Consider the following 115,343-nt stretch of genomic DNA (forward strand, 5'->3'; position numbering starts at 1 on the left):
CCCTAAGGAAGTACGCACCTTTTGGTTAGTACCATGACTGACTCTCGCTTGGACACCGGCAACCCCCAGGACTCATCCGCGCTTGACGAGCACACGCTGACCGCCAAGCTCAGGCGCGGCGACCTATTCACGGGCAAATGCAAGGCCAGGGAAGTGCTGTCTCACGTCACGAGTCTGTGGGGAATGCTATGCCTGATTGCGCTAATTGACGGCACGCTGCGTTACAGTGAGCTGCGTCGCAAAGTGAACGGCGTCAGCGAAAAGATGTTGTCGCAGACCCTTCAGCGGCTGGAAGGCGATGGTTTCGTGCGCCGGACCTCATATCCCATTGTCCCTCCGTGGGTCGAATATGATCTGACCCCTTTTGGTCAGGAAGCCGCCGCGCATGTTGCGGCACTTGGCGACTGGTTGGAGATGAATCTCCATAAAGTCCCTAAAGCCTAGCGGGGTCATGACGACTCATAGCTTCCATTGCCGGATTTATACAACGGCCACTGTGTAAAAACTAGTTTTTGATAGCTTCGGCCCCTCGGATTCGCGAGCGGAGTGTTAGCGCAAAGAAGAGAAGTACTGGGTAGGTGACTTACCTACGGCTTTCTTGAACATCGTAATGAAGGCATTAACGGAGTCATATCCAAGAATGCCCGCCACACGTTGCACGGATACCCCCTCTGCCAAATGGCTGAGTGCGATCATCAAATGCAGCTGCTGGCGCCACCGCCCGAAGCTGAGCCCGGTCTTGCTTTCAACTAGCCTGGCCAGCGTTCGTTCACTAGTCGCAAGCCGAGTGGCCCATTCGCGCAGGGTGGTGCGGTCGCCGGGAGTAGCAAAGAGCGTATCCGCGATGTGTTTGATCTTCGGATGGTCTGATATTGGCAAGTGCAGCTCTTTCACCGACGCATCGGAAAGCTGCTCGAGTAGCACTGCAACCAACCGCGCGGCCTTGCCCTCTGAAAGACAAGAGCGGTCCTGCTCAACAAGGTGCAGGATCAACTCCCGGACAAGCGGCGTAATAGCAAGTGTACAGCACCCATCAGGCATGACAGCTGCGCTGGGCTCGACGAACAGAAAGCAGGTACTGGCATTCGCGGTTACACGACAACTGTGTGGCGTGCCGCCGGGGATCCATACCGCGTGCTGGGGTGGCACCAGCCAGATTGCGTTCTGCACCTCACAGCTCACCGCCCCCCGCAAAGACAAGATCAGTTGGCCTTTACGATGATCATGTGTGCCGGTGCCGGAATGATTAGGTTCCGGCACAACCTTGAGTGCAATCGCCGCCTGGAAAAAAAGGTCTGAATCGAAATCTTCTGGTGAGGAAACGACATTTTTTGAGAATGGCATGATTTAGGTATCATATGGCTTGATATCTATATTCTATAACTCTCAAGCTCTCTACAGTTGCCTTTTTTTTAGAGGACAGCTAGAGAATATGTCAGATACAAAAAACAAGTGGCAGGCCACCATGCTCGTCGCGGGCATCCTGCTTATTGCCGTTAATCTGCGCGCTCCCTTCACGGGCATCGCGCCCATTCAGCCGCTAATCCAGAAAGATTTTGGCTTGAGTGCATCAGCACTGGGCCTGCTCACTTCACTGCCACTCCTTGCTTTTGCGGGGTTCTCCCCGCTCAGCGCTGCGGTCGCACGAAGGTCCGGTACTGAGCGCACCCTTTTCGGTGCTCTGTTGGTGATTTCAGTGGGCATCCTACTCCGCTCCGCAGGTAGCGCGTGGGCGTTATACGCTGGTTCGATACTGATAGGCACCGGAATCGCCCTTGGCAATGTGTTGCTTCCCAGCCTGATTAAACGCGACTTCTCATCGAAAATGGCGTCTATGATCGGCGCTTACTCCATCACGATGGGCGCAGCAGGTGCTGTTGCGTCAGCCGCTATCGTTCCTCTGACCCAATCATGGGGATGGTCGATAGCCCTGAGTTTGGTGGTGGCAGCCCCGCTGTTGGCGATGTTGGTGTGGCTACCGCAGTTGAAAGTTAAAGAACACCTGAGCCTGCCCAGCCCGAACCAAGCGGCATCTGTGGCGGTATGGCGTTCGACGCTTGCCTGGCAAGTCACCCTGTTCATGGGGCTCAACGCGATGCCTTTTTATGTCACAGTGAGCTGGCTTCCTACTATTCTGATGAACCATGGGATATCCCCCGAACAAGCAGGAACAATACACGGCACGCTTCAACTGACTACAGCGATTCCCGGCTTGATCCTGGCGGCCACGCTTCGCCGTCTCACAGACCAAAGACTGGCGGCCGCTACCGTCAGTCTGCTAACAGCCTTATCACTTATCGGACTTATTTATGCGCCAGGCCACGCTATGTGGTGGGCCGCATTCCTAGGCTTTGGTTCTGGCGCCAGCATGATGCTCGGCCTGACGTTCATCGGTTTGCGCACAAAGAACTCCGTTGACGCGGCTGCACTTTCAGGAATGGCGCAATGTGTAGGCTATTTGATGGCAGCAGCAGGCCCGATATTGCTGGGGCAACTGCACGACTCAACCGGTGGTTGGACGGCACCGCTGCTGACCACCGCCGCCATCTCTATCGCAGGTGCATTCACCGGCATTTTGGCAGGACGCAACGTCCAACTCGAACCCTCTTCTCGCTGCGCAGAATTTACTGGTTCTGAGTAAGGGGAGGCAGTGCTTGCCAGATCGGCTTGCGGCTGAGTTAACGTCCCGAAGCCCGCTGCCATCCGATCGACAGCATTGGTAGCTTAAGGCACGGTAATACATGCGCACATCCCAGGCTCTAGGATCAGGGCCTACATTAGTCACTGCTTGGGAGAATATGGCATGCGTCTGCTGGTGAGTTTCGCCACCCAGCCTGCGACTCAAGACCAACCTTGATCAATCAATCGAAGGCCCGAGCGTCGAAGAACTGAATGGTAGTGTTTAAGGCTTCTAGATTGGTTTTATGAGTGATCGTACTATCTTGCTCGCAGATGAAGCTGTGACCAACATCGGGATACACAGTAAGTTGGTGCGGAACGTTAGCTGCAGCTAACGCATGCGCTAATTGAATACTTTGTAAGTAAGGGACTTTTTCATCTTTTCTCCCTACCAAAATCAAGGTGGGCGCTGTTTCGTTGCTAACTTCTAACGCCGGACTGGCCCCTTTAGGAACATCCGAGGAGTCGGGTAAGTAACGCAGTAATTGCGACTCTGGAGCGAGCTCGTGCTGCGGAAGAGACAACCCGAGGAGTTGGGCTTGATAAGGGAGGGTTTGGAAGCAGAACACGCCGTACCATACCGCTACGGCTTGAATTGTGACAGCACGGCCTCCAGGTTCGGCCGCGGGAGAGTTACCATCGGTCCACGGGTTGCCCAAACTTGCAGCGATCTGCGCGCCAGCGGATACTCCCCAGACGTAGGTATTGGTAGTGTCAATTTGAAGATCTTCAGCGATTTCTGCCAGATAATTCAGGGCGGCTTTGGCATCCTCGAGCTGTCCAGGCCACCTCGCTTCCGCGCTCAGTCGGTAGTTGATCGACGCCACGGCATATCCGCGGGCGGCTATCTCTGCCAGCAGCCGCGGGAAATCGCTGAACACTCCTGACCGATGACTGTCGCCTCGTCGCCATCCGCCGCCATGTATATAAATCAGTAACGGGGAAGGAGAGGACCGACGCGGGCTGGGCGGTAGGTAAAGGTCCAGTGTCAGAGGACGATATCCCTCGATCCGTGCGTAGGGCATTGCTCCATTAAGGGTTACGCCATTGTCAAACTCAACAATCCAGGGCGGCATTGCGTCTTTGTACACCATCGAAGCGCTGGTCTTTGCGTCAATCCAACTGTCCATTCTATTGGGATGCTCTTTTGCTGATTCGCGAACGATCTGAAGAACCGAACTTGCCAAAAAATTGATTGATGGCACTAACGATTACCCTGTAACTGTTTGTTTTCACAGATCGGGACCAGTGAAGCCCATCAGATTATATGAGGCCTCGTCTCCAGTATCGACCTCAACGGGGTGCGCTGACGTCGGTTTGCCCGCTGGCAAGTAATGCACCCCGGATGAAGCCCTCGGCCAATCGTCGTTCGACGAAGTCTCTAACATAGGCTGCTCCAGCATCACGGCCTCGTGGCACTGCGACTGCTTGGCGGATAGCGGTGAAGGCTCCCTGCATCACCCGATAATTCTGATTCTTGGCTGCGATTTGTTCCAGCGGTTGTCTGACCCCGGCGGCAGCATCCAGGTCTTGGTCAATGAATAGGTCTACTGCACCTGCAGACGTTTCAGCTCGGTGTAGCTCTGCATGCTGCAACGTACGTGACAGGTACAGGTCGTAAGCAGCGCCGTTGCCTACCGCAAGCCGAAGTCCAGGTTGATCCAGGTCCTCGGTTTTGGAATAGGGCGACTCGGCCTTTACCAGATAGGTCCCTTCGATAAGTACGTAGGGTTCACTGAAGCTGATCTGGGCGGCGCGGACAGGCTCGATAGCCAGGAAGGCCAACGTCCACGCGTTTTCTTCAAGTGCAGCGAATACCTTCCCGGCCGCGTCGTATGTGCGCAATTCGAGAACTACGCCCAGCTCTTCGGCCAGCGATTTAGCAAGTGCAACAGAAACACCATGCGGTTCTCCGTCAGCGCCTGGCTGAGCCAGCACTGGGTTACCGAAGTTGATCGCCGCATGCAGAATGCCGTTGGGCGCCAGGTCCTTGAGGACCTGCTGGGCAATAGGGCTCATACCTTCTCCAGGGTTAGAATATTGGGAATGTGTAGGACACGATCAGGCGGTTTTCATCCGCGCCACGTGCAAAGCTCGATCGATAGCTCGCGTTACGCCACCGGACCGATACGTTCCTCAGGGCACCGGATTGCACCACGTACTGCAGTTCGGTGTTGCGCTCCCATTCATGGCCCTCACCGGTGATAGTCGCTGCGTCGGCCTGATCGCCTCGCAGGTAGCGGGTCATGAAGGTCAAGCCAGGAATGCCGAGAGCCGCGAAGTTGTAGTCGTAGCGCAGCTGCCAAGAACGTTCACCGGGCTCGGCGAAGTCGTTGAGCTGGACGAAGTTGACCAGGTAAGGATCGGTTCCATCGAGATAGGGCATGGAGGTGGAACCGTTCATCTTTTGCAGTCCCAGACCCAGCGCATGTCCGCCCAAGCTGTAGGTGAACATGCCGGAAATTGCTCTGCTATCGATACGTCCGCCCAAAGCGCGACCGTCATCGTCGCTTTCCATGTAGCGAAGATCAGCTTTGATCTTCCCGCGGCCCACTGGAATCGAATAGTTCGCCCCCACGAAGTGCTGGTGGTAGACGTGTTCCAGCTCTGCATATTGATAGATCAGCAGCAGGTCTTTTGTGAGCTGGTAATCCAAGCCGCCCAGCCAGAAGGCGTCACCTTCGGCATTGCCTGTGAAACGACGGTTTTTGTTGTTTAGTGTGATCGGTACGCGGTCTGTCGAGTCGCGATCGGTTTGGCGCTCGAAGCGGGCACCGATGAAGGACAGCGAATCGAATTCTTTGCTGGTGAGCAGGCCGCCCTCAAAGGTCTGGGGGAGGAGGCGGCCAGTGTTGGCCTGAACCGTGGGCAGCTTGGGGATCAGAGTGCCGTATTTAAGCTCTGTCTCGGACAGGCGCATCTTGCCAGTCAGGCCCAGGCGGCTGAACTCGTCGGCTGCGCGACCATCATCATGGGTCGGCAGCAGGCCGGTACCGGTTCGATCGGGACTTGAGTCCAGCTTCAGGCCGAGCATGCCCAGAGCATCGACCCCAAAACCGACTGGCCCTGGTGTGTATCCGGACTTCGCATCGAGAATGAAACCATGGGCCCATTCTTCGCGCTTTGACTGGCCGGCGCCGTCACGGAAATCGCGGTTGATGTAGAAGTTCGTCGTTTGCAAGGTGACCTTGCTGTCGTCTATAAAGCCATCCCCATAAGCCGTCGCTGCGGCCAGGCAAGGAGTTACGGCAAGAAGCTTGCAACCAGTTTTGTTTTTGTTATGCATTTGCTGCTCCATCAATTGGAACGTGGGGTGTAGGCGTGCCTCCCGGCACGCCAGGATCAGGAAAAAAAGAGGTTCAGGCGGTGCGGAAAATCATGCAGACCGGGCTGCCGGTCTGGATCTGATGCTCCAGCAAAGCCAGTTCGCCTTTCGGGCTAATGGAGAAAGTCTTGATGTTGTCGCTGTCTTCGTTAGCGACGAACAAGAAGCGACCGTTAGGGGACGCAGTCATGAACCGAGGCTTCTTGCCCTGGCTAGGTACGTTGCCGATCGGGTTGATCTTCCCGGTAGGCTGATCCACCGAATAAATGGTCACGCTGTCATGCCCGCGATTGGAGGAGAACAAATGTACTCCATCCGGTGCCATGACCAGCGCTGCTGCACGGCTGTCCCCTACAAAGTCCTGAGGGAGGGCTGGGGCCACCTGGAATGGAACCAGGGAGCCGTCATTCTGGTTGTAGCGGTAGCTGGTGATCGTGCTGTCCAGTTCGTTCACAACGTAAGCAAATGACCCGGTCGGAGAGAACACCACATGTCGAGGCCCGGCCCCCTCGCGTGTCTTGATTTCATGCGCCAGTTCAGGCTTCAGTGCGGTCCCGTTCTGCTTCAAATCAAACACAAAGACTTTATCCAGTCCTTTGTCCGGGACCACCAGGAAGCGGCCCGATGGATCGCGTGGGATCATGTGCGGGTGGGAGCTCGCCTGCTCGATCTTGTGCGGGCCAGGGTTGCCCGGAAGGTCGTATTTGCTGATGACGGGTTGCAGGTGGCCGGTCTTATCGAACGGCAGAATGACAATGCTGCCGGTGGCATAGTTGGCCACAGCGAGGAATTTGTTGCTCTTGTCCACGGTAAGGTGGACGGGGTTGTTCCCTTCGCAACTAACCGAGCTTACCTTGGTGAGCGTTCCGCTGGCTGGCTCAATTTGGAATGAGCTGACAGTGGACTGGTCGCCATGTACGCAGAACAGCAGGCTCTGGGTTTGGTCGAGGCACAGGAAGGATGGATTGGTCAGATCGCCGACGGTTTGAACCAATTCGGATCGACCTGTTTGCGTGTCATGTCGATAAACCGTGATGCCTGCACCGCGGGCGTTTCGCTCGCGAGTGGTTCTGGAGCCCACATAGAAAATTTGGGTTTTGTTCGAGTTGGCAGGCTGCATAGAGTTCTTCTCAGGTCCTGATTTGGCATCTGCCGCTCCCGCTCCGAGGCCCAGAATGGTTGCCGCAGCGACGATGGAAGTAGAAGAGAGCAGCGTGCGTCGAGTAATGGCGGGTAAAAGCGGTGATGGGCACATAGCAAAATCTCATCGTTGTTTTTGTTGTGATGAGTGCCGCCGACCTTCGAAGGTCGGCGGTAGCTGAGCCATCAGTACTTCGACGGTACGAGCACCCAGCCTTCCATCAGGCGGCGGGCGCTTCGGCTCATGACGGCCTTGTCTACAATCCAGTTGCCATCGACTTGGGTGGTCTGCGCGCCTACGGCAACGGTGCCGGCGGTGTGGCCCATATTGACTTGGCGTTCACCGATATCGCCGACGATACGGTTGACCAGCGTGCCTTCCAGAGCGGCCGCCACGGCAACGGCTACAGCGCCAGTGCCGGTGATTGCGTGGTGCAATTTGCCCATGGAAAGGATGCGGGCGATCACATCGATCTCGCCGGCTTCGACTGTCTTGCCACCGGCAGCGCCGTAGGTTTGCGGCGCAGCTACCAGGCAGAGCTTCGGCGTGTGAGGGCGAAGGCGTGTTGCTTCCTCAGCGGTAGCCGCCAGACCCATGGCTACGGTGCAGTGTGCGCGGATGGTTTCCAGCGACTGCAGCAGTTCGGCGTTGCCATTCACCTGGTCTTGGGTCTCGGTTCCGGTCAGGCCAACGCGCTGAGCGTCGACGAAGATCGTCGGGTTGCCTGCGTTGAGCAGCGTTGCCGGCAAGCTTGGGAAGCCAGGGATATCCAGTTCATCCACGACATTACCGGTTGGAAGAATGCTGCCGCCCGAACCGCCAGGCTGAAGGAATTCCACGACGATTTCGGCAGCAGGGAAGGCGACGCCATCCAGCACGAAATCACCTTCTTCAACGACCTCGCCATCCTTCATCGGGACATGGGCGATGATGCGCTTCTGAATATTGGCCTGCCAAATTCGGATGGTGGCGATGCCGTCACGAGGAGCATCGACTAGCCCTTGGCGAATGGCGAATGGGCCAACGGCTGCGCTCAGGTTGCCGCAGTTACCGGACCAGTCGACCACCGGGTTTTCGATTGCCGGGGCACCGAACAGGTAATCAACATCGCAATCGGTACGACCCGATTTACCGATGATGACGACCTTGCTGGAGCTGGAGGTGGCAGCACCCATGCCGTCGATCTGCTTGCCATAAGGATCCGGGCTGCCGATGACGCGAAGCATCAGTGCATCACGCTCGGGGCCTGCAGCCGGAACATCTTGCTCCAGGAAAAAGACGCCTTTACTGGTGCCACCGCGCATGAATACGGCAGGGATTCGAACTTGAGTCATTACACTGCTCCTTCCAGTTGCTTCGCTTGTGCAGCCTTGTCCATGCTCTCCACCAGCAGCTGCGGCAGCAGGCCGCCGCGGCGGAAGTAGCGCACGTCTTCATGCGTATCCAGGCGGCTGGTGACGGTTACGTTTTCAGTGGTGCCATCTGCACGCTCAATGACGAGTTGCAGCTTGTCGCCAGGCGCGAAGGTGTCGTTTATGCCTTCCACCGAGAACTTCTCGTGACCGGTCAGGCCCAGCGTCTTGCGAGTTACACCTTCTGGGAACTGCAGCGGGAGGATGCCCAGGCCAGCCAGGTTGGTGCGGTGGATGCGCTCGAAGCTCTCGGCCACGACAACGCGCACGCCCAGCAGGCGAGGGCCTTTGGCTGCCCAGTCACGCGACGAACCGCTGCCGTACTCCTTGCCTGCCACTACGATCAGAGGCTGCTTGCGATCGGCGTAGGCTTGGGCGGCTTCGAACACGGTGCTCACGCGGTTTTCCGGCAGCAGCAGCGTCCAAGGGCCTTCGCGGCCGTCACTCATCAGCTCGTTCTTCAGGCGGGGGCTTGCGAAGGTGGCGCGCTGCGCGGCTTCGTGGTTGCCGCGACGAGTGCCGTAGGAGTTGAAGTCATCAACACCAATGCCGTGGCCTTTGAGGTACGAACCGGCGTCGCTGTCCGGCAGGATGGCGCCCGACGGCGAGATGTGGTCGGTAGTAATGTTGTCCGACAGCATCACCAGAACGCGCATGTCTTTCAGGTCGCGTTGAGGGTCGGTAGCAGTCAGCTCATCGCTCCAGTACGGCGGCTTGCGGATGTAAGTGCTGCTCTGGTCCCAGGCGTACTGATCGGTGACGCCGGCGCGCAGGTCAGAGGCGATGACGCCCGCTTCGCGAGGTACCGAGCTGTAGGCCTTGTCGAACAGGTCGGCCGACAGTGCTTTCTTCTCGATCTCGTCCAGCTCTTGATCCGAAGGCCACAGCTCGCTGAGGTAAACCGGCTTGCCTTCGGCGTCGGTGCCGAGCGCATCCACTTGCGGGTCGATGCGGTAGGTGCCAGCGATCGCGTACGCCACGATCAGGGGAGGGGACATGATGAACACTTCACGAGCCAGCGGGTGTACGCGACCTTCGAAGTTGCGGTTACCGGAGGTCGCTGCAACGGTTTCCAGCTTGCGAGTGCGAATTTCGTCCTCGATCTCTTTGCTGAGCAGAGGGCCGGACATGCCGTTGCAGGTCGTGCAGCCGTAACCAACAACGTTGAAGCCCATGTTGTCGAGGTCCACGTTCAGACCTGCACGGTCCAGGTAGTCGGCGACCACCTTGGAGCCGGGTGCGAAGGAAGTCTTGACCCATGGAGCACGACGCAGACCGCGCTTGAGTGCATTGCGGGCGACCAGGGCCGCAGCGATCACGCCACGGGGGTTGGAGGTGTTGGTGCAGCTGGTGATGGCGGCAATCACGACCGAGCCGTTATCCAGGCCGGTAGGGACGTCTTTTGCTGCTTCGCCTTTACCCAGCAGGATGCGCTGGTGAGGTTGTTTCGGGCCGGCAATCGCACGACCAACGGTGCTCAGGTCGAGGGTGACGACACGGTCGTATTCGACCGATTCCAGGCTGTCATGCCACAGACCTTGATGTTTGGCATAAGCCTCGGTCAGCTCGGCAATCTCACCGCCGCGACCGCTGAGTCGCAGGTAGTGCAGGGTGCGATCGTCGATCGCGAACATTGCTGCGGTAGCGCCGAACTCAGGAGCCATGTTGGACAGGGTGCCACGGTCCGCCAAGGACAGGGCGGCAACGCCTGGTCCATGGAATTCCAACACGCTGCCGATTACGCCGGCTTTGCGCAGGCTTTCGGTCAGGGCAAGCGCGATGTCGGTAGCAACGTAGCCCGATGGCGGGACGCCTTCCAGTCGGACGCCGACGATTTCTGGAACCCGCATCATCAGGGCTTTGCCCAGCATTGCGGCTTCTGCCTCGATACCACCAACACCCCAGCCCAGCACGCCGATGCCATTGATCATGGTGGTGTGGCTGTCAGTGCCGACTAGCGTATCTGGGAAGGCCCACAGATCACCTTCGGATTCGCGCGTACCGATGACGGTGGTCAGGCGCTCCAGGTTGATCTGGTGAAGGATGCCGTTACCGGAAGGCACGATCGACAGGTTGTTGAAGGCCTTGTTGCACCAGCCCAGGAAGGCAAAGCGCTCGGCATTGCGCTCGCGCTCGATAGCTTCGTTATCGGCCAATGCGCTGGCATCACCCCAACGCTCTACGTTCAGCGAGTGGTCCACGACGAGGTGAGTAGGGGTGACCGGGTTTACCTGACGTGGATCACCGCCTGCTTTTGCTACTGCGTCACGCAGGCCGGCCAGGTCGACCAAGGCAGGGGTGCCGAGCAGGTCCTGAAGTACTACGCGAGCGGGGCGGAAGGGGATGTCGCTGTTTTTAGAGCGAGTGCAAATTACTTTCAGCGCCTCGTTCGGCTCTGCCTCGGTACGCAGGACGTTCTCAGCGAGGATCCGGAGGCTCATTGGCAGGCGGGCGAAGTCGCCGCCTATCGCTTTTACGGCTTCAGATACGTTGCAGACGCGGTAGTTGTGACCGTTTACGGCCAGGGTTTGGCCAATGTGCTTGCTCATGCCGGGGACCTCACAGGCGTGTTTTTTGTGAGGTGATATTGCGCTTTGTCTAAACTTGAGTCAATTTACTTCCAGCAGAAAAACTTCGGTCGAGCGCCGAATGGTCACCTTGAAGCCTGAAGACCGGCCATTGATCTGCCTGCCAGCCTTTCCCGCACAAAGACAAAAACGAGGAAATTCAAGATGAAATGCAATCAGACCTACCGTAAATCCGTCCGGCCTCAGTCCGCTCCTTCCGCTTCGTACCGCTAAAAGCCTGGCTTCGCGGCACTAATAAAATAAGGAGAGAGCCATGCTGCTGACCGTGCTCGGTTTTTCGATGGTCACCTGTTTCATGTACCTGATCATGACCAAGCGGCTGACTGCCCTGGTCGCCCTGATTGTGGTACCGATCGTGTTTGCCCTGATTGGCGGTTTCTATGCCGGCCTGGGCACGATGATGCTCGACGGCATCAAGACTCTGGCGCCGACTGGCGTCATGCTGACCTTCTCGATTCTTTACTTCGGCATCATGATCGACGCGGGACTGTTCGATTCATTGGTGCGCTGCATCCTGAAGATCGTGAAGGGTGACCCGCTGAAGGTCTTGGTCGGAACCACGATCTTGACCATGCTTGTATCCCTGGATGGCGACAGTTCCACTACTTACATGATCGTGGTCGCCGCATTCCTGCCGCTTTATCAGCGCCTGGGAATGAGCGTTCTGGGCCTGACCTGCGTGGTCAACATCGCAAACGGCATCATGAACATTTCCCCGTGGGGTGGTCCTACTGCCCGTGCTGCGGCTGCGCTGCATGTCGATGCAATGGACATCTTCCTGCCGATGGTGCCGTCGATGCTGCTGGGCTGCGCCTGCTTGCTCTTCATCGCAATTCTGCTGGGTCGACGTGAGCGTGCTCGCCTGGGCGTGGTTGCCGTGGATGATTTCCACAACGGCTCTATCGCGTTGGGTAATGGTTCGCATGAGGAGTGCGATCGCAATCGCCGTCCGCACATGTTCTGGCCCAACCTGTTACTCACTGCAACGATGATTGGCGTGTTGATGGCAGGTATCGTGCCGATTCAAGTGCTGTTCATGGTCTGCTTCGCCATCGCGGTGATGATCAACTACCCACATCTGGAGCAGCAGAAAGAGCGTATCTCCGCTCACGCGGGCAACGTTCTCGCGGTGACTTCGGTCATTTTCGCCGCAGGCATCTTCACCGGCATCCTTTCGGGTACCGGCATGGTCGATGCGATGGCGAAGGGGCTGTTGGCAGTCATTCCTGATGCGTTTGGCCCATACCTGGCGGTGTTCACTGCCTTGGTCAGCATTCCGTTCACCTTCTTCATGTCGAACGATGCCTTCTACTTCGGCATCTTGCCAGTGATCGCCCAGACCGCCGCTACGTACGGAATCTCGCATCTGGAGATCGCCCGGGCATCGGTGGTTGGTCAGCCTGTTCACTTGCTCAGCCCATTGGTGCCTTCGCTATATCTGCTGGTGGCGTTGGCAAAAGTCGACCTGGGTGACCACCAGCGCTTTGCGTTGAAATGGGCGCTCCTGGTGAGCATGGCCATGTTGGTAGGTGGCGTGATGTTCGGAGCATTCCCGGTCTATCACTCAGCTTCGTAAGTTGATGGCTGGCCGTCGGCTCTGCTGGCGGTTGGCTGTTGGCTGGGTTTCTGTTCTTCGGCAAGCCTGAAGACATGCGGTGGCTGTGCAGCCAAGAGAGCAAAACTATCTTGGATTCGCGTTCCGGTGGCGGCAAAAAGGGGGTACTGCAGCCTCTGCGCAAGGCTGCAACGTCTACACCCAGCATCCCCTCCTGACCTGGCTGCCGAGCTACCTTCAGCAAGAGCGGCATCTATTGCTGGAGAAATCGGTCTAGTGACTGCCATCCTGTATGCTGCTGCAGTCGTGCTATACATGGGGCTGGGCAACCTCATCGGCTGGTATCTGACTCGCGGTGGCGGGTTTAACTCAGGCAAGCGCCGTAACGTGATTGCGATCTCGATGCTGATTGATAACTGCATTTTTTCTTGTGCCGTTTGCTGAATCTACTGCATCGCTGGTTTTGATTACGTCGCTCACTTTGGCTGGCATCGCGTCGACTACTTCGCTGAACTTCTCTTTGCTCAAGGACCTGCTGCCAAGTACCGGTGACGTTGTCGGGCAGTTGCGTTCATTGTCGTTGGCGGAAACCTTTTCGGTGTGGCCGCTCCGAGCGCCACTGGGACGTTGTTCAAGCCACGAGTTCGTACAACTGGTCCTCATGATCGCAGGCATCCTCCTGGTGGCTGGTGCGTTTATTGCACTGCTATGACCCGTAAGCCAATGGTCTCGACATCTGTTAACGCCGAACTCCATTTGGAAATGAACCCGCAAAAGGCATAATGTGGGAGCTGTGGGGTTCGTCTGATGGGAGGAGCCCCACAATCCAACGCCCCAACTCGGAAAAGATATGAATTTGACGCCTCTTCAAGCCCGCGTGGCTCGCGATATCGTTGCCTATGTTCGCCAAGAGCAACTGGCTGCGGGGCATCATGTCTCGGAGCTAGGACTGGCTAAGGCTTTGAAGACGTCACGAACTCCTATCAAGATTGCTCTCAACTACCTTGCCGAGCGAGGATTGCTGAGTCAGGACCGCAATCGCGGTTTTTTCCTGGCCAAGCCCTATGATGATCTGGCTGAAATTGCCCAAGATTTGTCGGTCTCCATCGACGACCCGGTCTATCAGCAGATCGCGGTGATGCGACTGAACGGCCAGATTCCTGAGCAGTTTGCTGAAACGGACCTGATGCGTTTATTCAACATTTCACGCTATATGCTGCGAGGGGTTTTGAGCCGCATTCAACAAGAAGGCTGGATTGAGCAGCGTGCCGGCCAAGGCTGGCAATTCCTGCCGATGATCGACTCGGTCGAAGCCTACGAAGAAAGCTATTCCTTCCGAGCGATCATCGAGCCGGCGGGACTGCTTGCCCCAACGTTTATGATCGATACCGAAGCTTTGGCTCGCTGTAAAAAGCAGCAGCAATTCATTGCAGATGGCGGCTACCTGACCATGACTCCGCAGGAACTGTTCGAATCAAATGCTCAGTTTCACGAGACGCTTGCCAGCTTTTCCGGCAACAGATTTCACGTCCAGACGGTTCGTCGTCTCGACCAGCTTCGCCGTCTTGTGGAATACCGTCAGGCTAGCAAGCGCGCTCCTCGGCGAGGGCAGGCGGTTGAGCATCTCGCTATCCTTGCTTGTCTTGAAAAAGGTGATCGGCTTGCAGCAGCTGATCACATGCGTAAGCACCTGGAACAAGCTCGCCGGCATAAAGTTGCAGCTGAGTTATTCGAGGCAGGTGAGCTGCCAATCAAAGTTGCTTTTGAGTCGGATTGAGCTGGCAGTCTGGACCGCTTATTCTATTCAGTTGTCTTTCCGGTTTAAATTGCGCAGTGCTGGTTTTCATGTTCCAGCGTACGTTCATCCGGTCCATGTTGGTGATGTCTGGTAGAGGTGGTTATAGCGGAGTCGTTTGTTGGCGCCCGCTCAGCGATAATTTCTGGATGTTGCATCAGATAGGCCTCGAACGCACGAGCGATCTTGTAGCTATTGTAAGGGGCCCCTATCCATAAGCCAGCTAAAACAAACAATTGGAGGCCGGTATGCTAGCGATAGATTTACTAGGCCCTTGCTCATCAGCAGGTCCGAGTTGCTGGAGTAGTCAGTTCCGTTATTTCTGTGCGAATGGATCAGGTTCGCGGTCTAGCGGCATTCGTTTTGGGTAACCATCAATTGGCGGCTAACTGGCTCATCGAACCGGCCCTTGGCTTGGGGGGGGGGCGCCCCCTGCAGTCTTCTTATGGATAACGAAGGGTATCGCCAAGTCTGCGAGTGCCTTGTGAGAATGGATTATGGTGTTTATTGATGCGCTGAGGACGTGAATGTGAGTTCCGGCGTTTGGATAGTAGGGTCCCGCTGCGGTGGCGGAGTGCTATGTAGGTTTGAACGGATGGATGAGGTGCACGAGAAGTGGAAAAACATGCGATACAGACTCGATTGTTTTGATCGTGGAGCAACATGATTTTCGTCATCCAGCTTTGACTCGTGCGGCCTGACGGCCTTCGCTGAGCGGATTGGGTCGTCCCATTCGCAGCAGATCTGTGACAGACAGAATCTGATGAGTAACAGTTTAGGGTGGCTGAAGAATTTCCGCTTCCTTTGTCCGGTCTGACCAGAAATATGCACAACGAAGCACATCATAGATGCGCAGGTTCATAGTATTTACTAATAAAAATCTTATCTTCATTAATCATTACTATTAATGGCAGCAATGGTAGTAGCTCACTACCTCTCGTCGCAGGATCGACCATTCTCAATCGAAAGGTCGTCTTATGAACTGGTCAGACCGCTGCGCTTAACGATTTGTATTTCACTTCTGGGTGCAAATAAAGTCAATTCAGCTGCAAATTCAAGCTCACAACGCTATTTACTCGAGGAGTGTGACCTGACCGGTCTAACCTGTTACGCCTGCTCGTGTAGTTGAGGGGCGTGCGAAGCTAGACCGGGCTGTCGTCCTATCAGTCTGGGTATAGGAAGTTAACCGTCGGTTGAATGTGATGGCGGCTTACAATTGCGCATTGCTCGCAGGCGAAGCGGGTGCGGGCGAACGTCATCCAAACGCATTACCTTCGGCTCCATCAGTCGGAGTGAGAGCAGCTTCTGAAGTCTCACATCGGCCCCTTTTCTGAGTCGCGGCTTCATTCTGCATTGTCACTCATTCATCACTCCCGGTCGGGGCGAGGGCATGCACTTGGCTAGCATGAAGGGCAGTGCATCGCGGGACGATTGAGCGTGTCGAAAAGGCACGTGAATTCTGCAAGCAGAGTAGCCTGCGGTCAGTACAACATCATGAATGTGTCAAGATTTATGCACTCTAGAGAAAACAAACCATGGTAAGTTAAAGTCAACGATGATTTAGAATCAGCGTCAAACTAAAAGACATCGTTAACGAAATGCTTTAGGATGTCCGACTGTTTTCATTAAATTTGAGGATCTCATATGTCCCGCCTGGCAGAATTCCGTCAGCTTGAGCAAAAATTGGCCGCCCAGCTGGCCGAGCTGGAAGAAATGAAAAGCTCTTCTGAGCTGCAGAAAGAAATCGAATTTGAGACCAAGCTGCGCGATTTGCTGAGCAAATACGGTTACAGCCTTCGCGACATTATCAACATTCTGGATCCGCAGGCGAACCGTCGTTCAGTCGCTCCTTCAGCGGCAGAAAAGTCCCCGCGCCGCGCCCGTCAGGTGAAGCAGTACAAGAACCCGCACAATGGCGAGATCATCGAAACCAAGGGCGGCAATCACAAGCTGCTTAAGGAATGGAAAGCCGAGTACGGATCCGAGGAAGTGGAAAGCTGGCTGCTCGCTAGAATCATCTTCCGAACGCAGACAAACCGCCTTCAAGGGCGGTTTTTTTATACATCCCAACCGCTGGCATTGAATCAAATTTCTACGTTTTCAATGGCTACACCCGATTGGACCGGGACGTCATGAGATGTAAGTGTGCTGAGATGGCAATCTGTCTCGATCATGCCTATCCAGAAACTCCAGCCAGCAGCGGTCAACGCAATCCTACCTCTGTTGGCAATCAGAGCGCGCCAGAAATCACCCCTCAAGCTTCCGCACGAGTCCGCCGAATTGCAGGGCGGGCTCCACATAGCGCAGCGCCGACTTCATGTCACTCCAGCCTACGTATTCCATCAAGGTCTTGATGTCCCAGCCTGAACTCGCCGCCCATGTGGCAAAGCCCCGCCGGATGGAGTGAGCGGTAAACGTTTGAGAGGGTAGGCCGCAGCGCTCTAGGGTGCCCCGAAGAAGGGGGATGAGACTGTGGGCAGCGAGAGGTCGATCGCTGATGTTGCCCCAACGATCAATGCCCCGGAATACGCCGCCGCGGGTGAGGCCAGAAGCTTCCAGCCAATTGAGGTATGCCTCCACAGGACATAGCTTGGTCAATGAAGGGGTTTTGTACTCCCTCCCGATATTTTGTCGATCCCCCTTGCTAGTTCCCAAGTAAAACCTTATCCCAACGTAGCGCTCGGCATGTGTGTTCTCGATGGTGAGCCTGGCGAGTTCGTCTCCGCGAAACCCTCTCCAAAAGCCGATCGTCAGCAGGGCGATATCGCGAGTCGCTTTGAGTAGGCTAGACATGTTGCCGGCAGCTCTTGCCTGAACAACCTCCTCCTGGAGATGCGCCACTGCCTTTTCGAGATGCAGCAATGCTAGGGGTGCCGCTTGCTTTTGCTGCACAGGGTGTAGTGCCCGAATGCCTTTTAACAATTGCCTGACCTTGGGTGCTTTAGTGGGGTCAGGGAATCCGTTGCTTTGATGCCAGTTGGCTAGGGCAGCCAAGCGCTGCTTGAGGGTACTGAGCGCCAGTTGGTCAGCGTACTCAGCGATATACCGTACCACTGACTCAGTGGTAGTGGGCAGATAGCCGCCCCAGGTCACCTCGTAGTGGGCGAGGGCAGCCGCATAGCTCTTCGAGGTGTTCTCTCGAATGCTCGCCTCTAGGTACCTCTCTGCCTTGCTGACCACTTCAACCACGCAATTTTCCCCGCTTCGAGCCATCAGTTGCTCGCTTTTACCATTTGTACGGCATTTCTAACCATTTTACTGCCGCTCAACGGCATGACAAGCCATAAACCTCGATTATGTCTTGCCAAAAACTAAGGAAAACTTTGTATCTAATGGTGTTAAAGTGGCACGTAATTACATGAAACGTAAAACGGTACGAAATCGTAGGGATAGACATGGCTAGAGGCGGCATTAACCTGGTACTGGTGCGCAAGGCTCGCGAGGCTCTGCTGTCGAGAGGGCAGAACCCTAGTATCGACGCGATACGCATCGAACTTGGAAATACCGGCTCAAAGACAACGATTCAGCGTTTTTTGAAGGAGATTGAATCACACGATCCCCGACCCTCGGCTTCGCCTTCGCGCTTAAGTGATGAACTCACGGAGCTGGTGAGCAAGATGCTTGAACGCCTGGTTGAGGAGGGAAACGAAGCCTTGGCGCGTGAGCGAGCCGCTTTTGAGCTGGAACGCAAAGCGCTGAAAGCTGAGAGCAGTACACTTCAAAGCAAGCTTGAGCAGTCGCAATTGGAGATGGCCAAGCTGCAGTCAGCCCTGCAGGCCCAGGGCGAAGAACTCAACATCGTTCAATCCAGCCTTCAAACTGAGATCACTCGAAACGCCCGGATCAGCCAGAGCTGCAGCGACCTTGAGATTCGCGTGCAAGAGAAGGACGCCCAGATCGAATCTTTGGAGGAGAAGCATACGCACGCCAGAGAAGCACTCGAGCACTACCGAATAGCAGTAAAGGAACAGCGCGACCAGGATCTAAACCGTCACGAAACTCAGATCTACCAGATGCAGCAAGAGGTGACAGTCCTCCAGCAGACGCTCATGGTTAAGCAGGAAGAGGCCACTCGACTGATTCGCGATAATGAGCGATTGATCGCCGAAAGCCGCCAGCACGCCAAGGAGGCCAGCCTGCATCGTGACGCTATCGAGCATCTGAGAGGCGACCTGGGTATTGCCAATGCTGCAACTGCTCGCGCGGAAGGGGCCAAAGAGCTGCTGGCTCACCAGCTCGAAACCAAGACCAAAGAGGCGAGCGAGGCACGCTCCAAAAACTTGGAGGTACAGCAGAGAGAAAGGGATTTGGTACAGAAGCTCGCAATCGCAGAAGCTGAGATCAAGGAACTGCGGGCCTCGGACGATACGGATATTGCTCGAGAGTGAACTGGCCATGAAGGGTGAAGAGCTGACGGCCTCCCGCGAGAAGATCGCCACGTTGGTGTTGATGTGGACAAGTATCAAGAGCGAGCTTCGGCAGGCTGAGGCAGAGTTGAGCAAGGTGAGATATCAGCTTCAGGTAAGCGCTACGGCACACTGATAGGCCATTTTGTTCATTGCTGAAACCTTTCAATGGTTAGCGATCGTCTAGGCGCGACCAAAGGCTCATTACGACTGTAACTGGAAGCGCTATCATCTCGCCATTCGCTCAAGAGGGGCCCTCTGGCCGGCCAATTCCGGCACTCCCTTGGGCATAACGACAAGGAAGGTTGCGCATGGACGACATCGTTCAGCCCCTCACGCACCAAGACGAAACCCCTCCTAAAGAAGTGAAGATCCTGGCCACCTTGGTGGCGAAGCTGAACCTTGCCGACTTCCAGAACGCCATTCCCGTGATTCGCGAGCTTCGCATCTCGAACGAGACAGAAGACCGCTTCGTCAATGCGACCCTGACGTTGACCTCGGAACCTGAAGTGTTCAAGGCCAAGGTCTGGCGGATCGATGAGGTTGCGGCAGACAGCTTCCGAATCATTCCAGGGCTTGATTTGGTGTTGGACGGCCCGTTACTTAGCCGCTTGACCGAAGCAGAGCTATCGACTTTTTCTTTCGTGCTCGAGGCCGATGACAAAGAAGCAGAGGGCGGTAGGAAGGAGATTGCCCGTTTCGAGCAGGTCGTAGACCTGCTGCCCCGAAATCAGTGGGGTGGTTTGCGGCATATTCCGGACATGACGGCCGCCTTCGTCCAGCCGAATGATCCGGCTGTCGAGCGTCTGCTGAAGCAGACAGCTGACTTGCTTCGTCAAAGTGAACTGTCCTCGTCACTGGACGGATATGAGGGTGGCGCCAAACGAGCCTGGCAATTGGCGTCTGCAGTGTGGAGCGCCGTTGCACGGATGAAGCTCGACTATGCATTGCCGCCCGCAAGCTTTGAACAGTCTGGTCAAAAGGTGCGCAGCCCCAGCCAGATTGCCGATACCGGCTTGGCTACCTGTATGGATCTGACCCTGCTGTTCTGCGCCGCCTTGGAGCAAATCGGCCTCAACCCGGTAATCGTATTCACCCGTGGACACGCCTTCGCGGGCCTGTGGATGAAGCCTGAAGAGTTCACCACTGCCCTTGTCGATGATGTGACGGCGGTGCGCAAACGGGTGAAGCTGCGGGAGCTGGTTCTATTCGAAACTACGCTCAGTACGCAGAATCTCGTTCCAACTTTCTCCTACGCGGTGGAGAGAGGTGAAAAACAGATTGCCGAAGACGCGGATAGCGAGTTTGAAATGCTGCTCGACATTCGCCGGGCTCGACTGCAGCGGATCAAGCCGCTTGCGAGTGCTGAGGCTCAGATCGCGCGGATTGCTGATGAGATATCGGACGATGCTCCAGCCCTCCTGGTCGAAGACGGAGCGGGTATTCCAGACGAGAGACACGAGGTGGTCGTCGAAGATCTTTCGAAGCTCGACCCAGCCGATCGTCTTGGTCGTTGGCAGCGTAAGCTCCTGGATCTCTCTCTTCGAAACAACCTCCTGAACTTCAAGACGGGCAAGCGGGCGCTGAAGCTAGAGTCCCCAGACCCGGGTGCTCTTGAGGACGTACTGGCCAGTGGTCAGTCGCTGAAGCTGCTCACCCGTCCAGACCTCATGGATGGTGCTGATCCGCGGGAGCTTGCTCTTTACGAGCAACGTGAACATGAGGATGTTCGTCGCCGGCATGCGGAAGACGCCCTCAAGCGTAGAGAGGTGTTCGTTGCCCTGAAATCTAATGAGATGGATGTGCGACTCACTGAGCTTTACCGCGGGGCTCGTACAGCCTTGCAGGAAGGTGGCTCGAACACACTCTTCCTGGCTATCGGTTTCTTGAGCTGGACGCGTGAAGACAGGGAAGGGCAGAAGTACAAGGCGCCTCTGGTTCTGGTTCCCGTCACGCTGGAGCGCAAGAGCGCTCGATCCGGGTTCACCATGGTGCTCCACGATGATGAGCCACGCTTCAACCCGACGCTGATTGAGATGCTCCGGCAAGACTTCGAGTTGGGATTGGGCTCCCTGGAGCATGAGCTGCCGCGGGACGATTCAGGTCTGGACATCGCCGGCATCTGGAACAAAGTTGGTCACGCTATCAAGGACATTCCTGGCTGGGAGCTGAGCGAGGATGTCGTGCTGTCGATGTTCTCGTTTGCCAAGTACCTCATGTGGAAGGATCTGGCCGAGAACGCCGAGCACCTACGGCAGAGCCCAGTGGTTCAGCACCTCCTGGATACGCCGCGCGATTCGTTCGTTTCGGACACCCCGTTCCCAGATGCGCAGTCGCTGGATCGTGATTACGGCCCGACGGATGTTTTCTGTCCGCTGCCTTCTGACTCGTCTCAACTAGCAGCTGTGATGGCGGCAGCCAAGGGCAAAGACTTCGTGCTCATCGGCCCGCCCGGTACCGGCAAGAGCCAAACGATCTCCAACATGATCGCTCAGTCGATTGCCCAAGGGCGTCGAGTGCTGTTTGTCTCGGAGAAGATCGCGGCGCTGGATGTTGTGTACCGTCGACTACGTGAGATTGGCCTGGGCGAGTTCTGTCTTGAGCTTCACTCGAGCAAGGCTCGAAAGACCGACGTCCTTGCCCAGCTGCAATCTGCCTGGGAAGCCAAGGGGCAAGTGGATTCCGCGGCATGGGAGGTTGAAGCGCAGCGCCTTGCCACGCTACGCGATAGCTTGAATATTTACGTCGAGCGCCTGCACCGGCGCCATCGCAACGGTTACACCATCTACGATGCGATTGGCACGGTCACCTCGGGTGGCGATGAAGCTGTTGCGCCGGTTGGCTGGGCTTCACCTGACACGCACGACCAGAAAGCCATGCTTGAGCTTCGTGAATTGGGCGATCGCCTCGAAGTGAACGCGCATGCCGTGGGGTACAGCCAGCTTACTGGCAATGCGTTGGCCACGATTGGTCAGGCGGAATGGTCACCCCATTGGCAACAACAGCTCGTGCAGGCTGCTCGAGATGTGCTGCCTGCCGTGCTGGATGTGCAGCGTGCTGCTGATCGATTCGTAGAGCTAGCCGGGCTCCCAGCTACGGATTACACCCCGACTGCACTGGAGGGGCTGTCAGTCCTTTCCCAGGCACTCCCTGCGGCTGCAGGACAAGATTGGCGATTCGCATTGCGTCCTGATGCTCGTTCGATTTCCCAGCGGTTGAGCGATGGTTGTGCGTGGGTTGAACAGCATCGAGAGATCAACGCCAAGCTATCCGCTCTCTGGCCCTCGCGAGTTATCGCAGATGCAAAGCAGGGTATCGAGTTACTACAGCAACGTCGTACCACTTTTGGTGAGCTCAGCGCAGCCTGGCCAGAGAGTGTCACCGATGAGCTTGCTCAGGCGGTGGCACTGCTTGGCCAAATAGTAGAGCTCAAGCATCAGCTCAGTGCGACCTATGGCGATGTGATTGAGTCGCTCGACATTGATCTGTTGCTGCGTGAGTGGAAGGAAGCAGAGGAGGCGTTCTGGCCAAAATCCTGGTTCGGAAAGCGTCGTATCGCAGGTTTGTTGGCTCCGTCTCAAACCACTTCGGGTGAAGCCGATCACGGTAAAGATCTGGCTACTTGGGCAGAGATCCGCGCCGTGCGCCGCGCAATTGATGAGCTCGAACCCGGGCACGAGTGCGTTGCCGTTTGGCAAGGTTCAAAGTCTGACGCTGAGCAGATCTCGACGTCGATCAAGCTTCAAGAGGCCATTCGGCTCCAGCAAGCTGACTTGGCCTGGATCGATGAGGGGTTCCAGTTGGTCGAGCAGGGCCAGCTGGGAGACGCATTGAAGGAAGAGCTCCGGCGGCTTCGCACGCTGACTCGTCTTGATAGCGATATGGCCGCGCTGTCCGAACTTGGCTCGAGCACTCAACAGCTGTGGTGCGGTGAGGGCACTAACATTGATCACCTTACCGCAGCACTGCGTTTCCAGTCTGAGCGTCGAGATATCGAAGAGCGCGGTCGCCTCGTTGATGATCACTCCGAAGTAGCAGAGGGCCGTTGTGGATCGTTGCTGAAGGGTGACTTCGATCTGCTGAAACAGCGGGCAACGGTTGAGCGTGATTTGGCCGACTTGGCTGACCTGCGGGAGTTGGTGCCTGTCTGGAGCGAGCTGAAGACCAAGCTGGAGATAGCTCGTCAGGCCGTGGTGTTCCAGGGGAAAATAGCGACTGCTGTCGCGAAGCTCGCGCTGAACCCGGAGCAGATTGCTGCTTACAAGGCGCCTCTGCAAACACTGTTGGGCGATGGCAACGCGCTGCTGCAGTCGGAAGGTGCCATCTCACTTGCTGGCGCTGCCCTGCGTGAAAAGCTTGGGCTGCTGGAGGAGCGTTCATCGCACCTGACGTCGATAGGCCACTTCACCGAATCAGGTACTGATGAGACCGCTCACCTGTCATTGAGTGACCTCAAGAAAAGCTGCGAGACCGTAGTTTCTTCTGAGGCGCGACTCAAGGCTTGGTGTTCCTGGAGAAAGGTGCGCGATGAGGCCTTCGCCGTTGGCCTCTCGCCGATTGTTCAGGCCATGGAAAGCGGAGCGATCACCTCCGGGAAAGTCCGTCGCGCCCTTGAGGTGAATTACGCTCGCTGGTGGCTGAATACCACTGTCGACAACGAGGAGGTCATTCGGACGTTCGTCAGCGTCGAGCACGAACAACGCATTCGCGACTTCCGCGCGCTGGATGACAAGTTTACCGAGCTGACGAAGGACTGGCTCCGGGCGCGGCTGTGCGCTGACCTGCCAAGCCAGGACAGCGTGAGTCGCTCCTCTGAGTGGGGCCTGCTGCGGCATGAAATGGGCAAGAAGACTAAGCACATTCCATTACGGGAGCTCATGACTCGAGCACCCGAGGCGCTGACGAAGCTGACACCTTGCTTGCTGATGAGCCCGCTTTCGATCGCTCAGTACCTACCGCCGGCTTCGACCCCGTTTGACATCGTCATTTTCGACGAGGCCTCTCAGATCCCAGTCTGGGATGCGATTGGTGCGATGGCGCGAGGGAAGCAGGTTGTCATGGTGGGCGACCCGAAACAGCTCCCGCCGACCTCGTTCTTCGACCGTGCTGAGTCTACGGCTGATGATGAGGATGTCGAAGCAGATCTGGAGAGCATCCTGGATGAGTGCATCAGCGCAAACCTACCGATGCGAAACCTGAACTGGCACTACCGTAGCCGCCATGAGAGCTTGATCGCCTTCTCGAACCAGCGTTACTACGGCTCGAAGCTTGTGACCTTCCCATCGCCGTTCACAGCTGACAAGGCTGTGCGATTGTGCCCAGTGGCAGGTGTCTACGACAAGGGCGGCTCACGTACCAACCTGATCGAAGCAAGAGCCCTAGTTGCTGACCTCGTCACTCGCCTTCAGTCGCCGTCTTTCCGTGAGAGCCGTCGTACCGTGGGAGTCGTCACGTTCAACGGTGAGCAGCAGAAGCTCATCATGGACATGCTTGATGAGGCATGCCGGAAGGATCCGTCGCTCGATTCGTATTTCGCTGAGTCTGAGCTCGAGCCTGTGTTCGTGAAGAACCTGGAGAGTGTGCAGGGCGATGAGCGAGACATCATCTACTTCTCGACCACCTACGGGAAAGACGCTGCTGGCGCGATGTCTATGAACTTCGGCCCGATGAACCGTCCAGGTGGCGAACGCCGACTCAACGTTGCAATCACGCGTGCTCGCCAAGAATTGGTGCTGTTCTCGACCCTGCGCCCAGAGCACATTGACCTTGCTCGGACGCAAGCCGTCGGGGTGCGCGACCTGAAACACTTCCTCGAGTTCGCCGAGCGTGGGCCGCAGGCGTTGGCAGAGGCTAACTTTGGCAGCGTAGGTGGATTCGACAGCCCGTTCGAAGAGGCGGTCGCAGCTGCTTTGGCCAAGAAGGGCTGGCAGGTTCATACCCAGATTGGTGTCTCCTCCTTCCGAATAGACTTGGGTGTTGTACACCCTGATGCTCCAGGACGATTCCTCGCCGGCGTCGAATGCGACGGTGCTACCTATCACCGAAGTGCGACTGCGCGTGATCGCGACAAACTGCGGGAATTTGTATTGCGGGGACTTGGCTGGGAGATCGTGCGGATCTGGTCGACCGACTGGTGGGTTGATGCCGTAGGGACTGCAGAAAAGGTTCATCAAAAATTGACGGAGCTACTCGCTGAGTCGAGAGCCAAGCAAGCCGTCATTGATGCTGCGCATGAGGCGGAGCGCCTGAAAGTCGATGCTGCTATGGCTGAAGTCATTGAGGTGGTGGATCAGGTGGCTGTTGTAGCTTCGACTTCAGTTGCCGAAGCCAATGATCCGTCTGGCGCAATGCCAGAGTTGAAGTACGCGAGAGCTGCCGCGGCTCAAGCAGCAGAAGATACCGTGATTCCTTATGTGCCAGTGGAGCACCTGGTTTACAAGGAAGCAGACCCTGCCGAGGCTGTGGAAGCGGTTGATCCAGACCGATTCTTCGAACCGAGCTACACAGCTACCTTGGAGCAGATGATTGCCCATGTGGTAGCAGAAGAGGGGCCTGTGCTCGATATGGCGCTTGCACGGCGTATAGCGCGTGCTCATGGCTGGGTTAGAACGGGCTCGCGCATTCGTGATCGCGTCGATCAAATAGCGCGGGCACGATTCCGATCCCATGAAGAGGAGCAGGCAGGAACATTCTTCTGGCCGACTCATCTCGACTCGGATATGAACGTTGTCTTCCGTAGGCCGGGTGATGACGATGCCATTCGCCCACTCGCTGAAATCTGCTTGCCTGAACTACGTGCCTTGGTAGATGAAATGACCAAGCATGGTCACGTAGGAGAGGGGCTGGTTTACGCGGTGGCCAAGGAAGCCGGGGTCGGTAAGCTTGCCCACGCGGGCCGTCAGCGTATCGAAAAAGCGATAAAGCGGATTGCTGAGTGATACTCGAAAGGGGCGCATTACCAGCGCCCCTTTTCGAGTCAGGGTGTAGCACTGGTGCTTCGAATTGCGCTGCTTCTGTGCATACACCAAGGCTAATTTGTAGAGGCAGAACAAGTCAGCAGCGAGATCGTACGCTGATGACCTGCAAGCCGTCATTTGCCGCGCGGTTTACCAGCATCGCTCCGTTTATCGCGGACTTGACCGTCCTTGTTGCGAGACCGTGGTTGTTCACCACCGCCAGGCTTTGGAACGTTCACGTTGGGGTTGAGAGGGCGACGATCTGTCATACGGAATCTCCTTCATCCAGCAATGTGAGATACAAGAGGTTTGCAGTAAATCGTGAGCCGCGCAGAAAGTCATAAACACATCATGTAGTGTTTTTCTTTCTGCGTGACACAACATAATGCGCTTAGCTGGTGTTCGCAAGCGTTTTGGATCCCTTTGAGTGTCAAAATTTTACGCCCGTCCGACGTGCCGACGATTCGATGGCGTATGCTAATGTGCCATCACGCATTCGGTATGGAGCCTCGTGATGGGTTGGAAAGGGACTGTAAGATCGCTGCAGGCATCAGCCAGACGAGCTGAGCGCAACGCTCATCGTCGGCAACGTGAGCTCGAGAAGCGGCAAAAAGAGTTCGATAAGATGGAGGCTCTAGAGCAAGCAGCGTACGAGGTAGAGGTCTATGAAAATCACATCGATCTCCTGCTTTCCATGCACAAAGAATGCGCTGAGCCGGTGCAATGGAAGAAGATCCTCTCAACGCCAGAGCCAAGGCAACCCTTGAAGGCCGGATCGCTCGAGCAAGCCGCACATCATGCATCTGCTACTTATCGCCCTAACTTCTGGGCACGGCTTTTCAAGCTTGAGCGTCGGCAGCGCGAAGCGCTTTTGGTGAGAATCGGCGTTGCCGCTGCCGAAGACGAAAGACTGTTTCAGGCAGAGCTTGATGAATGGAAGACTGCACACGACGACTGGGCTGAGGAGCGTGATATTGCTCTGCGTATCCTCGATGGTGACCGCCAAGCGAAGCTTGATGCTATTGAGGCTTTCGAGTCTTTGGAGGAAATCTCACACCTAGGCTCATCTATCCAGATGATCGTCCATGAGGGCGGAGTTCTGGAAGCGAAGCTGGCCATCCACGGTTCACACGTTATCCCTTCCGAAATCAAGTCTCTACTCAAAAGCGGCAAGCTCTCAACCAAAGCGATGCCAGCTGGACGTTTCAATGAGCTCCATCAGGATTACGTCTGCAGCTGTGCTTTGCGTGTGGGAAGAGAGTTGTTGGCCATCCTCCCGGACGACCTAGTGATCGTGACGGCGATGGATAACGTGCTCAACAGTTCGACAGGGCATATGGAGGATCAACCGATTCTCAGCGTCGCATTCTCTCGGATCGCAGTCGATGGCCTGAACCTTGAGGCAATTGATCCGTCAGACGCGATGAAGAACTTTGTGCACAATATGAACTTTAAGAAGGGTACTGGCTTCTCTGCTGTATGTTCCCTGGACTCCGAAAGGTTTGCCGTAAAAGTATAAATACAGGTAACTCCTATCCAGCCATCGCATGGATTAGAAACCACTAATTCTCAGTATTGATTCAGAAGTATCGACAATTTGAATGGGTGCGATTTGTGACAATTTCAGACGACCAAAAAATACGAATTTCGGGAATGTGGGACACACTAAAGAGATATGATGGCTATATATCTACGGTTAATTTTCGCTGTGGACTCATAGCGTCGTTCTCAGCCGCGGTCTTCGGCGGAGTGCTACTAAAAGCCGATGCAATACTGAAGTCTGGAATGGAAAGCAATTATCTGCTTGCTGGCTTGCTGGTGTTGTTAGCGTTTCTTGCTCTCCTGAGCATATATTGGGTTATAAAGACGATTTGGCCCGATTTGTCAACCAATGCCGGTGGGGCGAATAAGCCATCATTGTTTTTCTTCGGTTCGGTGGCCAAGGAATTCAACGCATTGACATATGCCTCGGAAGCGGCAGGTCGATCCATAGAGGAATTTGAAAAAGATCTGGCGATTCAGGTTCACGAGGTCGCTCAAGTAACTTTAAAAAAATTCCAAGTGGTATCGAAGGCGGCCAATTGCGTCAAATGGTGCTTGTTGGTTATGGGGTTGATCGTTCTAGTTGTTGTCATGGACAGTTTAGGAGTTAAATTATGTCTTCGCTGAAAAGTGTCTACAAATCGTTCGATTCAGTTTTCGAACGGTCAATCCCTAAAAGCACGCCTGTGTTCGATTCTGCCTTTGAGTCGTATGGGGCTAGGTCACCACGAGTATTGAATGAGCGTCAGACAATCCTCGCCAAGTCTAATATTGCTGAGGCGGAGTACGGTATTCAAGAAGCGATTAGAGGTTTATTTGGTAAAAAGAGAACGAATGCGCATAGTATAGGTGGTCATCCTGACTTTGATCATCTGGCGGAGTCTGAATCTACGGAGCGGGGGTTTAATGTTTCGCTGTTCATGGATATCAAAGGCTCGACAAAGCTCGGCCTGATATACAGTCCTGAAGAAGTGTTCTTTATCAAAAATAGCATAATTCGGTGTGCTATAGAAACTATCAGGGCTTTCGATGGTCATGTGCACCGAATTATGGGTGACGCAGTTCTGGCATTCTTCCGCTCAGATGGTGAGTCGGCGCGCAACGCGGCCATTGATGCTCTGAATTGCGGGTGCTATTTAGTGGAGTTTATGCGGCAACATGTTGCGCCGAAGCTTCGAGAGAATGATGTAGATGATGTCGGTATTCGCGTTGGTATTGATTATGGTCAGCATGATGATGTGCTATGGGGCATGTATGGCTATCAAGGCTCGTCAGAGGTGACTGCAACATCATTTTTCGTTGACGTTGCGGCAAAGCTTCAGCAGAGCGCACCTCGAAACAGGGTCATGATAGGCGAATCGATTAGGACGCTACTCGACTTGCATGATGAACTGTTAGAGCCCAAATGGGTAAATAACAAAGAGTCAATTGAGCGATACATTCTTCCCAATTATACTGGTAATGACGGGCGACCAGTAAATTACCGGAAGCATGTTTTAGTGCAGAAAAAGTACTTTGATTTACTGCCGAAGCCAGAGTGGAGCGAATCTCCTATCCAAATATCTGCTTTGCTCAAGCCAAGGGCTGATGTTGTGTATGCAGATCCTGAGCACTATCATGCTTGCTCACGTGCCATTCCAAAAGGTGCGGGCATTGAGTTCAAAGCCAGGTTCGTGATTGCAGGGAATCCGGATAATGTGAGAGTGCGATTCCGAGTTAAAAACCACGGCGAAGAGGCTGGCGCGGATAACACCTATCACGAAGACATTGAGGCGAAATTCAATCGAGAGCGACAGGAGTATTGGGCGGGTTATTGGCGGGATGCTATGTATACAGGACTCCACTACATGTCGGTATCGGTGCTAGTGGACGATAGAACGATAATCCCAGAGCAAGATTTTGGCGTTTATATTGGGATGCCAATATAAGCTTTTTAACAAGAGAGCCTAGTTTATGCCGCAGGCAGGATTCGCTGGTCAAGCGCACGCGACGCTTGGGTGATTCGAGGATTGTTCAGGCATGACAGCCCCCAATATTAAGCTCGCAGTAACATCGCACCTGGATCCAGCCCAATGGTGCGTCGGGCTCGGGGCGGGACGCGGCTCAAGTATTTGGAATTTGGTAGAATAGGTGAAAGGCCACCGCCCGCTAGTTTAGTATATCTAGGGAAAGATTTACTCACCAAGCCATTGAGGGAAACTAATGTCTCATCTAGCCGAGACCAATGGGCGGTCTGAAGCGGGCGAGGGCGACCAGGCGCATGGGAGAGGTGCAGAGTTTGCTGGCACCCCGAAGGGGTACAAATGTACTCCTCCCCAGGTTCAGGGCTATTTGTCGATCATATACACCGCTAACGGCTTGGCTTTGAGTTAGCTACTCGATAACCAAAATGCTCGCGGGAGCAAACTACCAGAGAGAGGGGAACAGAAAATCTATCGAATGCCGCGAAAGCTTCAGGGATACCGACTGACGGCAGTCCAAAGTGATCAACCCCTCTAAACACATCAGGCTTAGTAGGCTGTGCGTGGTAGCCTCATCGAGACCCAGGCGCGCACGGATATCGGCGCGTTGCTGGTCACCCAGGCAGAGAAGCGTTTTGTAGATATCACGGCACTTAATCTGCAGTTCATGCAGGTGCTCGCCCTTACTGGCTGACAGTACGCGGCGGCTCCGCATCTCAAAATAGCCGTCGATCCGATCATTTAGCCTTTCCGGCTCCAGCAGCTTACTGAAGTACTGCAACTGTTCCAGTGCTGTCTCAGTGAAGAATCTAGTCCAGCGCAGCAAACCGCTATCCGAAAGTTCGCCACGGCCGTCTAATCCGCCTTGGCGCTGAGCATCCGCAGCGCGCAGCATCTCGTAATAGGCGGCGATATTGCGAGCGAACCCACGGCTCATGGACCACAAGCCAGACCCACTCAAGCCAGAAGCCTTGAGGTACTGATCTGTGAATAGGCGGCCCGTACGTCCATTGCCGTCCATGAATGGGTGGATCCACATCAGGCGGTGGTGCGAGGCAGCAGCGGCTAAGAGCCGCGATTGCCCATGGATCCAATCTAGACGGTACACGCGCGCAAAGTCGTTTAGGTGCAACTGCATCTGCTGCGAAGTAGGGGGGATGTGTTGGCCAACGCGGACCTCACATTTGCGAAATTCACCAGGGACCATGCGCGCGGAAATCGCTGGCTCGAATGATTGCATTTCCAGCATCCGTTCAGGCACGCCAACATAGAGTTCGCGATGTAAGCGTGCGATTGTGACCTTCGCACACACGGTGACTTTGTTGATTGGCTCATTGACGAGCCGGCGCTGGGCGTCAATGAGCCGTTTAACCTCTTGCAGGCCTTGGTCGCCTTCGATCTCATGAGGACTATCCTCGGCCCTCAGAATGTCGATCGGTGCGCTTGAGTTCCCCTCGATCTTGTTGCTGTAGTACGAATTTACAAGCTGTACCAGGTTCATCATAGGCACGCGTAATGGGACTGGAATCCCGGTGTGAAGAGCCTCGTCGAGCCTTAATGATCTGAATGATTTGTTCCAGCAGTTCCTCCGTGGCCTTGTCTTGGGTGATGTACGGAGTGAATGCCATTGCCACATTGTCCTTTGCACAGCTAGTTACCAAGGCTTAGAACGTTTCAAAGCTTTCTCTTTGCCGGGTAGTGGATGGTCATGTCAACGCCAGAGTAATCAGCTGTGGCAGTATTTTCTCAGCAGGGCCTATCAGCATGATCTCGTTCGGCCCATTCATGGATACATCTACGTTATTGACGTGTACGACCACTGCACCAGAAGCTATCGCGATATCTGGTAAGTCAGCAGCAGGCCTTACCACACCGGATGTCCCGATAGAAAGCATGACGTCACACTGTCGTGCTGCTCGGCTGGCGGTTTTCCATGCGCCTGGCGGAAGATCTTCACCAAACCACACCACAGCTGGACGCAAGCGGCCGTTGCATCGTCGGCAGCGGGGCGGTTCTATCAATGCGCCTTCCGCTGGAATGCTCGGAAATTCCAGCGATCCCGCGACGAAGCGATGACAGGTGAAACACTTGGGAAGCGTCAGGCTGCCATGGAGATGAAGCACGTCCTGATTGCCCGCCCGCTCGTGCAGGTCATCAACGTTCTGAGTGACCACAGTGACATTCCGACCGCTGCCAGATAACCGGTGGATCGCCTGATGTGCCGCATTGGGCAGAGCTTGCGTGACCTGCTGGCGCCGCCATAGGTACCAGCCCCAAACCAGCGCCGGATTTTCGCGAAATGCCTTCGCGGTTTCTAAGCGTTGAGGGTCTTGGCGCTCCCACAACCCGGTTAGTCGGTCGCGAAAAGTCGGAATGCCGCTGCCGGCAGAAACGCCAGCGCCGGTAAACACCATGATATGTTGCGCATCCCGCAATGCGTCTGCCGCTTTTGCTAAGGTGTCCATGAGCATTCATCATCGTAACGCGTGGTAGGGAAGGCTGCCAGGAGAGCGGCCGCGGGAGGCATCGGATCAGTGAACAGCCAATTCGATGGCCTTGCGCCGAAAAACCCAAGTGTGGAGGCTTCACCGTTCAACGACGGTGTGCGTTCCTGCATCAAAAGTGCGCGTACAACTGCGGTTCGTCAGCAGACTTAGGTGGAGGGGCCGTGCTGGTGATTCGCGCTTTCAGGTTTCGCGCCGAGTACAACGCGTGTGACCGTTTCCGCAGGCGTAAATCGAGATCCCCTAATTTGTAGGTGGCCACCGCAGTCTCGTAAATCACTGCGCTTTGCGAGGACTCAAGTCCACGGTGAATCACTATCTTACGAAGCTCTTCCAGGCTCCAGTGCGGACGTCCGGTGATGGAAGGAGGGCATAGCATTTGTACCTGCGCGATCTCGACGCCCGTTGCCTGAGACAGGAAGACGTTGAGTTCGTAGGCATCTTCAACCACAGCTGCTCGCTCGCTCTCACCGTTGAAAAGCGGCCGCAAGGTTACCCAAAAGCACATCCCTTCAATTTCACAATAGGAACCCGTACGGACAGTACGGGTGTGAGATTCGGACAAATAGATCAAAACGGGCTCCACTGAGCGCTGCATACCCCTAGGCGACCAGTCACCAGGGCTGGAAAGCTCAAATTATCCCACAATGAACACTATAGATTGTAGCCCTATCGTGTTCGATAGCGCTTCATCATTCCTTTTATGAGGAATGATGATGGAAATCCGTGAGTCCCTGGGTGAAGCACTGCGGCGCATGCGCATTCTTCACGGCCTGACGCAGGAAGATTTTGGAGTAGTCAGTAGTAGGACCTACGTCAGCACCCTCGAACGCGGACTCAAGGCGCCAACTATTCAAAAAATTGAAGAGTTGGCCGGCCGCATGGGGGTCCACCCACTCAGCCTCATCGTATCTGCATATCTCATCCAGAATCCGGATGTGGGCATCGACGGGCTCATCAAACAGGTGAAAAAAGAGGCGCTCAAGCCTTGACCGTAGATCCACAGCCTAAAATGAGCGCTATAGTGTTCACGCCGCCCTGAATCGACTACCATCGCTGCTCACTGAAACCCCCTTCGGGGAGCAGCGTAGCTATGCGTAGATGATTCCATGGCTAAGGTGGCCCCTTCTACATCCAAATGCCTATGGCCACCGCCGCTGCTCCCCATTTTTCAATTGGCCTGTACAGGACACCGTGTCGAGAATCGTGGAAGATTCCTGACTAGCACTGCCGAAGACTGCCGGCCAGAAGCCTGGATGGAGGAGGGCGTCGCTAAATAAAGCGGTTTTGTCTCTTGGTTATAGCGAGCGAGCCGCGGCGATGGGCCTAGCTACGAGCACCGCTAGCCATGCAAGACCCCATCTATCTCGTCCTGTGCGGCTTGAACAACCGCGTCGGGGTCGGAGGATATGATGTCCTTCGGCAGCTTACCGCCCAGATACGAATTGGATGATTCGAACCATAACGCCATGCCCCAGCCATTCAGCCTGGTGGCCAGCACAGCGATGACGCGCTGCATTCCCTGGGCCGCATTGGCCAAGGCGCAGGCATCGATGGCAAAACGTGAAAAGTACTCCACGCCCTCGTAGTTGATAGAGAAGATCACACCGTCTAAATACCGGCCAGGAGTGCCGGCGCTGAGTTGCTCAGCTAACGCCGGCAACAGCGCATTTAGCTCAGCCCAGGTCAACCAATCTCCGCTGGCCATGACTCTGGATTGTGCCTTTGACTGGAAAATCGCCTCTCGGCCGGCAATATTCCTCGCCTGTCGAATTTCGCGCATCTGCGAGACCCTCCTTAAGAATCAGGGGGTAGGGGATGTCAGCAACCCGTTCTGAGCTGCCCGCTGAGAGATAGACCACCACCAATTCGGATCCACCGGCTGACTGAGGGTCGACCAGTCAACGGCGGCCGGTGTCCTGGAAGTAGTCGTCCTGGGCAACCAGGCCCAAATTACCGTCCTCAGCCGTCGGTTCATCACTGAACAGCTGTTGAAGGCGACGCTCCTGCTTCACGTACGCCAGGGTCTGGAAAAAGTAGTGCTCGCAGAGGTGTACCTCGAATCGCTGGCCGTCGTGTTCGCTGCCATACCCCCAGCGGGCTTGTAGGGTTCCATACTGGTAACTGCCCGCAGCCAGGCGCGTAGAACTACCGCAGACGTCACACGTGACATCAGTGATGCACTCAATCTCGACCCGCCCGGTAATTTTCACTGTGAATTCCTAGAAAATGGCTTCGTGCCATGTTGGACGGCAGGCTGGCGATCGGCGACCAGGTGATTCGAGTTCAACCGCGGTCACGCATGCCAATGCGCTTAACCGAATGTGCGCGCTCCTGATCATGCGAGTGATAATAGGTGTTCTGGGTTGTACTGAGGTTGCTGTGACGCAAGTCTTCCTGCAGGTCCTTAGGATTGCGCAGCGGCGCGTCAAAGGTGGCGGAGGTGTGACGCAGCCAGTGCGCGGACGCACAGCGCAGACTTTCCATCTCGTGGTTCGCGCGGCCTTCGCTGCGCATCTTCTCTACGGCTTTATCAAACACGGTTTGGAGGAGGGCGCGGATCTGCCGATCAGACAAACCGGCGCGGCCGTTGAGCGTGGTGATCAGCGGCGTAGTTTCTCCTGAATGAGGTAGCTCGGGAAGTCCCAGGAATCGCCGATAACGTTTCAAATAGCGCTCTACGTAGATATCCCGCACGGCAATCTTCGCCGCCTTGTTGCCTTTACCCACCGCGAAGTACCACCAATTGCCTTCATCATCTAAGCGGAAATCACCCATGGTGGGTTTCCAGTTTTTGCGACCGGCGAGATCGGAAACCCGCAGGTACATGGCGAACAGCGTAGCAACAATAAATAATGTTCGCTCATGCCGCTCCGGTTCGGCGTTCGCCATTGCTTCAACGGTATCCAGGACAAAGTCCCACTGCAGCGGCGTAAGTGCCCGCGAAGAAGAAACTTCAAGTTCTTGCGTAGAAAAACGGCTGCCTTTCTTGAGGAGCCGAAACGGATTCGTTTGGGCGAAGCCATCTTCAATCAGAAATTCATAGAAGCGACTGCAGACGGTAAACACCTGGTTCAACGTGCCATTCGCAGCATGATACTCCTGGGTGCTCGGAGTTTCTGCAGCTATTACTTTGCGCGACTTGAGATTAAACGGATGCCATTTGGGGTTGGGGATGTAAGCCTCGCGAGCGTCGAGCGCGTGCGGGTTACTAACAAACCGGCTGCGGGTTACCGGACCCATCCAGTCATCTGGCGGGTTTCGACAGAAGTTCAGATAGTCTTGGGCATCCTGGCGTTTGAGTTGATTCAGCGGTTTGCCTTGGATCAGCAGCGCCCACAGTAGTAAGCGCTCGGTATGACTGCGGTACGAGTTGAACGTCTGGGCGTTGTCGGAAAAGGCGCGCAGGAACGCACGTACCGCGGCGTAGCCGCGGTCAGCCTCCAGTGCGGCGTCACACTCGCCCAGAAAGGCGCCGACGCAGGCCAGCGGTGAGCCGTGCAAACTGAAGTCTTGCTCGATGAAGTTATCGTGGGTTTCGAACAAGGGTTGGGGTGCGCGCGCCATGAAATACCAGCCAGAATTTTGAAGACAATAGACTTCCAGTTATGACAGTAATCGGAAGTCAGAAGCATTTTGGTCAGAATGATCTCAACCGATCGATGGTACCCGCCAGGCCTTAAACACGCAACGTACCCATGGACGCTTGGGGCAACGATAGTCAGCATTCAAGGATTCACATTGAGTTAAAAGGCTGAGATTGCTTTTGATGGCAAACGATTCATTTCCGGCTTACCACTAAGGCGGAAATCATGAAAATATGCCAGCGCAAGGGCATGAAAGCAGTCGATCAACTCTCTCGGTTTTCGCAAAAACTCACATATCAAAATTCATGGTCGAGTCAGCGGAGAATCGGTTATGAAGGGCATTAAGCGTCTCGTAAGCCAATCTACCACGTGTCTGGCCAAACCCATAGGTATCAATAGATCTCATAATGCTAGCCGTACGAATGCTATCCATGCGCGCCTCCGAAACTTGTTTAGTTAATATTTCATCACAGCCGTCTCTCGCCATCAGATCTGCCGCCACATACGAAACATCCCTCATAATATTACCAATTTGTCTGACGCTTAACCCCGGCCTTCCGTAAACTGTGGTGAAAAGCGCAACATCTGGCAGTCGACCTTGGATAAATGAGACGTCTCGCGCATTCAGATAGCGCTCTAAGTAGGGGGTGAATTCAGCAGGAGCGCTAATCTTAAAAGATCTAGCGGAATCAAAAATCAAATAGTTCCAAGACGAATCTTCATGGAAGCTAGAAAAAGTTGGTTGCCAAAACTTATTGCCTGACATGAATCTGACAGGAACAAGAAGATAAATTGTCATGGCCAAAATAAATAGGGAGCGTTCATGCGCAGAGTCATGCTCGCACATGGACCTTGCCGCCCTTAAAAGGTATTTTAGATGTCCCGTTCCCAGTCTCCCTACCAGCGATACACCCTTGCCCCCGATACTATTGACGAAAGAAGTTTCCACCTGTGAAGCGGGGTTGACCTCTAGAATTGCCTTAGCCGCTAAGTAATCGAAAACCTGGATACATATAGATTTAATCCCTGCGAGCGCTCTTGGACCGGACGCCTCGCTGGTTGATGCATTTGAAAAAGGGCGCCACCAATCATTCATTACCCGTTTACCATCATCGCCAGAAATAAATCGGCGAAAAGGACTAGTTGCTACCCAGTTATCGGGCGGTGAAGCACAAAATCTGAGGAACTCCTTAAAATCATGCGCCCGCAAACTCGAAAGCGGCTGTTGACGCTCGATCCAGGACCAGAGTAGTAGCCGCTCAGTCACTCCACGGTAGTATGCATAAGTAGAGCTAATTTCGGCCGATTGGTCATGCCGAATATAATTTGCAAGGAACAACCTGAGCGCATCAAATAGAGCTATTGGGTTATCTTCATGCTTGAACTTTTCAATATACCCACGAATCTGCGGATGCAGCTCAAAGTACTTATCCAAGGGAAGCGTGATTGTGTCTTGATCAGAATAAATTGGTCGGGGTTCAATCATCACGGTCGTTCACTTTGCAGGCCTGAACTCAAGTGTAGCTCAGACATCATTTGAGGACTACGGAGCGGTGTTCGCATCTATGAGGTGCAGGAGCATCTAGGATTTATCATCTAAGAATTACACAAAAAATCTCTAAGCCATTGAGTTTTCTAGATTAAAGGAGTTGGGCGCAGCCCGAATTATCATCAATGAGTAACATTGGTCTGGGGTCGATGCACTTGGAATTCGCGTATTTGGAGGGTAGTTCAAGGCTGCTCCGGTTAGGCCCGAACAGATAAGTCACTGATTTTCCAGGCGCATCTATGAACTACAAAATTCGCATCTATGAGTGCCGGTCACATTGATAATCGACAACCAAAAAGGAACGTTATCGAAATACGCTATTTAACATAATATGCATTATGCGCATATTCGTATTTAAGGCTTGTACCGTGGGGCAGTCAGATTTCAAGCCAGACTAGCCCCCTGAAATCGAAAACCCGTCCATTCGTTGACCGAGGTTAACGTCTGCGCAAATCCCCTTGATTAAAATGCGGGCTCCGCACCCTCACGGGGAAAATGGCATGACGATTATCGTAACTGGCGCCGCGGGCTTTATCGGTAGCAATCTTGTTCAGGCGCTCAACCATCGCAATGAAACCGAAATCATCGCCGTCGACGACCTGACCGATGGCGACAAATTTCGCAACCTGGCCTGCAGCGAAATTTCGGACTACCTGGACAAGGACGATTTTCTCGAGCGTTTCAGCCGTGGCCAGTTCGGCAAGGTGCGCGCCGTGCTGCACCAAGGCGCATGCTCGAGTACCGTCGAAGCTGACGGTCGTTTCATGATGGATAACAACTACCGGTTCAGTCGTGAACTGCTGGCCGCTGCCCAGCAACAGCAGATCGCGCTTTTATATGCATCGTCGGCAGCCGTCTACGGCGCCGGACAGGACTTTCGCGAACAGCGCGAATGTGAGCGCCCGCTGAATGTCTATGGCTATTCAAAGTTCCTGTTCGATCAACAGGTACGTCGGCAGCTGTCGGTTGCACGTAGCCAGATCGTCGGTTTGCGTTATTTCAACGTCTACGGGCCCCACGAACAGCACAAAGGCGCCATGGCGTCTGTGGCCCTGCACTGCTTCAACCAGTACCAGGCCAACGGCAAAGTCAGCCTGTTCGGCAGTTATGGCGATTATCCGAACGGTGGCCATCTGCGTGATTTCGTCTCTGTTGAAGACGTGGTTAAGGTCAACATGTTCTTCCTCGATCACCCGCAACTGAGTGGCATCTTCAACGTTGGCAGTGGCCGCGCACAGCCGTTCAATGATGTGGCCTTGGCTGTGATCAATCGGCTGCGCGAGCGGCAAGGCCAACCCATGTTGCCACTTGAAATGGCCTTGCTGGAAGGCATTCTGGAGTACGGCGAATTTCCTGAACATTTGCGTGGCAAGTACCAGTGTTACACCTGTGCCGACCTGAAGCGCTTGCGCGCTGTCGGTTATACGGCACCCACTTTGGCAGTTCAGCAAGGTGTGGCACGTTACTGCGACTGGTTGCAAGGTATCCAGGGGTCACCGCCTGCCCCAAGCAAACAGGTGGCTTAATATTGCGAGGAATTACGCAGTTCGGGTATTTTTCAGCTGGTGCACGGTTATTTATTGGTGGTTCATTAGCGATAACTACACTAAATAGTCATTTAGTGTAGTTATGCTTGGCGCCCGTGAAGTCATGCGTGGAAACTGCCAAGCCCCTGCTTTTCCATGTCATTGGGCAAAGTGCAAATTCCTTCCTAGTATTAATGCGTTGCAGCGTTTTAGTCGTGCGTCCCGACGTTTCTCGACAAGGAACCGAGAATGCCTATGCCTCGCTTTGCCTGTCATAGCCTGCCCTTGTTTGTGGCCTTGATCTGCCTTACCGCCCACGCCGAACAGTAGGTTCCGGCCGACGACTCATCACCGATCCGCGTGCTACTCGCAGCCGAGCTGGAAACCACCCTGTCGAGCCAGATGAACGGCACTTTGGGTGAACTGAAGACCCGCTTTGGCTAACGGGTCGCCAAAGGCGCCACCCTCGCCCGCTTCAACTGCAACCAAGCCCAGGCGCGGGGCAAGGTGGCGGTAGCCGAACTGGCCATGGCCCGGCAGAACCTGGAAGCCAAGAAGCAACTTCGCAAGCTCGATGCAGTAGGCGATATCGAGGTGGCAGCAGCCAACACCGAAGTCCAGAAGGCAGACGGCGCCCGCGCCATGGGCGAGGCGCAGATGAGTTATTGCCTGGTGCAGGCACCCTTCTCCGGCCATGTCGCCAAGGTCTACGTAAAGCCTTACCAGACCGTCAGCGCCGATACCCCTTTGTTCGACCTGGTCAGCGATGGCGCCCTAAAGGACGTTTGAACGTGCCTTCCAGTCAGCTCAAGACCCTCAGCCCGGGCCAGCCGCTGGAAGTGCAAGTGCACGAAACTGGCAAGACCTACCCCGCCAAGATCAGCGTGATCAATGCCAGGGTCGACGCGGTGGCGCAGACCGTAGAGCTGGAAGCACGCTTCGACCAGGCTTTCTTTGCCTGAGCTGATGGCGGGCATGAGCGGCACGGCGCGGTTTGCGCCATGACCGTGAACCAGCCTCTGCCCCACCCACAGCTGTTGTTGCAGCTGGACGCCCTGCGTGACAAAGCCATGGCCGCCGAGTCGTTGAATGCCCTGGCGTTCAGCATGGCCAACGATCTTTACCCATTGCTGCCCTTCCACCAGGCGCTGGTCTGGCGGCAAGGCAAGGGCGGGCTCGAGCTGCTATGCGTTTCTGGCCTGGCGCGTCCCAGCGAAGACTCGCCCTACCTGGTCTGGCTCAAGCGTGCCAGCCGCTGGCTGGCCAGCCACCTGAGCGATGAAAAGCCCGTCTGGCTGACCGAGGCCACGGCTGCGCCACCGCCCGACATCGCCGAGGGCTGGGCCGAGTGGTGGCCTGCCGGCCTTTGCTGCAGACCGCTGCACACCCCGGCCGACCAACGCTGGGGGCTGCTGGTGCTGCTGGAAGAGGCACCGCCGGCGGCGCTGTACCAGCACCTGGACGGCCTGACCCGCACCTGGGCCTATTGCTGGAGCGCGCTGACCCGTCGTCAGCGCCTTGGCCGCTGGCGCCCCAGCCGCCGCCAGGTGCTGCTGACCGTGCTGCTGCTCGCCGGGCTGTTACTGGTGCCAGTACGCCAGAGCGCACTGGCACCGGCGCAAATCGTCTCGCGCCAGGCGCAGATCGTCAGCTCGCCGATCGACGGGGTGATCAGCCAGGTGCACGTGCGCCCCAACCAGCCGGTGGAAGCAAAGCCCAGCCTTGGCGAGCAGTGGCTGCATGCCCGTGATGATCAAAGCGTGGCCTATATTCCCAAATCCTAGGCCAGCCCCTGATTCCTTGAAACGCGGCAAGTAACAACGACTATTCGGTCAACTACAAGCACAGTTTTACATTCACCCGAATGAGTGTTTTTGAGTTTCAATTTTATTGCCCGCCAAACACTAAGTCAGAAAGCTGAACCTTAGCTGTCTATGTTGGCAATGTAATGAGAAGGCTACCTATTTTTTATACTTATTTCACAAAAACCGGCATAACCTTGGCCGAATAAGCCACTGTCAATCACTACGGCACGGAAGACTGAGCCCCCGCAGACAAAACTGACTTAGCGCAACCCCCCTACTTTCTGCCTATGTACTTGATGCAAAAGTTTTCTTTGCGTCTACGCTGGCAATGGACCCCATTAAATCAATGGGTTCTGTCAATTTGCTGTATTACCGAGGTGCTCATGAGTGAGGCGTTTCTCCCTTTCTCGCGTCCTAGTATGGGCGACGAGGAAATTGCGGCTGTCGAAAAGGTCCTGCGTTCGGGCTGGATCACCACCGGCCCACAAAACCAGGCACTTGAAGAGCAGTTCGCACAGTACGTTGGTTGCCGCCATGCGGTAGCCCTGTCATCGGCCACTGGCGGTATGCACATCGCTTTGCTGGCACTGGGTATCGGCCCTGGGGATGAAGTCATCACTCCGTCGCAGACCTGGGTTTCCACGGCCAATATGATTTCACTGCTCGGTGCCACGCCGGTATTCGTCGATGTCGACCGCGATACCCTGATGACCGATGCGGCGCGCATAGAGGCGGCGATCACCCCACGGACCAAGGCCATCATCCCGGTTCACTACGCGGGCGCAGCTTTCGACCTCGACCCCCTGTACGCCCTCGCCGACAAGCATGGCATCGCTGTCATCGAAGATGCCGCCCACGCTGCCGGCACCCGTTACAAGGGCCGCCATGTCGGTGCCCAAGGCACGGCAATCTTCTCGTTCCATGCCATCAAGAACATGACCTGCGCCGAAGGCGCCATGTTCGTCAGCGATGACGAAGCCCTGGCCAGCCGCGTGCGCATGCTCAAGTTCCATGGCCTGGGTGTCGATGCCTACGACCGCCTGACCCATGGCCGCAAGCCCCAGGCCCAGGTCATCGAACCCGGCTTCAAGTACAACCTTGCCGACATCAACGCCGCAATAGCCCTGGTGCAGCTCAAGCGCCTGGATGCCATCAACGCCCGCCGTACCGAACTGGCCGGCCTCTACCAGCAGCGTCTAGCAGGCCTGCCAGTGCAGCCCCTGGCCGTTCCGGGCTACGACCAGCAGCACGCCTGGCACCTGTTCATCCTGCGCATCGACAGCGAACGCTGCGGCCTTGACCGCGAAGCCTTCATGAAAGGCCTGCAGGAGCGCGGCATCGGCACCGGCATCCACTTCATCGCCACCCACCTGCACACCTGGTACCGCCAGCGCGATCCGCAGCTCTCGCTGCCAAACACCGAATGGAACTCGGCGCGGCTGTGCTCCATTCCATTGTTCCCTGACATGACCGACCACGACCTCGACCGGGTCGTCACTGCCATTGAACAGCTTGTGGGAAATCGCTCGTGAGACCTTACCCGATACATTGTGTGTCCATCGTCATCCCGGTCTACAACGAGGAGGAAAGCCTGCCCGAGCTGCTGCGCCGCACAGGCGCCGCCTGCCAGCAGTTGCGTCACCCCTATGAAATCGTGCTGGTCGACGACGGCAGCCGCGACGACTCCGCGCACATTCTCGAAGAGGCCGCCAAAGCCGAGAACAGCCCGTTCGTGGCGGTGATCCTCAACCGCAACTACGGCCAGCACGCAGCGATCATGGCTGGTTTCGAGCAGTGCAAGGGCGACGTGGTGATCACCCTCGACGCCGACCTGCAAAATCCGCCGGAAGAAATCCCGCGCCTGGTCGCCGAAGCCGAACGCGGTTTCGACGTGGTCGGCACGGTGCGCAGCAACCGCCAGGACTCAGCCCTGCGCCGCTGGCCATCGAAGGTGATCAACTACGCGGTGAAGCGCTCCACAGGCGTTGCCATGAGCGACTACGGCTGCATGCTGCGCGCCTACCGGCGCACGGTGATCGACGCCATGCTCGCTTGCCGCGAGCGCAGCACCTTCATCCCGATCCTGGCCAACAGCTTCGCCCGCCACACCACCGAAATTTTGGTGACCCACGCCGAACGTGAACACGGGGATTCGAAGTACAGCCCGATGCGCCTGATCAGCCTGATGTTCGACCTGATCACCTGCATGACCACCACGCCGTTGCGCCTGCTGAGCATCGTCGGTTTCAGCATGGCCGCGCTCGGCGTGCTGTTTGCCATGGTGCTGATCGTGCTGCGCCTGGCGTTCGGCCCGGGCTGGGCCGGTGACGGCCTGTTCGTCCTTTTCGCCGTGCTGTTCGTGTTCACCGGTGGCCAGTTCATCGGCATGGGGCTGCTAGGCGAGTACCTGGGGCGTATGTACAGCGACGTGCGCGCCCGCCCGCGATTCTTCATCGAAAAAGTGCTGCGCAGCGGCCCGCCGCCTGTTCCGGCACAAAACGTCACCGTTGACGGTTTCAACTCCTCCACTTCGGGTCAGGTTCACTCATGAGTGCAAAAACAGTTGTCTTCGCGTACCACGATATCGGCTGCGCCGGCATTGAAGCCCTGCTCGACAGCGGTTATGACATCGCAGCGGTGTTCACTCATGCCGACGATCCCAAGGAAAACACCTTCTACGCCTCGGTCGCACAGCTGTGCGCACGCAAAGGCATCCCGGTGCACGCGCCGGAGGACGTCAACCACCCGCTGTGGGTCGAGCGCATCAGCCAGCTGGCCCCGGACTACCTGTTCTCCTTCTACTACCGCAACCTGCTCAGCGAACAGTTGCTGGCCACCAGCCGCAAGGGCGCCTTCAACCTGCATGGCTCGCTGCTGCCGCGCTACCGCGGCCGTGCGCCGGCCAACTGGGTGCTGGTCAACGGCGAGCGTGAGACCGGCGTCACCCTGCACCGCATGGTCAAGCGCGCCGACGCCGGCGCCATCGTCGCCCAGCTGCGGGTGGCCATCGAACGCAGCGACACCGCACTGAGCCTGCATGGCAAACTGCGCGCCGCAGCCGCCGACCTGCTGCGCGACACCTTGCCAAACTTGCGCCAGGGCAAGGTCAGCGAAACCCCGCAGGATGAGTCCAAGGCCACGGTGTTCGGCCGTCGCACCGCAGCCGATGGCCGGCTGAACTGGCAACAGCCTGCCGAAACCCTGTTCAACCTGGTGCGTGCGGTGACCCAGCCCTACCCAGGTGCGTTCTGCCCGGTCGGCGAGCACAAACTGATCGTCTGGAGCGCCAACGTGGTCAAGGGCAACGATGGCCTGGCCCCTGGCCGGGTAATCAGCACCGACCCGCTGCGCATTGCTTGTGGCGAAGACTCGCTGGTGATCAGTGCCGGTCAGCGCAATGGCAACGGCCTGTACCTGGGCGGCTCGCAGCTGGCCGCTGAACTGGGCCTAGTCGAAGGCTCGCTGCTGCGCGGCGCCGATTCGCGCAGCGCCAAGCGCCGCACCCGGGTATTGATCCTTGGCGTCAACGGTTTCATCGGCAACCACCTGTCCGAGCGCCTGCTCAGCGACGAACGTTACGAAGTCTTCGGCCTGGACATCGGCTCCGACGCCATCGAACGCCTGCGCAACCACCCGCGTTTCCACTTCGTCGAAGGCGATATCAGCATCCACTCCGAGTGGATCGAGTATCACGTCAAGAAGTGTGACGTGGTGCTGCCACTGGTGGCCATCGCCACGCCGATCGAATACACCCGCAACCCGCTGCGCGTGTTCGAGCTGGACTTCGAAGAAAACCTGCGCCTGGTGCGCTACTGCGTCAAATACAACAAGCGCGTGATCTTCCCGTCGACCTCCGAGGTCTACGGCATGTGCCAGGACCAGAACTTCGATGAAGACACCTCCAACCTGGTAGTGGGGCCGATCAACAAGCAGCGCTGGATCTACTCGGTCTCCAAGCAGCTGCTCGACCGGGTCATCTGGGCCTATGGCCAGAAAGGCCTGAACTTCACCCTGTTCCGCCCCTTCAACTGGATGGGGCCACGCCTGGACCGCCTGGACTCCGCGCGTATCGGCAGTTCCCGCGCCATCACCCAGCTGATCCTGAACCTGGTGGAAGGCACGCCGATCCGCCTGTTCGACGGCGGCGCGCAAAAACGCTGCTTCACCGACATCGCCGACGGCGTCGAGGCCCTGGCACGGATCATCGACAACGACAACGATGCCTGCAACGGCCAGATCATCAACATCGGCAACCCGGACAACGAAGCCAGCATCCGCCAGCTTGGCGAAGAGCTGCTGCGCCAGTTCGAAGCCCACCCGCTGCGTAGCCACTTCCCACCGTTTGCCGGGTTCCGCGATGTCGAGAGCAAGGCGTTCTACGGCGGCGGCTACCAGGACGTGTCCCACCGCAAGCCAAGCATCGCCAACGCCAAGCGCCTGCTGAACTGGGAGCCGACCGTGGAGATGCGCGAGACCATCGGCAACACCCTGGACTTCTTCCTGCGTGAAGCCATGCGCGAGATCGAGGCCCGCCCGGCAGAAGAAGCACGCTGATGCAGGCAGGGTTGCGCATCGATGTCGACACCTACCGCGGCACCCGTGAAGGTGTGCCGCGCCTGCTGGAGCTGCTGGACGAGGCACAGGTCAAGGCGACGTTCTTCTTCAGTGTCGGGCCGGACAACATGGGGCGACACCTGTGGCGCCTGATCCGCCCGCAGTTCCTGTGGAAGATGCTGCGCTCCAATGCCGCCGGGCTGTACGGCTGGGACATTCTCCTGGCCGGCACGGCCTGGCCCGGCAAGCCGATTGGCCGTGACCTCGGGCACCTGATGCGTCAGGCCCGGGACGCCGGCCACGAGGTTGGCCTGCACGCCTGGGACCACCACGGCTGGCAGGCCAATGCCGGGCACTGGAGCATGGCGCAGCTGACCGAGCAGATCCGTCAGGGCGTCGACACCCTCAGTGACATCCTCGGCGCGCCAGTGGACTGTTCGGCCGTCGCCGGTTGGCGCGCGGATGAGCGGGTCATCGAGGCCAAGCAGGCTTTCGGCTTCCGCTACAACAGCGATTGCCGAGGGAGCAGCCTGTTCCGCCCCCGCCTGGCCGACGGTTCGGCAGGGGCGCCGCAGGTTCCGGTGGACATGCCGACCTTCGACGAGGTCGTCGGCCCGCAGGTGGCTGCCACGCACTTCAACGAATTCATCCTGGGGCGCTTCCGCCCCCAGGCACTCAACGTCTACACCATCCATGCAGAGGTAGAAGGGATTCTGATGGCCCAGGACTTTCGCCATTTGCTGGCCGATGCACGCCAGCGCGAGATTGCGTTCAAACCGTTGGGCGAGTTGCTCCCCGCCTCGCTCGACACCTTGCCCGTTGCCAGTGTGCAGCGCGGCACCCTGCAAGGCCGTGAAGGCTGGCTGGGAGTGCAAGGCTCATGAGCAGACGCTGGACGTTACCGCTGCTGTTCGGCCTGTTCGTGCTGGCCTTCCTGCTGCCACTGGGCGGCCATGGCTTGTGGATCCCCGACGAAACCCGCTACGCCCAGGCCAGTCAGGAGATGCTGCTGACCGGTAACTGGGTCTCGCCCCACTTGATGGGGCTGCGCTACTTCGAAAAACCTGCCGCAGGCTACTGGATGATCGCCCTCAGCCAGGGGCTGTTCGGCCAGAACCTGTTCGGCGTGCGTTTTGCCTCGGCACTGAGTGTCGGGCTGAGCCTGACACTGTGCTACCTGGTGGCACGCCGCCTGTGGAACGACCCGCGCAAGAGCCTGGTCTGCACCCTGGTCTACATGAGCTTCTGCGTCATGGTGGGCCAGGCAGCCTATGCCAACCTCGACCCGCAGTTCACCCTGTGGGTCAACCTCAGCCTGGTGGCCCTGTGGTTCGCCGTGGACAGCCGCAGCAACGGCCAGCGCCTGGCGGCCTGGGCGGTGCTGGGGCTGGCTTGCGCCATGGGCTTCATGACCAAGGGCTTTCTCGCCTGGCTGTTGCCGGTGCTGATCGCGCTGCCGTGGATGCTCTGGCAGAAGCGCTGGGGCGAACTGCTGGTTTACGGGCCAGTGGCCGTGGTGGTGGCGATCGTTGTCAGCCTGCCCTGGGTGCTGGCGGTGCATGTCCAGGAGCCCGATTACTGGCGGTTCTTCTTCTGGCATGAGCACATCCGCCGGTTTGCCGGTGACGATGCCCAGCACAGTGCCCCCTGGTACTACTACCTGCCGTTGCTGGTGGCCTACAGCCTGCCCTGGGTCGGCGCGCTGCCGCCGGCCCTGAAACAGGCCTGGCAGAGCCGCACCCAGCCCAAGATCGTCTTCTTGCTGCTGTGGCTGCTGATGCCGTTGCTGTTCTTCAGCCTGAGCAAGGGCAAGTTGCCGACCTACGTCTTCCCGTGCCTGCTGCCCATGGCCCTGCTGATTGGCCATGCACTGGATGACCGGCTGCGCCTGCAAAAAGGTCGCGCACTGGGCATCAATGGCTGGCTCAACGTGGTGCTGGGCGTGGTCGCCCTGATCGCACTGGCTTGGCTGCAGTTGAAAAAGCCCGTGTACGACCACGAACTGACCGGCATGCTGATGATGTGCGTTGCCCTGGCGGGATGGACTGTCGCCAACCTGGCCCAGGCCCTGTCGCCGCTGCGCTGCTGGGCGGCTCCGGTATTCGGCAGCCTGTTGTTGATGGCCCTGCTGCCGGCGGCACTGCCCAAGTCGGTGGAAGGCAACAAGATGCCTGACCAGTTCATCCTGCAGCACCTCGATGAACTGACTGGCGCCACGCACCTGCTGAGCAATGACCTTGGTGCTGCCTCGGCCCTGGCCTGGCGCCTGCAACAGCCGAATGTGGCGTTCTACAACACCGTCGGCGAACTGAAGTACGGCCTGGCGACCCCTGAAGGCCAGGGGCGCCGGCTGAACGACAAGAACGTCCGCCCGTGGGTCGACGATGCTCGCCGCAGTGGCACGGTCGCCGTGGTGATGCGGGTCAAGGGTAAAGATGAACAGCGTGAGCTCGCCCTGCTGCCCGACGATGGCACGCGCTACCAGCAAGGCAAGATGGTGATCCTCATCCTGCCCAAGGTCGCGCCATGAGCTGGCTACTGCTGCTGGCAGCCTGCCTGCTGACTTGCCTGGGCCAGGTAGCGCAGAAGTTCGCCGTGGAAAGCTGGCGTGGGCAGGCGGGGCCGTGGACGGACAAGTTGCGTTCGCCCTGGCTGTGGCTGGCCCTGCTCGCCCTCGGCAGCGGTTTGCTGGTCTGGTTGCTGGTACTGCAGCGCATGGAGGTAGGTATCGCCTACCCGATGCTCAGCCTGAACTTCGTGGTCATCACCCTGATCGCCCGCTTCGGCTTCCATGAAGCGGTCGATCGCCGTCACTGGCTGGGCGTGGCCATGGTCATCGCCGGGGTGGCCTTGCTGGGGCAGCAATCATGAACCAGCGCCTTGGCATCGCTTTCGCCCTGGGGAGTGTGCTGCTGGTCAGCGCTGCCCAGCTGGCCATGCGCTGGAGCATGACCCGCCTACCACAGCCTGGCCAGTGGTTGTCGACACTGACCAGCCAGGGCCTCGATACCCTCGCCGTGGCCGTGGTGCTGGCGGCAATCGCCGCTTACGGCCTGTCGATGCTCTGCTGGCTGCTGGCCCTGCGCGACCTGCCGTTGGGCCGGGCCTACTCGCTGCTGAGCCTGAGCTACGCCCTGGTCTACCTGCTGGCGGCCAGCCTGCCGCTGTTCGACGAATCATTCAGCTTTGGCAAATCACTGGGCGTGGCACTGGTCATGCTCGGGGTCATCACGATCAATACGCGTCCGGCCCGTTCGCCCGCATCAAGGAGTGCTCCATGAAAATTACAGTGTTTGGTAGCGGGTACGTCGGCCTGGTGCAAGCCGCAGTACTGGCCGAGGTTGGCCATGATGTGGTGTGCATGGATGTCGACGAGAAGAAAGTAGAGCTGTTGCGCCAAGGCCATGTCAGCATCTTCGAACCGGGCCTTTCCAGCCTGGTGCGCGAAGGCATGGATGGCGGGCGGCTGCAGTTCACCACCGATGAGAAGCTCGCCGTCGAACATGGCCGCGTCGCCTTCATTGCCGTCGGCACGCCCTCCTGCGCGGACGGCTCGGCGGACCTCAAGTATGTGCTGTCGGTCGGCGATGCCGTTGCCCGCCACCGCCAGGAACCGCTGATCCTGGTCGAGAAGTCCACGGTCCCGGTCGGCACCGGCGACACCCTGCGTGCGCACATCAACACGGCGCTCAGTGGCCGTGAGCTGCGTATCGATATCGTCTCCAACCCGGAGTTCCTCAAGGAAGGTTCAGCCGTCGCCGACTGCCGCCGGCCGGACCGTATCGTCATCGGCTGCGAGGGGGAAGACGTGCGCGATGTGATGCGCGACCTCTACTCCCCGTTCAACCGCAACCATGACCGCATCATGTTCATGGACCTGCGCAGCGCCGAGCTGACCAAGTACGCCGCCAACTGCATGCTCGCCACCAAGATCAGCTTCATCAACCAGATCGCCGAGCTGGCCGAACACCTGGGGGCTGACATCGAGTCGGTGCGCCAGGGCATCGGCGCGGACACCCGCATTGGCTACCACTTCATCTACCCAGGCTGCGGCTATGGCGGCTCGTGCTTCCCCAAGGACATGCGCGCGCTGATCCACAGTGCCGAGCAGGTGCACTGCTCCAGCGACCTGCTGCAGGCGGTCGAGGCCATCAACGAGCGCCAGAAGCACAAGCTGTTCGAGCGCATCCATGCGTTCTACAACGGCGACCTTGCAGGCAAGACCTTCGCCTTGTGGGGCCTGGCGTTCAAGCCCAACACCGATGACATGCGCGACGCCCCCAGCCGCGTGCTGCTCGAGTCGCTGTGGGCTGCCGGTGCCAGCGTGCGTGCCTTCGACCCCGAAGCCATGCAGGAAACCCAACACCTGTACCCGAACGAAGAGAAACTGATGCTGATGGGGACGCCGGAGTCGGTGTTGTCCGGTGCCGACGCGCTGATCATCTGCACCGAATGGCAGCAGTTCAAGGCGCCGGATTTCGAGCTGATCCAGCAGCGCCTGAAGGCACCGGTGATCTTCGACGGGCGCAACCTTTACGATGCCGAGCGTCTGTCGCGCAAAGGGTTCAAGTACTTCCCGATCGGCCGTGGCGATTCTTGCCAATTGCCGGTTGCCCCGCAACTGCCCCGCCAGGGTTCGAAAGCGGCGTGATGATTCTGCCACTCACCGTTCGCCGGCAGTCCCTGCTTGCAGGGCTACTGGCGCTGCTGCTGTTCTGCGCCGGGGTGTATGGGCAGGCGCCCATCGGCTTCGACTCGCGCTTCGTGCTGTTCGCTCAGGAGATGCTGCGCCATGGGCCAACGGTGTTCCCGACCACCTATGGGCAACCTTATGCCGACTACACCTCGCTCTCGACGCTGTTCATCTGGCTGTTGTCACTGCCGTTCGGCGCTGTCAACAGCCTGACCGCATGGCTACCCAGCGCCATCGCCGGGGCGCTCATTGTGACCCTGATGTACCGGCTGCTGGCCCCGTTCTCGCTGCGCTGGGCGTGGAGCAGCATCGCCTTGCTGCTGCTGACGATCACGTTCGTCAGCGAAGTGCGGGCCGTGTCGCAGGACCTCATGCTGGCGGCGGTCGCCTTCAGCGTGTTCTACCTGGGTTATGCCCACGACAATCGTGGCGCCGGGCGCCGCTGGCCGCTGGTGTTTGGCTTGTTGCTGCTGGGTTTCGGCATTCGCGGGCCGATCGGCCTGGTGGTGCCGACCGGCATCCTGTGCAGCTACTACTTGCTCACAGGCCAATGGCGGCGGTTGTTGTTGTTCGGGGGGCTGGCCAGCCTGCTGCTTGTCGCCAGTGTCGGCCTGTTGCTGTGGATGGCAAAAGCCAGCGGCGGCCAGGCGTTTCTGGATGACGTGATCCGCATGCAGTTCATGGGGCGCATGGACGGCAGCGAGGGCGCCAGCAGCGCGCTGTACTATTTCACCAGTTCGCTGGGCAACTACGCGCTGGCCTATCCACTGGCAATCCTGGCACTGCTCGGTGCAGGGCTGGGCCGTGCACAGCTGCGTGGGCCGGCGCTGTACCTGGTCGGTTACTGCGCGGCCGCGGCACTGCTGGTGATGCTCGGGTTGTCGATCCCGCTGGCCAAGAAGGCCCGCTATCTGCTGCCGATGCTGCCGATGGTTGCGATCATCGCCGCGTACCCGTTCCAGGTCACACAGGGGCGGCTGTTCGCCTGGCTTCGCGGTTTGACCCAGGGGCTTTGGCTGTTGACGCCGGGGCTGATGATGATTGCCGTGCTGGTCGCCCAGGGGCGCTTCCCCGAGCAGATCGGCGCCACCACGGTGCTGCTGGTTGTGCTGGCGGCCCTGCAGTTGTGGGCGCTGTCGCGGCTCTTGCAGTCACGCTGGCGTGCCGAGGTCACCGCTGGCTGCGCGGTCATGGCGTTGTGGTTGGTCTATGTATCGGTGTTCGAACCCGTGGAGCGCCGCCTGTATGACACCCGCAGCTTCACCCAGGCCGTGCTCGAACAGGTCACGCAGCAACCTGCCCCTCTGGTGCTGCACCACCTGGGCCGCGATGCCAAGGCCATCAAGTTCATGGTCAACCTCGACCACGACATGCAGCCCCTGTTCAGCGAAACCCCTGCGCAACTGCAAGCGTTGCAGGGGCCTGCCTGGTTGATGATGGATCGCCACGACTTCCAGGCCTTGCAACAGGCACGCTTGCAAACGCTGCAGCCGCAACTCAGCGGGCGCTTCGACAACAACGACTATGTGCTGGTGTACCTCGGGCACTGAACCTCAGCCAATGTCCATCTACACCTTGCCAGCGCGCAAGCGCTCGTGATACCGGCCGCCCAATGCACCGCCCCAGGGCAAGACCAGGCCGATCACCAGCAGCACGATCAACAGCGTGAGCCCTTCGAACGGGCTGAAAAATTCCAGCACGGCGCAGCTCAGCGTCAACACCAGACCCACGACGGTCAAGACGTCCGGTTTAAGCACCGGACAGTCGCTGGTCGCCACTGACGCGTGCATAAACCCTACCAGCCACAGGTAAAGCCAGCTGACCACAGATGTAATGAACAACATCAGAAACAACAAATGATGGCCAAACATCGAAATGTGCATGGTCCCTAACCCTGTGCAAGCAAGTCTGTCGCGTTACCGCTGGTTTAAGCCATTCAACATGAAAGTTCCGTCAAAAAAACCTGACCTCAAGCCTGCGCTGTTTAAAATGTCGTTTTCCCACTCGACGTCAAGGAACACTGCTATTGAAAGGCTTGCAGAACTTTCATGCCGAAGCCGTTTTGCTTGAAGCCAGGCAACTGGGCCGCGTAGATCTGCCGAGCCAGGCCACCTTGCTGGCACCGACCGACTTCTCCCTGCATACTGGCGAGCGCGTAGCCCTGATTGGCGCATCAGGTTCGGGCAAGAGCGTCCTGCTGCGCACCCTGGCCCTGCTGGATGCCCCCAGCTCAGGTGAAGTGCTGTGGCTGGGCGAACCGCTGACCCCACCCCTGATACCGAACTTTCGCGCCCGCGCCTGCTACCTGACTCAACGCGCCGCGCTGGTGGAGGGCAGTGTCATGGACAACCTGCGGCTAGCCTTCACGCTCAAGCACAACCGCCACCGCCGCTTCGATGCAGCCCTGGCGGTGCGCCTGCTGGAACTGGCCGGCAAGCCACCCGGCTTTGCCGACAAGGCCGCTTTCGACCTGTCCGGGGGCGAGGCGCAGCTGGTTGCCCTGGTCCGGGCGCTACTGTTGTCACCCCAGGTGCTGTTGCTCGACGAGCCGACTTCGGCGCTCGACCCGCAATCGGTGGCTGCAGCAGAGGCGCTGGTCATGAACTGGCTCGAAGAATCGCCCGATAGTCGCGCCTTCTTGTGGATCACTCACGACCACGCTCAAGCCCAGCGCATCAGTACGCGCACATTGACCATGCACCAAGGCACCTTGCTGAAATGAACTATCACAACCTTGCCTACACCGACGTGGCGATTGCCGCTGCGCTGATTCTGGTCAACGGCCTGCTGTCACTGCTGCTGAAGCTGCAACTGGAGCGCCAGTTGCTCTGGGCGTCACTGCGTACCATCACTCAGCTGTTGGCCATTGGCTACATCCTCGGCTGGGTGTTCCAGCATGCCCAGTGGTACATCGTGCTGCCGCTGATGCTCAGCATGACCCTGATCGCCGGCTATTCGGCGGCCGGCAGGGGCCAGCATCGGCATCGGGGCCTGGTGGCCGACAGCGTGCTGTCGGTCGGGCTGAGTTCGTGGCTGGTCACCGCCATCGGCCTGTTCGTGGTGCTGCGTGTGCGCCCCTGGTACGAGCCGCAATACGCCATTCCCATCCTTGGCATGATCCTTGGCAATACCCTCACCGCCGTTGCCCTGGGCATCGACCGCATGACTCGTGAGCTAAGCGCCCAGCGCCCGGTCGTGGACATGGTCCTGTCGCTCGGCGGCACGCGCTGGGAGGCGGCCCGCGCCGCAGCGAGCCAGGCGTTGAAAGCCGGCATGATGCCAACGCTGAACCAGATGTCGGTGGTGGGTATCGTCAGCCTGCCGGGCATGATGACCGGGCAGATATTGGCCGGGCAGGCGCCTGGGGACGCCGTGCGTTACCAGATCGTGATCATGTTCCTGATTGCCGCAGCGTCGGCACTGGGCACGGTGTGTGCCGTGCTGCTGACCTTCAACCGGCTGTTTTCACCGGCTCATCAGTTCATGGCGCACAAGCTGGGCAGGCGCGGCTGAACGCGCTCAGGCCAGGCCGCCAAAGCGCTTGTAGAAGCTTTCATTGACATCGGGCAAGGGCCCGTCGGCGGTTTCAAGGGCGCTGTTTAGCCAGGTTTCCGCCTTGGCCCAGACCAGGCGATACAGGTTGCGGCACAGCTGGCGGGCTGCGCGGCCTTCCCAGTCACCGGGCAGCAGTTCGTCCGGCAGCTGCGGGTCGCGCAGCAGCAAGCGGCGGTACTCATGGATCAACAAGGTTCGCGCCAGGAAGCAATCCTGGGCATCGAGCTCGTCCTGTTCTTTCAAGCTCTGCCACAGCGGCCGGAACAGCTGGATGAACTCGCTGTACTGCTGGCCAAGCTCATCGATGCGCCAGCTCTCCCGCACCTGTGCACGCATCGCCTTGGATGCCAGCACTTCCTGGGTATGGGTTTCGAAGACGATGCTGTCGTCACTGGCTTCCAGCTCGCGCAAAGTGGCGGCCAGATCGCCGCGATCAGCCCTCGGGCAGCCCAAGAGGTTCGGCGCCATGGCACCAAAGCCTTGCCATTCCAGCTCTTCGCGCACGGCCTTGCGCTTGCCGGCTTCCAGCTGGGACAGCAACACCAGCGTCCAGGCGCCATCCCAGGCGGGCTGGCTCGGGCTATAGACACGCTTGAAGGCCTTTTCGAAACGCCGCCGCCCGGTGCCGGTCAGGCTGTAGTAGCTACGGCGCCCCACCTTCTCGGCAGTCAGCCAGTCTTCCTTGGTCAGGCGGAAGATCGAGGTGCGGATCAGCCGCTCGTTGATGCCGATCGGCTCCAGCAGGTTGATCAGACTGCCCAACCAGACCGTGCCGCCATGGGGTTCGATGGCATCACCGTAGAGGGTGATGATCAGCGAACTGGCGCGGATCGGGGTCTGCTCCTGGAAGCGGGTGATCAGGTTGTTCAGCGGAACGAGGTTGCTCATGGACGAACTGCGCGCATTGAAAGCACCGACTATACCTGTGCGACGGGTCGCCTGACCATGGCGCGACGCCGGCAGGTTCATGCGCCCGCCTCGCCCTTGGGCCTGAAGCCGCCGTCACCCATGCGCGGGCGCTGTGCTTCGGCTGCGCTCAGCGGTGGGCATTCCACCATGGTCGCCATGCAGCGTTGGCTCAGGCGCTGGTACTCGGCAGTGCCGCGCTGCTTCCAGCTCAGCTCCTGCTCGGTCAACGGGCGCTTGACCTGCGCCGGCGCGCCCATCACCAGGCTCTGTTCGGGGCACTCGAAGCCCGCTTTGACAAAGGCCGTGGCGCCGACGATGCAGCGTGGGGCTATGTGCGCGCCGTCCATGACCACGGCATTCATGCCGACCAGCGCATCCTCACCCACGCGGCAGCCATGCAGCACCGCGCCATGGCCGACATGGCCGTTGCGCTCGATCACCGTATCGCCACCCGGGAAGCCATGCATGACGCAGGTGTCCTGCAGGTTCGCCCCTTCTTCCAGCACGATGCGCCCAAAATCGCCGCGCAGCGATGCCAGCGGGCCTACATAACAGCGCGGGCCGACAATGACATCACCGATGAGTACCGCGCTCGGGTGCACGTACGCAGTAGGGTCGACCACAGGGGTGAGGCCGTCGAGCCGATAGCAAGGCATGTCTATTCTCCGCAATCATTCGTCAATTGTGCTTTTTCGTGTATCGCAATTGCGTGCGCGATCGACCACGACCAACCCAGCTAAATTTGGGCTATCCAGCGAAATACCGGTAACAAACAAAATATAACGAGATACATAAAAACACAATTGCTATTGCAATGTTGTATCGCATGATGCTTATACTGATCGCACCTGGGCAGGTTCCCCGCTGCCCCTGCAGACAATTCCAATAAATGCCGGCCACCTGAAGTGCCGTGCGAGCAGCCTGAGGACCCCGACATGCCTCGTTTCATCGATGTGCAGGCCCCTGAACACGGCGTTCGCCTGCTCACCCTGCAACGCCCGGAAGCGCTCAACGCCCTGTGTACCAAATTACTGGCAGAGCTTGCGGCAGCGCTCACCGATGCGGATGCCGACCCACTCACCCGCGCCGTGGTCATTACCGGCAGCCGCAGGGCCTTTGCCGCCGGTGCCGATATCCGCGAAATGGCCGAGCGTGACCTGGTCGGCATCCTCAGTGACCCTCGCGTCGCCCACTGGCAACGCATCGCAGCTTTCGCCAAGCCCTTGATCGCTGCCGTCAACGGCTACGCCCTGGGTGGCGGCTGCGAGCTGGTGATGTGTGCCGACATCGTGATCGCCGGCGATGACGCCCGCTTCGGCCAGCCAGAGATCAACCTCGGGATCATGCCGGGCGCCGGTGGTACCCAGCGGTTGCTGCGCGCCGTTGGCAAGCCTCTGGCCATGCAGATGGTGCTGACCGGCGAGGCAATCACGGCCCGCCACGCCCTGCAGGCCGGCCTGATCAGCGAAATCACCCAGCCTGAACTGGCCGTCGAGCGTGCGCTGCAGGTCGCCCGCAGTATCGCCGCCAAGGCACCGCTGGCGGTGCGCCTGGCCAAGGAGGCCCTGCTCAAGGCTGGCGACAGCGACCTTGCCAGCGGCCTGCGCTTCGAGCGCCATGCATTCACTGTGCTGGCCGGCACTGCAGACCGTGACGAAGGCATTCGCGCCTTCCAGGAAAAACGCCCGGCGCAGTTCAAAGGTTGCTGAGCCGCCCACTTCCCATCGACTGATCGAGCGAGTCCGTCATGACTTTCGAGCACATTGTGTTCTCCATCGAGGACGGCGTGGCCTTCCTCGCGCTGAACCGCCCCGAGCAGCTAAACAGCTTCAACACGCAGATGCACCTGGAAGTGCGCGAGGCCCTCAAGCTGGTACGCCAGAGCAGCACGGCGCGGGTCCTGCTGCTGACCGGCGAAGGCCGCGGCTTCTGCGCCGGCCAGGACCTGTCCGACCGCAACGTCGCGCCGGGCGTGGCAATGCCCGACCTGGGCGAGTCCATCGACATGTTCTACAACCCGCTGGTGCGCACCCTGCGCGACTTGCCGCTGCCAGTCATCTGCGCCGTCAATGGTGTGGCCGCCGGTGCCGGCGCCAATATCCCGCTGGCCTGCGACCTGGTGCTGGCCGCCCGCTCGGCAAGTTTCATCCAGGCATTCTGCAAGATCGGCCTGGTGCCGGACTCCGGCGGTACCTGGCTGCTGCCACGCCTGGTCGGCATGGCGCGAGCCAAAGCGCTGGCCATGCTCGGCGAACGCCTGAGCGCAGAACAGGCCGAGCGCTGGGGCCTGATCCACCGTGTGGTCGACGATGCCGAACTGCGCGACGAGGCCCTTGCCCTCGCCCGCCACCTGGCCAGCCAGCCGACTTACGGCCTGGCGCTGATCAAGCGCAGCCTAAACGCCAGCTTCGACAACGGCTTTGACCAGCAGCTGGAGCTTGAACGCGACCTGCAACGGCTGGCCGGGCGCAGCGAAGACTACCGTGAAGGCGTCAGCGCCTTCATGAACAAGCGCACACCGGCATTCAAAGGGCGTTGACCATGAGCGCACTCAGCAATAACGCTCTGGTGGCGGTCATCGGCGCTGGCGCCATGGGGGCTGGTATTGCCCAGGTCGCCGCCCATGCCGGTCACCCGGTAAAACTCTATGACAACCGCCCTGGCGCCGCCGCCCAGGCCGTAGACGCCATCGACCGCCAGCTCGCGCGCTTGGTAGAAAAGGGCAAGCTGCTGCCAGAAGCACGTGAAGCCATTACCGCGCGCCTGCAGCCAGTCGAATCGATCGAAACCCTCGCCGATGCGAAGTTGGTGATCGAGGCCATCGTCGAGAACCTGTCGATCAAGCAGCAGTTGCTACGGCAGCTGGAAGACCTGTGCGGGCAGGACTGCATCCTCGCCAGCAACACCTCGTCACTGTCGATCACCAGCCTCGCGGCAGGGCTGCAACGGCCACAACGGGTGGTCGGCATGCACTTCTTCAACCCGGCGCCGCTGATGGCGCTGGTTGAAATCGTTTCCGGCCTGGCGACCGAGCCCGGCATCGCCAGCACGCTCTATGACACCGCCAAAGCCTGGGGCAAGAAGCCTGTGCACACGCGCTCTACCCCCGGTTTCATCGTCAACCGCGTGGCCCGGCCGTTCTATGCCGAAAGCCTGCGGTTGCTGCAGGAAGGCGCCGCCGATTGCGCAACACTGGATGCGCTGCTGCGCGATGCTGGCGGCTTTCGCATGGGTGCATTCGAACTGACCGACCTGATCGGCCATGACGTCAACTACGCCGTTACCTGCTCGGTCTTCGAAGCGTTCTACGGTGACTTCCGCTTCCAGCCTTCACTGGTGCAAAAAGAGCTGGTGGATGCCGGGCGCATGGGGCGCAAGAGTGGCCAAGGCTTCTATAGCTATGCCGATGGCGCAGAACGCCCGCCGGCGGCCGAGCTGCACAGCCCGGCAAGCGCCCAATGCTGCGTGGCCGAAGGCCACCTGGGCGCCTTGCAGCCGTTGCTGGCGCGCTTGCGCGACAGCGGCCTGGCCATCACCGAGCGCGCGGGCAACGGCCTGCTGCGCACTGGTGACGCCACCCTGGCCCTGTCCGACGGCCGCCTGGCCAGCCAACGCGCCCGTGAGGATGGCCTGCGCAATCTGGTGCTGGTCGACCTCGCGCTGGATTACCAAGCCGCCACACGTATCGCCATCAGCTGGTCTGCCGACACCACTGCCCAGGCACGCGACCAGGCAGTGGCGCTGCTGCAGCGCGCCGGCCTGAAAGTGACCGCTATCGCCGACCTGCCCGGCCTGGTGGTGCTGCGCACCGTGGCCATGCTCGCCAACGAAGCGGCCGATGCGGTGTTGCAGGGCGTCGGCAGCGCGGCCGACATCGACCTGGCCATGTGCGCCGGGGTCAATTACCCGCGTGGCCCGCTGGCCTGGGCCGAGCAGCTGGGGGTGGATTACACCCTGCGCGTGCTGGAAAACCTGCAGGCCAGTTACGGCGAAAGCCGCTACCGGCCTTCCCTGCTGCTGCGGCGCAGCGCCGAACAAGGAGCGAACCTGCATGACTGACCTGCAACGTAATGCAGAGGAGCTGGCCCAGGCCTGTGCCGACGCAATGTACTCCCGCGACCAGGCCACCCAAGGCCTGGGCATCACCTTGCTCGACGTCGGCCCGGGCCGGGCACGCCTGAGCATGCCAGTGCGCGCCGACATGCTCCAGGGCCACGGCACCTGCCATGGCGGCTTCCTGTTCGCCCTGGCCGACTCGGCCTTCGCCTTTGCCTGCAACAGCCATGACAAGGCCACGGTCGCCCAAGGCTGCAGCATCGACTATGTCGCCCCGGCGCTGGCTGGCGACCTGCTCAGTGCAGATGCCACCGAGCTCAGCCGCACAGGCCGCACCGGCCTGTACGACGTGCGTATCCAGAACCAGCGCGGCGAGCTGATTGCCCTGTTCCGCGGTAAAGCCTACCAAGTGCGCGGCACGGTGCTCGCGCAGGAGACCCAAGATGACTGAAGCCAAGCCCCTCGATGCCCTGATCATCGATGCCGTGCGTACACCGATCGGCCGTTACGGCGGCGCCCTGAGCCGCGTGCGTGCCGACGACCTGGCCGCCGTGCCGATCAAGGCCCTGGTCGAACGCCACCCGGAACTGGACTGGCAGGCCATCGACGACGTGATCCTCGGCTGCGCCAACCAGGCCGGTGAAGACAACCGTAACGTCGCGCGCATGGCTGGCCTGCTCGCCGGGCTGCCGATCAGTGTGCCCGGCACCACGATCAACCGCCTGTGCGGTTCGGGCCTGGACGCCATCGGCAATGCCGCCCGTGCCCTGCGTTGCGGCGAAGCCGGGCTGATGCTGGCCGGGGGCGTCGAGTCGATGTCGCGTGCACCGTTCGTCATGGGTAAGTCCGAGCAAGCGTTTGGCCGCAGCGCCGAGCTGTTCGACACCACCATCGGCTGGCGTTTCGTCAACAAACTCATGGAGGACGCCTACGGTATCGACTCGATGCCGGAAACGGCAGAGAACGTCGCTGAACAGTACGGCATCTCCCGCGCCGACCAGGATGCCTTTGCCTTGCGCAGCCAGCACAAGGCAGCGGCGGCCCAGGCCAATGGCCGCTTGGCGCGGGAGATCGTGCCGGTGGAAATCGCCCAGCGCAAAGGCCCGGCCCTGCGTGTCGAGCAGGACGAACACCCGCGTGCCGGAACCACCCTGGACCAGTTGGCCAGGCTCGGCACGCCGTTCCGCCAGGGCGGCAGCGTCACCGCCGGCAATGCCTCCGGCGTCAACGACGGCGCCTGTGCCCTGTTGCTGGCCAGCAGCGATGCTGCCCGCCGCCATGGCCTCAAGGCCCGTGGCCGGATCGTCGGCATGGCGGTTGCCGGGGTCGAGCCACGCATCATGGGCATCGGCCCGGTGCCAGCAACCCGCAAGGTGCTGGAACTGACCGGCCTGGCACTGGCCGACATGGACGTCATCGAACTCAACGAAGCCTTCGCCGCGCAGGGGCTTGCGGTTCTGCGCGAGTTGGGCCTGGCCGACGACGACCCGCGGGTCAACCCCAACGGCGGTGCCATCGCCCTGGGCCACCCGCTGGGTATGAGCGGCGCACGGCTGGTTACCACTGCCCTGCACGAGCTGGAGCAAACCCATGGCCGCTACGCCCTGTGCACCCTGTGCATCGGCGTTGGCCAAGGCATTGCGATGGTCATAGAACGCCTCTGAGCGGTTCAGACCATCGGCTTGTTACCGAACGCGACGCCGCCCGTTATGCTGCGTCCATGACACTCACGGTAAGCTGCTTGGCCAACGCCTGCGGCCGACGTACAAGAACAATTCGAGTGAAGCCATGAACATGTACCATGATGCCGATCGTGCCCTGCTGGACCCGATGGAAACCGCCAGTATCGACGCCCTGCGCCAGCACCAGCTGGAGCGGCTGCGCTGGAGCCTTAAGCACGCCTATGCCAACGTGCCGCTGTACCGCAAGCGTTTCGACGAGTGCGGCGCCCACCCTGACGACCTGAAATCCCTCGACGACCTGGCCAAGTTCCCCTTCACCGGCAAGAACGACCTGCGCGACAACTACCCCTATGGCATGTTTGCCGTGCCCCAGGAAGAGGTGGTGCGCCTGCATGCGTCAAGCGGCACCACCGGCAAGCCGACAGTGGTCGGTTATACCCAGAATGACATCGACACCTGGGCCAACGTGGTTGCCCGCTCTATCCGCGCTGCCGGCGGGCGCAAGGGCGACAAGGTGCATGTGTCCTACGGCTATGGCCTGTTCACCGGCGGCCTGGGCGCCCACTACGGTGCCGAACGCCTGGGCTGCACGGTCATCCCCATGTCCGGCGGCCAGACCGAGAAGCAGGTGCAGCTGATCCGCGACTTCCAGCCCGACATCATCATGGTCACGCCTTCGTACATGCTCAACCTCGCCGACGAGATCGAACGCCAGGGCATCGACCCGCATGACCTGAAGCTGCGCCTGGGCATCTTCGGTGCCGAGCCCTGGACCGACGAGCTGCGCCGCTCCATCGAGCAACGCCTGGGGATCGATGCCCTGGACATCTATGGCCTGTCCGAGATCATGGGCCCGGGCGTTGCCATGGAGTGCCTCGAGACCAAGGATGGCCCGACCATCTGGGAGGACCACTTCTACCCTGAAATCATCGACCCGGTGACCGGCCTGGTGCTGCCAGACGGGCAGCTCGGCGAGCTGGTGTTCACCTCGCTGAGCAAGGAGGCACTGCCGATGGTGCGCTACCGCACCCGCGACCTCACCCGCCTGCTGCCGGGCACGGCGCGGCCGATGCGGCGCATCGGCAAGATCACCGGGCGCAGTGACGACATGCTGATCATCCGTGGGGTAAACGTGTTCCCGACGCAGATCGAGGAGCAGGTATTGAAAATAAAACAGCTTTCAGAGCTTTATGAGATTTATCTGTATCGCAATGGCAACCTGGACAGTGTCGAGGTGCATGTGGAATTGCGTGCGGAGTGCCAGCACCTCGATGAAACGCAGCGCAAGCTGGTTGTCGGGGAGCTGAGCAAGCAGATCAAGACCTACATCGGCATCAGCACCCAGGTGCACCTACAGCCTTGCGGCACGCTGAAGCGTTCCGAAGGCAAGGCTTGCCATGTGTTCGACAAACGGTTGGCCAGCTGAGTCATCGGCTGCCTTTGTGCCCCGGCATGGTCCGGGGCTTTTTTTTGCCTGCGAGATTGCCGGGGGCGCTTTGCGCCCCTTTCGCGACGCAAGGCCGCTCCTACAAGCGACCGCATTCCCCCCTGTAGGAGCGGCCTTGCGTCGCGAAAGGGCTGCACAGCAGCCCCATGGCCAGCAAAGCGATACACAAATCTTATTTGATACACATAAAACTGTTTGACGTTATGTTTTGTATCGCTTACAAATGACTCATGCCTTAGCAGGAGTCGGAACATGTACGCACAGCTAGTGGAAACCGGAGTCAAGCGTGTCAAGGCGCTGGAAGAGATGTCGCCCGAAGAGCGCAACTTCCAGGAGAAGATCGACGCCGAAATCAAGATCGAAGCCAAGAACTGGATGCCCGAGGCCTACCGCCAGACCCTCATCCGGCAGATCTCCCAGCACGCCCATTCGGAAATCGTCGGCATGCTGCCCGAAGGCAACTGGGTCACCCGCGCCCCCAGCCTCAAGCGCAAGCTGCAGCTGATGGCCAAGATCCAGGACGAAGCCGGCCACGGCCTGTACCTGTACAGCGCCATGGAAACCCTCGGCGCCGACCGCGACGAAGAAATCGCCAAGCTGCACAGCGGCAAGGCCAAGTATTCGAGCATCTTCAACTACCCGACCCTGAGCTGGGCCGACATGGGTGCAGTGGGCTGGCTGGTCGATGGCGCCGCCATCGTCAACCAGGTGGTGCTGCAGCGCACCTCGTATGGCCCCTACTCCCGCGCCATGATCCGTATCTGCAAGGAAGAGAGCTTCCACCAGCGCCAAGGCTACGAGCTGCTGCTGACCATGATGCGCGACGGCACTCAGGCGCAGAAGGACATGGTCCAGGACGCCATCAACCGCCTCTGGTGGCCGGCGCTGATGATGTTCGGCCCAAGCGACGAGCATTCCCCCAACAGCGCCCAGTCGATGGCCTGGAAGATCAAGCGCCAGACCAACGACGAGCTGCGCCAGCGCTTCATCGACCAGACCGTGCCCCAGCTCGAGCTGCTCGGCTGCACCGCCCCCGACCCGCACCTGAAGTGGAATGCCGAGCGCGGCCACTACGACTTCGGCGAGATCCAGTGGGACGAGTTCTACGAAGTGATCAAGGGCAACGGCCCGTGCAACCAGGAACGCGTCGCCACCCGGCGCAAGGCCATCGAGGATGGCGCCTGGGTGCGCGAAGCAGCCGTGGCCTATGCACGCAAGCAACAGAACAAGAACGCCGCCTGAGCGGCGATTGATGCGGAGATCGAAAATGTCTGTCTGGACCCTCTACGAAGTGTTCGTGCGCAGCAAGCACGGCCTTAACCACAAGCATGTCGGCAGCGTGCATGCCGCCGACGCCGCCATGGCCATCGAGAACGCCCGCGAGCTGTACACCCGGCGCAGCGAAGGTGTGAGCCTGTGGGTGGTGCCATCGGCACTGATCACCGCCTCCTCGCCTGACGAGAAAGACCCGCTGTTCGCCCCTTCGGACGACAAGGTCTACCGCCATGCCAGCTTCTACGAACTGCCCGACGAAGTCGGGCACATGTGAGGTTGGCCATGCACAAGCACGATCTGATCCCGTATTTGCTGCTGCTCGGCGACAGCGCCCTGATCCAGGGCCAGCGCCTGTGCGAGTGGTGCGGCCACGCGCCGGCCATTGAAGAAGAGCTGGCGTTGATGAACGTCGGCCTGGACCTGGTCGGCCAGGCACGCAACTGGCTGGAATACGCCGCCGAGTTGCTCGACGACGGCCGCGACGCCGATGCCCTGGCGTTTCGCCGCGACGAGCGCGCGTTCCGCAACCTGCTGCTGGTCGAGCAGCCCAATGGCGACTTCGCCGTGACCATGGCCAAGCAGTTTCTCTACGACGCCTGGCACTACGCCGTGCTGCAGGGCCTGGTCGAATCGCGTGATGAGCGCATCGCAGGGATTGCCGCCAAGGCCCTGAAAGAAGTGACCTATCACCTGCGCCGTTCCGGCGAGTGGGTACAGCGCCTGGGTGGCGGCACCGAAGAAAGCCGCCGGCGCATGCTCGACGCGATCCCGACCCTGTGGCGCTTCACCGTCGAGCTCAGCGCCGGCAGCGACAACGAAGTGCAACTGGCCCAGGCGGGGATCGCCGCCGACCCGGCCACGGTGGGTGCAGCCTGGCTGAAGCAGGTAAGCGCGATCTTCGACTCGGTCGAACTGCCGCTGCCCAAGGCCGCCAGCCACTTTTACCTGAGCGGCCGCCAAGGCTTGCACACCGAGCACCTGGGCCTGCTGCTGGCCGAGATGCAGTTCCTGCCAAGGGCCTACCCCGATGCAACCTGGTGAGCTGATTGCCGGCGACCGCGGCGCCCGCGCACAGCAAAGCCACGACCTGGCGCGGGCCTGGGAGGTACTCGGCCAGGTCATGGACCCGGAAGTGCCCGTGGTCAGCGTGGTCGACTTAGGGATAGTGCGCGACCTGGGCTGGCGTGCCGGCCACCTGCACCTTGTAGTCACGCCGACCTACTCCGGCTGCCCGGCCACCGAGGTGATCGAGGGTGACATTCGCCGGGCGCTGGAACTGGCCGGGTTCGCCGCACCGGACCTGGAGCGCAGGCTGACCCCGGCCTGGAGCACCGACTGGATCAGCGAACGGGGCCGCGACCGCCTGCGCGCCTATGGCATCGCCCCGCCGCAAGGCAGCGCCAGCAAGCGCAGCCTGCTCGGCGAAGCCCCGCAAGTATGCTGCCCGCAATGCGGCAGCCAGCAAACCGAATTGCTCAGCCAGTTCGGCTCCACGGCCTGCAAGGCGTTGTATCGCTGCCGCGAATGCCTGGAGCCGTTCGACTATTTCAAATGCATTTGAGCCGTGGAGACCACCATGAGCCAGTTTCACAGCCTGACCATCAAGCAAGTGCGCAACGAAACCCGTGACGCTGTTTCAATCGCCTTCGAGGTGCCGGCAGACCTTCAAGAAGCCTTCCGCTTCACCCAGGGCCAGTACCTGGTGATGCGCACCCAACTGGACGACGAAGAAGTCCGCCGCTCCTACTCCATCTGCAGTGCCGTGCAGGATGGCGAGCTGCGGGTGGCCGTCAAGCGGGTGCCCGGCGGGCGCTTCTCGGCCTTTGCCAACGAAGTGCTCAAGGCCGGCCAGCAGCTGGACGTGATGCCGCCATCGGGCAGCTTTTTCGTGCCGCTGGACCCGGCGCGCCAGGGCAACTACCTGGGTGTGGCCGCCGGCAGCGGCATCACGCCGATCCTGTCGATCATCGCCACCACCCTGGCCAGCGAACCCCACAGCCGTTTCACCCTGCTGTACGGCAACCGCTCCAGTTCCGGGGCGCTGTTTCGCGACACGCTCGAAGACCTGAAGAACCGTTACCTGGACCGCCTCAACCTGATTTTCGTGTTCAGCCGCGAGCAGCAGGATGTCGACCTGTACAACGGCCGCATCGATGCCGACAAGTGCGGCCAGTTGTTCTCGCGCTGGATGGACGTGGCCAGCCTCGATGCCGCGTTCATTTGCGGCCCCCAGGCGATGACCGAGACCGTGCGCGACAGCCTGCAGGCCAACGGCATGGCCAAGGAGCGCATCCACTTCGAACTGTTCGCTGTCGCCGGCAACGAAGCCCGTCGCGAAGCCCGCGAGGCCGCACGGCAGGTGGATTCGGCGCTCAGCCACATCACCGTGATCAGCGACGGCCGCGCGCTGAGCTTCGACCTGCCGCGCAACACCCAGAACGTGCTGGATGCCGGTAACGCCATCGGCGCCGAACTGCCCTACTCGTGCAAGGCCGGCGTGTGTTCGACCTGCAAATGCCGGGTGGTCGAGGGCGAGGTGGAGATGGACAGCAACCATGCCCTGGAGGACTACGAAGTGGCGGCCGGGTATGTGCTGTCGTGCCAGACCTACCCGGTGAGCGACAAGGTGGTGCTCGACTTCGACCAGCTCTGAAAAAAATTGCATGGGACCGAAAACGCGGTCGCTGTAGGAGCGGCCTTGGGTCGCGAAAGGGCCGCAGCGCGGCCCCGGGATCTCGGCCCTGATCACAGGTTGCCGGGGCTGCTACGCAGCCCTTTCGCGACACAAGGCCGCGCCTACAAAAGCCTTGCTTTGCACTACCCCCAAGCAACACCCGCGTGACCTCAAGAAAACAATTACAAGACAAAAGAGATCGCTTGCCATGACTCCGGAACACATCGAAAGCATCAGCAACCACCCCGATTTCCAGCACCTGGTGCGGCGCAAACGGCGCCTCAACGGCAGCCTGACCCTGGCAATGCTGGTGATCTACTACGGCTTCGTCCTGCTGGTGGCATTCTCGCCAAACACCCTCGGCCAGTCCCTGAGCGGCGGCGTGACCACCGTCGGCATGCTGGTTGGCGTGCTGATGGTGCTGCTGTCCTTCGCCCTCACCGGCATCTACGTGCACCGCGCCAACAACGTGCTCGACCCGCTCAACGACAAGGTCAAGCAGGAGTGCGCGCAATGAACTGGACTGCCATCTCGATGTTCATGGTGTTCGTCTGCTTTACCTTGCTCGTAACCCGCTGGGCAGCCCTGCGCACCCGCTCGGCCAGTGACTTCTATACCGCCGGCGGCGGCCTGACCGGCATGCAGAACGGCCTGGCGATCGCCGGGGACATGATCAGTGCCGCGTCGTTCCTCGGCATCTCGGCAATGATGTTCATGAATGGCTACGACGGCCTGCTGTATGCCCTGGGCGTGCTGGCCGGCTGGCCGATCATCCTGTTCCTGATTGCCGAGCGCCTGCGCAACCTAGGCAAGTACACCTTCGCCGACGTGGTCTCTTACCGCCTGGCGCAGACCCCGGTGCGCCTGAGTTCGGCCTTCGGCACCCTGGTCGTGGCGCTGATGTACCTGGTGGCGCAGATGGTCGGTGCTGGCAAACTGATCGAGCTGCTGTTCGGCATCAGCTACCTGTATGCGGTGATGCTGGTCGGTGTGCTGATGGTCGCCTACGTTACCTTCGGCGGCATGCTGGCCACCACCTGGGTGCAGATCATCAAGGCGGTGATGCTGCTGTCCGGCACCAGCTTCATGGCCTTCATGGTGCTCAAGCATTTTGGTTTCAGCACTGAAGCGATGTTCGCCAGCGCCGTGGCGGTGCATGCCAAGGGCCAGGCGATCATGGCCCCGGGCGGCCTGCTGTCGAACCCGGTGGATGCGATTTCGCTGGGCCTGGGCATGATGTTCGGCACCGCCGGCCTGCCGCATATCCTGATGCGCTTCTTCACCGTCAGCGACGCCAAGGAAGCACGTAAGAGCGTGTTCTACGCCACCGGCTTCATCGGCTACTTCTACCTGCTGCTGATCGTCATCGGCTTCGGCGCCATCGTCATGGTCGGTACCGAGCCTGCTTACCGCGACGCGGCGGGTGCGATCATCGGTGGCGGCAACATGGTCGCCGTGCACCTGGCCCAGGCCGTGGGCGGCAACCTGTTCCTCGGCTTCATCTCTGCCGTGGCCTTCGCCACCATTCTTGCGGTGGTGGCTGGCCTTGCATTGTCCGGTGCCTCTGCAGTGTCCCACGACCTGTATGCCTGCGTGGTACGCAAGGGCCAGGCCACCGAGCAGGAAGAAATGCGCGTGTCGCGCATCGCTACCCTGGTGATCGGCCTGCTTGCCGTGGTGCTGGGCCTGGTATTCGAGTCGCAGAACATCGCCTTCCTGTCCGGCCTGGTGCTGGCCGTGGCGGCCTCGGTCAACTTCCCGGTGCTGCTGCTTTCGATGTTCTGGAAGGGCCTGACTACCCGCGGCGCGGTGTGCGGCAGCATGGCCGGGCTGGTGTCGGCAGTGTTGCTGGTGGTGCTCGGCCCTGCCGTGTGGGTCAACGTGCTGCACAACCCGACTGCGCTGTTCCCCTACAGCAACCCGGCGTTGTTCTCGATGAGCCTGGCATTCCTCTGCGCCTGGGGTTTTTCGGTCAGCGACAGCTCGGAGCGTGCCAAGCAGGAACGCGGCCGTTACCTGGCGCAGTTCATCCGCTCCATGACTGGTATCGGCGCCGCTGGCGCCAGCAAGCACTGATCTTTGACTATGTCGGGTATAACAACAATGAACCGCATGCACCTGAAATCGGCCGCCTGGTTGGCCACCCTCGCCCTGCCATTACCGGCCCTGGCGGACTTCATCGACGACAGCCATGCACGCCTTGAGCTGCGCAACCACTACATCAACCGCGATTTCCGCCAGAGCAACGCCCCCCAGGCCAAGGCCGAGGAATGGGCCCAGGGCTTCACCGCGAAAGTGGAGTCGGGCTTTACCGGGGGCATGGTCGGCTTTGGCCTGGATGCCATGGGCCAACTGGGCGTCAAGCTCGATTCCAGCCGTGACCGGCGCAACACCGGCCTGCTGCCGTTCGGCCCGGTCAGCCATGAACCGGTCGATGACTACAGCGAACTGGGCCTGACCGGCAAGGTGCGTGTGTCCAAGAGCACCCTGCGCCTGGGCACCCTGCAGCCGATCCTGCCGGTGGTGGTGTACAACGACACCCGCCTGCTGGCCTCGACCTTCCAGGGCGGCCAGCTGACCAGCCAGGACATCGACGGCCTGACCTTCAATGCCGGGCGCCTGAGCAAGGTCAACCTGCGCGATTCGTCTGGCCGCGATGACATGGGCTACGGCGCCGCCACCAGCGACCACCTGGACTTCGGCGGTGGCAGCTACGCACTCACCCCGCAGACCAGCGTCAGCTACTACTACGCCAAGCTGCAAGACATCTACCGCCAGCAGTTCGTCGGCCTGGTCGACACCCGCCCGCTGGGCGAAGGCCTGAGCCTGCGCAGCGACCTGCGCTACTTCGACAGCCGCAACGACGGCGCCGAGCGTGCTGGCAACATCGACAACCGCAACTTCAACGCCATGTTCACCCTCGGGGTGCGGGCCCACAAGTTCACCGCCACCTGGCAGCAGATGTCCGGCGACAGCGCCTTCCCGTTCGTCAATGGCGGCGACCCGTTCACCGTCAACCTGGTGACCTACAACACCTTCACCCGCGCCGGCCTGGACTCCCGGCAGTTGCGCTACGACTACGACTTCGTCGCCATGGGCATCCCCGGCCTGAGTTTCATGACCCGCTACACCGATGGCCGCCACGCCGAAACCGCCACCGTCAGCAATGGCCGTGAGCGCGAACGCGACACCGACCTCACCTACGTCATCCAGAGCGGCCCGTTCAAGGACCTCAGCCTGCGCTGGCGCAATGTCACCTTCCGTTCCGGCAATGGCCTGACCCATGCCGTGGACGAAAACCGCCTGATCATCGGCTACACCCTGGCGCTGTGGTAACAGCGCCCCTCCCCATCTTAGAACAGCATGGAGAACAGCATGTCTGACGCCCCAACCCTGCAGAGCTTCATCGCTGGCCGCTGGATCGGCCAACACGGCGCCCAGGCCCTGCGCAGCGCCCTGGACGGTCACGTCCTGGCCTACAGCCACGAAGAACGCCCGGATTTCGCCGAGGCCGTGGACTTTGCCCGCGGGCATGGCCTGGCCCAGCTGATGGCCATGGACTTCCAGCAACGCGCCCAGCGCCTCAAGGCCCTGGCCCTGTACCTGGCCGAGCGCAAGGAACAGCTCTACGCGCTGTCGCACCACAGCGGCGCCACCCGTGCCGACAGCTGGATCGACATCGAGGGCGGCAATGCCACGCTGTTCAGCTACGCCGGCATCGGCAGCCGTGAGCTGCCCTCGGGCAACCTGGTGCACGAAGGCCCCGCGATCCAGCTGGGCAAGCAGGGCCACTTTGCCGGCAGCCATGTCCTGGTACCGCGTGCCGGTGTCGCCGTGCACATCAATGCGTTCAACTTCCCGATCTGGGGCATGCTCGAGAAGTTCGCGCCGACCTTCCTGGCCGGCATGCCGTGCATCGTCAAGCCCGCCACCTCGACCAGCTACCTGACCGAAGCCGTGGTGCGCCTGATGAACGATTCCGGCTTGCTGCCCGCAGGCAGCCTGCAGCTGGTGATCGGCAGCACCGGCGACCTGCTCGACCGCCTGCAGGGCCAGGACGTGGTGACCTTCACCGGCTCTGCCGACACTGCCGCGAAACTGCGCGTCACGCCCAACCTGATTCGCAACTCGGTACCCTTCACCGCCGAGGCCGACTCGCTCAACTGCGCCATCCTCGGCCCGGATGTGAGCCCGGACAGCGAAGAGTTCGCGCTGTACATCCACGAAGTGGCGCGGGAAATGACCACCAAGGCGGGGCAAAAATGCACCGCCATCCGCCGCGCAATCGTCCCGGCCAAGCACATCGATGCGGTGGCCACTCGCCTGCGCGAGCGCCTGAGCAAGGTGGTGGTCGGTGATCCGTCGGTAGAAGGCGTGCGCATGGGGGCCCTGGCCTCGCATGAGCAACAGCGTGACGTTGGCGAGCGCGTGCGCAGCCTGTTGCAGAGCTGCGACCAGCTGTTCGGCGCCAGCGATGGCTTTGCCCCGCGCGGTGAAGGCGTGGCCGAAGGCGCGTTCTTCGCCCCGACCCTGCTGCTGGCACGCGACCCGCATGCCGAGGGCGGTGCCCATGACATCGAGGCGTTCGGCCCGGTCAGCACGCTGATGGCCTATGACGACCTGGATGAAGCCCTGGCCCTGGCCGCGCGCGGCAAAGGCAGCCTGGTGGCGACCCTGGTTACCGCCGACCGTGCCGTGGCTGCCAAGGCCATCCCGGTGGCCGCCGCCTGGCACGGGCGCCTGCTGGTGCTCGACAGTGAAGCCGCCAAGGAATCCACCGGTCACGGCTCGCCGCTGCCGCAGCTCAAGCACGGCGGCCCAGGCCGCGCCGGGGGTGGCGAGGAGCTGGGTGGCCTGCGTGCGGTCAAGCATTACCTGCAGCGTGCTGCGGTGCAAGGCTCGCCTAGCATGCTGACAGCCGTCACCGGCGAATACGTGCGCGGTGCCGAAGTGATCGAGACCGAGGTGCACCCGTTCCGCCGTTACTTCGACGACCTGCGCATTGGTGAATCGCTGCTGACGCACCGTCGCACCGTGACCGAAGCCGACCTGGTCAACTTCGGCTGCTTGTCGGGTGACCACTTCTACATGCACTTCGACGAAATCGCGGCCAAGGAGTCGCAGTTCGGCAAGCGCATCGCCCATGGCTACTTCGTACTCTCCGCCGCCGCCGGGCTGTTCGTCTCGCCAGGCGCCGGGCCGGTGCTGGCCAACTACGGGCTGGATACCCTGCGCTTCATCAACCCGGTAGGGATCGGCGACACGATCCAGGCGCGGCTGACCTGCAAGCGCAAGATCGACCAGGGCAAGACCAGCCCGCTGGGGCAGCCGCAAGGCGTGGTGGCCTGGGATGTGGAAGTGACCAACCAGCTGGGTGAGCTGGTGGCCAGCTATGACATTCTGACCCTGGTCCTCAAAAAGCACTGACCTGGCCAGACGCCGTTGCTGTAGGAGCGGCCGTGCGTCGCGACAGGGCCGCGTAGCGGCCCCCAAGGATTGATGCCGAAACGCTGAAATAGCTGGGGCCGCTATGCGGCCCTTTCGCGACACAAGGCCGCGCCCACAAGGCAGTCCTAGAGGCACATGGCCACCTCGTACATCCGCCCTAGTGCCCTGCCCGTTCCTCGGCGCTATAGTCCGGCCATCCGCCACACCCCACGCCAAGGAAGCCACCTGCCATGAAATCCGCCAAGCTGCTGCTGAGCGCCGCCGTCCTGTTCACCGTCGCCGGTTGCCAGACCATCAACCCTTCCGACCAGACCCTCAAGGAACGCGCCGAGTTCGCCCTCAATACCCCGGTCAGCAAGGTCGCCAACGTACGTAGTGACAGCACCATCACCTACTACACCGCCACCACCGCCAAGGGCGAATACAACTGCCAGATCCCCAGCGGCGCCATCGTCGCGGTCGGTGGCATGGGCCTGTACCAGCCGACACCGTCCTGCCTGAAGGAAGGCCAGGCGATCATCCTGCAGTGATACCGCCTCTGCCCCCGGCGTCACGCGCTGGCGCCGCCGGCACCTCACGCAAGGCCCGCAGGGCCGCGCGCAATTCGGCCGGGCGCACCGGCTTGGACAAGAGGGCGATATTGCGCCCATGCACGATCGCCTGAACCTTCTCAAGGTCATGCCCAGTCATGATCAACGCCGGCACCTCCCAGCCCCGCTGCGCCCGCAGGCTGTCGATGCAATCGACACCGGTGGCCTCCTGGCCCAGGTCGTAGTCAGCGACGATCACGTCACACTCGCAGGTCAACCCCAGTGGCGAAGCCTGTGCTTGCACTTCGCAACCCCAGCGCTGCAACAGCGCCGAGGTGGCGCGTAGAACGTTATGGTCATCTTCCACCAGGCACACTTTCAGGCCGCCGAGCAGCGCGCCTTGCACCACCTGCTGTTCGCTGCTGCGAGCCAGCGGTTGCGCCGCCAGGCGCGGCAAGCCTTGCAGGCTCACCGCCGTGCCATGCCCCAGGTGCGAACGCAGCCGCACCTGCAACCCCATCAAATGCCCCAGGCGCTTGACGATCGAAAGGCCCAAGCCAACCCCTTCGACATCCTTGTCACGCACCTGGCGCACCCGGTAGAACTCTTCAAAGACCAAGCCCTGATGCGCCTCGTCGATCCCCCGCCCCTGGTCATAGACCACGATGGCCAGCGCGGCTCCGTGACGCCGCACGCCGATCAGCAACGGCCGCTGGGCGGCATACTTGAAGCTGTTGGAGAGCACGTTCTGCACCATCGTCGCAAGCATGCCGCGGTCGGCGCGGGTCCAGTGAACGCAGGGCCGCAGGCGCATCTCGACGCCAGCCCAGCGTGCGGCCTCGGCGTTCTGGCGCAGCAGCTCGGCGAGAAACTCCTGCAAGGCAAAGGCCTCGTACTTCGGTTGCACCCTGCCATTGTCCAGGGTGTACAGGTCAAGGATCGAGCGGAACAGCTGCGACACATTGAGCAGCGAGCGGTCGATGCTGTCCACCAGGCGCCGCTCTTGTTCGGCCAGCGGCGCTTCACGCAGGCAGGCGGTGAACAGGCCAATGGAGTGGATCGGTTGGCGCAGGTCGTGGCTGGCCTGGGCCAGAAAGCGCGACTTCTCCTGGGTGGCGGCCATCGCCAGCTCCGAGGCCTTGCGGGTGCGCTCCAGCAGCATATGGGCGTACAGCGGGATGACCGTACTGGTAGTAAGCAGCATCAACACCATGAACGGGTTGGCCTGCCAGTAAGGGTTGAGCTGGTACACCGCCACCAGTGCGGTCAACGCCAGTCCGGTAGCGATGGCCAGGTAGCGGGTGCCGAAGCGCATGCCATTGCCAAGGTTGACCCAGACCATCACCGCATACAGCGGCAGCGCCGCTTCGCCGCCGAGCACCAGGCCGAAGCAGGTGCCGGTATAGTCGTGCACGATGCCCAGTACCCGCCGCCACGGGTAATGCCCCGGCCAACGGGCTATGGCCTGGCGCAGGCCGATCGACAGCACGATGAAGCTGATGATGTAGTAGATCACCGGCAGGTAGCTGTCGATCGATTCACCCGGCAGAAAACCCAGCACGGTGATGTAGACCAGCGCACAACTGGCGACGATGACGCGCAAGTTGGCCTGGTCGAGTTCGTTGTTCTTGTTGTAGTCCATGCTCGACGTCCTTGTGCACGGGGTCGCATAAACGCCCTCTTGGCGCAGCGCTCGCCGTTGTTGCCTGCTAAGTTAGCATGATCGGGAAAACCGCTGTTCACAGGGAGTGCCAGGACGTGACGTGCCGCATTATCGTGGCGGACGACCATCCGCTGTTCAGGGAAGCGATGGTCCGTACCGTGCAGCGGGTATTGCCACAGGCGCAGCTCGAAGAAGCCGGCGACCTGCAGCAAGTGCTGACGCTGGCCCACCAGGGCGAGGCACCGGACACGCTGATTCTCGATCTGCGCTTTCCGGGGCTCGATTGCCTGGAGCGGCTGGGCGAAGTGCGTCAGCGACTGCGCCGCACCACCCTGATCATCGTGTCAATGGTCGACGACCCAGCGCTGATCGAACAGGTCATGGCCAGTGGCGTAGATGGCTTCATCGGCAAGAGCGTCGCCCCCGACGAGCTCGGTGCGGCAATCCTGGCCATCCGTGACGGCGAAGTGCTGGTCAGGTACAGCCCTTCAGGGATGTTACCGAGCCTGGGCAGTGCGAGCGAACTGGAACAGCTCACCCATCGCCAGTACGAGGTGCTGCGCCTGATCGCTCAGGGCAAGACCAACAAGGAAATCGCCCGTGCACTGGACATCTCGCCGTTCACCGTGCGCATCCACGTATCGTCGTTGCTCAAGTCCCTCAATGTCACCTCTCGCACGGCGGCAGCGGTGAAGTACAGCGGCACCTGATACCGTCGGTCGGTGCTGAGGGGGTCGCGACTGATCATGCCGGGGCGCCCGGCACTCTCACTTCCATGAGGGGTGGTCATTGGCATTGCGGTCATTGGCACTGCCCCTCACGCCTGTACCTGGACCACCTTCGGGTGGGCCTTTTTTCAATGAGCGAGGGCGCCATCATGGACCTGACACTGCACATGGGCGGCGGCAACTCCCAGGACGACTGGCCGGAACTGGACCCGGACAATGACAATGACCGGGCAGATGACCCGGACACCGATCCAGACCTAACAGATGACGAACAGAACCGGCCCGGGGTGCCTGCCAGCGACCCCGAGTCCGGTGCATGACGGATCAGCTGGTCACGCTGGAATCACTGACCGCCTGGCTGGGCCTGCTTCCGGATAACCGCCAGCTTACTGCGGTTATCCCGTAGCGCTCAGCCATCGGCCGGCTGACTTTCCTGATCTTCTCTCGCCCGAATTTCGGGATGATACCGATCCCGGCGTCACAACTTGCCCAGTGCCAAGCTTCGGCATTATCGATCTTCTCGAGCCGGATAATGAAGCTGTGGGGCTGGCCGTGCAGCAGGTAATCGATAATGTACAGCTGGGGACTAGGCATCACGCGGCCCTCCTCTTCTCCATGGATGACTCTCTCATTGAGTGAAAGCGCCTGTGAAAGATTCAAAAAAAATGTCGAACAATTCAAAGGGAGGGATCAGCTGCCGCTCCGGGGGCCATGATGACCTTGCGACAGCGCTCCTGATGTTCGTCGAACAGTTCGTAACCGCGCACCGCATCCTCCAGTGCAAGACGGTGGGTGACGATCGCCTCCGGATTGAGCCGGCCTGCTTCGATATGCTCCAGCAATTCCGGCAAGTAGCGGTGTACATGGGTCTGGCCCATGCGGAAGGTCAGGCCCTTGTCGAAGGCGTCGCCAAACAAAAAGCCGTGAACGAAGCCGGCATACACGCCGGGCACGCTCACCACGCCTCCTCGGCGCACGGCGGCGATGCACTGGCGCAGGGCCTTGCCGCAGCTGCCCTCTAGCTTGAGTGCGGTCAGCACGCTTTCCGTGGTGCTGCCCTTGGCTTCGAAACCCACGGCATCGATCACTGCGTCCACCCCGCGCATGCCGGGCGTCAGCCGGATGATGCTGTCGGCCGGGTCGTCGTCATGGGCGAAGTCGATCGGGATCACGCCGTAGGCCTGATGGGCGAAGTCCAGCCGGTAGCCATGTTCGTCGACCATGAATATCTGTTCGACACCCAACATGCGCGCGCAGGCCGCCGACAGCAGCCCGACCGGCCCGGCACCGTAGATGGCCAGTGAAGAGCCTTGACCGACTTCGGCGTTGAGTACCGCCTGCCAGGCAGTGGGCAGGATGTCCGACAGGAACAGCAGCTTGTCGTCGGCCAGGCTACCCGGCACCTTGAACGGCCCGACATTACCCTTGGGCACCCGCACAAAGTCGGCCTGCCCGCCGGCGATGCCGCCATACAGGTGGCTGTAGCCGAACAGGGCAGCCCCCGACGGGATGAGCTTCTTGTTGAGAAGCGCACCTGGCCCGGTGTTGGTGGTTTCGCAGGCCGCGAACAGTTGGTGCTGGCAGAAGAAGCAGCCACCGCAGGCGATCACGAACGGGATCACCACCCGGTCACCCGGGCGCACCGCCGTGACCGCGCTGCCGACGTCTTCGACGATGCCCATGAATTCGTGCCCGAGGATGTCGCCAGCCTCGACCATCGGGATCTTGCCGCGGTACAGGTGCAGGTCCGAGCCACAGATGGCCGTGGCGGTAACCCGCAACAGGATATCGTCGTCATCCTGCAGGTCCGGGTCTGGCACGGTGTCGACGCGAACATCGCCCGCGCCGTGGTAGGTCAATGCGCGCATGCTTCAGTCTCCTTGACGAGCAGGTGGGCGGCCCGCCAGCAGCGCCAGCGGGCCTGAGCGACCTCAGCTACTGCTGATGCTGGCGGCCTCCGCCGTGGCTGTTCTGCCCGCCCTTGCGGCCAGCTTCCGAGGCCCGCTGCCGGTCGTTGGCGAAGTTGCCGCCTGAGGCCTGGCCACCTTTGTGGCCGGCACGGGAGGCCCGTTCGCGGTCATTGGCAAAGTTGCCCGGGTTGGTTTCCTTGGTGCCGCCACGTTGTCCGGTCCGTTGTTGATCATCAGCCATGTCGTTTCTCCTTGCGATGCGGAGGGGTTGGGCGCATGAAACGGTGCCATGCCTTAGTTCCGAACAGGCGATGGGAGGGTCTGCTCAATCGGATTGCGTGCGGCTGACCGGTGGCGCGAAAGGCCATCGATACAAATGCTTGCGCCATGGGTTTTGCCACTGGCAATTTTTCAGCAGGGCCATGGTCTTAACTGCAAGCGCCCCCACGCTGCAATGCCTCGCAGCAAAGCCGACGAGCGGCCTATAATGCTCGCTCAGCTGCCCGGCGATGCTTCGAAGGGCCACCCTTCTAGTCTGCACAAGGCTTCTCCATGACTGAGCAACCTGCATCGCCGCACAACCCCGCGCTGAGCCCCAGCCACCTGGACTTTCCTGTGGTCGGCATCGGTGCCTCTGCTGGCGGGCTGGAAGCCATCCGCACGTTCTTCCAGCAGATGCCCGGCGATTGCGGCATGGCCTTCGTAGTGGTGCTGCACCTGTCGCCCGACCATCAGAGCGTGGCCGACCGGATCATTCAGGAAGCAACGCCGATGCCGGTGCGCCAGGTCACCGAGCCGGTACCGATCGAGCGCAACCATGTCTACGTGATTTCCCCAGCCAACCGCCTCTCCACCAACGACGGCTACCTGCGCGTTACCCCGGCCAACCGCCGACGCGGCGACCACGTGGCCATCGACCTGTTCTTCCGTGACCTGGCCGACGTGCACAAGGACCACGCCTTCTGCGTGGTGTTGTCGGGCACCGGTGCCGACGGCGCGGTAGGCCTGTCGCGGATCAAGGAACAGGGCGGCATGGCCCTGGCGCAGACCCCGGACGACGCCCAGTACGACAGCATGCCCCGCGCCGCCATCGAGACCGGCATGGTCGACCTGGTGCTCCCGGCTGCCGAGATGCCACAGAAACTGATGGAACTGTGGCGTACTGCGCGCCAGGTGAAACTGCCGCACATCGAAGACGATACCCTGCCCCCGCCGCTGGGTACCCGCGTTGGCGATGCCCAGGCCGCGGAGCCTTTGCTCGAAGAAATCCTGCTGCAGCTGCGCAATGCTACCGGCCACGACTTCCAGCATTACAAGCGTGCCACCGTGCTGCGGCGGATCGAGCGCCGCCTGCACGTGACCGGGCAGACCGACCTTGCCGGCTACCTGCGCTACCTGGAGCAGCACACCGGCGAAGCCAGCGCCTTGCTGGGCGACATGCTGATCGGGGTGACCAACTTCTTCCGTGACCGAGAGGCGTTCGAGTCGCTGGAGCGCCATGTGCTGCCGCAACTGGTCAGTGAAGGTGAAGACAATCGCGAAATCCGCGTCTGGTCGGCCGGCTGTTCCACCGGTGAAGAGTCCTACAGCCTGGCCATGCTGGTGTGTGAGCAGCTGGCGGTGGAGCAACGCACAAGCAAGGTCCAGGTGTTCGCCACCGACCTTGACGAGCGCGCCATCGGCATCGCCCGCACGGGTTCCTACCCCGAAGCGATCGTCACCGACGTGCCGCCTACCCGGCTGCGCCAGTTCTTCGTCAAGGAAGACCAGCACTACAGGGTGCGCAAGGAGGTCCGGGAGAAGGTGCTGTTCGCCCGCCACAACCTGCTGTCCGACCCGCCGTTCTCGCAGATCGACCTGATCGTCTGCCGCAACCTGCTGATCTACCTGGACCGCGAAATCCAGCACGACATCCTGCAGATGTTCCACTATGCCCTGCGCGGCGGCGGCTACCTGTTCCTGGGGACGTCCGAATCGGTCGATGTCGCCGGTGAGCTGTTCGTCCCGGTGGACAAGCGCAACCGTATCTTCCGCGCCCGGGACGTCAGCCCGGCCGGCCGCAGCTCCGGCCGGCAGTTGCCCGGTGCAAGCAGGGCCACTCTCGCCCAAGCGCTGCAGGCCAAGGCCAAGCCTGGGCGCAAGCCGTCCTATGCCGAAATGCACCATAGGGCCCTGGCCCGGCGCACGCCGCCCAGCCTGATCATCGACGGCGACGGCAATATCCTGTACATGAGCGACGGTGTCGGGCATTACCTGCAACTGCCCGCTGGCGAGCCGAGCCGCAACCTGCTCAACCTGGTAATGCCGAGCTTGCGCCTGGCCTTGCGCAGCACGTTGTTCCAGGCCCGCCAGGGTACCGAGGCCGTCACCTCGCGGCCGGTCGACCTGGGCGACGGCGAACATCGTCAGCAGGTGGAGATCACCGTGCAACCCTTCAAGGATGAGCTCAGCACCGGCGAGTGCTTGCTGGTGGTGTTCGAGGTGCGAGCGCCCGACCCGGCGCTGCCGCTGCCCGGGGTCATCCGCCAGACCGACAGCATGGTCCTGCACAACCTGGAGCGCGAACTGCAGCGTACCCGCCTGCAATTGCAGGAAACCATCGAGCAATCGGAGATTTCCAGCGAAGAGCTGACCGCCTCCAACGAAGAAATGCAGGCGATCAACGAAGAACTGCGCTCGGCCAGTGAAGAGTTGGAAACCAGCAAGGAAGAACTGCAGTCGATCAACGAGGAGCTGCTCACCGTCAACTACGAGCTCAAGAACAAGGTCGAGGAGACCGACAAGGTCAACGACTACCTGAGCAACCTGATTGCCTCGACCGACATCGCCACGGTGTTCGTCGACCGTAACCTGCACATCCGCTGGTTCACCCCGCGTGCCACCGACCTGTTCAACATGCTGCCGGTGGATACCGGCCGCTCGCTGCTGGACATCACCCACCGCCTCGATTACCCGGCGCTGGCCGACGACGCCCGCGCCGTGGCCAAGGGTGAAACCATCATCGAACGTGAGATCGGAGCCCAGGACAACCACTGGTACCTGGCGCGCTTGCTGCCCTACCGCGCCAGCGAGCAGAAGATCGACGGCACCGTGCTGACCTTCATCGACATCAGCAAGAACCACGCCGCCGAAGAGCGCGTGCGCCTCGGTGAAGAGCGCCTGAGCAAGCAACTGGCCGAATCGCAGAGCTCCAGCCACATGAAGGACGAGTTCTTCGCGGTGATGTCCCACGAACTCAAGCACCCGCTCAACCTGATCCAGCTCAATGCCGAAATCCTCCGCCGGCTCCCCACGGTCAAGAGCATCGGCGCTGCCAGCAAGGCCGTTGGCACCATCTGCGAAGCCGTGTCCAGCCAGGTCCGGATTATCGACGACCTGCTCGATGTGGCGCGTATTCGCACCGGCAAGCTCAAGCTCAAGACCCAGCCGGTAGACCTCGGCGCCATTGCCCGGGGCATCCATGCGGTGCTGCTGAGCGAGCAGCACCCTTGCCCGGTGCGCCTGGAACTACCCGCCGACGACCTGCCACTGATGATCGAGGGTGACGTGACGCGCCTGGAGCAGATCGTGTGGAACCTGCTGAACAATGCGCTGAAGTTCAGCCCGCCAGGCGGTGACATTCGCCTGGTGCTGAGCCAGGACGAAACCCAGGCACGGCTGCAGGTGATCGACCAGGGCGTGGGCCTGAGCCAGGACAACCTGGAACATATCTTCGACCTGTTCAGCCAGGCGCCGCAGTCGGCCAGCCACGGCCGTGAAGGCCTCGGCATCGGCCTGTCACTGGTGCGCCAGCTTGCACAAGCCCATGGCGGCAGTGTCGAGGCCAGCTCGGCAGGGCCTGGCAAGGGCTGCACCTTCACCGTACGGCTACCGCTGTGCGACACAGGTCCGCAACTGCGCACCCAGGCCCCTGAGCCTTTGAGCGAGGGACGGTTGCAAGGCACAACGGTATTGCTGGTCGACGACTCGGCCGAAGTCCTGGACGTCATGCAACAGCTGCTGGAGATGGAGAGCGCCGAAGTCGCGGCCTACAACGACCCGCTGAAAGCCCTGGAAGCAGCAGCCAGCGGTCGCTATGACGTGATCATTTCAGACATCGGCATGCCGGTCATGGACGGCCACGCGCTGATCAAGGCCCTGCGCGGCCTTGCCCACCTGCGCCACACGCCGGCCATTGCCCTCACCGGCTACGGTGCCAGTGCCGACCAGCACAAGTCGCGTCAGTCCGGCTTCGATCGCCATCTGAACAAACCGGTAGGCTACGACGAACTGGTCGAGGCCATCGAGGCACTCAGTGGCTCAGTGCCCTGCTGAGCCGCTTGCAGGATTATCACCCGCTTCCAGCCGTGCGCTGTACTTGTACGAGCCGCGCTTGCCGGCGATGGGCCGCGAAGCGGCCCCGGCAATTTATGCAACAGCTTTGAAATCGTGGGGCCGCTTTGCGGCCCATCGCCGGCAAGCGCGGCTCCCACAAGGGTTCGGCGCTCAGGCATGCACGCTCCACTGGGTGACTTCGGCTTCGATCGGCATTTCGTCAATGGCGTGGATCATCCCACTGTCCAACGCTTCCTTGGGCCCCAGGATTCGCGGATACGCCATCAGGTAACGCGGCACGTCCAGCACTTCGCTGCTGCCCGCGGTACGTTCGGCGACGATCTGTGCATAAAGGCGCAAGTCGTAATCCAGGCTCATGGCGTATTCGGCCATGCGCGCATGGTCCACCGAACCGTGCAGGGTCCAGTGGAACGGGTGGAACAGGAACTTGCTGCAGCTGCACGCCGTGCGGTGCTCGCCTGCCAGGAACAGGATATTGCCCATCGACTCGACAGTGCCAAGGTTATGGGTGTGCACGCTGATCGGCAGGCTGCGCAGGAAGTTGTACAGGGTAAAGCCGTAGCTGCACTCGCCGCCCATGGTGGCGATGTTCAGCTGCAGCATGTCGGCGCCCTGCTGCATGGCGCGCGAGCAGGTGTTGATCAGGTTGCCACAGGTGGATGAGTTGATCGGCCCGGTGAAGTGGATGATATGTCTGGCCATGCTTGCCTCCGGTCTTGGCAGGTCACTCCTTCGATTGTTCGTCGCTGCGCGCGGCCATCTGCTGGTACTGCTTGCGCAAGGCATGCAGCTCGGCCGGGGCCATATCCTCCAGGTTGAGCAGCGCCTTGTGCGCTTTCTGGGTGGTGCGCAGCAATTCGTCGATCTTGATATGCAGCTCGTCGTTGTCGCGGTTCTGGGTGTTCTGGATCAGGAAAACCATCAGGAAGGTGAGGATGGTGGTCGAGGTGTTGATCATCAGTTGCCAGGTGTCGTTGAAGTCGAACAGCGGCCCGGTAATGCCCCAGGCCAGGATCAACAGGAAAGCGACGCCGAAGGCCAGCGGTCGTCCGGCCCAGTTGGCCAGCCACTGACAAAAACGATCGAATTTCATGCCGACGATCTCCTGTGCTGCATATCCGCTATGCGGTGGAATCGCTGGCGCCGACAAAGTTCAACTGCCGGTTGCAGTATGGCATTCGATGAACTGCGCTGAACCCTCACAGCCTTGCTCAGGTCGCAACTTGAGTGACATTCAAGGGATCAGGTTATGAGGACTGCAGCGTGAGCGATATCCGCATCGGCATTTCCGGATGGCGCTATGGCCCGTGGCGCAAGGACTTCTACCCCAAGGGCCTGCGTCAGGACAGCGAACTGGCGTTTGCCTCGCGGGCGGTGAACAGCATCGAGATCAATGGCTCGTTCTACAGCCTGCAAACGCCCGAACGCTACCAGAGCTGGCGTGACGAGGCGCCGGACGACTTCATCTTCGCGGTCAAAGGCCCGCGCTACATCACCCATGTGCGCCGGCTCAAGGACATCGAAGAGCCCATCGCCAATTTCTTTGCCTCCGGGCCCTTGCTGCTGGGCGACAAGCTGGGGCCCTTCCTGTGGCAGTTCCCACCGAACCTGAAGTTCGACGAAGCGCGTTTCAGCCGCTTCTTCCAGTTGCTGCCCAAGGACCGCAAGGCGGCGCGTGCCTCTGCCAAAGGCTGCGCTGAAAGCCTCAAGGATAACGGTGGCACCGCGATCAAGGGCAATGTTCGGCTGCGCCATGCCGTGGAAATCCGCCACGAGAGCTTCCTCTGCGAAACCTTCGTCAAACTGCTGCGCAAACACCGCGTGGCCCTGGTGGTGGCGGACAGCGCAGGCAAGTGGCCCTATGTCGAGGATGTTACCGCCGACTTCGTCTACATGCGCCTGCACGGTGACGTCGAACGCTACAGCAGCGGCTACACGGCGCGGGCCCTGCGCCGCTGGAAGCAGCGGATTCAAGCCTGGGCCGAGGGCAGCCAGGCCGACGATGCGCGACTGATCGTGGCCGGGGCACCGCCACGGCGAGCCTCGCGTGATATCTATTGCTACTTCGACAACGATCAGAAAGTCCACGCCCCCTACGATGCTCGCCGTCTGCTGGAAACACTCAAGCTCGATTACCACCTGCTCACCGAACCGGGCGTGACACCGGAGGTGCAGCTGTGAACAAGACCCTGCCTACACCGCCTTGCATCATCGACAAGGTCACGGCGGTGCGCCGCCTCAACGTGTTGACGATCAACGTGCACAAGGGTTTTACCCTGTTCAACCGGCGCTTCATTCTTCCAGAGCTGCGTGAAGCGGTGCGCAGCACCCATGCCGACCTGGTGTTCCTCCAGGAGGTGCACGGCAGCCACCAGCAGCACGCCGTGCGCCACCCCGCGTGGCCAGAAACGCCGCAGTACGAATTTCTTGCCGACAGCATGTGGCCGCAGTATGCCTATGGCCGCAATGCGGTGTACCCCCACGGCGATCACGGCAACGCCCTGCTGTCGAAATTCCCGATTGCGCAGCATGAAAACCTCGACGTATCGATACACGGCAACGAGCAGCGCGGCCTGCTGCATTGCCGTTTGGAGGTACCAGGGCATGAGCAGGTTCACGCGATCTGTGTGCACCTGGGGCTGCGTGAAGCCCACCGGCAAAGCCAGGTAAAGCTGCTGCTCGAGCTGCTCGACAGCCTTCCGGCAGAGGCACCGGTGATCATCGCCGGCGACTTCAATGACTGGCGGTTGAAAGCTGATGCTGTGCTATCCCGGCGCCTGGTCGAGGCCTTCGGCAAGCATTTCGGCAGCCCTGCACGCAGCTTTCCGGCCCGCTTGCCGCTGCTGCGGCTGGACCGTATCTACCTGCGCAATGCCATGCCGGCCAAGGCTCAGGTGCTGTCGATGTATCCTTGGTCGCACCTGTCCGACCATGCCCCACTGACTGCGGAGATCGTCCTGTGAACAGACCTTGGGTAGACGGTAACCGTGTCGAACTGTTGATCAATGGCGAGCAGTATTACCCGCGGGTATTCGCGGCAATGGCCCAGGCGAAGGAAGAGATCCTGCTGGAAACCTTCATCATTTTCGACGACAAGGTCGGCCAGCAGTTACGCAGTGTGCTGATCGATGCCGCCAGGCGCGGTGTACGGGTGGAGGTCGCAGTTGACGGCTACGGCACCGCCGACCTGCCCGATGGCTTCGTCTCGGGGCTGACCGATGCCGGGGTCAACTTCCATGCCTTCGACCCGCAACCCAGGCTGGCCGGCATGCGCATCAACCTGTTCCGGCGCCTGCACCGCAAGATCGTGGTGGTCGATGGTGAGCGGGCGTTTATCGGTGGCATCAACTACAGCGCGGACCACCTGGGTGATTTCGGCCCCATGGCCAAGCAGGACTATGCCGTGGAGGTGACCGGGCCGGTCGTGGCGCAGGTACATGCTGCCAGCCGCCGGCTGATGGCCCCGGTGCTGGAACCGCCCAGCGAGACACGGCCCGTGACCGCAGCCACGGGCAGCAGCACCGCGGTGCTGGTAGAACGTGACAACCGGCTGCGCCGTACCGATATCGAAGCCCACTACCTGCTGGGCCTGCGCTCGGCCCGCAAGCGCGTGGTGGTGGCCAACGCCTATTTTTTCCCGGGTTACCGCCTGTTGCGTGAATTGCGCAACGCGGCGCGCCGCGGCGTCGAAGTTACCCTGATCCTCCAGGGCCAGCCAGACATGCGCTGGGTGCGCGCCCTGTCGCGCCTGCTCTACAACTACCTGCTGCGCGATGGCGTGCGGATCCACGAGTATTGCCAGCGGCCGCTGCACGGCAAGGTGGCGCTGGTCGATGACGAGTGGGCCACGGTCGGCTCCAGCAACCTCGACCCCCTGAGCCTGTCTTTCAACTTGGAAGCGAACCTGTTCATTCGTGACCCGGCATTCAACCAGCACCTGTACGAGCACCTGCAGTCGCTGGCAGCCGAGCAATGCAAACCGGTGACGCTGGAACGGATGATCCGTGGCTATTGGTGGCGTGCACCGCTGATCTTCGTGTGCTTCCACGTCATCCGGCACTTCCCGCGGATCGCCGGCTGGTTTCCCGCACACCGCCAGCGCCTGCGTTCGCTGCAGCCGCAGGTCGAGGCCCAGGGCGACCTGCATGAGGGCAATACCTGATGGCGCAGAAACCTTGGCAGGTCTGGGGCAAGCGGCTGTTCACCGTGGCGTTTCTGATCCTCATACCGGTGTTGCTGTACGTTCTGGCACGCAACCTGGACTGGAACGAGGTGCGCCAGTCGCTGCTGGCTTACAAACCAGGCACGCTGGCCATGGGCCTGGCCCTGGCGCTGTGCAGCTACCTGATCTTCGCCAGTTACGACTTGCTGGCCCGGGCTTATACCGGCCACCACCTGCCCGCCCGGCAAGTGCTGCCGGTGGCATTCGTGTGTTATGCCTTCAACCTCAACTTCACCACGTGGGTGGGGGGCGTTGCCTTGCGTTATCGCCTGTACGGCCGCCTTGGCCTGGATACACCGACCATCACCCGTATCCTCACCCTGGGCCTGCTGACCAACTGGATGGGCTACATGCTGCTGGCCGGCAGCGTGTTTGCCCTCGGCCTGGTCGAATTACCGGCCAACTGGGCGGTCGGTGCCACCGGGCTGAGGCTGATCGGCGTGTTGTTGCTGACGATCGCAATCGGCTATCTGCTGGCTTGTGGCCTGGCGAAAAAACGCACCTGGCGCTGGCGCGAGCACGAGGTCACCCTGCCCTCGCTGCGCCTGGCCCTGTGCCAGGTGGCGTTAGGCGCAAGCAACTGGGCGATGATGGCCTTGCTGATTTTCTGGCTGTTGCCTGGTGAAGCGTTCTACCCGACGATTCTCGGCATCCTGCTGATCAGTTGTGTAGCAGGGGTGGTCGCCCATATTCCCGCAGGGCTCGGTGTGCTCGAAACGGTGTTCCTCGCCCTGCTTCATGGGCAGCTTGGCCAAGGCACGCTGGTAGCGGCGTTGCTGGGCTACCGGACGTTGTATTACCTGGTACCGCTGGTCTTGGCCGTACTGACTTACCTGTTGCTGGAGAAGCGCGCCAAGGCCATGCGCCAGCGCGACAAACCGGTATGAGCAAATGCCCTAGCCGATTCGCCCCTCACGCGCCCCACTCATGTACTGCTCCAGTCGCCCTCTCAACCAGCGCTCGGCCGGGTCGCTGTCGGTGGTGCTCAGCCAGACCATGGCCAGCTCAAGCGGCACGGTATCGAACGGCAAGGGTTCGGCCTGCAGGTTGCCCCAGCTGGCCATGGCCGCGGCGGCGTAGTCCGGGCAGCAAGCCAGCAGATCGCTGCCGGCCAGGATGGCCGGCAATGAACTGAACTGGGGCACCGACAACACCACGCTGCGCGTACGCCCGATTTCCTTCAGCCAGTCATCCACTACGCCCTGGGTATTGGCCGTTGGCGAGACTTGGACGTGGGGGCGCAGGCAGAACTCCTCCAGGGTCAGCGGCTGCGCGGACTTGTCAGCCCTGAGCACCCGCGCCTGCATGGTACGTAATACTTTACGCTTGGCATTGGCCGGCAGGCCGCGGGTCTGGCTGATGCCCACCGTGACATCCCCCGTGGCCAGCAGGTCGGGGATGCGCCAGTAGTCGACATGCTGCACGACCACCACCACATGCGGCGCCTCGGTACGCAGTGCCCGCAGCAACGGCGGCAAAAGCCCTGATTCGACATCATCGGACAAGCCGATCCTGAAGGTCATCTTGCTGGTCGGCGGGTCGAAGTCGTGGGTCAGGCTCAGGGCGGCCGACATCGCGTCCAGCGCCGGGGTGAGGTGCTTGATCACCTCGGCCGCCCGGGCAGACGGCTCCATGCGGTTACCGACGCGGATCAGCAGCGGGTCATTGAACATCGTGCGCAGCCTGGCAAGCGCTGCACTGACCGTGGGCTGGGCGAGAAACAGCTTTTCCGCGGCGCGGGTGAGGTTGCGCTCTTGCATCAAGGCCTCGAACACCACCATGAGGTTGATGTCGGCCTTGCGCAGTTCATTTCGGTTCATGCCCGCTCCTGATAGTCATCCAACCCCCTCAGGATAGGCGCCAGGTCAATGTACCGCCCAGCCCCGGCTCATCGCCCGGTACTTGGCGGTGGCATGGCGAAGAAAGCAAGGAAACCACGACAGCGATGTTCACCCTGCTCGATCGCCTCGATGGCCCGACGCTGGGTGCGTGCTGAGTGTGATCATCTGCCTGCTACTGGCGGTGCACTGCGTGACCGCACCCGATGCCGGTACCCAGGTGCTGTGCATGCTCAACTCGCTGGGCAGCATCGACCCGCCCGACGGGATACGGGTACTGTGGTGCGTGCGGGAAGGCGCGATCGCGGCCAGCCTGGTGATTGCCGGTGGTTTGCTGGCAATTCAGATGGCCAGCATCGTGGTCGGCTTGCCGATTGCCCGCTACATGCTGCTGACCGGGTACAGCCGGGTACGCAGCTTGCGCAGCAATGAGCCAGTGTTCAGCACTGCTGTTACGGCAACCCCCCTGGCCAGCGAACTGACCACCTGACGCGCTTTTTAGGAGCGGACTTGCCGGGGCGCTCCTACAAAGCTGAAGGTATTTTTCACATTCATCTCACTTGCTGTTAACAAGCACTCTGGCAACTTTGCGGCGCGCATCATTTCATTAATGAAAACCAGAACTTTCATTAACTTTTGTTTCACATGAAACCCGCATTTCGTTAATTGCAACCCCCCTCCCAACGCCCTGACAATCGCCTCGCTCCGAGCTGAAAGGCAGTCACTGCGCGCCCTTGGCACGAGCTCAAACCTCGATATCAGCCAATAAACTTTTCAGAGGAAGTTTATGAACGCGCCTGCCCCACTTATTAACTTCGATCTCCACGAACATATGCTGCTGACCGGTGCCACCGGCTTTCTTGGTGGTTCGGTAACGGCTCAATTGATTGCCAATGGCCGCAGCGCCAACTTGTGTTTCCTGGTTCGCGCCGACAGCCGCGAGCAAGGCCTGAAGCGCCTGCGCGATAACCTGCGCCAACACGGCGTTGCCGAGCGTGACTGCCTGGCCCTGCGCGCCGAGCAGATCATTTGCGGCGACTTCCTCGATACCGGCTGGCTGGCCGAAGCCACGCCGCGACTGATGCAGATTGACCGGGTGATCAACTGCGCGGCAGTGGCCTCGTTCTCGAAGAACCCGAACATCTGGCCGGTCAATGTCGAGGGTACCTACGCCTTCGCCGAGGTAATGAGCCGCTCGACGCGTCTGAAGCGTTTCCTGCACGTGGGCACGGCGATGAGCTGCGGCCCGCGGCGCGAGTCGCCGATCAGCGAATCGTGGGAATTCCCGGCTGCCGAACAGCAGCTGGTCGACTACACCGCGTCCAAGGCCGAGATCGAACGGCGCATGAGCGAGCAACTGCCGCACCTGCCGCTGGTGGTGGCGCGCCCGTCCATCGTGGTCGGCCACCGCACCCTCGGTTGCCAGGCCTCGGCCAGCATCTTCTGGGTCTTCCGCATGGGCTTCGCGCTGGAAAGTTTCACCTGCGAGCTGGACGAGCAGATCGACGTGATCCCGGTCGACTACTGCGCCGAAGCGCTGATCGGCCTCACGCTCAAGCCGCATCTGGGGCACAACCTTTACCACATTTCCGCCGGCCACCAGGCGGCCTGCACCTTCGGTGAGATCGACCAGGCGTTTGCCCATGCCAACGAAGCGCAGCCGGTTGGCGAGCGCTACCGTAAGGTCGATGTCGACGACCTGAAAAGCCTGGCGCAGGACTTCGAAGCACGCATCGGCCCAGCCAACCCACGCCTGGTACTGCGCGCCCTGCGCCTTTACAGCGGCTTTGCCGACCTCAACTATCTGTTCGACAACAGCCGCCTGCTCGAGGAAGGCATCGCCGTGCCACCGCGGTTCACGGACTACCTGGACGTGTGCGTGAAGTCGTCCAGCGGGGTGAGTATCGCTACTCAGATGCAGTGGGATTTCAAGTAAGCCATTACTGCAAAGTTTGACACGCCCCCCTGTGGGAGCGGGTTTACCCGCGAAGAAGGCGACTCGGTGCATGGCACCGGCTTCGCCGGTGTTCGCGGGTAAACCCGCTCCTACAGAAAAGCGTTGACCACGCTGGATCACCTGCCATTGACCAGATTCGGCGGGCGCTGGCCCGCCAACGCGCTTAGCAGATTGTCCACCGCACACCGCGCCATGGCCTCCCGCGTCTCATGGGTCGCAGAGCCGATGTGCGGCGTTGCCACCACATTGTCGAGCTGCAACAACGGCGAATCGGCAGCCAGTGGCTCCTGCACGAACACATCCAGCCCTGCCCCGCGAATCCGCTTTTGCTGCAGCGCCTCGAACAACGCAGCCTCATCCACCACCCGCCCACGGGCAATGTTCACCAGGATCGCCTCGGGTTTCATCAGCGCCAGCTCGCGCGCGCCGATCAGGCCCTCGGTGCTGGCACTGAGCGGCACCGTCAGGCACAGGTAATCCGCCTCGGCCAGCAGCGTATCCAAGCTGCAGTAACGTGCCGCGTAACGCGCGTCCACTTCGGGCCTGGCCCGCGAACTGTGGTACAGCACGCGCATGCCGAAGCCGGCAGCGCCGCGTCGCGCCAATGCTTCACCAATGCGCCCCATGCCGACGATACCCAGGGTCTTGCCATGCACATCGGTACCGAAGTGCGCCGGCCCAAGGCTCGCCTGCCACTTCCCCTCGCGTACCCAGCCGGCCAGTTCGACCACCCGCCGCGCGGTGGCCAGGATCAGCGCAAAGCCGGTATCGGCGGTGGTCTCGGTGAGCACGTCAGGGGTGTTGGTCAGCTGCACCCCGCGCCGTGTCAGGTCGGCGATGTCGTAATTGTCGACCCCTACCGACACACTGGAAATCACTTCCAGCTGCGGCGCCAGGTCAAGCAGCTCGCTGTCCAGGCGCAAACTGGCGCCCAACAGGCCATGCGCCCCCGGCAAGGCATCGCGCAGGCGCGCCAGGCCGTCGGCGGCACTGGTGTCCACCCAGGTCACGTCCACCTGTTCCTGCAGCTTTGCCAGCAAAGCGTCGGACAGGCGTTTGTACAAGACGATGCGTTTCTTCATGGCTGTTTCCTATTGGCTCATGGCCAGCCGTGGGCCGCCGCGCTTGGCCCGGCCGGAGGTGTGTGAAGTGTTCAATACGGCGGTGAGCGCGACGGCGGTCAGCAGCGCACCCGACATGAACAGGTAAGAGGCGCCAGGGCCGCCAGTGGCGCCATTGAGGTAGCCCACCAGCCACGAGCCACCGAACGAACCCAGCGCGCCCATGCTGTTGATCAGCGCCATGGCTCCGCCGGCGACGTTGCTCGGCAGGATCTCCGGCACGATGGCAAAAAACGGCCCATAGGGCGCATACATGCACGCACCTGCAACCACCAGCAGCGCGTAGGACAGCCAGAAATGCTCTGTACCCAGTGCGTAAGACCCATAGAACGCCACGGCAGCGATCAACAACGGTGGCCAGACGAAACGCTTGCGCTTCTGCAGCCGGTCCGACGCCCAGGACACACCGATCATGCCCAGCACCGCCGCCATGTACGGCACCGAGGCCAGCCAGCCGGCCGCGACGATATCGACATTGGCCGCCTGCTTGAGAATCGACGGCAGCCACAGCACAAAACCATACACCCCGATACTCCAGCAGAAGTACTGCAGCGACAGCACGATCACCTGGGGTGAACGAAACGCCTCGCGGTAGTTCTTCACGGGTTTGATGCCCTGCTGCTCGGCGTCCAGTGCCTGCTGCAGGCTGGCCTTCTCCAGTTCGCTCAACCACTTCACCTGGGCGGGCCGGTCATCCACCAGGCGCCACCAGATGAAGGCCCAGAGCACCGCCGGCAGGCCCTCGATGATGAACATCCAGCGCCAGTCGAAGTGCTTGATCAGGTAGCCCGACACCACCGACATCCACAGGATGGTCACCGGGTTGCCGAGCATCAGGAAGGTGTTGGCACGTGAGCGCTCGGCGCGGGTGAACCAGTGGCACAGGTACACCAGCATGGCCGGCATCACCGCAGCTTCCACCACGCCGAGCAGGAAGCGGATGCCGATCAGCAGGTAGACGTTGCTGATCATCCCGGTCAGGGTCGCCAGGCCGCCCCAGAGGATCAGGCTGACGAAGATCAGTTTCTTCACGCTGCGTTTTTGCGCGTAGATCGCGCCGGGTACCTGGAAGAAGAAATAGCCAAGGAAGAACAGCGCCCCCAGCAGCGAGGACAGCATAGGCGTGATCTTCAGGTCGTCGGCCATGCCCGAGGCCGCCGCAAAGCCATAGTTGGCGCGGTCCAGGTAGGCCAGGCTGTAAGTGATGAAGACGATCGGAATGATGTACCACCAACGGCGTGGTGCGAGGCGAGTCGGTTGCATGAAACGTTCTCCTGAGCTTGTTGTTTTTGTCGCAACAGGGCCGGCAAGCCGGCGTTCAGCGGTTCAGGCACTTCTGCGCAGTTCGTGCGCTTGCAGCTCATGGCGGTGTGGCAGGCCTTCCATGTCGCCACGTGATTGCACGGCGAGGCTGCCGCACCAGTTGCCGCGCGCCACCGCGTCGGCCAATGGGCGGCCATCGAGCAGCGCACTGACCACACCGACGGCGAAGGCATCGCCGGCGCCCACGGTGTCCACTACATTGGCCACCGCTACCGGCGCGACCTGCCCGCAGTCATGGCGGGTGCGGTAGTAAGCCCCCACATCACCGAGCTTGATCACTACCTTCTCCACGCCCTGGTCGAGGTAGAACGCAGCGATGTCGGCGGGCGTGTGCTGGCCGGTGAGCAAACGGCCCTCTTCCAAGCCAGGCAGCACCCAATGGGCTTTCACGGCCAGGGCGTTGATTTCGCGGATCATGGTCTCGCGGTCGGGCCACAGCGACGGGCGCAGGTTGGGGTCGAAGGAAATACTGTGCCCGGCCGCACGCATGCCGTCGATCAGCGCATGGGACAGAGCCCGGCAGCTGGCCGACAGTGCTGGCGGAATGCCCGTGGCATGCAGGTGGCGGGCCTGCAGCAACGCCGGGTCGAGCAGCGCGGTGGACAGGCGGCTGGCGGCGGAATCGGCGCGGAAATACTCCACGGCCGGGTCGCTGCCGTCGTCGCAGCGACTCTTCAACTGGAAGCCGGTCGGCCGGCTGCCATCGACCTCGACGCGGCTGCAGTCCAAGCCTTCCTGGCGCAGGCTGGCGAGCACGAAACGCCCCAGCGAATCATCGCCCACCCGGCTCAGCCAACGCACGGCAAAGCCCAGCCGGGCCAAGCCGATGGCAACGTTGCTGTCGGCACCGGCAATGCGCTTGGTGAAGGCGCCGACGCTGGCAAGGTCGCCCGCCTGTTCGGCGACGAACATGGCCATGGTTTCACCAAAGCACAGCACGTCATGTTCAGGCATGGCTCACCTCCTCGCCCAGGCCCAAGCCCAGCCTGGCCAGGTTGTGCACCTGGGCGCGGGTCAGCGCCAGCAGGTCATCGCTGACCAGCGGGTATTCGACCGCACGCACCAGGCCCGGGCTGAATTCATCGAACAGCGCCTCCCAGGCCAGCAGGTCGGCAGCCTTCGGCGACACCGCGTGCAGGCGGCCATCTGCGCTTTGCTGCACGGCCTTGCAGTGCACGTAGCGCACCCAGCGGCCAAGCTGGCGAGCGGCCTGCAACGCGGACTCACCCTGCCACTGCCAGTTGCCGATATCGAAGGTCATGCCCAGCGGCAGGGACCAGCCCTGCGCATGCTGGAAGAAACGCAGCAGCGGTTCGATGCGCCCGCCTTGTGGGGTCTGATCATTCTCCACCAGCAACACAGGGTCACCCTCGTGCAGCAGCGCCTGCAAGGCCCCTACATCGCATTGCTCATGGTAATACCCAAGTGAAACCTTCAGCGCCACGGCGCCCAATGCCCTGGCCAGAGCCAGCTTTGCGGGCAGGCGTGGGTGCGGCTGGCCTTGTGCCGTCCACAGTTCGAGCGGCGAGGAATACAGACATTCCAGCCCCGACGCGGCGATCGCTGCCCAGAGCGCGGCAGTGTCCGGCGCTTCGTCGAACAACTCTTCGCGCAGTTCGATCCGGCTGGCGCCGGCAGCCGCCAGCAGTTCGACAAAACTCAACTGGCCACGCTGCCGCACAAGGCTGGCGCCGTAGCTGGAGAGGCTGATGGAAACGGGGTTCGCGTGCATTGTTGTTGTCCTTATGAAACCGGTTTCATTTTTGATTGCAGCAATGCGGGCAGCGCTGCAGCCCGCTCGTCATGGGTGAGCTTGGGTAGAACCTCGGGTGATCAATGTTGCTTTGAAATCGATGCGTCGAGGCAGGTCGTTGCTGCCGCGCAGGCGTTCGAGCAGGCACTCGAAAGCCGCCACGCCAATGCGCTCGGTGGGCTGGGCCAGTGCGGTGATACCGCTGCTGACCAAGGGGTACCAGTCCAGTTCGTCAAGGGCGATCAAGCCCACGTCGCTGAACAGTTTGCAGCCCGAATCGTGCAATACACGGGTAACCGCCAGGGTGGCCACGCCGTTGAAGGTGAAGATCGCCTGCGGGCCGTGGCCCTTGCTGGCAAGGAAGGCACCCAGCTTGGCCTGCAAACCGGCGTCGACTTCCAGCAACTGCTGGCGCATGCCGTTGCGGTTGCTGATCGATGCGGTAAAGGCCTGCACCCGCTCCAGCCGCGAACTGGTGCCATCCAGCGGCTCGGTGACCGCAAGGATGTCGCGGTAGCCCCGCGCCTGCAGGTGGTCCAGGGCCTGCTCGATGGCATCGGCGTTGTCCAGGCCCACCAGGTCGACCTTGAGCTCTGGCAGTTGCCGGTCGACCAGCACCATGGGGATGTCGCGCTGCAGGTTGAGCAGTTCGCCGGGGTGGCGGCCGAGGGTGTTCACGATCAGCCCTTCGACGTTGTAGGACTGCAGGGCCGTCAGGTGGTGGCGCTCCTGTTCGTCGTCACGGTTGGTGTTGCATACCACCAGGCTGTAGCCGTGCTGGCGGCAGGCGGTTTCCACGCCATGCATCACGGCCACTGAATAGGGGTTGAGAATGTCGGCCACGAGCATGCCGATCAAGCGCGTCTGGCCACGCTTGAGGCCGCGGGCCATCTGGTTGGGCCGGTAGCCCAGGCGCTCGATGACCTCTTCCAGGCGTTTGGCGGTGGCTTCAGCCAGCAGCTGGCGATCGCCGCCGATGTAACGCGAGACCGTGGCCTTTGACACACCGGCAACACGCGCCACTTCGCTGATGGTCACCCGCTCGCGGGCATAGGGGGGTGAATCGGTCATTGCGAGTCCCTTGTGATTATTGTCGGGTAACGGCGAATGAAACCGGTTTCAATACAGCAGAAGTCTCTGCGCTCGTCAACTGTAGGAGCGGCCTTGTGTCGCGATAGGGTTGCGAAGCAGCCCCAGGATATCGGCGATAAAGCAAGTATGGTCGGGGCCGCTTCGCGGCCCTTTCGCGACACAAGGCCGCTCCTACAGGAACCGGGGTTGCAGTTACCGGTGTGTTTTCACGTCACTGGCGCTGACCGCACTGCCCTGGTTACCCCAGCTGGTGCGAATGAAATTGACCACATCCGCCACTTCCTGATCGCTCAAGCGCCAGCCGAACGCCGGCATGGTGAAGTTCGACGGTGCCGCATGGGTCGCCGGCACCGTGCCGCCCGCCAGCACCACATGGATCAGCGAGGTGGCATCCGCCGTCTGCACCACCGGGTTGCCCGCCAGCGCCGGGAACACCCGGGTGTAGCCATGGCCATCGGTGCGGTGGCAGGCCGCGCAGTTGTCGATGTACACCGACGCCCCCGGCTTGCTGTCGTCGCCCTGCCACAAGGCATCGGCTACCTGCTTGTCGTAGGCATGCGGCTTGTCGTTCGGATCGCTCGGCGGCAGGGTCTTCAGGTAACGGGCGATGGCGGTCAGGTCGGCGTCGCTCATGTGCTGCAGGCTGTGTTCCACCACATCGCTCATGCCGCCGAACACCGCACTGCGGTCACTGCGCCCGGTCTTGAGGAACTGCACCAGCTGTGCCTCGCTCCAGCTGCCCAGGCCGTCCTTGTAGTCGCCACGCAGGTTCTTGGCGATCCAGCCTTCCAGCGGCGCACTGCCAGCCAGGAACTGCTCGCCATCTGCCGGGCTCAGAGCCTTTTCCTGCATGGTCAGGGCGCGCGGGGTGTGGCAGGCGCCACAGTGCCCCAGGCCTTCGACCAGGTAGGCGCCGCGGCTGACCACCGGGTCTGCACCGGCTGGCGCCTGCCAGGCTTGCACCTCTGGGGCGAACAGCCCGCGCCAGATCGACAGCGGCCAGCGCATGCTCAACGGCCAGGGGATATCGCTGGGCTTGTTGGGCTGCGCGACCGGCTCGACACCTTGCATGAAGTACGCATACAGCGCCTGCATGTCGTCGTCGCTGACCCGTGCATAGGACGGGTACGGCATGGCCGGGTACAAGGTGCTGCCGTCCCTGGCAATGCCTTTGCGCACGGCCTGGTCGAAGTCGGCGAAGCTGTACTGGCCGATGCCGCTGGCGTGCGGGGTGATGTTGGTGGAGTACACCGTGCCGATCGGGGTCTGCATCGGCAGCCCACCGGCAAAGGGCTTGCCGCCCTTGGCGGTATGGCAGGCCACGCAGTCACCCGCACGGGCCAGGTACTCGCCTTTCTTTACCAGGGCGTCGTCTGCCTGGGCGGCTGCGGTGGCGCCCAGCAGCAGGGTTGCGATCAACAGGTTCTTCATGTTCATCGCTCCTCAAGCCTGAACCAGCGGGCCGGGGTTTTTCAGGTACTGCTCGCGGATCGCCCGGGCTGACCAGTAGGTCAGCGCGGCGACCAGGCCAGTGGGGTTGTAGCCCAGGCCCTGGGGGAACGCCGAAGCACCGGGGACGAACACGTTGTGCACGTCCCAGCTCTGCAGGTAGCGGTTCAGGGCGGAGGTTGTAGGGTCGTTGCCCATGATCGCGCCCCCGTTGAGGTGGGTGGTCTGGTAGCTGGCGGTGTTGAAGTGCTCCTTGACCTTCTTGCCGAGAATGGCGATGGACTTGGGGTTCATCGCCTGGGCGATCTTGCTCAACTTGTCGACCATGAACTGGTTCATCTTGATGTCGTTCTCCTGCCAGTCGAAGGTCATGCGTAGCAGCGGCTGACCGTAGGCATCGCGGTAGGTCGGGTCGAGGTCGAGGTAGTTGCCGCGGTACGACTGGTGCGCGCCGTGGGCGTCCATCGACACCTGGTGGGTGTAGTAGTCGGCGGTGGCCTTCTTCCAGGCGCTGCCCCAGGCCGGGGTGCCCGGCGGGTTGGCGACACCGGCGATCGGCCGGCTGCCGGCCTGGTTGACCCACATCGGCGAACCCCCGACGAAGCCATGGGGCCCATGGTCGAAGTTGTCGGCGTTGAAGTCGTCGATGGCCACGCCGTTGCCGCCGGCGCCGATGAAGTTGTTGGTGTAGGTGTCCTTGTCGAAGAACGCCTTGACCGTGCCCATGTTCTGGTAGGCGAAGTTGCGCCCGACCACGCCTTCGTTCTTGATTGGGTCGTAAGGTTTGCCGATGCCGGAAAGCAACATCAGGCGCACGTTGTTGAACTGGAAGGCAGCGAGGATGACGATGTCCGCCGGCTGCTCCACCTCCCGGCCCTGGGCGTCGATGTAGGTCACGCCGGTGGCCTTGCGCTTGCTGTCGTCAAGGTTCACCCGCAGCACGTGGGCGTTGGCGCGCAGCTCGAAGTTCGGCACCTGGCGCAGTGCTGGCAGGATGTTCACGTTCGGCGAGGCCTTGGAGTACATGTAGCAGACATAGCCGCTGCAGAAACCGCAGAAGTTGCACGGGCCCATCTGCGCGCCGTATGGGTTGGTGTACGGCCCGGAGGTGTTGGCCGACGGCAGGTTGTAAGGCTTGTAGCCGAGGCTGGCGGCAGCCTTTTCGAACAGCTTGGCCGACACCACGTTCTTCTGCGACTCCAGCGGGAACGGGCTTGAGCGGTCAGGCGCGTAGGGGTTGCCGCCCTTGCCTTCGCCAACCCGTTTGCCGTTGACGGTCCAGGCTTGGCCCGAGGTGCCGAAGACCTTCTCGGCGAAGTCGAAATGCGGCTCGAGTTCCTCGTAGCTGACGCCGAAGTCCTGGATGGTCATGTCTTCGGGGATGAAGCGCTTGCCGTAGCGTTCCTCGTAGTGGCTGCGCATGCGCAGCTCTATCGGGTCGACCCGAAAGTGAACGCCCGACCAGTGCAGGCCCGCGCCGCCGACGCCCTTGCCCGGCAGGAAGGCGCCGAGCTGGCGGTTGGGCAACGCAACATCGTTGACGCTGTGGCGGATGGTGACGGTTTCTTTGGACACATCGACAAACAGCTTTTTGCGCACGCTGTAGGTCAGCTCGTCGATCACCTGCGGGTAGCTGCCGTCCGGATAGGTGTCCTGCATCGGCCCGCGCTCCAGCGCCACCACCTGCAGCCCGGCTTCGGTGAGTTCCTTGGCCATGATCGCACCGGCCCAGCCGAAGCCGACGATGACCACGTCAGCCTTTTTCATTGCATTGGCCATGCCTTACGCCCTCTCGCCACGAATCGATACTGCCGGGAACGGGTAAGGCGCGTTGCGCTCGACCCAGTCCATGAAATCTGCCCGGGCACCCGGGAAGCCGATCTGCGTCCAACCGACCATGCCTTTGTTGCCGCCGTGCATCGGGTCGCAGAAAAAGCCCTCGCGGGTGTTCTGCACCAGCAGGCTGAAAAACACCTTGGCCGGTAACTGCTCGAAAACGATCTCACCGGCTTCGATCTTGCCGAGGATCTTGTCTCGGGTAGCGCTATCTTGCTCGGCAAACGTTTTACCGCTGGCGTTCTTGCACCAGGCCTCCGTGGCAGCTATCCCTAAGCGGTAGATCTGTTGCGGGCTGAGTTGCAACTGGTAGCCGAGCTCTGGTGCGGCATCGGCCTTGAACGGGCCCTGCATGTACCACTGGGCGCCGGTGGCGTAAGGGGTGTTCATCTGACGGTCGATGAACTCGGCGGCGCCAGCCTCCAACGCACCGGGGCCGAGCTCGTCGGCGGGGATGATGCGTGACACCGCCGCTTGCAGGAACGCCCACTCTTCAGCGGTGAAGAAGGTTGGCTGATAGTTGCCGGCCGGAGGTGTGGCCGGCACCTTGGGCTCGCGCACGGGCTCGGCCAGCAACTGGCTGGCACCAAGGCCGGTACTGGCCACGGTGACCACCGGGATCAGGGTCAAGGTTTTGCGCAGGAAGTCCCGGCGCGGGTTGTCGGGGGCATGCTCAGGCATTTCGCGTCCTCATCAGCATTGGGCGGCCTTGGATTGCGCCATCTGGTGTCCGGCCGGGCCGGAAAAGCCGCGTAATCTAGCGGGTTTGGACATCTTTTGAAACCGGTTTCATAGCCTGCGACATCCTGCGCCTTGACACTCCCCCCTTAGGAGCGCCCCGGCAAGGCCGTTCCTACCCCGAACGCGCCAGACTCATCAGAATTCGAAGGAGTACCCAAACGATCACCCGGTTCTCATCCGCCGCATCGGCAAAATTGGATCGCATGCTCGCATTGCGCCAGCGCAGCGACACGTTCCTGAATGGCCCCGACTGCACCACATAGGTGATGTCCGTGGTGCGCTCCCACTCTTCGCCCTCACCACCCCGTGCCTCGAGGGCCCTGCCCTTGGCCGTGGCGATCCGCTGCGGGTCTACCTGGTCCCCCTTCACATAGCGCACATTGAACGTCAGCCCCGGGATGCCCAATGCGGCAAAGTTGTAGTCATAACGCAGCATCCACGCACGCTCGTTGGCCAGTGCGAAGGTGCTGATCTGCTGTTCGCTGAACAGGTAGGTATCGGTGCCGCCCACATAGGCGTATGCGGTGTCACCGCTGACCTTCTGGTAGCCGCCGCTGAAAGTATGGCCATGCAGGCTGTAACCAAAGTTTGTGCTCAAGGTGCGGTTGTCGACCGCCCCCAGCAACGCCCTGCCCTGTTCCCTGGCGTTGAACCAGCGCCACTCGGTGAACGCCTCCCCCGCCACCAGGGCGACGCGGTACTTGAAACCGGCAAAATCACGGCGGAAGAGGTCTTCGAGTTCGCTGGTGTGCAGGCTGACGGTCAAGTTCTTCACGGGTTGGTAATCGACCCCGGCGTAATACAGCCGGTCACTGCTCACCGTCGCTGAATAGGCGCCCTGTTGCGCCATCGCCGTCAGGTCTTCGAAGTCAGTGGAGTCGCGCAGTTTGGTCGCATCTACCTGCAGCACGCTGAACGTGACATTGTCCAGGTCCTTGCTGACCACCTGCGCCCCGTTGAACCACTGCGGGAACAGCCGACTGTAGTTCGACGCCAGCAGCGGCAACTGCGGGCTCAGCCCACCGACCTGCAACTCGGTCCGCGACAGCTTGGCCTTGAACGTGGCAACCGCCTTGCTGTAGTCGTCCACCGCACGCTTGTCACTGCCTCGCGGCAACAACCCGGTCCCGCTGCGGTCGGGCGAGGAATCGAGCTTGATGCCCAACATGCCGGCCGCGTCCAGACCAAGTCCGACCACCCCGTCGGTATAGCCGGATTGCCACTTGAGCATGAAGCCCTGAGCCCATTCGCCACGCCGCGACTGGCTGGCCGTATCGCCATGGAAATCGCGGTCGAAGTAGAAGTTGCGCAGCTCCAGGCTGCCCTTGCCATCGTCGACAAAGCCTGCCTGGGCCGCCGGGCACGCGCAGCCAAGCATCGCGAGCATCAGCGATGCCCGCTGGGAGAGGGAAATGTTCATGGTTTCGCCTTGTTGTTGTTCTTGTTGGAGAAAGCAGTGGAACTCAGGCTTTGGGGTTCCTGACGTAGCGCATCACCACCAGGCAGGCGATCAGGATCAGCGGGGCAATCGACAGCATGCCCATGTAGCTGCTGGCGGTCAGGTCATTGATCTTGCCGACCATCACCGGCGCGACGATGCCGCTCAACTGGCCGACCGAGTTGATCGCCGCGGTGCCGGTGGCGATGGCCAGGCCAGAGAAGGTCGATTGCGGGATGGTCCAGAAGATCGGAATGGCGATGAAGGTACCTGCCGTGGCCAGCACCAGCGCCGCCATCATCGCCCAGGACGAGTCGGCGAACAGGCACGCCAGCAGGTAACCCAGCGCCGACGCCAGCAGGCAATACACCAGGTAACACTTGCGTTCGCCGGTGCGGTCGGAGCGCCGGGTCAGCAGCACCATGCCGATGCAGGCCACAGCATAGGGCAGCGCCGACAGCACGCCGACCCAGAGCATGTCCTGCACGCCGGACGACTTGATCAGGTGCGGCATCCAGAAATTCAGGCCGTAGGAGGCGGTTTTCACCACGTAGTAGATGAACGCCATGATCGCCACTTCACGGGTCAGCAGCACCCGCCAGATCGACCCCAGCACCGGCTTCTGCACGCGCCTGTCCTGGGCCAGGTTCTCTGCCAGCAGGTCTTTCTCCTGACGGCTCAGCCACCTGGCCGACTCGATATCGCGGTCCAGCTTCCACAGCACCAGGCCACCCAGCAGCACGCACGGCAACCCCGACATCAGGAACAGCCAGTGCCAGCCGGCCAGGCCCAGCACGCCATCCATGGTCCCCAGCAGGAACCCCGCCGCCGGTCCGCCCACCGCGCCGGCCAGGGGCACGGCAAGGAACCACAGGCCGTTCATCTTCGCCAGGTGTTTCCTGGGGAACCAGCAGGCCAGGTAGAACAGGATCGCCGGCCCGAACCCGGCCTCCATCACCCCGATCAGAAAGCGCAGGAAATACAGCGTGTACTGGGTGTAGGCGAACACCAGCGCCGCCGTGGCCAGGCCCCAGGACACCATGATCCGGCAGATCCACGCCGGCGCCCCGTAGCGCTTGAGGCCCAGGCTGCTCGGCACTTCGAACAGCACGTAGCCGATGAAGAACATGCTCGCGGCCAGGCCATAGGCGGCGTCGCTCAGGCCCAGTTCAGCCTGCATCTGGGTCTTGGCAAAGCTGATGTTGATGCGGTCGAAGTAGGAAAACAGAAAGCAGATGATGGCCAGCGGCATGATGCGCCAGGCCACGCGGCGGTACAGCAGCAGTTCATCGATGTGGCTGTCGGCGCGCTCGCGCGCCACTTCACCGGTCAAGGCAACCATGGTGGATCTCCATTCTTGTAATTATTGGAGAGCGGCGGCACCCGTTGTGGGCACCGCTTGCAACGTGTCAGCCAATACGCACGAGCTTTTCCTTGAAGGCCTGGCCCTTGCGCACGTACTCGGCGGCATTGGCCTGCATGCCAGCGATGGCTTCGGGGCTCAGTTCACGCACCACCTTGGCCGGCGCCCCGAGGATCAGCGAGTTGTCGGGGAACACCTTGCCTTCGGTGACGATGGCGCCAGCACCGACCAGGCAATTGCGGCCGATCACCGCGCCATTGAGCACCACCGCCTGGATCCCGACCAACGCGCCATCGCCGATGGTGCAACCGTGCAGCATCGCCTGGTGGCCGATGGTGACGTTGCGGCCCACGGTCAGGGCAAAGCCCGGGTCGGCATGCAGCACCGCGCCTTCCTGGACATTGCTGTGCTGGCCGATACGGATCGGCTCGTTGTCACCGCGCAGCACCGCCTGGGGCCACACACTTGCACCCTGCTCCAGGGTGACGTCGCCAATCACCGTGGCATCTTCGGCAATGAAGGTTTCCGGGTGAATGGCCGGTATCAACGTGTCGTATCGATAGATTGCCATTCAGTGCACTCCCTGGGCCTGATCGTCGGTTTTCAGCACACCGGCCGCACACAGTTCGGCGATGTGCTCCTCGCTATAGCCCAGTTCGCGCATGACCTTGTGCGTGTGTTCACCAATCCGCGGGATCGGCCGGCGCGGCTGCAGGCGCTGGCCGTCCAGCGACAGCGGCAGCAAGGGCATCGGCGTGCTGCTGCCATCTTCAAGCAACAGGTCCGCCATACCGCCGCTCTGGGTCAGGTGGGGGTCGTCGAACAACTCTTCCGGGCGGCGAATCGGCGCGAAGGGAATGCCGTTGGCCTCCAGTTCTACGGCCAATTGCCGGGCATCAAGGATGGCGAATACCTCGGCCAGATGCGCCAACAACCGCGGCCGCTGCAACACACGGTCATTGTTGCTGGCCAATGTCGGGTCATTGAGCAACGCCGTCTGGCCTAACAGCTGGCACAAGGCATGCCACTGGCCCTCACCCGTGGCGGCAACGAACATCTGTTCGCCGCCCGCGAACGTGAACACGTCGTAGATGGCCCAGGCGCTGATGCGGTTGGGCATCGGCGCCGCCGCCTGGCCGGTTACCACGTACTGCTGCATGTGCTGGGCCGCGAGCAACACACAGTTCTCGTACAGCGCGCTCTGCACTTCTCGACCGACGCCGGTGGTGTTGCGCTCGTTGAGTGCGGCCAGCACCCCAATGGCGCCGAACATGCCACCCATGATGTCGTTCACCGAACTGCCGGCGCGCAACGGGCGCCCCACCGGCCCGGTCATGTAGGCCAGGCCGGCCATCATCTGCACCACTTCGTCCAGGGCAAGGCGGTTGTCGTACGGGCCACTGAGGAAGCCCTTGTGCGAGGCGTAGATCAGCCGCGGGTTGCGCTGGCGCAGCGTGCTGTAGTCCAAGCCCAGCGTGTGCATGCGCCCCGGCTTGAAGTTCTCGATGAACACGTCGGCGGTGTCGATCAGCGCCAGCACCGCCTCATGGCCCTGGGGCGTGTCGACGTCGACAGCGATGCACTGCTTGTTGCGGTTGAAGGTGCGAAAGAACCCCGCCCCCGCCCCCAGCAGACGGCGCGTACCGTCACCGCGGGTGGGCTCGATCTTGATCACTTCGGCACCCAGGTCGCCAAGGATCATGCCGCAGGTGGGGCCCATGACCATGTGCGAAATCTCGACGACACGAATGCCGTCCAAGGGGAGTCTGGACATTACGCGTTCCCTCGGTAGTTGAGCGGCAGGCCGGCGCGGGCAACGGCGCCGTAAAGCGGTTCATCCGGCAGCGCCTCGCGCAGCAGCTGGCGGGATGCGATCAGCGCCGGCAGGTCGATGCCGGTGTCATAGCCCATGCTCTGCAGCATGAACACCAAGTCCTCGGTCACCGTGTTGCCCGACGCCCCCGGTGCGAACGGACAACCGCCAAGGCCGGCGAGCGATGCATCCAGCTCGCGAATGCCCTGCTGCACCGCCACCAGGCTGTTGGCCAAGGCCAGGCCACGGGTGTCGTGGAAATGCGCGGCGCGCAGGCGCTCGCCGGCAATGGCGCGCACGGCCTGGATCACCGTGGCCACCTGGCCTGGGTTGGCGTAGCCGGTGGTGTCACCGAGCGAGACCAGGTCGCAGCCGGCCTCGATAACCTGACGGGTCAGTGCGCACAGGTCGGCCAATGGCACATCACCTTGGCGGGTGCAGCCAAAGGCCACCGACATGCCCGCGATGATCTGTACATCATGACGCCCCAGCTCGCTGCGCAGCTGGCACATACGCCCCAGCTCCTCGACCATTTCCTGGGGCGTGCGGCGCACGTTGGCCAGGCTGTGGGCGGTACTGACCGATACCGGCGCGACAATGCGCTGGGCGCCAGACTCAAGCGCATCCTGCGCCCCCCGCTGATTGGGCGCCAGCACGGTCACCAGCAGATCGGGGTACGTCAGGGCGTGGGCCACCACCTGCCTGGCGTCGGCCATCTGCGGCAGCAGCCGGGCCGGCACGAATGAAGCGACTTCCATATGGCGCACGCCGGCGGCATAGGCACTGTCGATCCAGCGCATCTTGGCGGCAGTCGGCATCACCGTGTGCAGGCTTTGCAGGCCATCGCGCATGCCGACTTCGTTGATTGTTATTGTTGTCATCATGGTCTCTCTGTCTGAAGCGTGGGGCCAGACTAAGAGCAGGACGACGGGTGGAAAAGACGTGTTTCACGGGCTGATCCATCGCCAACCACGATGGATCAATCCCGGGTTTGCCAGGCCGGCGCCCGCAGCAGCAAATGGTCGAGCAGCCGGCGTGCAGACAGGCTCAAGGCATGGCGGTCGCGCATGCAGATGACAAACTCACCCAGCGCCCAGTCATCGGTCAGCGGGATCACCCGCAGGTCGAACAGCTGTGCGTAGCGCGCCACCGCTTCCTGTGGGAACACCGCCAGACCCAGGCCAAACTGCACCAGGCGATAGGCCGCATCGAACGACGACACATACGAGCGAAAGCGCAGTTCCTTGCCCGCCGCCTCGGCGCTGTTGCGCATGAAGGTGTTGAGCGTGGCGAATGCCGACAAGCCCAGATGCTCGTAATCCAGCGTCTGTGCAAAAGCGATGCTGTCGCGCCCGGCCAGCGGGTGATCGGCGCCGACCACCACGGCCAGGTGATCCTGCCGGTACGGCACGAACTCCAGATCGCCGACGGCCATGGACTTGCGGCAGATGCCCAGGTCGGCACTGCCTTCGGCCACCCCACGCACCACGTCCGGGCTGAAACGCTCTTCGATATCGGCCTGGACCAGTGGGTTGTCGAGCATGAACGCCGACAATTCCTCCGGCAGGAACTCCATGATCGATGACACGTTGGCCAGCACCCGTACATGCCCGCGCGCCCCCTCGGCGTACTCGCTCAATTCGCTGTCCAGGCGCTCCATGGCCCGGGTCAGGCCACGCGCATGGCGCAGCAGGGCAAGGCCTGCCGGGGTCGGCTCGACGCCGCGCTTGCTGCGCTTGAGCAACGCCGTGCCAAAGCGCGCTTCGATATCCGAGATCCGTTTGCTGACGGCCGACGGCGCCATGAACGCCCGCTCGCCGGCTCGGGCGATGGTGCCGGCTTCGCAGACCACAATGAACAGGTGCAACGACAGGTGATCGAGAGGCTGCATGGCGGTACCCGTTGCGCAAATGGCAGCCATCCTAGCACCTGCCGGTCGGCATAAGGCCGTATCATGGCGCCTCTACTTCAGAGGCCCGCCATGTTCGATTGGGAAGATCTGCGCCATTTCTGCGCCTTTACCCGTACCGGCTCGCTGTCGGCAGCGGCCAAGCTGCTGGGGGTCGACCATGCCACCGTGGCCCGGCGCATCGCTGCGCTGGAGGCTGCGCTGAACCTCAAGCTGGTCGACCGCCGCCCCAGGGCCTACGCGCTGACCGACGAAGGCCGCCGGGTAGGCGAATACGCCGAACAGATGAGCCAGTCGTCGTTCGCCCTGGAGCACTTCGCCAATGCCGGGCAGCAGCACGTGGAAGGCGAAGTGGTGCTGGCGGCCCCACCCGCTTTGCTCGGCAGTATCATTGCCCGGCGCCTGGGTACGCTGTTGCAGCGCTACCCGCAGCTGCGCCTGAAACTGGTCGGCAGCAAGTCGCGGGCCTCGCTGGCGCGCCGCGAAGCCGATATCAGCATCACCCTGGCCAGGCCCACCGAGCCGACCCTGGTCGCCAGCCTGCTGGGTTATCTGGACTACCGGCTGTACGCCGCGCCCGCCTACCTGCGCAGTGCTGGCGCGCCGCGCTACATCGGCTACGACGAATCCCAGGCCAAGTCGCCGCAGCAGCAGTGGCTGCTCAGCCAGACCGGCAACCCGCCCTTCGTGTTGCAGAGCAACGACCTGCGCATCCAGGCCCAAGCGGCCGCAGGTGGGGTAGGCATCGCCTGCCTGCCGGCATTCATGGCGCAGGAGCATGGCCTGGAGGTCGCCGGCAAGGACGAACAGACCATGAGCATCGAGATCTGGCTGGCGGTACACGAGGATGTGCGCAACACGCCGCGCATCAAGGCCGTTACCGACTTCCTGCAGCAACAGGTCAAGCCACTGCTGCGCTTGTGAATTTTTGCGGATTTCGCCTGCACCGATTCGGGATTTTCGCAAGCAGCCATCATCGCTAAGCTTCCCTGCATCGCACAACCGATCACTGAGGAGCAGCGGATGCAATACGTCAAACTGGGCAACACTGGCCTGGACATCTCCAAACTGTGCCTGGGCTGCATGACCTTCGGCGAACCCGATGCCGGCACCCACCCGTGGACCCTGGGCGAAGCCGACAGCCGCCCGATCATCCGCCACGCCGTCGAGCAAGGCATCAACTTCTTCGACACCGCCAACAGCTATTCGGCCGGCACCTCGGAGATCATCCTCGGCAAGCTGCTGAAGGAATTCACCCGTCGCGAGGAAACAGTGATCGCCACCAAGGTGTTCTTCCCCGCCAACATGTGGGAAGGCAGCACCCGCCCCAACGAGCAGGGCCTGTCACGCAAGGCGATCATGGCCAATATCGACGCCAGCTTGGCCCGCTTGGGGACCGACTATGTCGACCTGTACCAGATCCACCGCTGGGACTACCACACGCCCATCGAAGAGACCATGGAAGCCCTGCACGATGTGGTCAAGGCCGGCAAGGCGCGTTACCTCGGCGCGTCGTCGATGTATGCCTGGCAGTTCGCCAAGGCCCAGCAGGTGGCAACGAGCAACGGCTGGAGCCGCTTCGTGTCGATGCAGAACTACCTCAACCTGATCTACCGCGAAGAAGAGCGCGAGATGATCCCGCTGTGCCTCGACCAAGGTGTCGGCCTGATGCCCTGGAGCCCGATGGCCCGCGGCCGCCTGACCCGCCCCCATGGGCAGCAGACCGAACGCACGCGTACCGATATTTCCGGGCAGTCGTTCTACGCCAACACCGAAGTGGAAGACGGCCGGGTGATTGACGTGGTCGAGCAGATCGCCGGCGAGCGCGGTGTGCCGATGGCACAGGTGGCGCTGGCCTGGGTGCTGGGCAAGCGTGGGGTTTCGGCACCGATTGTCGGAGCCTCGAAGGTGGCGCAGCTCGATGATGCGATTGCCGCGTTGGCGTTCCAGCTGAGCGATGAGGAAACCGCCCGGCTGGAAGCGCCCTATGTGCCGCATGCAGTAACGGGGTTCAAGTAAGCCTGCACTGCGGGTGAACCCGCTCCCACAGGGACCGCATCCGCTTCAGCCCTGTGGTGATCCTGTGGGAGCGGGTTCACCCGCGAAGAGGCCCGCACAGCCATACAGCGCCGCCGGTCGGACGCTGATTAACCTCGTGACGAATGGAGTACATCTGTACTCCTTGCTGAATTTGCGCGCCACCCCTGCAGCAACACCGCCAGTGCCGCCAGCCCCGCCGGTATGAGCAGCGATGCGAACACCTGGGCAAAACTCCAGCCCAGCGCCAGCATCTGCGCACCTGCAAAGGCACTGAGGATGGCACCGAAGCGGCCAATGCCACTCATCCAGCTGGCGCCGGTGGCCCGGGCTTCGGTCGGGTAGAACGCCGCCGCCAGTGCATTCATGCCCACGCTCGCGCCGTTCAGGCCAAAGCCCACGGCTGAGGCGATGGCGCACAGCCAGGCGAAATCACCTGCCACCTGGCCAATTGCGAAGATAACCGCGCCGCTGAACAGGAAGGTCAGCATCAGCACCCGCTGCGGGTGATAGCGGTCCATGGCCCAGCCCACCGAAACCGCACCAACCGGGCCGCCGATCTGGAAGCAGGCCGTGACGATCGCGGCCTGCGAAACCGAGAAACCGCCGCCCTCCTTCACCAGGGTCGGCAGCCAGCCGCTGAACAGGTAGACCAGGAATAGCGCCAGCACATAGCCGGCCCACAGCATCAGCGTGCCGAAACGATAGCGTGGCGAAAGAATGGTGCCGATGGCGCCGCCCTTGTGCGCGCTGGTAGCAGGTACCACGAAGGTGCTGTCGGGCCCGCAATGTGCCGGTGCCAGGCGCTGGACGATGCGCCGGATACGCTGCGGGTCGGCGCCCTGGCTGACCAGGAAAGTCACCGACTCAGGCAGGCGCCAGCACAATAACGGCAAGACCAGCAGCGGCAACACCCCTCCCAGGGCCAGCACGCTGCGCCAACCCAGGTTGGGGATCATCCAGGCGCTGACGAAGCCCCCCAGCGCCGCACCCAGCGAGAAACCGCAGAAGGCCAGGGTTATCAGCAGCGAGCGGCTGCGCGCCGGTGCGTATTCACTGACCAGGGTGCTGGCGTTGGGCATTGCCGCGCCCAGGCCCAGGCCGGTGAGGAAGCGCAGGGCGACCAGGGTTTCCAGGTTGGGGGAAAAGGCCGAGACAAGGGTCCACAGGCCGAACAGCAGTACGCTGCCGAGCAGCACTGCCTTGCGCCCGTAACGGTCAGCCAGGGGCCCGGCAACCAGGGCGCCGAGGGCCAGACCGATCAGCGCGGCACTGAGCACCGGGCCAAGGGCCTGGGCGCCGAGGTGCCATTCGCTTTTCAGTTGCGGGGCGATGAAGCCGATGATGGCGACGTCCAGGCCATCCAGCGCGATGATCAGGAAACCGAGGAAAACCACCCATTTCTGGTAGGCTCCGATGGGTTGCTGGTCGATCAGTTGGCGTATGTCGATTGGAGTGCTCATTTGCCTTACCTCTTGTTGTTTTTATTGGGGGTAATGCGCGGTATTTGTGGGAGCGGGTTCACCCGCGAATGCGTCGTTGAATCCACCACCGCTTTCGCGGGTAAACCCGCTCCCACAAGGTCCCAGTCAAGCCATGGCGCTATTACACAGGTGCACCGGCTTGATGATCCGCGTCTCCTGCGCCACCACCAGGTCGCGGGTGGCCTGCAGGTACGCGGCAAAGCCCGGGTCGGCATCGCGCGCCGCACTGCGCCGCTCGAAATCCGCCAGGCTGTCATAGCCCCACAGGTGCACCACCTGGTTCAGCGGCCCGATGCTGCTGACGTAGAACCCCAGTGGCGTACCCAGATGCCGTCGCAGAATGGGCATCGCCAATTGCTCGAAGGCTTCGAGAAACGCCGCCATGCAGCGCGGCCGAATGGTGTAGACACGGAGGTCGACAATCGCCTTGTCCATCACACCACCTCCCGCGCCGGTTTGGCACTGGCCAGCCCCTGCTCGACCCCTGCCAGGTGCCGGCCGGTGATGTAGCCGAAGGTCATGATCGGCCCCAAGGTAATGCCCGCGCCGGGGTAGTTGCCGCCCATGATGCTGGCGCGGTCGTTGCCCACGGCGTACAGCCCAGGGATGGCGAGCCGTTCGCCATCGAGCACCTCGCCTACCACGCTGGTACGGATGCCATCGAAGGTGCCCAGGTCGCCCATGACCACCTTCACCGCAAAGTACGGCCCGTCACCCACCGGTGCCACGCACGGGTTGGGCTGTTGTTGAGGGTCGGCCAGGTAGCGGTTGAAGGTGGTGGTGCCACGGCCGAATTGCCGGTCCTCGCCGTGCACTGCGCCAAGGTTGTATTCGCGCACCGTGCGCGCCAGGCCTTGGCCATCGATGCCCGCCTTGGCCGCCAGCTCGGCGAGGGTCTTGCCCTTGAGCAGGTAGCCATTGCGCAGCAGCGGCCCCAGAGGCATCGGTGCAGGTTTGGCATAGCCCAGGCCGTACTTGGCCAGGGTACGCCGGTCGCAGACCAGCCACATGGCGGTTTCCGGTTGGTCGGCACACGCTTCGATCAGTGCCGCGCCAACATCGTGGTACGAGTTGGATTCATTGGTGAAGCGCTTGCCACTGCACAGCACGCCGATCACGCCAGGCTTGTAACGATCAAGCAGGTGCGGGAATGCCACATACTTGCCACCGGCCATCGGCACTTTCGAGACCGGCATCCAGGCCGCTGCCGCTTGCAGGCGGATATCCACCTTGCCACCCTGGGCCTCGGCCATGCGAGCACCGTCGCCGGTATTACCCGCCGGCACCGGCGAAAAATGCTCACCGCCCCGGCGTACGTGGGGGTATGCCTCTCGCAAACGCTGCACGTCATGGGAGAACCCACCGCACGCCAGCACCACCCCGCGCCGCGCCTCAATCCGTAACTCACCGCCCTGCTGCTGAGCCAGCGCCCCGCTCACCCGCCCGCCCTCGCGTAACAGCTGCCGCGCCGGGGTACCGGTAAGGATCGGGATGCCGAGGTCCAGCGCCGACTTCACCAGCCGCGCCGCCAGGGCATTGCCGCTGGTGACCTGGGTGCCGCGACGGTACAGCAGCAGTTCCTTGAAGTGGGTCAGCAGCCGTTTGGCCACGTAGCTGAACGAGGCCAGCGAACGGGTGACGTTGAAGAAGTGCTTGAGGTCGGCATTCGACGAATTGAACATCATGCCGATGAAGGTGATGGTCTTCAGCGGTGGGCGCAGCCTGGCCATGTCCGCCCCGAGGCCGCGGATGTCGTAGGGCGCGGCCAGGATCGAGCGGCCGATATCGGCACCGCCCTCGACTTGCGGATGGTAGTCCGGGTACAACGTGGGGACGAACTTGACCGTGGTCTCGCGCTCGAAAAACGCCACCATCTGCGGCCCATGTTGCAAGAACGCCTCGACACCAGCGGCGTCGAAGCAGGCGCCGGCTTCGTTGCGCAGGTAGGTCAACGCCTGCTCAGCGCTGCCATTGTGGTCATATCGGTTGCCCGGCACCCACAGCACACCACCGGAAAACGCCGTGGTACCGCCAAAGCACTCGTCCTTCTCGATCACCAGCACGTCAAGGCCATGATTCTTGGCCGTGATCGCCGTCGCCAGGCCACCGGCTCCGGCGCCGATCACCAGCACATCGCAGCTGCGCGTGTTCATGCCTTCGCCCCCTCGAAGCCGGGGCGCGGGATCAGCGCCATGGGCATGCTCTCCAGGCCGCCATCCACGGTCAGTTCGGCGCCATTGATGTAGTCGGCGCGGGGGCTGGCGAGGAACAGCACGGCGTCGGCGATATCCTGCGGCTCGCCGATACGCTGGTTGGCGGTCATCGCGCTGCGCTGGCGTTCGACCTGCGGGTCGGCATAGAACGCCGCCGACAGCGGTGTGCGGATCAGCCCCGGGCACACGGCATTGCTGCGCACCCCACGCGGCCCCCATTCCACGGCAATCTGCCGCGACAGCATGCTGACACCAGCCTTGGCCGCGCTGTAGGCGCCACTGTTAGGCTGCGGGTAATGCGCGGCGATCGATGCCACATGCACGATACGCCCCTGGCCACGGGCAAGCATCGAGCGGCCGAAAGCTTGCGCGCACAGCAGGTAGCCGCTGAGGTTGACCGCCAGCACCTGGTTCCATTGTTCCAGGCTCAGGGTTTCCAGCGCCCCGGGGCGCAGCACGCTGGCATTGTTCACCAGCACATCGCAGCGCCCGTGCAGCGCCTGCACCTGGGCAGCGGCCTGTTCGACGCTGGCCGGGTCGGCAATATCGCAGGCCAGTGCACTGACTTCACCGGCACTGTGCTCGCCCAGGCTGGCGGCGAGCTCCCGGCACTTGTCGACGTCACGGTCCAGCAGCACCACATGGGCCTGTTGCTCGACCAGCGCGGCGGCCAGCGCCGCACCGATGCCACCGGCCGCGCCGGTGACCACGCAAACGGCTGAATCCAGGCCCAGCCAGGTGGAGGAAATCTTGTTGTTATGCATGCGGCTCTCCAGAGTGTCGCTTGATCTGGTGAGCAGCCTAGGGCCGAGGGGGCGGCCGGCAGAATGGACAAAACCTGCAAGCGTCGCCACATTCCGGTCAATTTTGTGCCAGGCACCTGAAGCCTGCATCTGGCTGTGGCACAGTGGCCGGGTAGCGACCAGAACAATTACAACAACATGAACAAGATCCCCAACTACGCCTTGTACGGTGAAACCGCACAGCCGGTGTGGCACGAGTCCTTGCATGTGGAGCAGATCTCCCAGCGCTCCGGCGCGCACAACTGGGAAATCGCCGCACACCGCCACGACGGCCTGCTGCAACTGCTGTACCTGCAGAGCGGCAGCGGCGAAGTGCTGTTCGACAGCGAGCGCGTGCAAGTTTGCGCACCCTCTGTGGTCTATGTGCCCGCACAGGTGGTGCATGGCTTCCACTGGGCCGGCCAGGTCGAGGGCCAGGTGATCACCGCCGCGCAGCCGCCACTGGAGAGCATCGCCCAGGTGCTCGCGCCCAACTTGCTGGCAGCGATCCGCAAGCCGCAGGTCATCGCACTGCCCCGTTGGCCCACCGAGGACGACCCGCTGCTGCCGCTGTGCCTTGCCCTGCGCGAGGAATACCACAACCGGGCCCGCGAGCACGTGGCCAGCAGCATGGCGCTGCTGCTGGCCCTGCTGATCCAGGCCCTGCGCCATGGGCAGGAGGCGCCCGACCCGGCGCACCGCCCAGCGTCACGGCGCAGCCAGCAACTGACCGGGTTTCGGGAGCTGGTGGACAGGCATTACCGCGAGCACCGGCCACTGGGCTTCTATGCCGGTGAACTGGGCATGACCCTGGCGACCCTCGGGCGCTTGTGCCAGGAGCACCTGGGCATGACCCCGATGAATGTGATCAATGCCCGGCTGGTGCTGGAGGCCAAGCGGGTGCTGGGGCACTCGGATGCGAGTGTGAAGCAGATTGCCCATGAACTGGGGTTTGCCGATGTGGGGTACTTCAGCCGGTTCTTTCGCAAGCAGTGCGGGGTGAGCCCGAGCGCGTTTCGCGGTGAAAAACCCGGGTGATGTGCTGCCTGTGCCGGCCTCTTCGCGCCTAAAGCCGCTCCCACAGAGATCACACCCCAAGGCCCACAGCGCTCACACCGCACCTGTAGGAGCGGCTTTAGCCGCGAAGAGGCCGTCAGCATCAATACTGCGCTGCGCTAGTACCCAGTCATCTCCAGATACCCCCGCCCTTGTACGCTGCCATTCACCCGCACCGGCCCTTCCCAGTATGGGAACCGCGTCCCCATCCAGGCCTTGGCCTGCACTGCCTCGACCTGCACATCCAATTGCACCGAGGGCACTTGAACCCGCCAGCGGGTCGGCACGCGCTTGCCGTTATCCTGGTTGGCCCAGGCCAGCGGTGTCAGCTCGACCTCAGCCCCTTGCAGCGCGCGTACCTGCCCGTCAGGGCCAACCCAGGTGCCAGCCCGGTACGGCTGCCCCTGGTCTTCACGCACCTGAAACAGCATCAGCTTGGCGCCACTGCCCAGGTGCAGCGAAAACCAGTCCCAGCCACTTTGCCCGGCCGCCAACGGCTGGCTGCTCCACTCCCGGTCGAGCCAGGCCTGCCCGGTTACCGCAATGCGCTGCCCGTCCCGCTCGACCTCTCCACTGACCTGGTAGAACGGCTGGCTGTAATAGTACGAAGCCTGGCCCTTGCCAGACTTTTCGCTGTAACCACGGTCACCGTGCAACACCAGCGGCTTGTCGCTGGTCAGGGTCAGGTCGTAGCGAAAGCCCTGGCCGCTGGCACGCATCTGCAAGCGCTGGATGTTGTCATCGCCTTGCAGCGACCAGTCGTTGATCCAGGCCCGGAACGGCCCGATTTCGACACCGGCCTGGCCGATGCCGCCCCGTGCCAGCGTTTCGCCGACCTGGTGGCCGCCCGGGTCGGTCAGCGCGGCATGGCCCATCCACAGGTTGGGGCTGTTCCAACTGTGCGTTTCGGGGCCGGGGCGCAGGGCTGAACGGAACAGTGTCCATTGCACGCCCCAGTCGCGGCCTTGGGCATCACGCAGGTTGGCGGTGACATACCACCATTCGATGCGGTAGCCGTCGTGGGCGCCGTGGTCGCGGGGGAACACCCGCTCAGTGTTGCGCGTGACCTGCTTGAACGCCGCCGCCTCGGCTCCGAGCCCTGCATAACTCGCAGCTGGCGGCGCAGGCGCGTCACACCCGGCCAGCAGCAGGCAGGCCAGCAACGGCCAGGCATCAAGCCTCATCGGCGAACCGCCTCAACAGCTCACTCGGCTGGCGCCGTGCCAATTGCCACAACGGCCAGGCGCTGGCCAAAAGGCTGGTCAACACGCCAAGCCCGGCCAGTTGCACCAGTTGGCTGGCAAACACGTGCCAGGGCAGCCGCCAGCCGAATGCCTGCACATTCACCACCGCCACCAGGCACCAGGCCAGCAGCAACCCGAGCGGGATGGCCAGCAGTATGGTAAAGCCGCTGAGCATCAGGGTCTGGCCCAAGCTCAGCCAGGCCAGCCGACGGCGCGGCACGCCCAGCGCCCACAGCGGAGCCAGCTGCCCGAGGCGCTGCTGGCCCAGGGTCAGCTGGCTGATGAACAGCGCCACGCCAGCGACGCCCAGGGTAAGGCTGTTCAGGGCGGCGGTGACAGCGAAGGTACGGCTGAATATCTGCGTCGACCAGGCTTTCAGGCTGGCCTGCTCGACCAGTTGCGATTCGTCCAGGCCGTAGCGCTGCTGCAAGGCGCCCTTGACCTGCGCGACCTGCCCGGGCCGGATCAGCAGGCTCAGGCCGCTCAGGCTGGCCGTCGGCGCGTGCCGGCGCAACCAGTCGGCATTGACCAGCACATGCCCTTTAGGGTTGCCATAGTCGGCGTGAATGCCTACCACCCGCATGCCCTGCGCCGGTTCGCCCGGCAACTGCACGGTATCCCCGATGCCCAACCCAAGGCGCCGCGCCAATTGCTCGCTGAGCATCGCACCCTGCCCGTTGGCTACCTGCGCCCAGGCGTCCGCAGCCTGTTCCAGCAAAGGCCAATGGTTGCGGTAGAACGGATGATCGATCACCCCCTGCACCTGCACCGGCCATTGCTGCAGGCGCCACTCCACCCGCCAGCCTGGCAGCACGGCACTGACGTCCGGGTTGTGCTGCAGGTCCTGGTAGATCTGCAGCGCCTGCGTGCTGTCGCGGGGTGTGACATACAGGTCGGCGGCCAGGCGCTGGTCGAGCCAGTCTACGAACGTGCGGCGGAACCCTTCGGTCATGCCGCCCACGCCCACACTGGCAGCCAATGCCAGTAACAGCGCCATCAGTGCCAGGCTCAGCGCCGGCAACTGCTGGCGGCTGTCGGCAATGAACCACTGCGCCAGCGGCCGCCGGCCGTGCCTGCCCAAGCCGGCGAGCAGCAGGGCCAGTGCGCCCGGCAACAACAGGGCCGCCGCCAGCAACAACGCAGCAAGCATGGCGAAAGCACTGGCCAGGCTGCTGCCAAAAACGCCACAGCCCAGGGCCAGCAAGGCCAGGGCTGCGGCAGCCAGCGTCTGGCGCTTCAACCAGGGCAGCTGGGCCAACCGCCACGCCTGCGGTTGAGCCAACGCCAGCAACGGCAACCGCGCTGCGCGCAACAGGCTGTCGATGCCGGCCAGCAGTGCGCCGAGCAGGCTCACGGCAATACCCACCAGCCACCAGAACAGCGGCAGATGCAGGTGCCCGGACACCTGGGCGCCATACAGGCCGCGCAGGCTGGAAGCGAAGTCGGGCAGCAGCAGCGCCGCCAGCAGGTAACCTGCCGCCACGCCTGCCAGGCCGCCGGCCACAGCGAACAGCCCAAGCTCCAGGGCCAACGCCGCCAGCAACACCTTCAGGCTCACACCGCAAGCGCGCAAGGTTCGCATCAGGCCTCGTCGCTGCTCCAGCGCCAGGCCGATGGCGGCATGGGCAATGAACAGCCCGACCACGAAGGCCAGCAGGCCGAGGGCCGTGAGGTTGAGATGAAAGCTCGCGGTCAGGCGTTGCAGGTCGGTGTCATCGCCCGCTGGCTGCACTTTCAATCGCTCGGCGAAGGCCTGCGGCAACGGCTGGTCGGTGTCGCTGATCAGCCGCGACAGCTGCCCTGGCGCGTCGAGCAAGGCCTGGGCCACGCCGATATCGACCAGCATCACGCCAGGCGCCAGGTGCTCATTCAAGGTCAGTGGCGGCAACGCCTGCCCATCGGCCGTGCGTAGCTTGCCCGCCAGTTGGCGCAAGGTATCTGGCCCGACCCAGGCCTGCCCTGGTGTGCCGATGAAGGCCGGCAAATCGAAGCTCGCCGGGTCGGCACCTGCGACTGCCGTGCCAGGCAGCATGCTCAGCGGCTCGATGCCGATCAGCCTGACGGCAATCGCCGGCTCACCGGCCAGGCGCAAGCGCCCTTCCAGCACCGGCGTCACTTGCCAGCCTTGCCTGCGCAGTTGCACATACAGCGCCTGATCGAATCGCTGCCCGTCCCGCGCGACGATCTGCTGATGCGCCGGCCCGCTCAACACGGCGCTGGCCTGGGCATAATCGCTGCGCGCCTGGGCGTTTAGCGCCTGCACGCCAGTCCACAAGGCGGTCGCCAGCCACAAGCCGGTGAAGATGCTGATGCACTGCAAGCGGTGGCGCCACCAGTGGCTGCCCAGTGCCTGCAGGGTTATCAGCAGGTCGTTCATCAGCTTTGCACCCGGCCCTGATGCAGCACGCAGCGGTGCTGCAGGCAGGCCGCCAGGCGCGGGCTGTGGGTCACCATCAGCACGCTGCTGCCGGCCTCGCCGACCAGTTGCAGCAGCAAGGCCAGCACCTCGTCGCTGCTGGCTTCGTCAAGGCTGCCGGTGGGTTCGTCGGCGAGCAATAGCGTCGGCCGGCTGGCCAGTGCCCGGCCGATGGCGACCCGCTGCTGCTGGCCGCCAGACAGCTGCTCCGGGTAACGATCGAGCAAGGCCGCCAAACCCAGGCGTTCGGCCAGGTAGGCCAGCCACTGCGGGTCGTGGCGCTTGGCCAGGCGCGCCTGGAAGGCCAGGTTGGCTGCCACGTCGAGGCTGCTGATCAGGTTGTATTGCTGGAACACCAGGCCGATGCCCTCGCGCCGCCAACGGGCCAGGGCGGCCTCGCCGTGGCCGTGCAAGGGGCTACCGTCGATGAGGATGCGCCCGCTGTCGGCGCGGTCGAGGCCGGCGA

General features: G+C 61.3%; 94 protein-coding genes and 6 pseudogenes (1 of these 100 cut by a window edge). 54 read left to right on the forward strand and 46 right to left on the reverse strand.

Going from position 1 to position 115,343, the window contains the following annotated elements; translation table 11 throughout:
• Window positions 1-33 precede the first annotated feature (33 nt).
• Window positions 34-444 (forward strand): winged helix-turn-helix transcriptional regulator, encoded by a 411-nt coding sequence (locus H040_RS10285; RefSeq protein WP_050437171.1) that lies wholly within the window; start codon window positions 34-36, stop codon window positions 442-444.
• A 105-nt stretch (window positions 445-549) separates the two neighbouring features.
• Here H040_RS10285 and H040_RS10290 read toward each other — a convergent pair whose 3' ends face one another.
• Complete coding sequence (locus H040_RS10290) at window positions 550-1,344, reverse strand: AraC family transcriptional regulator (RefSeq protein WP_027609222.1); 795 nt, start codon at window positions 1,342-1,344, stop codon at window positions 550-552.
• A gap of 88 nt (window positions 1,345-1,432) precedes the next feature.
• Here H040_RS10290 and H040_RS10295 point away from each other — a divergent pair, with 88 nt between their 5' ends.
• Window positions 1,433-2,641 carry an MFS transporter gene (locus tag H040_RS10295; protein ID WP_027609223.1) on the forward strand — a complete coding sequence of 403 codons (1,209 nt, stop codon included), beginning with the start codon at window positions 1,433-1,435 and terminating at the stop codon, window positions 2,639-2,641.
• 220 nt (window positions 2,642-2,861) lie between these two features.
• Here H040_RS10295 and H040_RS10300 read toward each other — a convergent pair whose 3' ends face one another.
• The 6 genes from H040_RS10300 to acnA all read right to left on the reverse strand — a co-directional run bounded on the left by H040_RS10300 (window position 2,862) and on the right by acnA (window position 11,106).
• Window positions 2,862-3,884, reverse strand: coding sequence for an alpha/beta hydrolase (locus H040_RS10300; RefSeq protein ID WP_256208022.1), 1,023 nt, complete (start codon window positions 3,882-3,884; stop codon window positions 2,862-2,864).
• Between the two features lie 88 nt (window positions 3,885-3,972).
• Window positions 3,973-4,698 carry a transporter substrate-binding domain-containing protein gene (locus H040_RS10305; protein ID WP_027609225.1) on the reverse strand — a complete coding sequence of 242 codons (726 nt, stop codon included), beginning with the start codon at window positions 4,696-4,698 and terminating at the stop codon, window positions 3,973-3,975.
• 13 nt (window positions 4,699-4,711) lie between these two features.
• Entirely contained in the window at window positions 4,712-5,965 is a 1,254-nt protein-coding gene (locus H040_RS10310; protein ID WP_027609226.1) for an OprD family porin, read from the reverse strand.
• 73 nt (window positions 5,966-6,038) lie between these two features.
• Window positions 6,039-7,259 carry a lactonase family protein gene (locus tag H040_RS10315; protein WP_256208023.1) on the reverse strand — a complete coding sequence of 407 codons (1,221 nt, stop codon included), beginning with the start codon at window positions 7,257-7,259 and terminating at the stop codon, window positions 6,039-6,041.
• A gap of 71 nt (window positions 7,260-7,330) precedes the next feature.
• On the reverse strand, window positions 7,331-8,479 hold the full coding sequence (gene prpF, locus H040_RS10320) for a 2-methylaconitate cis-trans isomerase PrpF (protein ID WP_027609228.1): 1,149 nt from the start codon (window positions 8,477-8,479) through the stop codon (window positions 7,331-7,333).
• Window positions 8,479-11,106: an aconitate hydratase AcnA gene (acnA, locus tag H040_RS10325; RefSeq protein ID WP_027609229.1), complete on the reverse strand. Its 2,628-nt coding sequence runs from the start codon at window positions 11,104-11,106 to the stop codon at window positions 8,479-8,481. The genes prpF and acnA overlap by 1 nt, the downstream gene beginning before the upstream one ends.
• A gap of 295 nt (window positions 11,107-11,401) precedes the next feature.
• Here acnA and H040_RS10330 point away from each other — a divergent pair, with 295 nt between their 5' ends.
• The 4 genes and pseudogenes from H040_RS10330 to H040_RS10345 form a co-directional block, all read left to right on the forward strand.
• A complete protein-coding gene (locus H040_RS10330) occupies window positions 11,402-12,721 on the forward strand; it encodes a CitMHS family transporter (RefSeq protein WP_027609230.1) in 1,320 nt (439 codons plus the stop codon).
• Between the two features lie 255 nt (window positions 12,722-12,976).
• Complete coding sequence (locus H040_RS27360) at window positions 12,977-13,144, forward strand: hypothetical protein (RefSeq protein WP_155951524.1); 168 nt, start codon at window positions 12,977-12,979, stop codon at window positions 13,142-13,144.
• A gap of 406 nt (window positions 13,145-13,550) precedes the next feature.
• Window positions 13,551-14,477, forward strand: a complete 927-nt coding sequence (locus H040_RS10335) for a GntR family transcriptional regulator (RefSeq protein WP_027609231.1) — start codon at window positions 13,551-13,553, stop codon at window positions 14,475-14,477.
• Between the two features lie 1,662 nt (window positions 14,478-16,139).
• Window positions 16,140-16,499, forward strand: a pseudogene (locus tag H040_RS10345) (histone-like nucleoid-structuring protein, MvaT/MvaU family); the annotation flags it as partial.
• Between the two features lie 243 nt (window positions 16,500-16,742).
• Here H040_RS10345 and H040_RS10350 read toward each other — a convergent pair.
• Window positions 16,743-17,684, reverse strand: coding sequence for a tyrosine-type recombinase/integrase (locus H040_RS10350; protein WP_027609232.1), 942 nt, complete (start codon window positions 17,682-17,684; stop codon window positions 16,743-16,745).
• A gap of 206 nt (window positions 17,685-17,890) precedes the next feature.
• Here H040_RS10350 and H040_RS10355 point away from each other — a divergent pair, with 206 nt between their 5' ends.
• The 5 genes from H040_RS10355 (at window position 17,891) to H040_RS10375 (ending at window position 29,327) form a co-directional block, all read left to right on the forward strand.
• Complete coding sequence (locus tag H040_RS10355; protein WP_033693255.1) at window positions 17,891-18,883, forward strand: DNA-binding protein; 993 nt, start codon at window positions 17,891-17,893, stop codon at window positions 18,881-18,883.
• A 329-nt stretch (window positions 18,884-19,212) separates the two neighbouring features.
• Window positions 19,213-25,839: a DUF3320 domain-containing protein gene (locus tag H040_RS10360; RefSeq protein WP_027609234.1), complete on the forward strand. Its 6,627-nt coding sequence runs from the start codon at window positions 19,213-19,215 to the stop codon at window positions 25,837-25,839.
• 532 nt (window positions 25,840-26,371) lie between these two features.
• The gene (locus H040_RS10365; protein WP_027609235.1) at window positions 26,372-27,376 is read left to right on the forward strand and encodes a hypothetical protein; all 1,005 of its coding nucleotides are present in this window, start codon (window positions 26,372-26,374) and stop codon (window positions 27,374-27,376) included.
• 266 nt (window positions 27,377-27,642) lie between these two features.
• Entirely contained in the window at window positions 27,643-28,026 is a 384-nt protein-coding gene (locus H040_RS10370) for a Pycsar system effector family protein (RefSeq protein WP_027609236.1), read from the forward strand.
• On the forward strand, window positions 28,014-29,327 hold the full coding sequence (locus tag H040_RS10375) for an adenylate/guanylate cyclase domain-containing protein (RefSeq protein WP_027609237.1): 1,314 nt from the start codon (window positions 28,014-28,016) through the stop codon (window positions 29,325-29,327). The genes H040_RS10370 and H040_RS10375 overlap by 13 nt, the downstream gene beginning before the upstream one ends.
• Window positions 29,328-29,805: 478 nt before the next feature.
• On the opposite strand, the pseudogene H040_RS10380 reads toward H040_RS10375, so the two are convergent.
• The 3 genes and pseudogenes from H040_RS10380 to H040_RS10390 all read right to left on the reverse strand — a co-directional run bounded on the left by H040_RS10380 (window position 29,806) and on the right by H040_RS10390 (window position 32,438).
• Window positions 29,806-30,988 (reverse strand): annotated as a pseudogene (locus H040_RS10380) (Fic family protein).
• 78 nt (window positions 30,989-31,066) lie between these two features.
• Window positions 31,067-31,825, reverse strand: a complete 759-nt coding sequence (locus tag H040_RS10385) for an SIR2 family NAD-dependent protein deacylase (protein WP_027609238.1) — start codon at window positions 31,823-31,825, stop codon at window positions 31,067-31,069.
• A gap of 151 nt (window positions 31,826-31,976) precedes the next feature.
• Window positions 31,977-32,438, reverse strand: a complete 462-nt coding sequence (locus H040_RS10390) for a hypothetical protein (protein WP_176431015.1) — start codon at window positions 32,436-32,438, stop codon at window positions 31,977-31,979.
• A gap of 142 nt (window positions 32,439-32,580) precedes the next feature.
• On the opposite strand from H040_RS10390, the gene H040_RS10395 reads away from it, so the two are divergent.
• The gene (locus H040_RS10395) at window positions 32,581-32,856 is read left to right on the forward strand and encodes a helix-turn-helix domain-containing protein (RefSeq protein WP_027609240.1); all 276 of its coding nucleotides are present in this window, start codon (window positions 32,581-32,583) and stop codon (window positions 32,854-32,856) included.
• A gap of 350 nt (window positions 32,857-33,206) precedes the next feature.
• Here H040_RS10395 and H040_RS10400 read toward each other — a convergent pair whose 3' ends face one another.
• From H040_RS10400 to H040_RS27265, 4 genes are all read right to left on the reverse strand, one after another.
• The gene (locus H040_RS10400) at window positions 33,207-33,647 is read right to left on the reverse strand and encodes a hypothetical protein (RefSeq protein WP_033693257.1); all 441 of its coding nucleotides are present in this window, start codon (window positions 33,645-33,647) and stop codon (window positions 33,207-33,209) included.
• A 118-nt stretch (window positions 33,648-33,765) separates the two neighbouring features.
• Complete coding sequence (locus H040_RS10405; protein ID WP_027609242.1) at window positions 33,766-34,077, reverse strand: hypothetical protein; 312 nt, start codon at window positions 34,075-34,077, stop codon at window positions 33,766-33,768.
• Between the two features lie 73 nt (window positions 34,078-34,150).
• The gene (locus H040_RS10410; protein ID WP_027609243.1) at window positions 34,151-35,431 is read right to left on the reverse strand and encodes a tyrosine-type recombinase/integrase; all 1,281 of its coding nucleotides are present in this window, start codon (window positions 35,429-35,431) and stop codon (window positions 34,151-34,153) included.
• A 309-nt stretch (window positions 35,432-35,740) separates the two neighbouring features.
• On the reverse strand, window positions 35,741-36,940 hold the full coding sequence (locus tag H040_RS27265) for a hypothetical protein (protein WP_143512516.1): 1,200 nt from the start codon (window positions 36,938-36,940) through the stop codon (window positions 35,741-35,743).
• 560 nt (window positions 36,941-37,500) lie between these two features.
• On the opposite strand from H040_RS27265, the gene rfaD reads away from it, so the two are divergent.
• The 12 genes and pseudogenes from rfaD to H040_RS10470 all read left to right on the forward strand — a co-directional run bounded on the left by rfaD (window position 37,501) and on the right by H040_RS10470 (window position 51,128).
• Window positions 37,501-38,526, forward strand: a complete 1,026-nt coding sequence (rfaD, locus tag H040_RS10415; protein WP_027917337.1) for an ADP-glyceromanno-heptose 6-epimerase — start codon at window positions 37,501-37,503, stop codon at window positions 38,524-38,526.
• A 342-nt stretch (window positions 38,527-38,868) separates the two neighbouring features.
• A pseudogene (locus H040_RS10420) lies at window positions 38,869-39,531 on the forward strand (efflux RND transporter periplasmic adaptor subunit); the annotation flags it as partial.
• Window positions 39,528-40,238 (forward strand): annotated as a pseudogene (locus H040_RS10425) (efflux RND transporter periplasmic adaptor subunit); the annotation flags it as partial. The pseudogenes H040_RS10420 and H040_RS10425, both read left to right, overlap by 4 nt.
• 476 nt (window positions 40,239-40,714) lie before the next feature.
• Window positions 40,715-41,863: a UDP-4-amino-4-deoxy-L-arabinose aminotransferase gene (gene arnB, locus H040_RS10430; RefSeq protein WP_027917338.1), complete on the forward strand. Its 1,149-nt coding sequence runs from the start codon at window positions 40,715-40,717 to the stop codon at window positions 41,861-41,863.
• The gene (arnC, locus tag H040_RS10435; protein ID WP_027917339.1) at window positions 41,860-42,882 is read left to right on the forward strand and encodes an undecaprenyl-phosphate 4-deoxy-4-formamido-L-arabinose transferase; all 1,023 of its coding nucleotides are present in this window, start codon (window positions 41,860-41,862) and stop codon (window positions 42,880-42,882) included. Before arnB ends, arnC begins: the two co-directional genes overlap by 4 nt.
• Window positions 42,879-44,885 (forward strand): bifunctional UDP-4-amino-4-deoxy-L-arabinose formyltransferase/UDP-glucuronic acid oxidase ArnA, encoded by a 2,007-nt coding sequence (gene arnA, locus H040_RS10440; RefSeq protein WP_027917340.1) that lies wholly within the window; start codon window positions 42,879-42,881, stop codon window positions 44,883-44,885. Before arnC ends, arnA begins: the two co-directional genes overlap by 4 nt.
• On the forward strand, window positions 44,885-45,769 hold the full coding sequence (arnD, locus tag H040_RS10445) for a 4-deoxy-4-formamido-L-arabinose-phosphoundecaprenol deformylase (protein WP_027917341.1): 885 nt from the start codon (window positions 44,885-44,887) through the stop codon (window positions 45,767-45,769). The genes arnA and arnD overlap by 1 nt, the downstream gene beginning before the upstream one ends.
• A complete protein-coding gene (gene arnT / locus H040_RS10450) occupies window positions 45,766-47,415 on the forward strand; it encodes a lipid IV(A) 4-amino-4-deoxy-L-arabinosyltransferase (protein ID WP_027917342.1) in 1,650 nt (549 codons plus the stop codon). The genes arnD and arnT overlap by 4 nt, the downstream gene beginning before the upstream one ends.
• Window positions 47,412-47,756 carry a 4-amino-4-deoxy-L-arabinose-phosphoundecaprenol flippase subunit ArnE gene (gene arnE / locus H040_RS10455; protein WP_027917343.1) on the forward strand — a complete coding sequence of 115 codons (345 nt, stop codon included), beginning with the start codon at window positions 47,412-47,414 and terminating at the stop codon, window positions 47,754-47,756. Before arnT ends, arnE begins: the two co-directional genes overlap by 4 nt.
• Window positions 47,753-48,166 carry a 4-amino-4-deoxy-L-arabinose-phosphoundecaprenol flippase subunit ArnF gene (arnF, locus tag H040_RS10460; RefSeq protein WP_027917344.1) on the forward strand — a complete coding sequence of 138 codons (414 nt, stop codon included), beginning with the start codon at window positions 47,753-47,755 and terminating at the stop codon, window positions 48,164-48,166. The genes arnE and arnF overlap by 4 nt, the downstream gene beginning before the upstream one ends.
• Window positions 48,163-49,536, forward strand: a complete 1,374-nt coding sequence (locus tag H040_RS10465; RefSeq protein WP_050437174.1) for a UDP-glucose dehydrogenase family protein — start codon at window positions 48,163-48,165, stop codon at window positions 49,534-49,536. Before arnF ends, H040_RS10465 begins: the two co-directional genes overlap by 4 nt.
• Window positions 49,536-51,128 (forward strand): ArnT family glycosyltransferase, encoded by a 1,593-nt coding sequence (locus tag H040_RS10470; RefSeq protein WP_112312812.1) that lies wholly within the window; start codon window positions 49,536-49,538, stop codon window positions 51,126-51,128. Before H040_RS10465 ends, H040_RS10470 begins: the two co-directional genes overlap by 1 nt.
• Window positions 51,129-51,146: 18 nt before the next feature.
• On the opposite strand, the gene H040_RS10475 is transcribed toward H040_RS10470, so the two are convergent.
• A complete protein-coding gene (locus H040_RS10475) occupies window positions 51,147-51,461 on the reverse strand; it encodes a hypothetical protein (RefSeq protein WP_027917346.1) in 315 nt (104 codons plus the stop codon).
• A gap of 143 nt (window positions 51,462-51,604) precedes the next feature.
• Between H040_RS10475 and H040_RS10480 the strand changes: the two genes are divergently transcribed.
• Together H040_RS10480 and H040_RS10485 are read left to right on the forward strand one after the other, a co-directional pair.
• Window positions 51,605-52,300: an ABC transporter ATP-binding protein gene (locus H040_RS10480; protein ID WP_027917347.1), complete on the forward strand. Its 696-nt coding sequence runs from the start codon at window positions 51,605-51,607 to the stop codon at window positions 52,298-52,300.
• Window positions 52,297-53,091, forward strand: a complete 795-nt coding sequence (locus tag H040_RS10485) for an ABC transporter permease (protein WP_027917348.1) — start codon at window positions 52,297-52,299, stop codon at window positions 53,089-53,091. The genes H040_RS10480 and H040_RS10485 overlap by 4 nt, the downstream gene beginning before the upstream one ends.
• Before the next feature lie 6 nt (window positions 53,092-53,097).
• On the opposite strand, the gene paaX is transcribed toward H040_RS10485, so the two are convergent.
• Together paaX and paaY are read right to left on the reverse strand one after the other, a co-directional pair.
• The gene (gene paaX, locus H040_RS10490; protein WP_177326672.1) at window positions 53,098-54,021 is read right to left on the reverse strand and encodes a phenylacetic acid degradation operon negative regulatory protein PaaX; all 924 of its coding nucleotides are present in this window, start codon (window positions 54,019-54,021) and stop codon (window positions 53,098-53,100) included.
• A gap of 77 nt (window positions 54,022-54,098) precedes the next feature.
• Window positions 54,099-54,698 carry a phenylacetic acid degradation protein PaaY gene (gene paaY, locus H040_RS10495; protein WP_027917350.1) on the reverse strand — a complete coding sequence of 200 codons (600 nt, stop codon included), beginning with the start codon at window positions 54,696-54,698 and terminating at the stop codon, window positions 54,099-54,101.
• A 279-nt stretch (window positions 54,699-54,977) separates the two neighbouring features.
• Between paaY and paaF the strand changes: the two genes are divergently transcribed.
• The 16 genes and pseudogenes from paaF to H040_RS10575 all read left to right on the forward strand — a co-directional run bounded on the left by paaF (window position 54,978) and on the right by H040_RS10575 (window position 71,154).
• Window positions 54,978-55,751: a 2,3-dehydroadipyl-CoA hydratase PaaF gene (paaF, locus tag H040_RS10500; protein WP_027917351.1), complete on the forward strand. Its 774-nt coding sequence runs from the start codon at window positions 54,978-54,980 to the stop codon at window positions 55,749-55,751.
• A gap of 38 nt (window positions 55,752-55,789) precedes the next feature.
• Window positions 55,790-56,581: a 2-(1,2-epoxy-1,2-dihydrophenyl)acetyl-CoA isomerase PaaG gene (paaG, locus tag H040_RS10505; protein WP_027917352.1), complete on the forward strand. Its 792-nt coding sequence runs from the start codon at window positions 55,790-55,792 to the stop codon at window positions 56,579-56,581.
• Between the two features lie 2 nt (window positions 56,582-56,583).
• The gene (gene paaH, locus H040_RS10510; RefSeq protein WP_027917353.1) at window positions 56,584-58,101 is read left to right on the forward strand and encodes a 3-hydroxyacyl-CoA dehydrogenase PaaH; all 1,518 of its coding nucleotides are present in this window, start codon (window positions 56,584-56,586) and stop codon (window positions 58,099-58,101) included.
• Window positions 58,094-58,549 carry a hydroxyphenylacetyl-CoA thioesterase PaaI gene (gene paaI, locus H040_RS10515; RefSeq protein WP_027917354.1) on the forward strand — a complete coding sequence of 152 codons (456 nt, stop codon included), beginning with the start codon at window positions 58,094-58,096 and terminating at the stop codon, window positions 58,547-58,549. The genes paaH and paaI overlap by 8 nt, the downstream gene beginning before the upstream one ends.
• Window positions 58,542-59,762 (forward strand): 3-oxoadipyl-CoA thiolase, encoded by a 1,221-nt coding sequence (pcaF, locus tag H040_RS10520; RefSeq protein ID WP_027917355.1) that lies wholly within the window; start codon window positions 58,542-58,544, stop codon window positions 59,760-59,762. The genes paaI and pcaF overlap by 8 nt, the downstream gene beginning before the upstream one ends.
• A gap of 124 nt (window positions 59,763-59,886) precedes the next feature.
• Entirely contained in the window at window positions 59,887-61,206 is a 1,320-nt protein-coding gene (gene paaK, locus H040_RS10525) for a phenylacetate--CoA ligase PaaK (protein WP_027917356.1), read from the forward strand.
• 273 nt (window positions 61,207-61,479) lie between these two features.
• The gene (gene paaA, locus H040_RS10530; RefSeq protein WP_027917357.1) at window positions 61,480-62,469 is read left to right on the forward strand and encodes a 1,2-phenylacetyl-CoA epoxidase subunit PaaA; all 990 of its coding nucleotides are present in this window, start codon (window positions 61,480-61,482) and stop codon (window positions 62,467-62,469) included.
• A 25-nt stretch (window positions 62,470-62,494) separates the two neighbouring features.
• Window positions 62,495-62,776, forward strand: coding sequence for a 1,2-phenylacetyl-CoA epoxidase subunit PaaB (gene paaB, locus H040_RS10535; RefSeq protein ID WP_004374528.1), 282 nt, complete (start codon window positions 62,495-62,497; stop codon window positions 62,774-62,776).
• A gap of 8 nt (window positions 62,777-62,784) precedes the next feature.
• Window positions 62,785-63,543, forward strand: coding sequence for a 1,2-phenylacetyl-CoA epoxidase subunit PaaC (gene paaC / locus H040_RS10540; protein WP_027917358.1), 759 nt, complete (start codon window positions 62,785-62,787; stop codon window positions 63,541-63,543).
• On the forward strand, window positions 63,530-64,063 hold the full coding sequence (gene paaD / locus H040_RS10545; protein ID WP_027917359.1) for a 1,2-phenylacetyl-CoA epoxidase subunit PaaD: 534 nt from the start codon (window positions 63,530-63,532) through the stop codon (window positions 64,061-64,063). The genes paaC and paaD overlap by 14 nt, the downstream gene beginning before the upstream one ends.
• Window positions 64,064-64,078: 15 nt before the next feature.
• Window positions 64,079-65,155, forward strand: coding sequence for a 1,2-phenylacetyl-CoA epoxidase subunit PaaE (gene paaE / locus H040_RS10550; RefSeq protein ID WP_027917360.1), 1,077 nt, complete (start codon window positions 64,079-64,081; stop codon window positions 65,153-65,155).
• A gap of 229 nt (window positions 65,156-65,384) precedes the next feature.
• Entirely contained in the window at window positions 65,385-65,693 is a 309-nt protein-coding gene (locus tag H040_RS27565) for a DUF485 domain-containing protein (RefSeq protein WP_027917361.1), read from the forward strand.
• A pseudogene (locus H040_RS10560) lies at window positions 65,684-67,252 on the forward strand (cation acetate symporter); the annotation flags it as partial. The gene H040_RS27565 and the pseudogene H040_RS10560, both read left to right, overlap by 10 nt.
• Before the next feature lie 27 nt (window positions 67,253-67,279).
• Window positions 67,280-68,512 (forward strand): OprD family porin, encoded by a 1,233-nt coding sequence (locus H040_RS10565; protein WP_027917363.1) that lies wholly within the window; start codon window positions 67,280-67,282, stop codon window positions 68,510-68,512.
• A gap of 39 nt (window positions 68,513-68,551) precedes the next feature.
• Window positions 68,552-70,603 (forward strand): phenylacetic acid degradation bifunctional protein PaaZ, encoded by a 2,052-nt coding sequence (paaZ, locus tag H040_RS10570; protein WP_027917364.1) that lies wholly within the window; start codon window positions 68,552-68,554, stop codon window positions 70,601-70,603.
• A gap of 251 nt (window positions 70,604-70,854) precedes the next feature.
• On the forward strand, window positions 70,855-71,154 hold the full coding sequence (locus H040_RS10575) for a hypothetical protein (protein WP_027917365.1): 300 nt from the start codon (window positions 70,855-70,857) through the stop codon (window positions 71,152-71,154).
• Here the strand turns inward: H040_RS10575 and H040_RS10580 are convergent.
• Window positions 71,141-72,796: an ATP-binding response regulator gene (locus H040_RS10580; protein WP_027917366.1), complete on the reverse strand. Its 1,656-nt coding sequence runs from the start codon at window positions 72,794-72,796 to the stop codon at window positions 71,141-71,143. The genes H040_RS10575 and H040_RS10580 overlap by 14 nt on opposite strands.
• Before the next feature lie 116 nt (window positions 72,797-72,912).
• Here H040_RS10580 and H040_RS10585 point away from each other — a divergent pair, with 116 nt between their 5' ends.
• Both H040_RS10585 and H040_RS10590 read left to right on the forward strand, forming a co-directional pair.
• Window positions 72,913-73,527 carry a LuxR C-terminal-related transcriptional regulator gene (locus H040_RS10585; RefSeq protein ID WP_027917367.1) on the forward strand — a complete coding sequence of 205 codons (615 nt, stop codon included), beginning with the start codon at window positions 72,913-72,915 and terminating at the stop codon, window positions 73,525-73,527.
• A 134-nt stretch (window positions 73,528-73,661) separates the two neighbouring features.
• Entirely contained in the window at window positions 73,662-73,865 is a 204-nt protein-coding gene (locus tag H040_RS10590) for a hypothetical protein (RefSeq protein WP_143512517.1), read from the forward strand.
• 4 nt (window positions 73,866-73,869) lie between these two features.
• On the opposite strand, the gene H040_RS10595 is transcribed toward H040_RS10590, so the two are convergent.
• The 3 genes from H040_RS10595 to H040_RS10605 all read right to left on the reverse strand — a co-directional run bounded on the left by H040_RS10595 (window position 73,870) and on the right by H040_RS10605 (window position 75,696).
• Complete coding sequence (locus H040_RS10595) at window positions 73,870-74,139, reverse strand: DUF6555 family protein (RefSeq protein WP_027917368.1); 270 nt, start codon at window positions 74,137-74,139, stop codon at window positions 73,870-73,872.
• 83 nt (window positions 74,140-74,222) lie between these two features.
• The gene (locus tag H040_RS10600; RefSeq protein ID WP_027917369.1) at window positions 74,223-75,413 is read right to left on the reverse strand and encodes a zinc-dependent alcohol dehydrogenase; all 1,191 of its coding nucleotides are present in this window, start codon (window positions 75,411-75,413) and stop codon (window positions 74,223-74,225) included.
• A 67-nt stretch (window positions 75,414-75,480) separates the two neighbouring features.
• Entirely contained in the window at window positions 75,481-75,696 is a 216-nt protein-coding gene (locus H040_RS10605; protein ID WP_027917370.1) for a general stress protein, read from the reverse strand.
• Between the two features lie 311 nt (window positions 75,697-76,007).
• On the opposite strand from H040_RS10605, the gene H040_RS10610 reads away from it, so the two are divergent.
• The gene (locus H040_RS10610) at window positions 76,008-79,769 is read left to right on the forward strand and encodes a CheR family methyltransferase (protein WP_027917371.1); all 3,762 of its coding nucleotides are present in this window, start codon (window positions 76,008-76,010) and stop codon (window positions 79,767-79,769) included.
• Between the two features lie 171 nt (window positions 79,770-79,940).
• Here the strand turns inward: H040_RS10610 and H040_RS10615 are convergent, their stop codons facing one another.
• Window positions 79,941-80,492 (reverse strand): ATP-dependent Clp protease proteolytic subunit, encoded by a 552-nt coding sequence (locus H040_RS10615; RefSeq protein ID WP_027917372.1) that lies wholly within the window; start codon window positions 80,490-80,492, stop codon window positions 79,941-79,943.
• A gap of 22 nt (window positions 80,493-80,514) precedes the next feature.
• Entirely contained in the window at window positions 80,515-80,883 is a 369-nt protein-coding gene (locus H040_RS10620) for a low affinity iron permease family protein (protein WP_027917373.1), read from the reverse strand.
• 170 nt (window positions 80,884-81,053) lie between these two features.
• On the opposite strand from H040_RS10620, the gene H040_RS10625 reads away from it, so the two are divergent.
• From H040_RS10625 to H040_RS10640, 4 genes are read left to right on the forward strand one after another with little or no spacing between them, the layout of a single operon-like run.
• On the forward strand, window positions 81,054-81,971 hold the full coding sequence (locus tag H040_RS10625; RefSeq protein WP_027917374.1) for a DUF72 domain-containing protein: 918 nt from the start codon (window positions 81,054-81,056) through the stop codon (window positions 81,969-81,971).
• Window positions 81,968-82,753 carry an endonuclease/exonuclease/phosphatase family protein gene (locus H040_RS10630; RefSeq protein ID WP_027917375.1) on the forward strand — a complete coding sequence of 262 codons (786 nt, stop codon included), beginning with the start codon at window positions 81,968-81,970 and terminating at the stop codon, window positions 82,751-82,753. Before H040_RS10625 ends, H040_RS10630 begins: the two co-directional genes overlap by 4 nt.
• The gene (gene clsB / locus H040_RS10635) at window positions 82,750-83,952 is read left to right on the forward strand and encodes a cardiolipin synthase ClsB (RefSeq protein WP_027917376.1); all 1,203 of its coding nucleotides are present in this window, start codon (window positions 82,750-82,752) and stop codon (window positions 83,950-83,952) included. The genes H040_RS10630 and clsB overlap by 4 nt, the downstream gene beginning before the upstream one ends.
• Window positions 83,952-84,899: a lysylphosphatidylglycerol synthase domain-containing protein gene (locus H040_RS10640; protein ID WP_027917377.1), complete on the forward strand. Its 948-nt coding sequence runs from the start codon at window positions 83,952-83,954 to the stop codon at window positions 84,897-84,899. Before clsB ends, H040_RS10640 begins: the two co-directional genes overlap by 1 nt.
• Before the next feature lie 9 nt (window positions 84,900-84,908).
• Here the strand turns inward: H040_RS10640 and H040_RS10645 are convergent, their stop codons facing one another.
• A complete protein-coding gene (locus tag H040_RS10645; protein WP_027917378.1) occupies window positions 84,909-85,832 on the reverse strand; it encodes a LysR substrate-binding domain-containing protein in 924 nt (307 codons plus the stop codon).
• 169 nt (window positions 85,833-86,001) lie between these two features.
• Here H040_RS10645 and H040_RS10650 point away from each other — a divergent pair, with 169 nt between their 5' ends.
• Both H040_RS10650 and cprA read left to right on the forward strand, forming a co-directional pair.
• Complete coding sequence (locus H040_RS10650; RefSeq protein WP_027917379.1) at window positions 86,002-86,340, forward strand: BCCT family transporter; 339 nt, start codon at window positions 86,002-86,004, stop codon at window positions 86,338-86,340.
• 297 nt (window positions 86,341-86,637) lie between these two features.
• A complete protein-coding gene (cprA, locus tag H040_RS10655) occupies window positions 86,638-87,786 on the forward strand; it encodes a cationic peptide resistance protein CprA (protein WP_033695972.1) in 1,149 nt (382 codons plus the stop codon).
• A 137-nt stretch (window positions 87,787-87,923) separates the two neighbouring features.
• On the opposite strand, the gene H040_RS10660 is transcribed toward cprA, so the two are convergent.
• The 14 genes and pseudogenes from H040_RS10660 to H040_RS10725 form a co-directional block, all read right to left on the reverse strand.
• A complete protein-coding gene (locus H040_RS10660) occupies window positions 87,924-88,889 on the reverse strand; it encodes a 2-hydroxyacid dehydrogenase (protein WP_027917381.1) in 966 nt (321 codons plus the stop codon).
• Window positions 88,890-88,898: 9 nt separating this feature from the next.
• A complete protein-coding gene (locus tag H040_RS10665) occupies window positions 88,899-90,191 on the reverse strand; it encodes an MFS transporter (protein WP_027917382.1) in 1,293 nt (430 codons plus the stop codon).
• Between the two features lie 63 nt (window positions 90,192-90,254).
• On the reverse strand, window positions 90,255-91,205 hold the full coding sequence (locus H040_RS10670; protein WP_027917383.1) for a sugar kinase: 951 nt from the start codon (window positions 91,203-91,205) through the stop codon (window positions 90,255-90,257).
• Window positions 91,198-91,983: an AP endonuclease gene (locus tag H040_RS10675; protein ID WP_027917384.1), complete on the reverse strand. Its 786-nt coding sequence runs from the start codon at window positions 91,981-91,983 to the stop codon at window positions 91,198-91,200. The genes H040_RS10670 and H040_RS10675 overlap by 8 nt, the downstream gene beginning before the upstream one ends.
• Window positions 91,984-92,052: 69 nt before the next feature.
• On the reverse strand, window positions 92,053-93,075 hold the full coding sequence (locus H040_RS10680) for a LacI family DNA-binding transcriptional regulator (RefSeq protein WP_027917385.1): 1,023 nt from the start codon (window positions 93,073-93,075) through the stop codon (window positions 92,053-92,055).
• Between the two features lie 213 nt (window positions 93,076-93,288).
• Complete coding sequence (locus H040_RS10685; RefSeq protein ID WP_027917386.1) at window positions 93,289-94,527, reverse strand: cytochrome c; 1,239 nt, start codon at window positions 94,525-94,527, stop codon at window positions 93,289-93,291.
• A 12-nt stretch (window positions 94,528-94,539) separates the two neighbouring features.
• The gene (locus tag H040_RS10690; protein WP_027917387.1) at window positions 94,540-96,324 is read right to left on the reverse strand and encodes a GMC family oxidoreductase; all 1,785 of its coding nucleotides are present in this window, start codon (window positions 96,322-96,324) and stop codon (window positions 94,540-94,542) included.
• Between the two features lie 3 nt (window positions 96,325-96,327).
• The gene (locus H040_RS10695) at window positions 96,328-97,062 is read right to left on the reverse strand and encodes a gluconate 2-dehydrogenase subunit 3 family protein (protein ID WP_027917388.1); all 735 of its coding nucleotides are present in this window, start codon (window positions 97,060-97,062) and stop codon (window positions 96,328-96,330) included.
• A gap of 195 nt (window positions 97,063-97,257) precedes the next feature.
• Window positions 97,258-98,542 (reverse strand): annotated as a pseudogene (locus tag H040_RS10700) (OprD family porin).
• A 43-nt stretch (window positions 98,543-98,585) separates the two neighbouring features.
• On the reverse strand, window positions 98,586-99,902 hold the full coding sequence (locus H040_RS10705) for an MFS transporter (protein WP_027917389.1): 1,317 nt from the start codon (window positions 99,900-99,902) through the stop codon (window positions 98,586-98,588).
• 67 nt (window positions 99,903-99,969) lie between these two features.
• The gene (locus H040_RS10710) at window positions 99,970-100,494 is read right to left on the reverse strand and encodes a gamma carbonic anhydrase family protein (protein ID WP_027917390.1); all 525 of its coding nucleotides are present in this window, start codon (window positions 100,492-100,494) and stop codon (window positions 99,970-99,972) included.
• Window positions 100,495-101,697, reverse strand: coding sequence for a CaiB/BaiF CoA transferase family protein (locus H040_RS10715; protein WP_033695974.1), 1,203 nt, complete (start codon window positions 101,695-101,697; stop codon window positions 100,495-100,497).
• Complete coding sequence (locus H040_RS10720; protein WP_027917392.1) at window positions 101,697-102,617, reverse strand: hydroxymethylglutaryl-CoA lyase; 921 nt, start codon at window positions 102,615-102,617, stop codon at window positions 101,697-101,699. Before H040_RS10720 ends, H040_RS10715 begins: the two co-directional genes overlap by 1 nt.
• 98 nt (window positions 102,618-102,715) lie before the next feature.
• A complete protein-coding gene (locus H040_RS10725) occupies window positions 102,716-103,627 on the reverse strand; it encodes a LysR family transcriptional regulator (protein WP_027917393.1) in 912 nt (303 codons plus the stop codon).
• A gap of 90 nt (window positions 103,628-103,717) precedes the next feature.
• On the opposite strand from H040_RS10725, the gene H040_RS10730 reads away from it, so the two are divergent.
• Both H040_RS10730 and H040_RS10735 read left to right on the forward strand, forming a co-directional pair.
• Window positions 103,718-104,569 carry a LysR family transcriptional regulator gene (locus tag H040_RS10730; RefSeq protein WP_027917394.1) on the forward strand — a complete coding sequence of 284 codons (852 nt, stop codon included), beginning with the start codon at window positions 103,718-103,720 and terminating at the stop codon, window positions 104,567-104,569.
• Between the two features lie 99 nt (window positions 104,570-104,668).
• On the forward strand, window positions 104,669-105,664 hold the full coding sequence (locus H040_RS10735) for an aldo/keto reductase (protein ID WP_027917395.1): 996 nt from the start codon (window positions 104,669-104,671) through the stop codon (window positions 105,662-105,664).
• Window positions 105,665-105,792: 128 nt separating this feature from the next.
• On the opposite strand, the gene H040_RS10740 is transcribed toward H040_RS10735, so the two are convergent.
• From H040_RS10740 to H040_RS10755, 4 genes are all read right to left on the reverse strand, one after another.
• On the reverse strand, window positions 105,793-107,145 hold the full coding sequence (locus H040_RS10740; protein ID WP_027917396.1) for an MFS transporter: 1,353 nt from the start codon (window positions 107,143-107,145) through the stop codon (window positions 105,793-105,795).
• Between the two features lie 126 nt (window positions 107,146-107,271).
• Window positions 107,272-107,601, reverse strand: coding sequence for an NIPSNAP family protein (locus H040_RS10745; protein WP_027917397.1), 330 nt, complete (start codon window positions 107,599-107,601; stop codon window positions 107,272-107,274).
• Entirely contained in the window at window positions 107,601-109,319 is a 1,719-nt protein-coding gene (locus H040_RS10750) for an FAD-dependent oxidoreductase (protein WP_027917398.1), read from the reverse strand. The genes H040_RS10745 and H040_RS10750 overlap by 1 nt, the downstream gene beginning before the upstream one ends.
• Entirely contained in the window at window positions 109,316-110,143 is an 828-nt protein-coding gene (locus tag H040_RS10755) for an SDR family NAD(P)-dependent oxidoreductase (RefSeq protein ID WP_027917399.1), read from the reverse strand. Before H040_RS10755 ends, H040_RS10750 begins: the two co-directional genes overlap by 4 nt.
• A 177-nt stretch (window positions 110,144-110,320) precedes the next feature.
• On the opposite strand from H040_RS10755, the gene H040_RS10760 reads away from it, so the two are divergent.
• Window positions 110,321-111,199: a helix-turn-helix domain-containing protein gene (locus H040_RS10760; RefSeq protein ID WP_027917400.1), complete on the forward strand. Its 879-nt coding sequence runs from the start codon at window positions 110,321-110,323 to the stop codon at window positions 111,197-111,199.
• Window positions 111,200-111,336: 137 nt separating this feature from the next.
• Here H040_RS10760 and H040_RS10765 read toward each other — a convergent pair whose 3' ends face one another.
• The 3 genes in view from H040_RS10765 to H040_RS10775 are tightly spaced (each overlapping or abutting the next) and all read right to left on the reverse strand, a layout consistent with a single transcriptional unit that may run on beyond the window.
• On the reverse strand, window positions 111,337-112,401 hold the full coding sequence (locus H040_RS10765; RefSeq protein WP_027917401.1) for a lipocalin-like domain-containing protein: 1,065 nt from the start codon (window positions 112,399-112,401) through the stop codon (window positions 111,337-111,339).
• Entirely contained in the window at window positions 112,391-114,838 is a 2,448-nt protein-coding gene (locus tag H040_RS10770; protein WP_027917402.1) for an ABC transporter permease, read from the reverse strand. Before H040_RS10770 ends, H040_RS10765 begins: the two co-directional genes overlap by 11 nt.
• A protein-coding gene (locus H040_RS10775) for an ABC transporter ATP-binding protein (RefSeq protein ID WP_027917403.1) crosses the window boundary here: on the reverse strand, window positions 114,838-115,343 show its 3' portion. It continues 151 nt past the right edge of the window; only the last 506 of its 657 coding nucleotides appear in the window; its start codon lies off the right edge, out of view; the stop codon is at window positions 114,838-114,840. Before H040_RS10775 ends, H040_RS10770 begins: the two co-directional genes overlap by 1 nt.

Origin of the sequence: Pseudomonas sp. URMO17WK12:I7, assembly GCF_003269045.1 — a bacterium.
Taxonomy (GTDB): domain Bacteria; phylum Pseudomonadota; class Gammaproteobacteria; order Pseudomonadales; family Pseudomonadaceae; genus Aquipseudomonas; species Aquipseudomonas putida_J.

Bases quoted from the DNA above. Each gene is read 5' to 3' on its own strand.
- H040_RS10665 (WP_027917382.1), bottom strand. From the start codon at position 90,191: ATGCAACCGACTCGCCTCGCACCACGCCGTTGGTGGTACATCATTCCG.
- H040_RS10735 (WP_027917395.1), top strand. From the start codon at position 104,669: ATGCAATACGTCAAACTGGGCAACACTGGCCTGGACATCTCCAAACTG.
- H040_RS10605 (WP_027917370.1), bottom strand. From the start codon at position 75,696: ATGGCTGATGATCAACAACGGACCGGACAACGTGGCGGCACCAAGGAA.
- cprA (WP_033695972.1), top strand. From the start codon at position 86,638: ATGAACGCGCCTGCCCCACTTATTAACTTCGATCTCCACGAACATATG.
- H040_RS10475 (WP_027917346.1), bottom strand. From the start codon at position 51,461: ATGCACATTTCGATGTTTGGCCATCATTTGTTGTTTCTGATGTTGTTC.
- H040_RS10610 (WP_027917371.1), top strand. From the start codon at position 76,008: ATGACTGAGCAACCTGCATCGCCGCACAACCCCGCGCTGAGCCCCAGC.
- pcaF (WP_027917355.1), top strand. From the start codon at position 58,542: ATGACTGAAGCCAAGCCCCTCGATGCCCTGATCATCGATGCCGTGCGT.
- H040_RS10595 (WP_027917368.1), bottom strand. From the start codon at position 74,139: ATGCCTAGTCCCCAGCTGTACATTATCGATTACCTGCTGCACGGCCAG.
- H040_RS10765 (WP_027917401.1), bottom strand. From the start codon at position 112,401: ATGAGGCTTGATGCCTGGCCGTTGCTGGCCTGCCTGCTGCTGGCCGGG.
- H040_RS10375 (WP_027609237.1), top strand. From the start codon at position 28,014: ATGTCTTCGCTGAAAAGTGTCTACAAATCGTTCGATTCAGTTTTCGAA.
- arnF (WP_027917344.1), top strand. From the start codon at position 47,753: ATGAACCAGCGCCTTGGCATCGCTTTCGCCCTGGGGAGTGTGCTGCTG.
- paaD (WP_027917359.1), top strand. From the start codon at position 63,530: ATGCAACCTGGTGAGCTGATTGCCGGCGACCGCGGCGCCCGCGCACAG.
- H040_RS10575 (WP_027917365.1), top strand. From the start codon at position 70,855: ATGAAATCCGCCAAGCTGCTGCTGAGCGCCGCCGTCCTGTTCACCGTC.
- H040_RS10365 (WP_027609235.1), top strand. From the start codon at position 26,372: ATGGGTTGGAAAGGGACTGTAAGATCGCTGCAGGCATCAGCCAGACGA.
- H040_RS10410 (WP_027609243.1), bottom strand. From the start codon at position 35,431: ATGGCGCGCGCACCCCAACCCTTGTTCGAAACCCACGATAACTTCATC.
- H040_RS10580 (WP_027917366.1), bottom strand. From the start codon at position 72,796: ATGGACTACAACAAGAACAACGAACTCGACCAGGCCAACTTGCGCGTC.
- H040_RS10725 (WP_027917393.1), bottom strand. From the start codon at position 103,627: ATGCAGCCTCTCGATCACCTGTCGTTGCACCTGTTCATTGTGGTCTGC.
- paaY (WP_027917350.1), bottom strand. From the start codon at position 54,698: ATGCCTTGCTATCGGCTCGACGGCCTCACCCCTGTGGTCGACCCTACT.
- paaG (WP_027917352.1), top strand. From the start codon at position 55,790: ATGACTTTCGAGCACATTGTGTTCTCCATCGAGGACGGCGTGGCCTTC.
- H040_RS10620 (WP_027917373.1), bottom strand. From the start codon at position 80,883: ATGAAATTCGATCGTTTTTGTCAGTGGCTGGCCAACTGGGCCGGACGA.
- H040_RS10290 (WP_027609222.1), bottom strand. From the start codon at position 1,344: ATGCCATTCTCAAAAAATGTCGTTTCCTCACCAGAAGATTTCGATTCA.
- H040_RS10760 (WP_027917400.1), top strand. From the start codon at position 110,321: ATGAACAAGATCCCCAACTACGCCTTGTACGGTGAAACCGCACAGCCG.
- H040_RS10615 (WP_027917372.1), bottom strand. From the start codon at position 80,492: ATGGCCAGACATATCATCCACTTCACCGGGCCGATCAACTCATCCACC.
- H040_RS10705 (WP_027917389.1), bottom strand. From the start codon at position 99,902: ATGGTTGCCTTGACCGGTGAAGTGGCGCGCGAGCGCGCCGACAGCCAC.
- paaZ (WP_027917364.1), top strand. From the start codon at position 68,552: ATGTCTGACGCCCCAACCCTGCAGAGCTTCATCGCTGGCCGCTGGATC.
- H040_RS10690 (WP_027917387.1), bottom strand. From the start codon at position 96,324: ATGGCCAATGCAATGAAAAAGGCTGACGTGGTCATCGTCGGCTTCGGC.
- H040_RS10400 (WP_033693257.1), bottom strand. From the start codon at position 33,647: ATGCGCGAAATTCGACAGGCGAGGAATATTGCCGGCCGAGAGGCGATT.
- H040_RS10395 (WP_027609240.1), top strand. From the start codon at position 32,581: ATGGAAATCCGTGAGTCCCTGGGTGAAGCACTGCGGCGCATGCGCATT.
- arnT (WP_027917342.1), top strand. From the start codon at position 45,766: ATGAGCAGACGCTGGACGTTACCGCTGCTGTTCGGCCTGTTCGTGCTG.
- H040_RS10370 (WP_027609236.1), top strand. From the start codon at position 27,643: ATGGAAAGCAATTATCTGCTTGCTGGCTTGCTGGTGTTGTTAGCGTTT.
- H040_RS10485 (WP_027917348.1), top strand. From the start codon at position 52,297: ATGAACTATCACAACCTTGCCTACACCGACGTGGCGATTGCCGCTGCG.
- H040_RS10645 (WP_027917378.1), bottom strand. From the start codon at position 85,832: ATGAACCGAAATGAACTGCGCAAGGCCGACATCAACCTCATGGTGGTG.
- paaH (WP_027917353.1), top strand. From the start codon at position 56,584: ATGAGCGCACTCAGCAATAACGCTCTGGTGGCGGTCATCGGCGCTGGC.
- H040_RS10295 (WP_027609223.1), top strand. From the start codon at position 1,433: ATGTCAGATACAAAAAACAAGTGGCAGGCCACCATGCTCGTCGCGGGC.
- rfaD (WP_027917337.1), top strand. From the start codon at position 37,501: ATGACGATTATCGTAACTGGCGCCGCGGGCTTTATCGGTAGCAATCTT.
- H040_RS10335 (WP_027609231.1), top strand. From the start codon at position 13,551: ATGAATTTGACGCCTCTTCAAGCCCGCGTGGCTCGCGATATCGTTGCC.
- paaE (WP_027917360.1), top strand. From the start codon at position 64,079: ATGAGCCAGTTTCACAGCCTGACCATCAAGCAAGTGCGCAACGAAACC.
- H040_RS10750 (WP_027917398.1), bottom strand. From the start codon at position 109,319: ATGAACACGCGCAGCTGCGATGTGCTGGTGATCGGCGCCGGAGCCGGT.
- arnB (WP_027917338.1), top strand. From the start codon at position 40,715: ATGAGTGAGGCGTTTCTCCCTTTCTCGCGTCCTAGTATGGGCGACGAG.
- H040_RS10695 (WP_027917388.1), bottom strand. From the start codon at position 97,062: ATGCCTGAGCATGCCCCCGACAACCCGCGCCGGGACTTCCTGCGCAAA.
- H040_RS10720 (WP_027917392.1), bottom strand. From the start codon at position 102,617: ATGACAACAATAACAATCAACGAAGTCGGCATGCGCGATGGCCTGCAA.
- H040_RS10740 (WP_027917396.1), bottom strand. From the start codon at position 107,145: ATGAGCACTCCAATCGACATACGCCAACTGATCGACCAGCAACCCATC.
- paaC (WP_027917358.1), top strand. From the start codon at position 62,785: ATGCACAAGCACGATCTGATCCCGTATTTGCTGCTGCTCGGCGACAGC.
- H040_RS10310 (WP_027609226.1), bottom strand. From the start codon at position 5,965: ATGCATAACAAAAACAAAACTGGTTGCAAGCTTCTTGCCGTAACTCCT.
- H040_RS10465 (WP_050437174.1), top strand. From the start codon at position 48,163: ATGAAAATTACAGTGTTTGGTAGCGGGTACGTCGGCCTGGTGCAAGCC.
- H040_RS10670 (WP_027917383.1), bottom strand. From the start codon at position 91,205: ATGCCTGAACATGACGTGCTGTGCTTTGGTGAAACCATGGCCATGTTC.
- H040_RS10715 (WP_033695974.1), bottom strand. From the start codon at position 101,697: ATGTCCAGACTCCCCTTGGACGGCATTCGTGTCGTCGAGATTTCGCAC.
- paaA (WP_027917357.1), top strand. From the start codon at position 61,480: ATGTACGCACAGCTAGTGGAAACCGGAGTCAAGCGTGTCAAGGCGCTG.
- H040_RS10315 (WP_256208023.1), bottom strand. From the start codon at position 7,259: ATGTGCCCATCACCGCTTTTACCCGCCATTACTCGACGCACGCTGCTC.
- arnD (WP_027917341.1), top strand. From the start codon at position 44,885: ATGCAGGCAGGGTTGCGCATCGATGTCGACACCTACCGCGGCACCCGT.
- H040_RS10470 (WP_112312812.1), top strand. From the start codon at position 49,536: ATGATTCTGCCACTCACCGTTCGCCGGCAGTCCCTGCTTGCAGGGCTA.
- H040_RS10685 (WP_027917386.1), bottom strand. From the start codon at position 94,527: ATGAAGAACCTGTTGATCGCAACCCTGCTGCTGGGCGCCACCGCAGCC.
- H040_RS10745 (WP_027917397.1), bottom strand. From the start codon at position 107,601: ATGGACAAGGCGATTGTCGACCTCCGTGTCTACACCATTCGGCCGCGC.
- H040_RS10355 (WP_033693255.1), top strand. From the start codon at position 17,891: ATGGCTAGAGGCGGCATTAACCTGGTACTGGTGCGCAAGGCTCGCGAG.
- H040_RS10305 (WP_027609225.1), bottom strand. From the start codon at position 4,698: ATGAGCCCTATTGCCCAGCAGGTCCTCAAGGACCTGGCGCCCAACGGC.
- acnA (WP_027609229.1), bottom strand. From the start codon at position 11,106: ATGAGCAAGCACATTGGCCAAACCCTGGCCGTAAACGGTCACAACTAC.
- H040_RS10660 (WP_027917381.1), bottom strand. From the start codon at position 88,889: ATGAAGAAACGCATCGTCTTGTACAAACGCCTGTCCGACGCTTTGCTG.
- H040_RS10710 (WP_027917390.1), bottom strand. From the start codon at position 100,494: ATGGCAATCTATCGATACGACACGTTGATACCGGCCATTCACCCGGAA.
- H040_RS10770 (WP_027917402.1), bottom strand. From the start codon at position 114,838: ATGAACGACCTGCTGATAACCCTGCAGGCACTGGGCAGCCACTGGTGG.
- H040_RS10730 (WP_027917394.1), top strand. From the start codon at position 103,718: ATGTTCGATTGGGAAGATCTGCGCCATTTCTGCGCCTTTACCCGTACC.
- H040_RS10675 (WP_027917384.1), bottom strand. From the start codon at position 91,983: ATGCACGCGAACCCCGTTTCCATCAGCCTCTCCAGCTACGGCGCCAGC.
- H040_RS10755 (WP_027917399.1), bottom strand. From the start codon at position 110,143: ATGCATAACAACAAGATTTCCTCCACCTGGCTGGGCCTGGATTCAGCC.
- paaX (WP_177326672.1), bottom strand. From the start codon at position 54,021: ATGAGCAACCTCGTTCCGCTGAACAACCTGATCACCCGCTTCCAGGAG.
- paaI (WP_027917354.1), top strand. From the start codon at position 58,094: ATGACTGACCTGCAACGTAATGCAGAGGAGCTGGCCCAGGCCTGTGCC.
- H040_RS27565 (WP_027917361.1), top strand. From the start codon at position 65,385: ATGACTCCGGAACACATCGAAAGCATCAGCAACCACCCCGATTTCCAG.
- paaK (WP_027917356.1), top strand. From the start codon at position 59,887: ATGAACATGTACCATGATGCCGATCGTGCCCTGCTGGACCCGATGGAA.
- H040_RS10600 (WP_027917369.1), bottom strand. From the start codon at position 75,413: ATGCGCGCATTGACCTACCACGGCGCGGGCGATGTTCGCGTCGACACC.
- H040_RS10285 (WP_050437171.1), top strand. From the start codon at position 34: ATGACTGACTCTCGCTTGGACACCGGCAACCCCCAGGACTCATCCGCG.
- prpF (WP_027609228.1), bottom strand. From the start codon at position 8,479: ATGACTCAAGTTCGAATCCCTGCCGTATTCATGCGCGGTGGCACCAGT.
- H040_RS10680 (WP_027917385.1), bottom strand. From the start codon at position 93,075: ATGACCGATTCACCCCCCTATGCCCGCGAGCGGGTGACCATCAGCGAA.
- paaF (WP_027917351.1), top strand. From the start codon at position 54,978: ATGCCTCGTTTCATCGATGTGCAGGCCCCTGAACACGGCGTTCGCCTG.
- H040_RS10565 (WP_027917363.1), top strand. From the start codon at position 67,280: ATGAACCGCATGCACCTGAAATCGGCCGCCTGGTTGGCCACCCTCGCC.
- H040_RS10360 (WP_027609234.1), top strand. From the start codon at position 19,213: ATGGACGACATCGTTCAGCCCCTCACGCACCAAGACGAAACCCCTCCT.
- arnE (WP_027917343.1), top strand. From the start codon at position 47,412: ATGAGCTGGCTACTGCTGCTGGCAGCCTGCCTGCTGACTTGCCTGGGC.
- H040_RS10640 (WP_027917377.1), top strand. From the start codon at position 83,952: ATGGCGCAGAAACCTTGGCAGGTCTGGGGCAAGCGGCTGTTCACCGTG.
- H040_RS10385 (WP_027609238.1), bottom strand. From the start codon at position 31,825: ATGGACACCTTAGCAAAAGCGGCAGACGCATTGCGGGATGCGCAACAT.
- arnA (WP_027917340.1), top strand. From the start codon at position 42,879: ATGAGTGCAAAAACAGTTGTCTTCGCGTACCACGATATCGGCTGCGCC.
- paaB (WP_004374528.1), top strand. From the start codon at position 62,495: ATGTCTGTCTGGACCCTCTACGAAGTGTTCGTGCGCAGCAAGCACGGC.